At 67.1% G+C, this 110,746-nt stretch carries 116 protein-coding genes, 1 tRNA gene and 1 riboswitch (2 of these 118 only partly in view); of the genes, 66 read left to right on the plus strand and 51 right to left on the minus strand.

Features of this window, described 5'->3' with window-relative positions:
* The 10 genes in view from flgK to flgB are tightly spaced (at most 26 nt apart) and all read right to left on the minus strand, a layout consistent with a single transcriptional unit that may run on beyond the window.
* On the minus strand, positions 1 to 211 hold the start of the coding sequence (gene flgK / locus NV401_RS07025) for a flagellar hook-associated protein FlgK (RefSeq protein ID WP_261293691.1). Its footprint begins 1,136 nt before the window's first position; 211 of the gene's 1,347 nt are visible here — the first part of the coding sequence; its start codon is at positions 209 to 211; its stop codon lies off the left edge, out of view.
* Positions 208 to 582 carry a rod-binding protein gene (locus NV401_RS07030; protein ID WP_261293692.1) on the minus strand — a complete coding sequence of 125 codons (375 nt, stop codon included), beginning with the start codon at positions 580 to 582 and terminating at the stop codon, positions 208 to 210. Before NV401_RS07030 ends, flgK begins: the two co-directional genes overlap by 4 nt.
* Positions 579 to 1,685, minus strand: coding sequence for a flagellar basal body P-ring protein FlgI (locus NV401_RS07035; RefSeq protein WP_261293693.1), 1,107 nt, complete (start codon positions 1,683 to 1,685; stop codon positions 579 to 581). Before NV401_RS07035 ends, NV401_RS07030 begins: the two co-directional genes overlap by 4 nt.
* Entirely contained in the window at positions 1,685 to 2,371 is a 687-nt protein-coding gene (locus tag NV401_RS07040) for a flagellar basal body L-ring protein FlgH (protein WP_261293694.1), read from the minus strand. The genes NV401_RS07035 and NV401_RS07040 overlap by 1 nt, the downstream gene beginning before the upstream one ends.
* Before the next feature lie 11 nt (positions 2,372 to 2,382).
* Positions 2,383 to 3,171, minus strand: coding sequence for a flagellar basal-body rod protein FlgG (gene flgG, locus NV401_RS07045; RefSeq protein ID WP_261293695.1), 789 nt, complete (start codon positions 3,169 to 3,171; stop codon positions 2,383 to 2,385).
* 25 nt (positions 3,172 to 3,196) lie between these two features.
* On the minus strand, positions 3,197 to 3,940 hold the full coding sequence (locus tag NV401_RS07050) for a flagellar basal body rod protein FlgF (protein WP_261293696.1): 744 nt from the start codon (positions 3,938 to 3,940) through the stop codon (positions 3,197 to 3,199).
* A 26-nt stretch (positions 3,941 to 3,966) separates the two neighbouring features.
* Entirely contained in the window at positions 3,967 to 5,235 is a 1,269-nt protein-coding gene (locus NV401_RS07055) for a flagellar hook protein FlgE (RefSeq protein WP_261293697.1), read from the minus strand.
* Between the two features lie 26 nt (positions 5,236 to 5,261).
* Complete coding sequence (locus tag NV401_RS07060) at positions 5,262 to 5,942, minus strand: flagellar hook assembly protein FlgD (protein ID WP_261293698.1); 681 nt, start codon at positions 5,940 to 5,942, stop codon at positions 5,262 to 5,264.
* A 3-nt stretch (positions 5,943 to 5,945) separates the two neighbouring features.
* Complete coding sequence (gene flgC, locus NV401_RS07065) at positions 5,946 to 6,353, minus strand: flagellar basal body rod protein FlgC (RefSeq protein ID WP_261293699.1); 408 nt, start codon at positions 6,351 to 6,353, stop codon at positions 5,946 to 5,948.
* 1 nt (position 6,354) lies between these two features.
* The gene (flgB, locus tag NV401_RS07070) at positions 6,355 to 6,711 is read right to left on the minus strand and encodes a flagellar basal body rod protein FlgB (protein WP_261294054.1); all 357 of its coding nucleotides are present in this window, start codon (positions 6,709 to 6,711) and stop codon (positions 6,355 to 6,357) included.
* A 236-nt stretch (positions 6,712 to 6,947) separates the two neighbouring features.
* Between flgB and NV401_RS07075 the strand changes: the two genes are divergently transcribed.
* The 8 genes from NV401_RS07075 to NV401_RS07110 all read left to right on the plus strand — a co-directional run bounded on the left by NV401_RS07075 (position 6,948) and on the right by NV401_RS07110 (position 13,309).
* Positions 6,948 to 7,619, plus strand: a complete 672-nt coding sequence (locus tag NV401_RS07075; RefSeq protein WP_261293700.1) for a motility protein A — start codon at positions 6,948 to 6,950, stop codon at positions 7,617 to 7,619.
* Positions 7,616 to 8,164, plus strand: a complete 549-nt coding sequence (locus NV401_RS07080) for a flagellar motor protein MotB (protein ID WP_261293701.1) — start codon at positions 7,616 to 7,618, stop codon at positions 8,162 to 8,164. Before NV401_RS07075 ends, NV401_RS07080 begins: the two co-directional genes overlap by 4 nt.
* On the plus strand, positions 8,165 to 8,695 hold the full coding sequence (locus tag NV401_RS07085) for a flagella basal body P-ring formation protein FlgA (RefSeq protein ID WP_261293702.1): 531 nt from the start codon (positions 8,165 to 8,167) through the stop codon (positions 8,693 to 8,695). It begins immediately after the preceding gene.
* Between the two features lie 66 nt (positions 8,696 to 8,761).
* Complete coding sequence (gene flgM / locus NV401_RS07090) at positions 8,762 to 9,046, plus strand: flagellar biosynthesis anti-sigma factor FlgM (RefSeq protein WP_261293703.1); 285 nt, start codon at positions 8,762 to 8,764, stop codon at positions 9,044 to 9,046.
* The gene (locus NV401_RS07095) at positions 9,036 to 9,365 is read left to right on the plus strand and encodes a flagellar protein FlgN (RefSeq protein ID WP_261293704.1); all 330 of its coding nucleotides are present in this window, start codon (positions 9,036 to 9,038) and stop codon (positions 9,363 to 9,365) included. The genes flgM and NV401_RS07095 overlap by 11 nt, the downstream gene beginning before the upstream one ends.
* Positions 9,366 to 9,566: 201 nt before the next feature.
* Positions 9,567 to 10,442 carry a lytic transglycosylase domain-containing protein gene (locus NV401_RS07100; protein ID WP_261293705.1) on the plus strand — a complete coding sequence of 292 codons (876 nt, stop codon included), beginning with the start codon at positions 9,567 to 9,569 and terminating at the stop codon, positions 10,440 to 10,442.
* Positions 10,443 to 12,563: a flagellar biosynthesis protein FlhA gene (gene flhA / locus NV401_RS07105; RefSeq protein WP_261293706.1), complete on the plus strand. Its 2,121-nt coding sequence runs from the start codon at positions 10,443 to 10,445 to the stop codon at positions 12,561 to 12,563.
* Positions 12,560 to 13,309: a sigma-70 family RNA polymerase sigma factor gene (locus NV401_RS07110; protein WP_261293707.1), complete on the plus strand. Its 750-nt coding sequence runs from the start codon at positions 12,560 to 12,562 to the stop codon at positions 13,307 to 13,309. The genes flhA and NV401_RS07110 overlap by 4 nt, the downstream gene beginning before the upstream one ends.
* A gap of 132 nt (positions 13,310 to 13,441) precedes the next feature.
* On the opposite strand, the gene NV401_RS07115 is transcribed toward NV401_RS07110, so the two are convergent.
* Together NV401_RS07115 and NV401_RS07120 are read right to left on the minus strand one after the other, a co-directional pair.
* Positions 13,442 to 15,889, minus strand: a complete 2,448-nt coding sequence (locus tag NV401_RS07115; protein WP_261293708.1) for a TonB-dependent receptor — start codon at positions 15,887 to 15,889, stop codon at positions 13,442 to 13,444.
* 300 nt (positions 15,890 to 16,189) lie between these two features.
* Complete coding sequence (locus NV401_RS07120; RefSeq protein WP_261293709.1) at positions 16,190 to 17,254, minus strand: flagellin N-terminal helical domain-containing protein; 1,065 nt, start codon at positions 17,252 to 17,254, stop codon at positions 16,190 to 16,192.
* Positions 17,255 to 17,488: 234 nt separating this feature from the next.
* Between NV401_RS07120 and NV401_RS07125 the strand changes: the two genes are divergently transcribed.
* The 19 genes from NV401_RS07125 to NV401_RS07215 all read left to right on the plus strand — a co-directional run bounded on the left by NV401_RS07125 (position 17,489) and on the right by NV401_RS07215 (position 33,515).
* Positions 17,489 to 18,772, plus strand: a complete 1,284-nt coding sequence (locus NV401_RS07125; RefSeq protein WP_261293710.1) for a sigma-54 interaction domain-containing protein — start codon at positions 17,489 to 17,491, stop codon at positions 18,770 to 18,772.
* Positions 18,769 to 19,125 carry a flagellar hook-basal body complex protein FliE gene (gene fliE, locus NV401_RS07130; protein WP_261293711.1) on the plus strand — a complete coding sequence of 119 codons (357 nt, stop codon included), beginning with the start codon at positions 18,769 to 18,771 and terminating at the stop codon, positions 19,123 to 19,125. Before NV401_RS07125 ends, fliE begins: the two co-directional genes overlap by 4 nt.
* Before the next feature lies 1 nt (position 19,126).
* Positions 19,127 to 20,770, plus strand: a complete 1,644-nt coding sequence (gene fliF / locus NV401_RS07135) for a flagellar basal-body MS-ring/collar protein FliF (RefSeq protein WP_261293712.1) — start codon at positions 19,127 to 19,129, stop codon at positions 20,768 to 20,770.
* Positions 20,767 to 21,774, plus strand: a complete 1,008-nt coding sequence (gene fliG, locus NV401_RS07140; protein ID WP_261293713.1) for a flagellar motor switch protein FliG — start codon at positions 20,767 to 20,769, stop codon at positions 21,772 to 21,774. The genes fliF and fliG overlap by 4 nt, the downstream gene beginning before the upstream one ends.
* Entirely contained in the window at positions 21,767 to 22,501 is a 735-nt protein-coding gene (locus NV401_RS07145) for a FliH/SctL family protein (protein WP_261293714.1), read from the plus strand. Before fliG ends, NV401_RS07145 begins: the two co-directional genes overlap by 8 nt.
* 13 nt (positions 22,502 to 22,514) lie before the next feature.
* Positions 22,515 to 23,843, plus strand: a complete 1,329-nt coding sequence (locus NV401_RS07150; RefSeq protein ID WP_261293715.1) for a FliI/YscN family ATPase — start codon at positions 22,515 to 22,517, stop codon at positions 23,841 to 23,843.
* Positions 23,843 to 24,265: a hypothetical protein gene (locus NV401_RS07155; protein ID WP_315369063.1), complete on the plus strand. Its 423-nt coding sequence runs from the start codon at positions 23,843 to 23,845 to the stop codon at positions 24,263 to 24,265. Before NV401_RS07150 ends, NV401_RS07155 begins: the two co-directional genes overlap by 1 nt.
* A gap of 36 nt (positions 24,266 to 24,301) precedes the next feature.
* Positions 24,302 to 25,615: a flagellar hook-length control protein FliK gene (gene fliK, locus NV401_RS07160; RefSeq protein ID WP_261293716.1), complete on the plus strand. Its 1,314-nt coding sequence runs from the start codon at positions 24,302 to 24,304 to the stop codon at positions 25,613 to 25,615.
* A 15-nt stretch (positions 25,616 to 25,630) separates the two neighbouring features.
* Complete coding sequence (locus NV401_RS07165; protein ID WP_261293717.1) at positions 25,631 to 26,239, plus strand: flagellar basal body-associated FliL family protein; 609 nt, start codon at positions 25,631 to 25,633, stop codon at positions 26,237 to 26,239.
* A 6-nt stretch (positions 26,240 to 26,245) separates the two neighbouring features.
* A complete protein-coding gene (locus NV401_RS07170; RefSeq protein ID WP_261293718.1) occupies positions 26,246 to 27,190 on the plus strand; it encodes a flagellar motor switch protein FliM in 945 nt (314 codons plus the stop codon).
* Positions 27,187 to 27,477 (plus strand): flagellar motor switch protein FliN, encoded by a 291-nt coding sequence (gene fliN, locus NV401_RS07175; RefSeq protein WP_261293719.1) that lies wholly within the window; start codon positions 27,187 to 27,189, stop codon positions 27,475 to 27,477. Before NV401_RS07170 ends, fliN begins: the two co-directional genes overlap by 4 nt.
* A 6-nt stretch (positions 27,478 to 27,483) precedes the next feature.
* Positions 27,484 to 27,741 carry a flagellar biosynthetic protein FliO gene (locus tag NV401_RS07180; RefSeq protein ID WP_261293720.1) on the plus strand — a complete coding sequence of 86 codons (258 nt, stop codon included), beginning with the start codon at positions 27,484 to 27,486 and terminating at the stop codon, positions 27,739 to 27,741.
* Positions 27,738 to 28,634 (plus strand): flagellar type III secretion system pore protein FliP, encoded by an 897-nt coding sequence (gene fliP / locus NV401_RS07185; RefSeq protein WP_261293721.1) that lies wholly within the window; start codon positions 27,738 to 27,740, stop codon positions 28,632 to 28,634. Before NV401_RS07180 ends, fliP begins: the two co-directional genes overlap by 4 nt.
* Before the next feature lie 5 nt (positions 28,635 to 28,639).
* On the plus strand, positions 28,640 to 28,909 hold the full coding sequence (fliQ, locus tag NV401_RS07190; RefSeq protein WP_261293722.1) for a flagellar biosynthesis protein FliQ: 270 nt from the start codon (positions 28,640 to 28,642) through the stop codon (positions 28,907 to 28,909).
* Between the two features lie 127 nt (positions 28,910 to 29,036).
* Positions 29,037 to 29,816 (plus strand): flagellar biosynthetic protein FliR, encoded by a 780-nt coding sequence (gene fliR / locus NV401_RS07195; RefSeq protein WP_261293723.1) that lies wholly within the window; start codon positions 29,037 to 29,039, stop codon positions 29,814 to 29,816.
* Positions 29,816 to 30,946: a flagellar type III secretion system protein FlhB gene (gene flhB, locus NV401_RS07200; RefSeq protein WP_261293724.1), complete on the plus strand. Its 1,131-nt coding sequence runs from the start codon at positions 29,816 to 29,818 to the stop codon at positions 30,944 to 30,946. Before fliR ends, flhB begins: the two co-directional genes overlap by 1 nt.
* Positions 30,947 to 30,999: 53 nt before the next feature.
* Positions 31,000 to 32,472: a flagellar filament capping protein FliD gene (fliD, locus tag NV401_RS07205; RefSeq protein ID WP_261293725.1), complete on the plus strand. Its 1,473-nt coding sequence runs from the start codon at positions 31,000 to 31,002 to the stop codon at positions 32,470 to 32,472.
* Positions 32,472 to 32,870 (plus strand): flagellar export chaperone FliS, encoded by a 399-nt coding sequence (locus tag NV401_RS07210; RefSeq protein ID WP_261293726.1) that lies wholly within the window; start codon positions 32,472 to 32,474, stop codon positions 32,868 to 32,870. The genes fliD and NV401_RS07210 overlap by 1 nt, the downstream gene beginning before the upstream one ends.
* Before the next feature lie 69 nt (positions 32,871 to 32,939).
* On the plus strand, positions 32,940 to 33,515 hold the full coding sequence (locus NV401_RS07215; protein WP_261293727.1) for a response regulator transcription factor: 576 nt from the start codon (positions 32,940 to 32,942) through the stop codon (positions 33,513 to 33,515).
* A 12-nt stretch (positions 33,516 to 33,527) separates the two neighbouring features.
* Here NV401_RS07215 and NV401_RS07220 read toward each other — a convergent pair whose 3' ends face one another.
* Genes NV401_RS07220 through argH form a run of 4 tightly spaced genes read right to left on the minus strand, consistent with a single transcriptional unit; the run spans position 33,528 to position 37,171 of the window.
* Positions 33,528 to 34,304 carry an NAD(P)-dependent oxidoreductase gene (locus tag NV401_RS07220; protein ID WP_261293728.1) on the minus strand — a complete coding sequence of 259 codons (777 nt, stop codon included), beginning with the start codon at positions 34,302 to 34,304 and terminating at the stop codon, positions 33,528 to 33,530.
* Positions 34,301 to 35,563 (minus strand): diaminopimelate decarboxylase, encoded by a 1,263-nt coding sequence (gene lysA / locus NV401_RS07225; RefSeq protein WP_261293729.1) that lies wholly within the window; start codon positions 35,561 to 35,563, stop codon positions 34,301 to 34,303. Before lysA ends, NV401_RS07220 begins: the two co-directional genes overlap by 4 nt.
* A gap of 10 nt (positions 35,564 to 35,573) precedes the next feature.
* Entirely contained in the window at positions 35,574 to 35,804 is a 231-nt protein-coding gene (locus tag NV401_RS07230; protein ID WP_261293730.1) for a hypothetical protein, read from the minus strand.
* Positions 35,801 to 37,171 carry an argininosuccinate lyase gene (argH, locus tag NV401_RS07235; RefSeq protein WP_261294056.1) on the minus strand — a complete coding sequence of 457 codons (1,371 nt, stop codon included), beginning with the start codon at positions 37,169 to 37,171 and terminating at the stop codon, positions 35,801 to 35,803. Before argH ends, NV401_RS07230 begins: the two co-directional genes overlap by 4 nt.
* A 178-nt stretch (positions 37,172 to 37,349) precedes the next feature.
* Here argH and NV401_RS07240 point away from each other — a divergent pair, with 178 nt between their 5' ends.
* Positions 37,350 to 37,793: a TlpA family protein disulfide reductase gene (locus NV401_RS07240; protein ID WP_315369069.1), complete on the plus strand. Its 444-nt coding sequence runs from the start codon at positions 37,350 to 37,352 to the stop codon at positions 37,791 to 37,793.
* Positions 37,794 to 37,899: 106 nt separating this feature from the next.
* On the opposite strand, the gene NV401_RS07245 is transcribed toward NV401_RS07240, so the two are convergent.
* The 9 genes from NV401_RS07245 to NV401_RS07285 form a co-directional block, all read right to left on the minus strand.
* Positions 37,900 to 38,253 carry a hypothetical protein gene (locus tag NV401_RS07245; protein ID WP_261293732.1) on the minus strand — a complete coding sequence of 118 codons (354 nt, stop codon included), beginning with the start codon at positions 38,251 to 38,253 and terminating at the stop codon, positions 37,900 to 37,902.
* Between the two features lie 240 nt (positions 38,254 to 38,493).
* A complete protein-coding gene (locus NV401_RS07250; protein ID WP_261293733.1) occupies positions 38,494 to 39,021 on the minus strand; it encodes a hypothetical protein in 528 nt (175 codons plus the stop codon).
* A gap of 182 nt (positions 39,022 to 39,203) precedes the next feature.
* Entirely contained in the window at positions 39,204 to 39,677 is a 474-nt protein-coding gene (locus NV401_RS07255) for a DUF1579 domain-containing protein (protein ID WP_261293734.1), read from the minus strand.
* Entirely contained in the window at positions 39,677 to 41,590 is a 1,914-nt protein-coding gene (thiC, locus tag NV401_RS07260) for a phosphomethylpyrimidine synthase ThiC (protein WP_261293735.1), read from the minus strand. The genes NV401_RS07255 and thiC overlap by 1 nt, the downstream gene beginning before the upstream one ends.
* 42 nt (positions 41,591 to 41,632) lie before the next feature.
* A riboswitch (TPP riboswitch) is annotated at positions 41,633 to 41,742 on the minus strand.
* Between the two features lie 87 nt (positions 41,743 to 41,829).
* Positions 41,830 to 42,909: a ferritin-like domain-containing protein gene (locus NV401_RS07265; protein WP_261293736.1), complete on the minus strand. Its 1,080-nt coding sequence runs from the start codon at positions 42,907 to 42,909 to the stop codon at positions 41,830 to 41,832.
* Positions 42,910 to 42,963: 54 nt separating this feature from the next.
* Positions 42,964 to 43,956, minus strand: a complete 993-nt coding sequence (locus NV401_RS07270; protein ID WP_261293737.1) for a ferritin-like domain-containing protein — start codon at positions 43,954 to 43,956, stop codon at positions 42,964 to 42,966.
* Between the two features lie 214 nt (positions 43,957 to 44,170).
* Positions 44,171 to 45,025: a MipA/OmpV family protein gene (locus NV401_RS07275; RefSeq protein ID WP_261293738.1), complete on the minus strand. Its 855-nt coding sequence runs from the start codon at positions 45,023 to 45,025 to the stop codon at positions 44,171 to 44,173.
* A 79-nt stretch (positions 45,026 to 45,104) separates the two neighbouring features.
* Entirely contained in the window at positions 45,105 to 45,536 is a 432-nt protein-coding gene (locus NV401_RS07280; protein WP_261293739.1) for a DUF2141 domain-containing protein, read from the minus strand.
* On the minus strand, positions 45,466 to 46,257 hold the full coding sequence (locus tag NV401_RS07285) for a sterol desaturase family protein (RefSeq protein WP_261293740.1): 792 nt from the start codon (positions 46,255 to 46,257) through the stop codon (positions 45,466 to 45,468). The genes NV401_RS07280 and NV401_RS07285 overlap by 71 nt, the downstream gene beginning before the upstream one ends.
* A 124-nt stretch (positions 46,258 to 46,381) precedes the next feature.
* Between NV401_RS07285 and crtY the strand changes: the two genes are divergently transcribed.
* From crtY to NV401_RS07305, 4 genes are all read left to right on the plus strand, one after another.
* Positions 46,382 to 47,554 carry a lycopene beta-cyclase CrtY gene (gene crtY, locus NV401_RS07290; protein WP_261293741.1) on the plus strand — a complete coding sequence of 391 codons (1,173 nt, stop codon included), beginning with the start codon at positions 46,382 to 46,384 and terminating at the stop codon, positions 47,552 to 47,554.
* A complete protein-coding gene (locus tag NV401_RS07295; RefSeq protein ID WP_261293742.1) occupies positions 47,551 to 49,035 on the plus strand; it encodes a phytoene desaturase in 1,485 nt (494 codons plus the stop codon). Before crtY ends, NV401_RS07295 begins: the two co-directional genes overlap by 4 nt.
* Before the next feature lie 160 nt (positions 49,036 to 49,195).
* Positions 49,196 to 49,777 (plus strand): LOG family protein, encoded by a 582-nt coding sequence (locus tag NV401_RS07300; RefSeq protein WP_261293743.1) that lies wholly within the window; start codon positions 49,196 to 49,198, stop codon positions 49,775 to 49,777.
* Between the two features lie 10 nt (positions 49,778 to 49,787).
* A complete protein-coding gene (locus tag NV401_RS07305) occupies positions 49,788 to 50,738 on the plus strand; it encodes a phytoene/squalene synthase family protein (protein WP_261293744.1) in 951 nt (316 codons plus the stop codon).
* Positions 50,739 to 50,769: 31 nt separating this feature from the next.
* Here NV401_RS07305 and NV401_RS07310 read toward each other — a convergent pair whose 3' ends face one another.
* Both NV401_RS07310 and NV401_RS07315 read right to left on the minus strand, forming a co-directional pair.
* A complete protein-coding gene (locus NV401_RS07310; protein ID WP_261293745.1) occupies positions 50,770 to 51,183 on the minus strand; it encodes a hypothetical protein in 414 nt (137 codons plus the stop codon).
* 81 nt (positions 51,184 to 51,264) lie between these two features.
* Positions 51,265 to 51,495 carry a hypothetical protein gene (locus tag NV401_RS07315; protein ID WP_261293746.1) on the minus strand — a complete coding sequence of 77 codons (231 nt, stop codon included), beginning with the start codon at positions 51,493 to 51,495 and terminating at the stop codon, positions 51,265 to 51,267.
* A gap of 104 nt (positions 51,496 to 51,599) precedes the next feature.
* On the opposite strand from NV401_RS07315, the gene NV401_RS07320 reads away from it, so the two are divergent.
* Entirely contained in the window at positions 51,600 to 53,414 is a 1,815-nt protein-coding gene (locus NV401_RS07320; protein WP_261293747.1) for an ABCB family ABC transporter ATP-binding protein/permease, read from the plus strand.
* 243 nt (positions 53,415 to 53,657) lie between these two features.
* A complete protein-coding gene (locus NV401_RS07325) occupies positions 53,658 to 55,760 on the plus strand; it encodes a M3 family metallopeptidase (protein WP_261293748.1) in 2,103 nt (700 codons plus the stop codon).
* A 141-nt stretch (positions 55,761 to 55,901) separates the two neighbouring features.
* On the opposite strand, the gene NV401_RS07330 is transcribed toward NV401_RS07325, so the two are convergent.
* Positions 55,902 to 56,174, minus strand: coding sequence for a GNAT family N-acetyltransferase (locus tag NV401_RS07330; protein ID WP_261293749.1), 273 nt, complete (start codon positions 56,172 to 56,174; stop codon positions 55,902 to 55,904).
* Positions 56,175 to 56,227: 53 nt separating this feature from the next.
* On the opposite strand from NV401_RS07330, the gene recQ reads away from it, so the two are divergent.
* From recQ to NV401_RS07355, 5 genes are all read left to right on the plus strand, one after another.
* The gene (gene recQ, locus NV401_RS07335; protein ID WP_261293750.1) at positions 56,228 to 58,015 is read left to right on the plus strand and encodes a DNA helicase RecQ; all 1,788 of its coding nucleotides are present in this window, start codon (positions 56,228 to 56,230) and stop codon (positions 58,013 to 58,015) included.
* Between the two features lie 2 nt (positions 58,016 to 58,017).
* Positions 58,018 to 58,452 carry a TIGR01244 family sulfur transferase gene (locus NV401_RS07340; protein WP_261293751.1) on the plus strand — a complete coding sequence of 145 codons (435 nt, stop codon included), beginning with the start codon at positions 58,018 to 58,020 and terminating at the stop codon, positions 58,450 to 58,452.
* Complete coding sequence (locus tag NV401_RS07345; RefSeq protein WP_261293752.1) at positions 58,449 to 58,790, plus strand: hypothetical protein; 342 nt, start codon at positions 58,449 to 58,451, stop codon at positions 58,788 to 58,790. Before NV401_RS07340 ends, NV401_RS07345 begins: the two co-directional genes overlap by 4 nt.
* 227 nt (positions 58,791 to 59,017) lie before the next feature.
* Entirely contained in the window at positions 59,018 to 59,917 is a 900-nt protein-coding gene (locus NV401_RS07350; RefSeq protein ID WP_261293753.1) for a sterol desaturase family protein, read from the plus strand.
* A gap of 34 nt (positions 59,918 to 59,951) precedes the next feature.
* Complete coding sequence (locus tag NV401_RS07355; protein ID WP_261293754.1) at positions 59,952 to 60,113, plus strand: hypothetical protein; 162 nt, start codon at positions 59,952 to 59,954, stop codon at positions 60,111 to 60,113.
* Positions 60,114 to 60,364: 251 nt separating this feature from the next.
* On the opposite strand, the gene NV401_RS07360 is transcribed toward NV401_RS07355, so the two are convergent.
* The 7 genes from NV401_RS07360 to NV401_RS07390 form a co-directional block, all read right to left on the minus strand.
* Positions 60,365 to 61,825 carry an ammonium transporter gene (locus tag NV401_RS07360; RefSeq protein WP_261293755.1) on the minus strand — a complete coding sequence of 487 codons (1,461 nt, stop codon included), beginning with the start codon at positions 61,823 to 61,825 and terminating at the stop codon, positions 60,365 to 60,367.
* An 11-nt stretch (positions 61,826 to 61,836) separates the two neighbouring features.
* The gene (locus tag NV401_RS07365; RefSeq protein WP_183110165.1) at positions 61,837 to 62,175 is read right to left on the minus strand and encodes a P-II family nitrogen regulator; all 339 of its coding nucleotides are present in this window, start codon (positions 62,173 to 62,175) and stop codon (positions 61,837 to 61,839) included.
* 144 nt (positions 62,176 to 62,319) lie between these two features.
* Positions 62,320 to 62,529, minus strand: a complete 210-nt coding sequence (locus NV401_RS07370) for a putative signal transducing protein (RefSeq protein WP_315369085.1) — start codon at positions 62,527 to 62,529, stop codon at positions 62,320 to 62,322.
* Entirely contained in the window at positions 62,526 to 63,461 is a 936-nt protein-coding gene (locus tag NV401_RS07375) for a DUF5996 family protein (protein WP_261293756.1), read from the minus strand. Before NV401_RS07375 ends, NV401_RS07370 begins: the two co-directional genes overlap by 4 nt.
* Position 63,462: 1 nt before the next feature.
* On the minus strand, positions 63,463 to 63,813 hold the full coding sequence (locus NV401_RS07380) for a hypothetical protein (protein WP_261293757.1): 351 nt from the start codon (positions 63,811 to 63,813) through the stop codon (positions 63,463 to 63,465).
* Positions 63,810 to 65,240: a metalloprotease TldD gene (gene tldD / locus NV401_RS07385; RefSeq protein ID WP_261293758.1), complete on the minus strand. Its 1,431-nt coding sequence runs from the start codon at positions 65,238 to 65,240 to the stop codon at positions 63,810 to 63,812. The genes NV401_RS07380 and tldD overlap by 4 nt, the downstream gene beginning before the upstream one ends.
* Positions 65,241 to 65,259: 19 nt before the next feature.
* Positions 65,260 to 65,493: a zinc-finger domain-containing protein gene (locus NV401_RS07390; RefSeq protein ID WP_261293759.1), complete on the minus strand. Its 234-nt coding sequence runs from the start codon at positions 65,491 to 65,493 to the stop codon at positions 65,260 to 65,262.
* 266 nt (positions 65,494 to 65,759) lie between these two features.
* Between NV401_RS07390 and NV401_RS07395 the strand changes: the two genes are divergently transcribed.
* Positions 65,760 to 66,686 carry an ABC transporter ATP-binding protein gene (locus NV401_RS07395; RefSeq protein WP_261293760.1) on the plus strand — a complete coding sequence of 309 codons (927 nt, stop codon included), beginning with the start codon at positions 65,760 to 65,762 and terminating at the stop codon, positions 66,684 to 66,686.
* Positions 66,687 to 66,747: 61 nt separating this feature from the next.
* Here the strand turns inward: NV401_RS07395 and NV401_RS07400 are convergent, their stop codons facing one another.
* A complete protein-coding gene (locus NV401_RS07400; protein ID WP_261293761.1) occupies positions 66,748 to 67,035 on the minus strand; it encodes a hypothetical protein in 288 nt (95 codons plus the stop codon).
* Positions 67,036 to 67,046: 11 nt separating this feature from the next.
* On the opposite strand from NV401_RS07400, the gene nadB reads away from it, so the two are divergent.
* Positions 67,047 to 68,639, plus strand: coding sequence for an L-aspartate oxidase (nadB, locus tag NV401_RS07405; RefSeq protein ID WP_261293762.1), 1,593 nt, complete (start codon positions 67,047 to 67,049; stop codon positions 68,637 to 68,639).
* 62 nt (positions 68,640 to 68,701) lie between these two features.
* On the opposite strand, the gene NV401_RS07410 is transcribed toward nadB, so the two are convergent.
* Complete coding sequence (locus NV401_RS07410) at positions 68,702 to 69,073, minus strand: hypothetical protein (RefSeq protein ID WP_261293763.1); 372 nt, start codon at positions 69,071 to 69,073, stop codon at positions 68,702 to 68,704.
* Positions 69,074 to 69,542: 469 nt separating this feature from the next.
* Between NV401_RS07410 and NV401_RS07415 the strand changes: the two genes are divergently transcribed.
* The 4 genes from NV401_RS07415 (at position 69,543) to NV401_RS07430 (ending at position 76,615) form a co-directional block, all read left to right on the plus strand.
* Entirely contained in the window at positions 69,543 to 70,604 is a 1,062-nt protein-coding gene (locus NV401_RS07415; protein WP_261293764.1) for a serine hydrolase, read from the plus strand.
* 39 nt (positions 70,605 to 70,643) lie between these two features.
* Positions 70,644 to 72,266, plus strand: coding sequence for a hypothetical protein (locus tag NV401_RS07420; protein WP_261293765.1), 1,623 nt, complete (start codon positions 70,644 to 70,646; stop codon positions 72,264 to 72,266).
* A gap of 51 nt (positions 72,267 to 72,317) precedes the next feature.
* Positions 72,318 to 75,086, plus strand: a complete 2,769-nt coding sequence (gene polA / locus NV401_RS07425; RefSeq protein WP_261293766.1) for a DNA polymerase I — start codon at positions 72,318 to 72,320, stop codon at positions 75,084 to 75,086.
* A 101-nt stretch (positions 75,087 to 75,187) separates the two neighbouring features.
* The gene (locus NV401_RS07430) at positions 75,188 to 76,615 is read left to right on the plus strand and encodes a lipopolysaccharide biosynthesis protein (RefSeq protein ID WP_261294058.1); all 1,428 of its coding nucleotides are present in this window, start codon (positions 75,188 to 75,190) and stop codon (positions 76,613 to 76,615) included.
* 162 nt (positions 76,616 to 76,777) lie between these two features.
* On the opposite strand, the gene purH is transcribed toward NV401_RS07430, so the two are convergent.
* From purH to NV401_RS07450, 4 genes are all read right to left on the minus strand, one after another.
* Positions 76,778 to 78,349: a bifunctional phosphoribosylaminoimidazolecarboxamide formyltransferase/IMP cyclohydrolase gene (gene purH, locus NV401_RS07435; protein WP_261293767.1), complete on the minus strand. Its 1,572-nt coding sequence runs from the start codon at positions 78,347 to 78,349 to the stop codon at positions 76,778 to 76,780.
* A gap of 25 nt (positions 78,350 to 78,374) precedes the next feature.
* Positions 78,375 to 80,102, minus strand: a complete 1,728-nt coding sequence (locus tag NV401_RS07440) for a heparinase II/III family protein (protein ID WP_261293768.1) — start codon at positions 80,100 to 80,102, stop codon at positions 78,375 to 78,377.
* Complete coding sequence (rpe, locus tag NV401_RS07445) at positions 80,099 to 80,761, minus strand: ribulose-phosphate 3-epimerase (protein WP_261293769.1); 663 nt, start codon at positions 80,759 to 80,761, stop codon at positions 80,099 to 80,101. The genes NV401_RS07440 and rpe overlap by 4 nt, the downstream gene beginning before the upstream one ends.
* 287 nt (positions 80,762 to 81,048) lie before the next feature.
* Positions 81,049 to 82,347, minus strand: coding sequence for an RsmB/NOP family class I SAM-dependent RNA methyltransferase (locus NV401_RS07450; RefSeq protein WP_261293770.1), 1,299 nt, complete (start codon positions 82,345 to 82,347; stop codon positions 81,049 to 81,051).
* Positions 82,348 to 82,453: 106 nt separating this feature from the next.
* Between NV401_RS07450 and NV401_RS07455 the strand changes: the two genes are divergently transcribed.
* A complete protein-coding gene (locus NV401_RS07455) occupies positions 82,454 to 82,639 on the plus strand; it encodes a DUF1674 domain-containing protein (protein WP_261293771.1) in 186 nt (61 codons plus the stop codon).
* 277 nt (positions 82,640 to 82,916) lie between these two features.
* On the opposite strand, the gene NV401_RS07460 is transcribed toward NV401_RS07455, so the two are convergent.
* From NV401_RS07460 to NV401_RS07470, 3 genes are all read right to left on the minus strand, one after another.
* Positions 82,917 to 83,471 carry a fasciclin domain-containing protein gene (locus tag NV401_RS07460; RefSeq protein ID WP_261293772.1) on the minus strand — a complete coding sequence of 185 codons (555 nt, stop codon included), beginning with the start codon at positions 83,469 to 83,471 and terminating at the stop codon, positions 82,917 to 82,919.
* A 147-nt stretch (positions 83,472 to 83,618) separates the two neighbouring features.
* Positions 83,619 to 84,377: an anti-sigma factor gene (locus NV401_RS07465; protein ID WP_261293773.1), complete on the minus strand. Its 759-nt coding sequence runs from the start codon at positions 84,375 to 84,377 to the stop codon at positions 83,619 to 83,621.
* Positions 84,374 to 84,892, minus strand: a complete 519-nt coding sequence (locus tag NV401_RS07470) for a sigma-70 family RNA polymerase sigma factor (RefSeq protein ID WP_261294059.1) — start codon at positions 84,890 to 84,892, stop codon at positions 84,374 to 84,376. Before NV401_RS07470 ends, NV401_RS07465 begins: the two co-directional genes overlap by 4 nt.
* A gap of 220 nt (positions 84,893 to 85,112) precedes the next feature.
* Between NV401_RS07470 and rpiB the strand changes: the two genes are divergently transcribed.
* The 6 genes from rpiB (at position 85,113) to NV401_RS07500 (ending at position 88,554) form a co-directional block, all read left to right on the plus strand.
* Positions 85,113 to 85,565: a ribose 5-phosphate isomerase B gene (gene rpiB / locus NV401_RS07475; RefSeq protein ID WP_261294060.1), complete on the plus strand. Its 453-nt coding sequence runs from the start codon at positions 85,113 to 85,115 to the stop codon at positions 85,563 to 85,565.
* A complete protein-coding gene (gene glyA / locus NV401_RS07480) occupies positions 85,562 to 86,878 on the plus strand; it encodes a serine hydroxymethyltransferase (protein ID WP_261293774.1) in 1,317 nt (438 codons plus the stop codon). The genes rpiB and glyA overlap by 4 nt, the downstream gene beginning before the upstream one ends.
* A gap of 1 nt (position 86,879) precedes the next feature.
* Complete coding sequence (locus NV401_RS07485) at positions 86,880 to 87,050, plus strand: hypothetical protein (RefSeq protein WP_261293775.1); 171 nt, start codon at positions 86,880 to 86,882, stop codon at positions 87,048 to 87,050.
* The gene (nrdR, locus tag NV401_RS07490; RefSeq protein ID WP_261293776.1) at positions 87,051 to 87,512 is read left to right on the plus strand and encodes a transcriptional regulator NrdR; all 462 of its coding nucleotides are present in this window, start codon (positions 87,051 to 87,053) and stop codon (positions 87,510 to 87,512) included. It abuts the gene before it with no gap.
* Positions 87,509 to 88,234 carry an RNA methyltransferase gene (locus NV401_RS07495; protein WP_261293777.1) on the plus strand — a complete coding sequence of 242 codons (726 nt, stop codon included), beginning with the start codon at positions 87,509 to 87,511 and terminating at the stop codon, positions 88,232 to 88,234. The genes nrdR and NV401_RS07495 overlap by 4 nt, the downstream gene beginning before the upstream one ends.
* Before the next feature lie 71 nt (positions 88,235 to 88,305).
* On the plus strand, positions 88,306 to 88,554 hold the full coding sequence (locus NV401_RS07500) for a hypothetical protein (protein WP_261293778.1): 249 nt from the start codon (positions 88,306 to 88,308) through the stop codon (positions 88,552 to 88,554).
* 33 nt (positions 88,555 to 88,587) lie between these two features.
* On the opposite strand, the gene NV401_RS07505 is transcribed toward NV401_RS07500, so the two are convergent.
* On the minus strand, positions 88,588 to 88,896 hold the full coding sequence (locus NV401_RS07505; RefSeq protein ID WP_261293779.1) for a chorismate mutase: 309 nt from the start codon (positions 88,894 to 88,896) through the stop codon (positions 88,588 to 88,590).
* 222 nt (positions 88,897 to 89,118) lie between these two features.
* Between NV401_RS07505 and rpsD the strand changes: the two genes are divergently transcribed.
* Positions 89,119 to 89,733: a 30S ribosomal protein S4 gene (gene rpsD, locus NV401_RS07510; protein ID WP_261293780.1), complete on the plus strand. Its 615-nt coding sequence runs from the start codon at positions 89,119 to 89,121 to the stop codon at positions 89,731 to 89,733.
* A gap of 148 nt (positions 89,734 to 89,881) precedes the next feature.
* Here rpsD and NV401_RS07515 read toward each other — a convergent pair whose 3' ends face one another.
* The gene (locus tag NV401_RS07515; protein ID WP_315369095.1) at positions 89,882 to 91,870 is read right to left on the minus strand and encodes an alpha/beta hydrolase family protein; all 1,989 of its coding nucleotides are present in this window, start codon (positions 91,868 to 91,870) and stop codon (positions 89,882 to 89,884) included.
* Between the two features lie 144 nt (positions 91,871 to 92,014).
* Between NV401_RS07515 and NV401_RS07520 the strand changes: the two genes are divergently transcribed.
* From NV401_RS07520 to NV401_RS07565, 10 genes are all read left to right on the plus strand, one after another.
* Positions 92,015 to 93,673, plus strand: a complete 1,659-nt coding sequence (locus tag NV401_RS07520) for a M28 family peptidase (RefSeq protein ID WP_261293781.1) — start codon at positions 92,015 to 92,017, stop codon at positions 93,671 to 93,673.
* Position 93,674: 1 nt separating this feature from the next.
* Positions 93,675 to 94,649, plus strand: coding sequence for an agmatine deiminase family protein (locus NV401_RS07525; protein WP_261293782.1), 975 nt, complete (start codon positions 93,675 to 93,677; stop codon positions 94,647 to 94,649).
* Positions 94,650 to 94,758: 109 nt separating this feature from the next.
* Positions 94,759 to 95,610, plus strand: coding sequence for an N-carbamoylputrescine amidase (gene aguB / locus NV401_RS07530; RefSeq protein ID WP_261293783.1), 852 nt, complete (start codon positions 94,759 to 94,761; stop codon positions 95,608 to 95,610).
* A 15-nt stretch (positions 95,611 to 95,625) separates the two neighbouring features.
* Positions 95,626 to 96,120 (plus strand): helix-turn-helix domain-containing protein, encoded by a 495-nt coding sequence (locus NV401_RS07535; RefSeq protein ID WP_261293784.1) that lies wholly within the window; start codon positions 95,626 to 95,628, stop codon positions 96,118 to 96,120.
* 48 nt (positions 96,121 to 96,168) lie between these two features.
* On the plus strand, positions 96,169 to 96,525 hold the full coding sequence (locus tag NV401_RS07540) for a hypothetical protein (RefSeq protein ID WP_261293785.1): 357 nt from the start codon (positions 96,169 to 96,171) through the stop codon (positions 96,523 to 96,525).
* A gap of 46 nt (positions 96,526 to 96,571) precedes the next feature.
* Entirely contained in the window at positions 96,572 to 97,018 is a 447-nt protein-coding gene (locus NV401_RS07545) for a hypothetical protein (protein WP_261293786.1), read from the plus strand.
* A gap of 21 nt (positions 97,019 to 97,039) precedes the next feature.
* Entirely contained in the window at positions 97,040 to 97,429 is a 390-nt protein-coding gene (locus NV401_RS07550; protein ID WP_261293787.1) for a hypothetical protein, read from the plus strand.
* A 43-nt stretch (positions 97,430 to 97,472) separates the two neighbouring features.
* Entirely contained in the window at positions 97,473 to 97,952 is a 480-nt protein-coding gene (gene folK / locus NV401_RS07555; RefSeq protein ID WP_261293788.1) for a 2-amino-4-hydroxy-6-hydroxymethyldihydropteridine diphosphokinase, read from the plus strand.
* A gap of 16 nt (positions 97,953 to 97,968) precedes the next feature.
* Positions 97,969 to 98,044 (plus strand) — tRNA-Lys (locus NV401_RS07560).
* A 15-nt stretch (positions 98,045 to 98,059) separates the two neighbouring features.
* Complete coding sequence (locus NV401_RS07565; protein WP_261293789.1) at positions 98,060 to 98,824, plus strand: phosphatase PAP2 family protein; 765 nt, start codon at positions 98,060 to 98,062, stop codon at positions 98,822 to 98,824.
* Here NV401_RS07565 and NV401_RS07570 read toward each other — a convergent pair.
* Entirely contained in the window at positions 98,801 to 99,643 is an 843-nt protein-coding gene (locus NV401_RS07570; protein ID WP_261293790.1) for an HpcH/HpaI aldolase/citrate lyase family protein, read from the minus strand. The genes NV401_RS07565 and NV401_RS07570 overlap by 24 nt on opposite strands.
* Positions 99,644 to 99,775: 132 nt before the next feature.
* Here NV401_RS07570 and NV401_RS07575 point away from each other — a divergent pair, with 132 nt between their 5' ends.
* Positions 99,776 to 101,899 (plus strand): TonB-dependent receptor, encoded by a 2,124-nt coding sequence (locus tag NV401_RS07575; RefSeq protein WP_261293791.1) that lies wholly within the window; start codon positions 99,776 to 99,778, stop codon positions 101,897 to 101,899.
* 183 nt (positions 101,900 to 102,082) lie between these two features.
* Here the strand turns inward: NV401_RS07575 and NV401_RS07580 are convergent, their stop codons facing one another.
* Complete coding sequence (locus NV401_RS07580; protein ID WP_261293792.1) at positions 102,083 to 103,084, minus strand: threonine aldolase family protein; 1,002 nt, start codon at positions 103,082 to 103,084, stop codon at positions 102,083 to 102,085.
* Between the two features lie 196 nt (positions 103,085 to 103,280).
* Positions 103,281 to 105,443, minus strand: a complete 2,163-nt coding sequence (locus NV401_RS07585) for a transglycosylase domain-containing protein (RefSeq protein WP_261293793.1) — start codon at positions 105,441 to 105,443, stop codon at positions 103,281 to 103,283.
* Positions 105,444 to 105,591: 148 nt separating this feature from the next.
* Here NV401_RS07585 and NV401_RS07590 point away from each other — a divergent pair, with 148 nt between their 5' ends.
* Positions 105,592 to 106,602: a LacI family DNA-binding transcriptional regulator gene (locus NV401_RS07590; protein WP_261293794.1), complete on the plus strand. Its 1,011-nt coding sequence runs from the start codon at positions 105,592 to 105,594 to the stop codon at positions 106,600 to 106,602.
* Between the two features lie 175 nt (positions 106,603 to 106,777).
* Here the strand turns inward: NV401_RS07590 and NV401_RS07595 are convergent, their stop codons facing one another.
* Positions 106,778 to 107,794, minus strand: a complete 1,017-nt coding sequence (locus NV401_RS07595; protein ID WP_261294062.1) for a YeiH family protein — start codon at positions 107,792 to 107,794, stop codon at positions 106,778 to 106,780.
* Positions 107,795 to 108,006: 212 nt separating this feature from the next.
* Here NV401_RS07595 and NV401_RS07600 point away from each other — a divergent pair, with 212 nt between their 5' ends.
* Positions 108,007 to 109,248 carry an MFS transporter gene (locus NV401_RS07600; RefSeq protein ID WP_261293795.1) on the plus strand — a complete coding sequence of 414 codons (1,242 nt, stop codon included), beginning with the start codon at positions 108,007 to 108,009 and terminating at the stop codon, positions 109,246 to 109,248.
* A 344-nt stretch (positions 109,249 to 109,592) separates the two neighbouring features.
* On the opposite strand, the gene NV401_RS07605 is transcribed toward NV401_RS07600, so the two are convergent.
* On the minus strand, positions 109,593 to 110,746 hold the end of the coding sequence (locus NV401_RS07605) for a TonB-dependent receptor (RefSeq protein WP_261293796.1). 1,276 nt of this gene lie beyond the right edge of the window; the window shows 1,154 of its 2,430 coding nt (coding positions 1,277-2,430); the start codon falls outside the window, past its right edge — the gene reads right to left on this strand; it ends in the stop codon at positions 109,593 to 109,595.

The raw sequence follows: 110,746 nt of genomic DNA on the forward strand, positions 1-110,746 counted from the left end.
CCGAGCGCGCGACACCGCTGACCAGGACGCCGCTGCCGGACACGACATTGCGCTGCGTCAGGCTGCCGCCCGACGCCCCGACTTCGCTCAGCTGGACGGCGCGGCGCGCATAGCCGGTGGTCGCGGCATTGGCGATATTTTCGGAAACGGTGGTCAGCGCGCTCTGATACGCACGCACCCCGCTGGCGCCGATGCCGAGCAGGTCGCTCACGGCGTCGGTGCTTCAGACGGGGGTGTATCCGTTTTGGGCGCTGAATCGGCCGCCGCCTGCTCCGCCGCGGCTTGCGCCTTGGACAGGAAATCGACCATCGCCTTGCCGATGCCGAGCGGTGCAGTATCCGCCATCGACTGCGCGACCTTCTGGTCCTGCATCTCGCGGAAGGTATCGAGCCCCTTGCTCTCGAACAACTCGCTCGACAGGTGCGCTTGGCGCATCGATTTCAGCATCATGCCGACGAACACGGATTCGAACTGCTTGCCGGCCTTTTCGAGATTGGCGCGGCTGCCCAGGCGACTCGTATCGGTGCTGATGCCGGTGGTCGGCACGGCGCTGGCGGCGGAGAGTGCGGGAATGTCGCTCACAGGATGATCAGTTCGGCGCGCAGTGCGCCGGCCTCTTTCAATGCCTCGAGGATCGCGACGAGATCGGCCGGCGATGCGCCGATCGCGTTGACCGCCTTGACGATGTCGGACAGTTTTGGCCCCGGCGCGATCAGGAACATCTGGCGCTTTTCCTCCTCGACCGCGACGCCCGAGCGCTGCTCGACGGTGGTCTGGCCCTGGCTGAACGGCGCCGGCTGGCTGACACGCTGCTGCTCGTCGATCCGCACGGTGAGCTTGCCGTGCGTGACCGCGGCGGCACCGACGCGGACGGCCGAATTGATCACCACCGTGCCAGTGCGCGCATTGACGATCACCTTGGCCGAGGGCTCGGCCGAGACGACATCGAGATTCTCGATATTGCTCATCAGCGTCGCGCGGACATCGCCGCCGATCGGTGCGCGCACCGACACGGAGACCGCGTCGATCGCCTGCGCCGTGCCAAAGCCGAAGCGGTTGTTGATCACGCTGGCGACGTTCTGCGCGGTGGTGAAATCGGCGCGTGCGAGATTGAAGGTCAATGCCGGCGTATTCTCGAACCCGGTCTGCACCGCGCGCTCGACCGTCGCGCCTTCAGGGATGCGCCCGGCGGACGGCACGTTGACGACGATGGTCGAACCGTCCTTGCCCTCCGCGCCAAGACCGCCGACCGCGAGATTGCCCTGCGCCATGGCATAGATCTGCCCATCGGCGCCAAGCATCGGGGTGAGGATCAGGCTGCCGCCGCGCAACGACTTGGCCTTGCCGATCGAGGCGACGGTGATGTCGAGCTTCTGGCCCGGCTTGGCGAAGGCGGGGAGATCGGCGGTGATCAGCACCACCGCGGCATTCTTCATGCCGGGATTGGCGCCCGGCGGCAGTTGCAGCCCGAAGCGCGAAGCGACGGCCTTGAGCGATTGCACGGTATATTCGAGATTGTCGTCGCCCGTCCCGGGCAGGCCGACGACGATGCCGTAGCCGGTCAGCTGGTTGGAACGGATGCCCTGAAAGCCGCCGAGATCCTTGATGCGATCGGCGCTGGCCGGCTGCATCACGAACACCGTGGCGAGAAAGGCGATCAGCGCGCGGATCATCAGCTGTTTCATCAGAACGGGCTCACCACGGAGAAGAAGCGGCTGAGCCAGCCCTGCCGGCTGGCGCGGGCGACATCGCCCTTGCCGGTATAGGCGATCTGCGCATCGGCGACGCGGGTCGAGAGGACGCGGTTGTTGGCGTCGATATCGGCGACGCGGATCAGGCCCTTGATCTGGACGAATTCGTCGCCGCGATTGAGCGTGACGCGCTTCTGGCCCTGGACCAGCATCGTGCCGTTGGGGAAAACCTTGGCGACGGTGACGCTGACTTCGCCCGACAGCGTGTTCGACTGGTCGGTCGATCCCGTGCCGGTGAAGTTCCGGCGCCCGCTGACACTCGCATCGGTCGGGCTGAAGAGCGACAGCGGCCCGGTGCTGGGCGGGGTGATGCCGAAGCCGCCGCCCGAATCGAGCTTCGACCCCGCCGATTTGGATGCCGCGGTGCGCTCGACCAGCACGATCGTCAGCGGATCGCCGACGCGCCGCGCGCGCGTGCCTTCGTACAAGGCGGCATAGCCGTCATTCACCTGGAAGATCGATCCCGTCGCCACCGCCGGCGTCGGCGGCAGCTCGGCCGGCAGCGCGGCGGAGAAATCCTCGCGCGGCTTCTTTTTGCTGAACACGCCGGCGTCCGCGCTGGTCGGCGCGAGGCCGACGGCGAGAACGAGGGCGGCGGTGAGGAAGTGATTCGTCTTCATGGCGTTAACCATCAGATATTTTGGTTAACATATTTGAGCATGTCGTCGGTCGCCGAGATCATTTTCGAATTTACCTCATAGGCGCGCTGCGTTTCGATCATGTCGACCAGCTCCTCGACGACGTTGACGTTGGACGCTTCCAGCATGCCCTGGCGGATGTTGCCGCGGCCATCCAAGCCGGCGACGCCGAGATTGGCGGCGCCGCTGGCCGCCGTTTCGGTGAGATAATTGTCGCCCTGCGCGAGCAGGCCGGCACCGTTGGGAAAGGTCGCGATCTGGATCTGGCCCAACTGGCTGGGCTCGGTCTGCCCGGCGACGGTCGCGCTGACCGTGCCGTCGGTGCCGACGGTGATCGCGGTGGCGCCTTCCGGCACGGTGATGCCAGGCATCACCTGATAGCCTTCCGAGGTAACCAGCAGGCCTTCGGGCGAGCGCGAGAAATTGCCCGCACGGGTATAGCCCAGCGTGCCGCCGGGCAGCTGGACCTGGAAATAGCCGTCGCCGTCGAGCGCGAGATCGAGCGCGTTGCCAGTGGTCTGCATCGAACCCTGCGTGTCGATCCGCGCGGTGCCCTGGATGCGCACGCCGGTGCCGAGATTTAGCCCGGTGGCATATTTGGTCTCCGACGTGCTCGGCGCGCCCGGCGCCTGCACCGTCTGATAGGCGAGCGTCTCGAACGCCGCGCGATCGCGTTTGTAGCCCGTCGTATTGACGTTCGCGAGGTTGTTCGAGATCACGCGCATCCGCATGTCCTGCGCGTCGAGCCCGGTGCGGGCGATGTGCATTGCGGCACTGCTCATGGCATTACTCCCTTGAAATCGATGATCAGGACGGCATGCGCATCACGGATGCGCCGCTCTCGTCCATCGTCTTGGCTTCCTTGAGCAGGTTGGCCTGCACCTCGTAGCTGCGCTGGTTCTCGATCATGTCGACCAGCGACTGCGTCATGTTGACGTTCGAGCCTTCGAGCGCGCCGCCCGACACCTTGGCCTCCATGTCCTCGGGCAGCACGCCGCCGCCCTTGACGTGGAGCAGATTGTCCAGCCCCTTGACCGTCACCGAGCCGGTCGTGCTGACCAGCTTGAGCTTGTCGATCACCTGCGGGTTGGCGGCATCGCCACCGATCGGCACAATGCTGATCGTGCCGTCCGACGCGATCGTCAGCGATTGCGCGGGCGGGATGGTGATGGGGCCCCCCGACCCCATCACCGGGAAACCATCGCCGGTTTCTAATACCCCGGTCGGCGCGACCTGCAGATCACCCCGCCGGGTATAGGCTTCGCTGCCGTCGGGCGCCTGCACGGTGAGCCAGGCGCCGCCGGTCATCGCCACGTCGAGCGGACGGCCGGTCTGCATGATCGCGCCCTCGCGGCGATCGGCATCGACCACCTCTTCGGATGCGGTCGTGCGGCTGTTGAATCCCGATCCCTTCACCTCGAGGCGATCGAACACCACGCGATCCGCCCGGAAGCCGATCGTCGAGGCGTTCGCCATATTGTTCGCGATCGCCGCCTGCGACGCCATATGCGCCTTGAGGCCCGATGCCGCGGTATAGACCAGCTTGTCCATTTAGGCTTCCCGTGCGGTCCGTCGGATCACGAACGGATGTTGAAGATGGTCTGCGAAATCTGGCTTGCCGTATCCAGGGCCTTGGCATTGGCCTGGAAGTTGCGCTGCGCCGCGATCAGGCCGACCAGTTCCTCGGTAATGTCGACGTTGGAACGCTCGATCGTGCCCGACATGAGATTGCCGAGCCCCTTCTCGCCCGCGGCGCCGGCGATCGGTTCGCCCGACACGCCAGTCGACGACCAATAGGAATTGCCGAGCTGGCGCAGACCAGCAGGATTGGAAAAGTTCGCCAACGCGACCTTGCCCAGCGGCTGCGTGTCGCCGTTCGAGAAGCTCGCCGTGACGATGCCGTCGGCGCCCACGGACACGCCCTGCAACTGGCCGACCGCCTTGCCGTCCTGGCTGCGTGTCGCGACGTTGAACGGGGACGCCAGCTGTGTCGTCGCATTGCCGAGATCCAGCGAAATCTGCTGCGCGGTGGTCGATCCGGCCGGCGTGAATTCGTCGAATTTGGTTGCCGTGGTGGGCGCGGTGAGCTTGCCGCTGGCGTCGAAGGTCAGTTTCGTGCCGGCGGTGCCGCCGCTGGTCAGTTCCTGGTCGCCAATGAAGCTGTGCACGCTCCAGGTGCTGGTCGCCGGCGTGCCGACCGCGGTCGTCTCGCGCTTGAAATATTGCGTCATGGTCATGGGGTTGCCGGTCGCGTCATAGACCGTGGTCTGCGTCGACTGGTTGTAGCTGGTCGGATCGAAGCGATCGAAGGTCGCGGTGGTCGGCACGGCGGCGTTGGACGAGACATTGACCGACATCTTGACGATGCTGGTGGGCATTGCCGTGCCGCTGGTTTCCGGCAGCTTCAGCGAGATGGTCGAATCAAGCCCGGTCGCGACGACCGCGCCCGAACCGTCCACCGGATAGACCTGCAGGTGCGCGCCGTTCGCATCGACGACATTGTGTTCGGCGTCGACCGAAAAGCTGCCGTTGCGCGTGAAATTGACCGACGCGCTATTGGCATCGGGCTTGACCGCGAAGAACCCGTCGCCAGACACGGCGAGATCCAGCGAGTTGCTCGACTGGATCAGGCTGCCCTGGCCGAATTCCTGGCGATTGGCCTGGAGCAGCACGCCCGATCCGACCATCTTGGTCGGGCTGAGATTGACGCTGGAGGCGATCACGTCGGCAAATTCCGTGCGGCTCTTCTTGAACCCGTTGGTCGAGACGTTCGCAAGGTTGTGCGAGATGGTCGACATTTCGGATTGCGCGGCCTGCAGGCCGCTGAGCGAGGTATAGAAGGACATGGGTTACTCCTCGAAAATGGTGTGGTTCAGCCGACTTCGCGTACGGCAGTGACGGGGATCGTGCCGATGCCGGCCACGGTGAGCTGTGCCGCGCCGCTCGCCGGGATGGCGACCGAGGCGACCGGTGCCCACACCAGGGTTCGGCTGGTGACGGCGGCATTGTTCTTGGAGGCGCTGGCGGTAACGGTGAACGGGCCGGCGCCGGCATCCGCGCCGGCATCGGTCTTGCCGTCCCAGTCGAACTGCACCGTGCCCTTCTTCTGCGTGCCGAGATCGACATTCTTGAGCACCTGGCCATCGGCCGACGAGATCGTCACCGTGAGCCCGGTCGTGTCGCCGTCCAGCTCGATGGCGCCGGCGATCCCGCCGCTGGTACGGCCGTAAGCCGTGCTGCCTTCGGTCAGCACATTGTGCCCGACATAGGCCAAAGCGTCCGCGGTGCTCGTCGCGCCAAGCTTGTCGGCGATGCCGCTCAGCGTCGCATTCATCTCGGTGATGCCGGAGAGCTGAGAGAAGCTCGCCATCTGCGCCACCATCTGCGTGTTGTCGACTGGCGCGAACGGATCCTGGTTCTTCAGCTGCGCGGTCATCAGCGTGAGGAAATCGGACTGGCCGAGCGACGCCGAGGCAGCGGCCGTGGTGGTCGCGGGCGCCGTGCTGGTACGCGAGATGCCGAGATTGCTCAGCGTGGTATCGAATGTGCTCATGGTTTAGCGGCCCATCTTGAGGGTATCGAGGATCAGCGACTTGGCCGTCTGCATGACCTCGACATTGTTCTGGTAGCCGCGCGCGGTCTCCATCATGTCGACCAGCTCGCGCGTTTCATCGACCGCCGATTCCCAGACGTTGCCGTCCTTGTCGGCCATCGGGTGCGACGGATCGTAATGCTTGGTCGGCGTCTCGCCGGCGGTGACGACGCTTTCCACGTTGACTGTCGCGAGCCCGGTGGCCTTGTCGTATTCGGTGCGGAACACCGGCTTCATCGTGCGATAGGCCTGCGCTTCGCTCGACGCGATGCCGCCGGCATTGGCGAGGTTCGACGCGGTGGTGTTCATGCGCACGAGCTGCGCCGACATCGCCTTGCCGGCGACCTGGAAGATGGTCAGCGGATTGGACATCTTATTCGCCCCTCAATGCGCGGGTGAGCGTGTTGATGCGGCCGTTGAGGAACGACAGCGTGGTCTGATACTGGATCGCGTTCTCCGCGAAGGCGGTCTGCTCGGTGGAGAGCTCGACGGTGTTGCCGTCGAGCGAGGACGACATCGGGTTGCGATACCTGAGCGCGCCCCCAAGGTCCTGCGCGGCGGAGAGTCCCCCCGAACCCTCCGCCGCCTGGAGCGCGACCTGGAAATCCAGGTCCTTCGCCTTGAAACCCGGTGTGGAGGCATTGGCGATGTTGGAGGCAAGCAGGCCCATGCGCTGTGAACGCACCTGCAGGGCTGCCCCATGAACGCCGAAAAGATCTTGCTCGCTCACCGTATCGGTCTCCGCACCTTGTTGTGCGACCGGAGCTAAGCAATGGCCGTGCCAGTTCGGTCTGCGCAGGCGGAACGCGGTGTTTGCCGGGGCAGCGGCAGGCCGAGCGGCAAGGCATTGCCGGTTGGCGGCAACGGTTGCCGGCCGCCTTTCGGTCATCCGCCCTTCTTTCCCCGGCGGGGGCCGGGGCCGGGGATCGATCGCAACTGGCCCGGCTTTTGCTACGGACGCCAGCGATGACAGCCACCCCCACCCTCGCCCTGCTGGGCCCGTTCCTCGATCCCACCGCTGCCGGGATCGTCATCGGCGGCACCGCGCTCGCCGTGGCGCTGCGCACGCCGCTCGCCGAACTGGGCGGTGCGCTCGCCGCGCTCGGCACGCTGCACCGCCGCCGCTTCGATGCCGCGCCGCTGATCGCGCAGGTCGCTGCGCTGGGGCGGATCGCGCAGCGCAACGGGGTGCTGGCGCTCGACCGTTCGGTGATCGCCGACCACGACGTCGCCACGGCGATCGCGGCGATCGTCGACGGGCAGCCGCCCGAAGAGGTCGCCGCGCTCGTGCAGCATAACCGCCGCCAGCGTATCGATGCCCAGCTGACGGCGATCGAGGTATGGAGCGGTGCGGCCGAGGTGGCACCGGCAATGGGCATGATCGGCACCTTGATCGGGCTGGTCGCGATGTTCACGCGGATGACCGACGCCAGCGCGATCGGCGCGGCCATGGCGGTGGCGTTGCTCGCCACGCTCTATGGCGCGATCCTCGCCAATCTCGTCTGTGCACCGATCGCGGCACGATTGAAGCGCCAGGCGCGCCACGAGGCGCTGGAGCGTACCCGGCTGGAGGCGCCGCTGGTCGCGCTGGCCGAGCGCGAACGCCCGCGCGCCGCCCAATTGGTGCACGCGGCATGACGCTGGACGATTTTCCCGAAGACGCGCCCGGCCGCCCGGCCTGGCTGATGACGCTCGCCGATCTCGCACTGCTGCTGGTCGGCTTCTTCGTATTCGTGCAGGCCACCACGCTCGACAAGCAGGCGCTGGCCAAGGGCATTCGCGACGGGTTCGGCGCGCCGGCCCGCATCGCGGAGCCGATGGCGGTGGGCGCGGCGGCGATGCTCAACTTCGCACCGGGCACGGCTGCCCTGCCCGCGTCGCCCGCCGGCCTGATCGCCTGGGCGCGCGAGGCCGCGCGCGATCCGCGCGTGACGCTCAAGATCAGCGGCAGCGCGGACGGCTCCGCCGCCGACGTCGATGCCGCGACCGGCAGCGGCGCGGTGCTTGCCGCCGATCGCGCGCGCGCTGTCGCCGCGGCGCTGGCAACCGCGCACGTCGCGCCGGGGCGCCTGACCATCACCAACGCCGCGGCGGGGCGCCGTGCCGTCGTCGTCACCTTGGGCTTTGCCGGCAACGCGCTGCCGCCCGGCAACCAGACCTTGCCGCTTCCGGAGGGAAATTGAATGCGCCGCCTGTTGCTGATCCCTAGCTTGTTCGCTGCCGCGCCTACCCTGGCCGCACCGTTCCAGGATACTGTGTCGCTCGATCGCGCGGTTGCTGCCTTTACCGGGCACGGGATCGGCGTGGAGGGCGGCGCGCGCAGCGTGGTCGATAGCCGCTTGAAGCTCGCGCAATGCCCGACCGTTTCGCTGGCATGGCGCTCGGACGCGCATGATGCGGTGGTGATCACCTGCACCGGGCCCAATTGGCGGATTTTCGTGCCGGTTCTCTTCACGCCCAGCGCGCCCCGGCCGAACGCGTCGCAGACGATCGCCGCGGCCTCCGCGGTCAAGCTCGAGCCAGTGATCAAGCGCGGCGATCCGGTAACGATCGAGGCCGGCACGCCGGGCTTCTCGATCACGCGCGAAGGCGTGGCGATGAGCGACGCCGCGCCGGGCGGCCGCTTCATGGTCAAGGTCGAGGGCGGCAAGACGCCGGTGCAGGCCGTGGCGGTCGAAACCGGGCGCGCCACGCTGCCGGGCTGGGGCGAATAATTTTGTTAAAGGTTTGTCCGAGGCCGTCGTTTATCCTTCTGTGGCAGGGACCACGGGAAGGACGTCATGGTGGATCCGATCGGGCTAAAGCCAGTGCCGACCAGCAATACGGTCGCTGGGGTGACGCGCAGTGCCGCGACCGCGGCACCGGAGAGCGTGACCACGCAGGCACAGAGCGCCAGTGCGCCCGGAGCGCTGACCCGCGAGCTTGCCGCCACGCCGCCGATCGACCACGAGCGCGTCGCCCAGATCCGCAAGGCGATCGCCGAGGGCACGTTCCCGATCACCCCCGCGCAGATCGCCGACCGGCTGATCGCCGCCAAGTTCGAATGGACGCGCAATGACGCCTGACAATCCGCGGCGCACCGCGCTGATCGGCGTGATCGAGTCGCTCCACCAGGAAATCCAGGCACTGAAGACCAATGATATCGTGGCGCTGGAACGCGCGACGCAGGACAAGTTGCGCGGCATCGAGACGGTTGCCGCCTTCGGCACCGCGCCGGCCGACGCGGATATCCGCGAACTGGCCGAAGAAGCCAACCGGCTCAACGAGACGAGCCGGATCTACGTCAACCTGATGGCGGCAAATGTTCGCCGCCGCCTGCAAAGTCTGACCGGTGATGCCGGTGCCGGGTACCGTGCGAACGGGGTGCGCGCGGCGTACGCCTAGTCGCTCGTCATCCCGGACTTGGTCCGATCCAATGTGCCGGCATGGCGGTCCTCTCTCCTCTTGCTCAGCGTTTAGCCGCCCGTTGGATCCCGGACCAAGTCCGGGATGACGGTTGGGGCTTCGTGCGCACCTAGCGCAACACCAGGACTGGCACGCTCCTTGCTGAATTAGCCTCGAACAAGGTTAACCAGCCGAGGATCGATGAGCTTCAACCCGTTTGCCGTCACCACGAAAGCCACGTCCGTGCAGTCGGCGATCGCGCAGGCGAGCCAGAAGACCGGCGTGGATTTCAGTTACCTGATGGGCCAGGCGCAGATCGAAAGCGGGATGCGTGCCGATGCCAAGGCGGGCACATCGAGCGCCTCGGGCCTGTACCAGTTCATCGACCAGAGCTGGCTGCGCGTGATGAAGCAGCATGGCGCCGAGCACGGCATGGCCTGGGCCTCGAACGCGATCTCGAGCAGCGGCGGGCGGATGACGGTGAGCGATCCCGCCACGCGCCGCGCGATCCTCAATCTGCGCAACGATCCGCAGGCGGCCTCGCTGATGGCGGCCGAGCATGCGTCCGACAACAAGGATGCGATCGAAGGCGCGCTGGGCCGCGACGCGACCGGCACCGATCTGTACATGGCGCATTTCCTGGGCCTCGGCGGCGCCAAGTCGTTCCTCGGCGCGATGCAGGCCAATCCCAACCGCAGCGCGGCGAGCCTGTTCCCCGCCGCGGCGCGCGCCAACCGCAACGTGTTTTTCGACTCGAACGGCCAGTCGCGCTCGCTCGGCCAGGTCTATAGCCGCTTCGCCGCCAAGCTCGACAAGGGCGCGGGCGTCGCCACCGGCGCGGCAAGCGGCGGGCTCGGCAGCAGCGCGACGATGATGGCCTCCGCCGCGCTCGAAATGGACGGTGCGACCGTCATTCCCGGCAGTGGCGAGAGCAGCCATCAGGCAGGCGCCTGGGCGCGCGCCACGCTCGATCAGATCAATGGCCAAAAGGACGAGCGCCAGATGGCGAGCGTGATGCGCCCGACCCCGACCACCGCCCGGCTGGCGTACATGATGCTCGCGCGGCTGGGGGCGTAAATGATGGCCGTTGCAACCACACAAGGCGGCCTTGGCCGCGTGCTGCCGCTGCTGCGCTCCTCCGCGCTGCCGCTCGCCACCCTGCTGCTCGTCGTGCTGATGGTCGTGCCGATCCCGACCGCCCTGCTCGACACCTTCTTCATCATGAACATCGCGATCAGCCTCGCCGTGCTGATGGTCGCCTTGAACGCGCAGAAGCCGCTCGATTTCTCCGCCTTCCCGACCGTGCTGCTGTTCGCCACCCTGTTCCGTCTGGGACTGAACGTCGCCTCGACCCGCGTCGTGCTCGGCCACGGGCATGAAGGCGAGGCGGCCGCCGGCCATGTGATCGAGGCGTTCGGCACGTTCGTGATCGGCGGCGACTATATCGTCGGCCTGTTCGTGTTCGCGATCCTGGTGATCATCAACATGATCGTCGTGACCAAGGGCGCCGGCCGCGTCTCGGAAGTTTCCGCGCGCTTCACGCTCGATGCGCTGCCCGGCAAGCAGATGGCGATCGACGCCGATCTCAATGCCGGCCTGATCACCCCGGACGAAGCCAAGGCGCGCCGCGTCGAGGTGTCGACCGAGGCAGATTTCTACGGCTCGATGGACGGTTCGTCCAAGTTCGTGAAGGGCGATGCGGTCGCCGGTCTGCTGATCCTGTTCGCCAATATCGCCGGCGGGCTGATCCTTGGGCCGGTCAGCCACGGCATGTCGATCGGCGATGCCGCGCATACCTATGTGCTGCTGGCGATCGGCGACGCGCTGGTTGCGCAGATCCCCTCGCTGCTGCTGTCGATCGCTGCCGCGGCGATCGTCACCCGCGTCACCTCGAGCCAGGATCTGGCCGGCCAGATCGGCGGCCAGTTCGCCAGCGCGCGGACCTGGACGCCGGTCGCGATCATCCTCGGGCTGCTCGGCCTGATGCCGGGCATGCCGCATCTGATCATCCTGCCGGCCGCGGCGATCACCGGCTTTTCGGCGTGGAAGCTCAATCAGAAGGCCAAGCGCCCGGCGCCGGTCGAGGTCGTTGCCGCCGAGCCGGTCGACCAGTCGAAAATCGGCTGGGACGAGGTGAGCGACAACATGCAGGTTAATCTCGACATCGGCTATGGTTTGGTGCCGCTGGTCGACGAGCGCCGCGGCTCGCCGCTGATGGCGCGGATCACCGGGGTGCGCCGCCAGTTGTCCAAGGAACTGGGCTTCGTCGTGCCGCAGGTGCGCGTGCGCGACGACATCAACATGGCGCCGTTCGCCTACCGTATCGTCGTCGGCGGCGTCACGATGGGCGAGGACAGCGTATCGCCCGACGAGATGCTCGCGCTCGATACGGGGCAAGCGGTCGGCGGACTGCTCGGCAAGACGGTCAAGGATCCGACCTTCGGCCTGGACGCGGTGTGGATTGCCAGCGGCGACGCGGATGCCGCGACCGGCGCCGGCTATCTGGTGGTCGATCCCGGCACGGTGGTGGCAACGCATCTCAACCATATGCTCGGCAGCCATGCGGCCGAGCTGCTCGGCCCGGACGAGGTGCAGAACCTGCTCGACGGGCTAAAGGAACGTGCCGGCAATCTCGTTGCCGCCTTGTCGCCCGCCCCGCTGCCGCTGACCACGCTGACGCAAGTGCTCAAGGGCCTGCTCGCCGAGAACGTGCCGCTCAAGGAGTTCCGCCGCATCGCCCAGGCGATCTCGGTCGCGGCGCAGAAGACGCTGGATGCCGACGAGATCATCGAACTGATCCGCCCCGATCTCGGCGGGCTGATTATCCAGAAGATGTGCGGCGTGCGCGAACCGCTGCGCGTGATGACACTGGAGGGGCAGCTCGAGGGCCTGCTCGGCCAGGCGGTGCGCAGCGATCCCTCGCGGCGCCACACGATCGAGCCCGATCTCGGCCGGCGCATCATCGATGCGCTGCAGGCCGCGGCCAACCCGCTGATCGCCGAAGCCAAGCCGTTCGTGCTCGTCGTGCAGCCGGCGATCCGCGTTGCGATCCGCAAACTGGTGCGCACGATCCTGCCCGACACGCCGGTGATGAGCTTCTTCGAAGTGCCCGAGGAAAAAGCCGTCGAGGTGGTCGCCGTGATCGGCGCGCCGCAGCCGGCGCAGGTCGGCTTCGCCAACGCGGCGCTGGCGGCATGAGCGCGCTCGCCACCCGGGCAGCGTTGCTCGGCGCCGAACCGCTGGTCTATGGCCGGACCGGGCCGGCAGCCGACCTCGCCTTGCTGGCCAGGAAGCATCTGCCGCTGGTCCGGCGCATTGCCTGGCACGTCCATGGCAGCATGAGCAGCGCGATCGAGGTCGAGGATCTCGTGCAGACCGGCCTGGTCGCTTTGGTCGAGGCAGCGGGCAGTTTCGAGGACCGCGGTGCCGTCAGCTTCGAACAATATCTCGCGACGCGGGTGCGCGGATCGATGATCGATGCGCTACGCCGCAGCGCGACGCTCACGCGCGGCGCGATGCAGCGGCGGCGGGCTTATGCTGCAGCGGTCAAGGCGCTGACGCATGAAAGCGGCCGCGCGCCGGACGATCATCAGATTGCGGAAAGGCTTGGCGTGACGCTGGACAAGATGCGGACCGATTACGCCGCGGCGGAGCCGGTACGGTTCGACTCGATCGACGAAGTCTATGCCGACGACCAGCCATGGTTCGCGAGCGACGATCCCGATGCGTTTCAGCAGCTCGCGGACAGCGATCTGCGGGACTGCCTGATCGCGGCGATCGGCGCGCTGCCGGAACGCGAGGCGCAGGTCGTACAGCTTTATTATGTCGAGGAACTGAACCTCGAGGAGATCGGGCTGGTGCTCGGCGTAGGATCGGCGCGGGTGTGCCAGATCAAGGCCAGCGCGCATGCACGGCTGAAGAAGGCGCTGGCGCGGGCGGTTTGATGCGCCTGCCCCGCCCCGCATACCGCCGTCCTCCTGAACGCGTTTCAGGATCCATTCCGCCCCCCGGACGATCGGACGTGAGGCACGATGGATCCCGACTTTCGTCAGGATGACGGCAGTGGGGAAGGACGCCTAGAAAAACAGCTTCCGCACGCTCAGCCGCACCGTGCGGCCCAGCGGATCGATATAGTCCGGCGCATAGGCGAACGGCGTGACGCCGCCCGCATCGGTCACGCGCTGGCGGCTGTTGGCGATATTGTCGATCGACAACGTCACACGCAGACCGCGCATCCACGGATGATCCTTCACCCAGTCGCGGCGCTGGCTGAGATCGGCGAACAGCCGCAAGTTGACCGTGGCAAGGCTGCCGAAATTGAGCGTCTCGGGCGCCGCCAGCGTGCCGCCATTGACCTCGGTCGCGCTCATCCAGTTGCCCGACAGGCGCGCGCCGAGGCCGTTATTGCTATAGCCTGCCTGCAGTTCCACCTCGTGGCGCGATTGGCCACCGCCACTGCCCAGCGTGTCGCCGCGGAGCAGATCGAGCGTCGGGCCGCCATCGGCGACCGTCACCCGATCGGTCAGATGCCAGGTGTGATAGACTGCGAAGTTGAGCCGGCCGCCACCGCCCCCACCGCCGCGACCGCCACCGCCAAAGCCGCCGCGCCGGCCCTCGCCCCCCGGCCGATCGCCGCCGGCAGCGCGTGCGCCGCCTTCGCCCGGCGGACGATCGCCGGGCGTAGCGCCCGCGCCGCGACGCCCGCCCGGGCGTTCGACGCCCTCGAACGGATTCGGGCCGGTGCCGGCACGGAACGCTTCGAGCTGTTTCTGGACCCTGGACTTGAGCGGTTGCGAGAAATTGACGCCCCAGCGCAGTTGCGATCGATCACTCTCGGCGAAATTGATCGGGCGTGAATCGATCTGCAGCAACTGCCCGGCGGAATCGCGCAGGAAGCGTTGCGGGAACGCTTGCTCGATCGCCGCGGTCGCGCCGGGGAAGGACGCGATCGGATCGTCGATCCTGGTCTTGGTGTAATTGGCGGTGAAGGCGATGTCCTTCGCGCTCCACGGTTTCAGCGTGCCGCTGAAACTCATCACGTGGCGCGTATTCGCGTCGAGCAGCGGATTGCCGCCGGTGATCCGCGTGACGATCGCATTCTGCCCGGTGACGAAATCGAACACGCGCACATTGGGCGTGGCGATGTAGGGATCGCCGAGCTGCTGCGCGGTCGGCGCCTGCTTCTCGTCGGTGAACGAGGCGAGCAGGCGCAGCGCCGGGATCGGCGACCAGTTCAGGCCATAACCAAGCGTCGTCAACGTGCCGAAGTCCGACAGCTGGTCCAGCCCCAGATTGAGGTTCGCGGACAGATTGCCGATCGCGCCGAGCACGTCGCGCGACCGGCTGGTGAGCGGCAGATCGACGTTCAGCTGGCCGTTGACGATATCCCGCGAGACCTGCCCGCGCTGCGTGTCGCCAAAGCGATCGGCGCGGCTGTCGAAGTCGCTGGTCGAGGCGCCGACGCGCACGCTGGTGGCGACCGCGCCGGCCGGCAGCGTAAACGCGGTGCCGGCGAACAGCAGATCGACATTGCCGGTGCTGGAGGTGGAGCGGCCCCGATTGGCGAAGATCGTGGTGTCGGTGTCGCGCTGCGCCTCGTTCACGCTCTTCGAATCGACACGATCGTAATTGCCTGTCAGCGACCAGCGCCACGTGCCGACATCGCCGTTGAACGTGGTGCCGAGATGCGTGGTCCAGGCGGAATTGCGCTGTTCGAGCGCGGCGAGATCGATCACGCCCGGCGTGATGATCGGCAAGCCGTTGAGGCCCAACCCATTGGTGCGCTCGACGCTGCCATTGACCGTCGCGGCGACGTTGCCGAACACGTTGCGCGAATATACCGCATTGGCGGAAAAGCTTTCCGCTTGTCCGAGCAACGTACGGAATGCGCGCTGATCGGGCGTCCCGCTGCCGTTCAGCGGAATGGTGCGCTCGTCCTCGGTCAGCGCCGAACTGCGCTGATACTCGCCGTGCAGCGTCAGCCGCGTCGCGGCCTGGATGTTGAGCAGATCGAGCTTGCCAGCCGGCGTGTTGCGTCCGCCCTCGGTCGCCTGCGCGTCGGCGAGTTCGACCGCAACCGAACGGAAGCGGCGGCGCAGCACGAAATTGACCACTTTCTGGTCGGCGCGATAGCCGAATTTGAGCGCGACTTCCTCCGGCAACACTTCGACGCGCAGGATCGCCTCGGTCGGAATGTCCCGTATCTCGCGGAAGCCCGAGATGCGCCGGCCATTGAGCAACACGACCGGCGCGCCGCCGCGACCGCTGGTGGTCTGCGGCGCGAGTTCGGTCAGCAGGTCGCCGATCGAGCTGACGCCATAGGAGCGGATATCGGCGGGATTGAGCGTCTGTTCCGGCGGGATGTCACCGGGCACCGAGCCGCGCGGCCGCTGGCCGGTGACGACGATATCCTCGCCGACGTCCGCCGGCTCGGCTTCCTCCTCCTGCGCTGCGGCCGCGCCATCGGTGGCCGCGGGCACGCCGGGCGCTTCGGTGGCAGCGGGCGCTTCCTGTGCGGCGGCCATAATCGGCCAACCGGCAAACGCCGTAATCAGAGCAAGATGTGAAACGCGCAAAGCCATATCCCCAGAAATTCACCCGGGCAGTACGGCCCAATTGTCGCACAATTGTGCCAGGGCGAACCTGACCCTGGCCTGTATCGCCATTTTCGATGGTGTCCTGAATCGCGGCCCCCGATCCCGACAGCGAAAACCCCGGCGGCCCTGCGGCCACCGGGGTCTCGCTTGCGCCTCCCGAACGGCGGGAAGCGCCCGGTTCGGCCCCCGCACCCTCAGGGGGGCGGTGCCGGGGCCGGTCGGTCTGGCTTAGCGCAGCAGCGACAGCACGCTCTGCTGGCTCTGGTTGGCCTGGCTGAGCATCGCGGTGGATGCCTGGGCCAGGATCTGCGCCTTGGCGAGATTGGTCGTTTCGGCCGAGAAATCGGCGTCCTCGATGCGGCTGCGCGCGTCGGTCAGGTTGGTCACGTTCGAGGTCAGGTTGTTGACCACCGAAGCGAGACGGTTCTGGCTCGCACCGAGACCGGCGCGGACCGTGTTGACGTCCTTCAGGAAGTCGTCGACCACCGTCAGCGTGGCGGTTGCATTGGTGTCCGAGCTGACCGACAGGCCGGCGCTGGCAGGGGTGCCAGTCTTCGTAACCGCATTGGCGGCGACATAGACCTTATCGTCCTTGGCCAGGTCATACTTCGCGCCGGCGACGAGCGCGGTGCTGCCGGCTGCCGCGATCACCGCATTGTTAGTGACATCGGCGGCCGTGACTTCGTACTGCTTCTTGCCGGCAAAATCGTCGCCCGCCTTCACCGTGTACAGGCCAGCAGTTGTCTGCTTGAGGTCGGCGACGGCCGTCTTCGGACCGAGATTGGACACGTCGAGATTGCCGATATTGATGTCGACCGTGTTGTCCGCATCCGAGCCGACCTGAATCTTGGTCGTCTTGCCCTGGCCACCGGTCGTCGTATCGAACAGCGAGACGCCGTTGAACTTCGCGCTATCAAGCGAGGTGGTGATCTGCGCCGACAATTCGGTGACTTCGGCCTGCAGGTTCGCACGGTCGTCGTTCGAATAGGTGCCCGATGCCGACTGGACCGAGAGCTCGCGGATGCGCTGCAGCATGTTGGTGACTTCGCTGAGCGAGCCTTCTGCGGTCTGCGCGAGGCTGATGCCGTCATTGGCGTTGCGGACGGCCTGGTTCATGCCCTTGATCTGCGAGGTCATCGACGAGGCGATGGCGAGGCCGGCGGCGTCGTCCTTCGACGAGTTGATGCGCTTGCCGGTCGACAGGCGCTCCATCGAGGTCTGCAGCGCCTGGTTGGCCGAGGTGGAAGCGTTCGCCGCGCGCAGCGAACCGATGTTGGTGCCGATAACAGTCATGTCAAATCTCCGTGTCTTGACTTGACGATCCCCGCCGCCCCCTAGCGGAAGGCTGAGCCGTCAGCAGGGATAACGACCGGCGCGCGCCAAGCTTTAGGGGTTTCCTGCCGCCGCCTGAGGAAAAAGTTCCATGCGCCTGCAACATCCGGAAATTATTTGCCGGCAACGGCAACATGTTTAACGCGCTGTTTACCATCGCGGCCGCATGCACGCCCTGAGACCAGGGGACATTCTATGCGATCGATCGTACCGTCGGCGACCATCCTACGCCAAAAATACGCTTTGGTGTCATCGCTGCGCGCGCAGGGGTTCGCGATCCGATCGGCAGACGAACGCGGCCGCCAGCCCGGCGAACTCTACCTCGTCGCCGAGGGCGAGACCGCCCCGGCCCCGGCCCGCACGGTGATCGTCGGTGCGGACGGCACCTATGTCGCCCCGTCGCGCGACGGCAGCCCGGCACGGATCGCCTTTGGCCCGTCCGACGCCGCGATCGGCAACGGCTTCGTCCGCGCGCTGGTCGCCGGCGCCGATGCGCCGACCGCCGCCGATCCGGAAAGCCTGGCGCTCTACACGCTGGCCGAGCGCGTTGCCGCGGCCGATATTACCGTGCTGATCAACGGCCCGACCGGCACCGGCAAGGAAGTGCTCGCCCGGCATATCCACGCCTCGTCGACGCGCCGCGACGGCCCGTTCATCGCGATCAACTGCGCCGCTTTGCCCGAAACGATGCTCGAGGCGCTGCTGTTCGGCCACCAGAAGGGCGCCTTCACCGGCGCGGCATCGGGCGGCGAGGGTTTCTTCCGCGCGGCCAATGGTGGCACCTTGCTGCTCGACGAGATCGCCGAACTGCCGCTGCAATTGCAGGCCAAGTTGCTGCGCGCGTTGCAGGAACGCGAAGTGGTGCCGATCGGCGCCTCGACGCCGGAGAAGATCGACGTGCGCGTGATCGCCTGCGCCAACCGCGATCTGCAGGGCGAAGTCGCCGCCGGTCGCTTCCGCGCCGATCTCTATTACCGGCTGTCGGTCTTCCCGCTGTCGACCAAGCCGCTGGGCGACCGCCGCCAGGATATCCCCGCGCTGGTCGCGACGATGATCCTGCGCCATTCGGGCACCCGTGCGATCGTGCCGTGGCCGAATGCGGCGGCAGTGGCGGCGCTGGTCGATCACGACTGGCCGGGCAATGTCCGCGAGCTCGAAAACGTCATCCAGCGCGCGTTGCTGTTCTGCGGCGGCGACACGATCACCGCCGAGCATATCCTGTTCGACCGGCCGGCGGCATCCGCGCATCAGATCGCCGCGAACGACGAGCCCGAGGCGACCAAGACGCTCGGCAATATCGTGCAGATGCACGAATTCCAGGCGATCCGCGAAACGCTCGCCGCGTGCGGCGGCAGCCGCATCGAGACCGCCCGGCGGCTGGGCATTTCCGAGCGCACCTTGCGCTACCGGCTCGCCAAGGCACGCGAGCAGGGCGATGAGATCGTCCGCGCCGGCCAGTATCAGGCGATCGGGGCATGAGCATCGGCGGGGTCGGGGCGCCGATGGGCGTCGATCGGGTGATGGCGCTGCGCGCGCAGATCCTCGAACGCAACGAGGCGCTGCAGCGCGCCAACGCCTCCGCCGGTGCCGCGCCGGCGACGGAGGCCAAGCCCCCAAGCTTCGCCGCGACGATGGACGATGCGCTGAAAAGCGTGAACCAGGGCCAGCAGCAGGCCGGCGAGCTGTCCGCCGCGTACGAGCGCGGCGAGACGATCGACATCGCCAAGGTGATGCTCGCCCGCCAGCAGGCCTCGGTCGGCTTCGAGGCGACGCTGCAGGTCCGCAACAAACTCCTGTCCGCCTACAAGGACATCATGAGCATGCCGGTATAATATGAGCAACGCCCTCATCCCTTCGGGCATGCCCGAACGCTTCGCCAATCCGCTGCAGCAGGTCAGCGGCCTGCTCGCCCAGCCCGCGGTGCGCCGCAGCCTGCCGATGATCCTGATGGTCGGCCTGCTGGCGGCCGCCGCTCTGGCCTGGATGTCGTTCAGCACGGCACCGCAGAAGGTGCTGTTCGCCAGCCTCGCCGATGCCGACAAGGCCTCGGTCACGCAGGCGCTCGAACAGGGCAATATCGCCTCGAAGATCGACGATGCCGGCGCGCTGACCGTCGACGAGGACGATTATGCGCGGGCCAAGATGCTGCTTGCCGGCCAGGGCCTGCCCAAGGCGACGCCCGGCGGCTATGCCATTCTCGATCAGCTGCCGATGGGCGTGTCGCGCGCGGTGGAAGGCGAACGGCTGCGCCAGGCGCGCGAGACCGAGATCGCGCGGTCGATCCAGGAGATCGACGCGGTGGCCGAAGCGCGCGTGCATCTCGCCACGCCCGAAGCCTCGGTGTTCATCCGCGACAATGCCGCGCCCTCGGCGTCGGTGATCCTCAAGCTTCAGCCCGGTCGCGCGTTGAGCGACGCGCAGGTCGGCTCGATCATCAACCTCGTCGCCTCCTCGGTGCCGGGGCTGAAGTCCGATGCGGTGACGATCGTCGACCAGATGGGCGGCCTGCTGACCAAGGCAGCGGGCGAATCCAGCCTCGGCGCGGCGGGCGACGAGCGCATCGCGTACCAGCGCCGCATCGAAGAGAAATATCGCGCGCAGGTCGTACAGCTGCTGACGCCGCTGGTCGGCGCGGGCAATTTCAGCACCGAGGTGCAGGCCGACGTCGATCTCGACGAGACGCAGGCGACGCGCGAATCCTATGACAAGCAGGGCGCGCTGCGCGCCGAACAGGGCAATTGGACCGGCAATCAGGCCGATGCCGCGCAGCCCGGCGGCATTCCCGGCGCGCTGAGCAACACCCCGCCGCCCGCCTCCACCGTCACCGCCCCCAACCAGGCGGCGCCCGCCGCGCCCGGCGCCACGCCGCCCGCCCCGGGCACCGCAGCAGCACCGGCGGTCAAGCAGAGCGACCAGTTCGCCCGCGCCTATGATCTCGGCAAGGAAGTCTCGGTCACGCGCGCGGCGCCCGGCGGGGTCAAGAAACTCTCGGTCGCCGTGCTGCTGCGCGACATCGAGACCGCCAAGCCGCGCAGCACGGTGGAGATCCAGCAGATCACGCAACTGGTGCAGACCGCGGTCGGCTATACGCAGGCGCGCGGCGATCAGGTGACGGTGATCAGCCGCAAGTTCGCCGGCGCCGCCGCGCTGGACCAGGGGCAGGCCTGGTATGACAATGCCTGGCTGCCGATCATCGCGCGCAACGTCACCGCGATCGTCATCGCGCTGCTCGTGCTGCTGCTCGGCGTACGCCCCTTGGCCAAGGCGCTGATGAAGAAGCGCGACGATGCCGGCCCGCGCCTGGCGCTCGGCCGCGACATGGGCGGCACCGCCGCCGCCGCCGGCCAGCCGCCGGTGGGCATCGACCAGATCGCCGGCGCGCAGAATTACGACGAGCGGATCGGCATGGTGCGTGGCTTCACGCGCGACAATCCGGCGCGCGCCGCGCTCGCCGTGCGCGACATGATCAAGTCATGAATGCTCCGGTCCGCAGCTATACCGGGGTCGAGCGCGCCGCCGTGCTAATGATGCTGGTCGGCGAGGAGGAAGCCGCGGCGATCCTGCAGAAGCTGGATCCCGAGGAAGTCCGCCAGCTCGGCAAGGCGATGTTCGCCGTTGCCGACGTCAGCGAGCATGAGGTCGAACATGTGCTAGACGATTTTGTCGGTCGGGCGCGCGAGCGCACCGGCATCACGTTCGATCCGCGCCCGCAGATCGAGGCGGTGATGCACCGCGCGCTCGGGCAGGAGAAGGCGCAGAGCGTGCTCTCGCGCATCGTGCCGAGCGAGGATGCGTGCCAGATCGATCTGCTCGATTGGCTCGATGCGCCCGAAATCGCGGCGATGATCGAGAAGGAACATCCGCAGATCGCTGCGGTGCTGATCGCCAATCTCGATCCCGTCATTGCCGCGCAGGTGCTCGAACTGCTGCCGGACGGCGTGCAGCCCGATATCCTGCACCGCATCGCGAAGCTGGGCCCGATCACGCCCGAGGCGATCGAAACGCTGACCGCGATGCTCGCCAACCGCAGCGCCGCGCCGCAGGCCTCGGCCGGCATGACGCTCGGCGGCACGCGCGACGCCGCCAAGATTCTGTCGAGCGGGCGCAAGACCACCGAGCAGCGCGTGATGCCCAAATTGTTCAAGATCGACCGCGACGTCGCCAAGGCGATCGAGGAAGCGATGTTCGTGTTCGACAATCTGCTCGACCTCGACGACAAGAATCTCGGCACGCTGATCCGCAACATCGACAGCGACATCCTCACGCGCGCGCTGAAGGGCGTGGACGAGAGCGTCCGGGCGCGCTTCCTCGGCTGCATGTCGAGCCGCGCCGCCGACGGCATCCGCGACGAGATGGAAGCACGCGGCCCGATGAAGCTGAGCGAAGTGCTCGAAGCGCAGAAGGTGATCATCCAGACCGCGCGCAGCCTGGCCAAGGACGGCACGATCCAGATGGGCGCAAGCGAGGACGATTATGTCTAACCTCGCCGCCGGGTTCGCCCCCGGGTTTGCCGCGCGCCACGATGCCGCGGCGCAGATCCTGCACCAGGCATTCGATCAGCCCAAAACCGGGTTTGCCGCCTATGATCTGCGCGAGCGCGCGGCACGCGGTGGCCCGGTCGGCTTCGCGTCGCAACCCGCCAATCCGAAGCATTTCGCCCCGGAAAATCCTGCCGCCAATCCGACCGAGGGCTGGGATCCGTTCGACGCGCAGGCGCCGAGCTTTGCCGATCCGGTCGCGACGGCGCATGCCGCCGGCTATGCCGAGGGTATCGCTGCGGCGCTGGCCGAGCGCAGCGGACATATCGAGCGCGATGCCGCCTTGCTCGCCACGCTGGGCGAAGCACTGCGCGCGAACGATCGGCTCGACCGCGACAAGATGGCGCGCCAGTTGCGCCAGACGGTGCTGTTCCTGGTGACCAAGCTGGTCGGCGAGATCGGCGTGGCGCCCGACCTGCTGGCGGCTCGGATCGATTCCGCCTCGGACATGCTCGCCGACGCCGCCGAATCGGCGATGCTGCGCGTCCATCCCGACGATGTCGCGATCCTCGAGGGCAAATTGCCGCGCGCGATCTTCGCGGTCGGCGATGCGAGCGTTGCGCGTGGCGCGTTCGTGCTCGAATCCGCCTCGACGATCATCGAGGACGGGCCGGAATTGTGGCTCGAGCAACTGGCGCAGGCGATCGAGCGCGTGGCGGTGCCGACGTGACGGCGAGGATCGCATGTTGAACCGCTTCACCGACGATTATCTCGAATCGCTCGCCACCACCGGCTTCGCGCCCAAACCGAAAGTCTCCGGCCGGCTCGCCTCGTTCGACGGGCTGCTGATGGAAGCGGTCGGGTTGCAACTGCCGGTCGGCACGGTGTGTCAGGTCGGCTCGAAGGAAGCGGGCGTGGAGGCCGAGGTGATCGGGTTTCGCAACGGGCGCACCTTGCTGATGAATCTTGGCGGCCCTGCCGCGCTGCTGCCGCAGGCGCCGGTCCGTCCGCTCGGTCCTCCCGGCGAGGCGGAAGTCGGCGCGGCGATGCTCGGGCGCGTCGTCGATGGCGCCGGCAAGCCGATCGACGGGCTGGGGCCGATCCGCGGCGCGAAACACTGGCCGATCGCCGGCAAGCTGCAATCGCCGCTCGATCGTGGCCGCGTGCTGCAACCGATGGATGTCGGCGTGCGCGCGATCAACGGGTTGCTGACGATCGGCCAGGGGCAGCGCATCGGCATCATGGCGGGATCCGGCGTCGGCAAATCGGTGCTGCTCGGCATGATCGTGCGCGCGGCCGAAGCCGATGTGATCGTCATCGGGCTGATCGGCGAGCGCAGCCGCGAAGTCGCCGACTTTCTCGAAACCAAGGTCGCCGGTGCGGCGCGGCAGCGCTCGGTGGTGGTCGCCGTGCCGGCCAACCATTCGCCGGTGCTGCGCATCCGCGGCGCGCTGCGCACGCACGCGATCGCTGAGGCGTTTCGCGCCGAGGGCAAGAAGGTGCTGTTGATCATGGATTCGCTCACCCGCGTCGCGCATGCCGGGCGCGAGATCGGGCTGGCGCTGGGCGAGCCGGCGAGCGCCCGCGGCTATCCGCCGAGCGCGATCGCCATGCTGCCCAATCTGATCGAACGCGCCGGCACCGATGTCGCCAGCGGCGGCTCGATCACCGCGATCTACACCGTGCTGGCGGATGGCGACGACGGCAACGATCCGGTGGTCGATTCGGCGCGCTCGATCCTCGACGGGCATATCGTGCTGTCGCGCCAATTGGCCGAACGCGGCGTCTATCCGGCGATCGATCTCGGACCGTCGGTCAGCCGCGTGATGACCGATATCGCCGAGCGCCCGCATATCCTGGCCGCACGCGTGCTCCGGCGGCATCTCGCGACGTACGAGGAAAATCGCGATCTCGTGCTGATGGGCGCCTACCGCCCCGGCGCCGATCCGGCGATCGACGCGGCGATCGCCTGCCACGGCGCGGTGATGGAATATATCAAGCAGGATCCCGACGAGCTCGTCTCGTTGCCGGATGCGGTTGCCGAGCTGGTCGGCGTGTTCGGGCCCGCCTGATGGCGCTGGCCAAGAACAAGCTCGACCGGATTCTCAAGGTCCGCACCCTGCAACTGGGGCTGGTGCGGGCCGAGGAAGCGCGCGCCAACGAGCGTTTCGCCGGGGAAGTGAGCCTGCGCAACCGCATCGCCCAGCTGACGAACGACATCGCACCGACCCCGTCGATCGGACAGGGCCTGTCGATGATTGCCGCGGCGCATCTGCGCGAACGGCTGCAGCGCTCCGCCGAGGCCGCCGATGGCCGGATGCGCGCCGCCGAGCAGGTCGCGGCGTTGGCCGCCGAAAAGACCCGCGAGGCCAAGCGCGACCAGAGCGCGATCGAGAAGCTGCTGGCGCGTGCCGAAGCCGATGCAGCGCTGCGCGCGATCCGCGCGCTGGAAGCCGCGCCGCCATCGCGGAAGATCCGGCATGATCCTTGCTGATTGCTTGACGGGCGGGTTTCGCCTCGGGGGTCCTGCATGATCGACGCTGCCACATCCGTTTCACTGTCACCGCCGCCGCGGCCGTCTGCACGGGCACCGCGCGACGGTGGCGACGATTTCAGGACGACGCTGGAAACCGTTGCGGAGCAGCCGACGGACAAGACGGCCGTGGTGCGCCTGCTGACCGGCCGCAAGCCGGACGATGCGCCTGCATTGCCCGAACATGCGGTGGATACCGCCGCCGTCGCCGCGCCTGAAGATGCGCTGGATACCGCCGCTGTCGCCGCGCCCCGCACCTGCGGCACGTCGTGGCGCGGCAAGCGGCCGGGCATTGCCGGGGACGGCAAGACCTTGCCCGCTACCATGCGCGACGACGATGAGCGCAAGGATCCGATCTGGCTGCCGATCGGCGTGATCGCGCCCTTGCCCGCCCCGGCAACATGTCCGCTCGCGCTGCCGAGATTAGGCGGTGCGACCGTGCCCTTGGCCGGAGACAAAGCGCTCGCGCTTCCCGCCACGTTTCCGGCACCGGCGGGGCCCTCGACGGGCGGCGCCGTCGAAGGCTCGGAAACCTCGCTCACCTGGGCCCCGGCCGTCGCCGAACCAGCGCAGATGGCAATGTCGGGCAACGGCGCGCCTTCTGCAAAAGGCGATGCGGCTAACGATGGCATCGTCCTGCCTGCCGTCAATAACGCGGCGAAGACCGACTTGCCGGTCCGCCCGGACGCGCCGGCACCGACCGTGCCTCAGGCGATGCCGCAACCCGCCATGCAGCCCGCCACCCAGCCCGCCGGTCAGGTCTTCGCCGCCGCAATCGCCGCCGCCGTGCACGCCGCACCGCGCCGCGACGAGGACGCGCCGAGCGATGCGCGGGCACCGCTTGCCGTCGGCGGCACGGCGATGGACGCCTTGCGCACGCCGGTGATCGCCGCGCCTGCCGACGCCAGGCAGAATGCGCTCGATCTCGGGCGGGACAGCGGCCTGCAGGGGATGATCGATCATATCGAAGTGCTGCGCGACAATGCCGATGCCGGCGATACGCGGATCCGCCTGGTGCCCGACGCGCTCGGCGCGGTCGACGTATCGGTGCGCAAGGACGGCGAGCGCGTGCATGTCCATTTCAGCGCCGAGAATGCCGCCAGTGCGCGGCTGCTGAGCGAGGCGCAGCCGCGGCTCGCCGATCTCGCCGAGGCACGCGGCGTGAAGCTCGGCCAGACCAGCGTCGACAGCCAGGCCGGCAACGCCCGGCAGCAGCCGCAGCAACAGACGGCCGCCCCACCCTTCGCCGCCGCCCCGGTCGCCGCTCTGCGCGCCGCTGCGGCCCCGCCACCCGATAACCGAATCGCCTGACCGAAGGACTGATAGATGAGCGAGAAGAACGAAGACGCTGCCGCCCCGACCAAGAAGAAGGGCGGCGCCTTGAAGAAAATCATGATTGCGCTGGTCGCGCTGCTGCTGGTCGGCGGCGGCGTTGCCGGCGGGCTGTATGCGACCGGCTATATGCCGGGCGGCGACGGCGGGCATGCCGCGGCCGAGGCCAAGGGCCCGAAGCTCGTGCCGAAGGCCGAACAGAAGCGCTTCTCCGCTGGCGGTGAAGGCGGCGAAGGCGGCGGCGAGGCCGGCGCGGCGCCCCCGGCCGGCGTGGGCGGCGACAAATATGCCTCCAATTACTATGCGATGGACAAGGAGTTCACCTCCAACCTGCAGGACAGCGTGCACTTCGTGCAGATCGGCCTCGCCGTCTCCACGCCGTATGACGATACCGTCATCGACAATATCAAGACCAACGAGATCGCGGTCCGTTCGGCGATCCTGATGGCGCTCGGCGACACCAGCGAGGAGCAGGTGTTCAGCACCGAGGGGAAGAAGCAATTGCAGGTCCGCTTGGCCAAGGCGATCAACGCGACGCTTAAGGAAAAGGAAGGATTCGGCGGCGTTGGTAACGTCTACTTTACCAATTTTGTTGTTCAGTGACCCTCGATGGTTAACGCGAGCTCAACCACGGCATCGGCCGACCGGCGGGAACGTCCCAGACAGCAGGTGGAACACGCCACGCTGGGGGTTCAGAATCTCAATCCGTTCGGCGACCTCCACACGCTGCAGCATCTCTCCGCGCGTCTGGCGCGGGCGCTGCGCGGCGTGTTCGAGCCGTTGTTGCGCAAGGAAGTCCGCGCCTTTGCCGAGCCGCTGGTGGTACAGCGCTTTGCCGATTACCGCGCCGAACGCGCCGATGGGCTGACCGCCTGGCTGCCGTTGCAGATGGCACCGGCCGGGGGCCAGGCGCTCGTCGTGTTCGACGGGCGCTTCGTGATGGAGCTGCTCGATCTGTTCTTCGGCGGCACCGGCGCGACCCCGCCCCAGCTGCCGTCCGAATTCACGCCCGCCGCCGAGGCGATCGTCGCACGCCTCGGCATGCTGCTCGCCGCACCGCTGACCGCCGCCTGGGAGCCGCTCGGCCGGATCGACTTCGTGCCCGGCCATGTCGAATCCAATGCCGCACTGATCCAGGGGCTGGACGGCGATGACGCCGTGGTCGTCACCCGCTTTGGCATCGCCGCGGGCACGGCCAAGCCGGTGTTCGTCGACATCGTCTATCCGGTCGCCGCGCTGAAACCGCATACCCCATCGCTGATCGGCAAGGTCCACGCCAAGACCGCGGCGCCCGATCCGGCATGGCGCAACGGCCTGACGCGCAACGTGATGGCGGTGAAGTTTCCGGTCCGTTCCGTGCTGGCCGAGCCGATGGTCGCGCTCAGCGTGCTGATGGACCTCAAGCCGGGCGACGTCATCCCGATCAGCTTCGGCGCGGAAGTGCCGGTGATGGTCGGCGGCGACTGCCTTGGCCTTGGCACCGTCGGCACGTCCAACGGCAAGGCCGCGATCCGGCTCAATTCGATCACCCGTGAACTCGAGGAATATCAATGACCGACATGTCCGGCGCCTTCCCGGTCGATGCGTCTCTCGCCGCCAACTTCCGGCTGCTGCAGGATGTCGACGTCAAGCTGACGGTCGAGATCGGCTCGACTCAGCTGAGCCTGCGCGAATTGCTCGCGCTGGGCGAAAGTTCGGTGATCGAACTCGATCGCCAGGCCAACGAACTGCTCGACGTGTTCGTCAACGGCACGCTGATCGGCCGCGGCGAAGTCGTCACGGTCGGCGATCGCTTCGGCGTGCGCATGACCGAGCTGGTCACGCCCGAGAAGCGGGTCTGAACGAACATGATGTGGTCGTACATACTCAAGCTCGTCGTGCTGCTGCCGCTCGTCTGCGGGCTGATGATTGGTTGCCTGTATCTGTGGCGCAAACTCGAGGCGCGGATGCCGGGCCAACCTGCCAACCGCATGCTCAAAGTGCAGGAAACGATGATGATCTCGCCCGGCCTGCGCATGGCGGTGCTCGAGTTCGAAGGGCGCAAGCTGCTCGTCGCGGTCGGTCGCGGCGGGGTCACGCTGATCGACAAGATCGACGGCAAATGAAGACCGTCGTCACGCGCCGTGGCACCGGCCCGGCACTGATCCGCACGCCCCGCGCGCGCCAGCAGATCGGGTATGGCTGGCTCGGCAAGGCCGTGTTCGTCGCGCTCGGCATCGTCTTCGCGCTGATCGTCGCGCACCCGGCGTTCGCCCAGGCCGCACCGGTGGTGGCGCCGCCCGCCGCGCCGAGCGCCGCCGGGGTCGGCGACGGCATCGATCGCGCACTCGGCCAGCTTTCCGGCACCGGTCAGGGCAGCGTCGGCCAGCCGATGGCCCTGTCGCTGCAGGTGCTGATCATCATGGGCCTGCTCAGCGTGCTGCCGGGCATCCTGTTGATGATGACCAGCTTCACGCGCATCATCATCGTGCTGGCGATCCTGCGCCAAGCGCTCGGGCTGCAGCAGACGCCGCCCAACCAGGTGCTGATCGGCCTGTCGCTGTTCCTGTCCTTCTTCATCATGTCGCCGGTGATCAACCAGATCAACACGACCGCGATCCAGCCCTATTCCAACGGCCAGATGCAGGCGACCGACATGATCAAGACCGCCGGCACGCCGCTCCACGCCTTCATGGTCAAGCAGACGCGCGTGAAAGACATCACGATGTTCGCCGACATCGCCAAGGCCGGCAAATTCCGGTCGGCCAACGACATTCCCTTCTCCGTGCTGCTGCCGTCGTTCGTGACGAGCGAGCTCAAGACCGCGTTCCAGATCGGCTTCCTGATCTTCCTGCCCTTCATCGTCATCGATCTGGTCGTCGCGACTGTGCTGATGTCGCTCGGGATGATGATGCTATCCCCGACGATCATCTCGCTGCCGTTCAAGCTACTGCTGTTCGTGCTGGTCGACGGCTGGGCGCTGACCATGGGCAGCCTCGCCAACAGTTTCGTGAGTTAGGCGGCATGGACGCGGAATATTTCCTGACCGTCGCCAATCAGACGATGTGGGTGCTGGCGCTCGCCGCCGCGCCGATCCTGATCCCGGCGCTGTTCGCCGGGCTGATCCTCGGCATGGTGCAGGCGGCGACCTCGATCAACGAGCAGACGCTGTCGTTCGTGCCCAAGCTGATCGTCGTGGCGATCTCGATCATGATCTTCGGGAGTCTGATCCTGGGGCTGCTGAGCGATTTCACGATCAGCATCTTCGAGCGGATCCCGGATCTGGTGCGCTAGTCGTGATCCGCCGACGTTCTTCTCCCCTCCCGCTCGCGGGAGGGGCTGGGGGAGGGCCTGTCCGTCACGGACCGGTCGCCGTTACGACACGCCCTCCCCTAGCCCCTCCCGCAAGCGGGAGGGGGATTTGAGCACGCTCGGCTTCGGACTGTCGATCGAGCCGCAACTGTGGGCGCTGATCTTCGTGATGGTCCGCATCGGCGCGGCCTTCATCGCCGCGCCCGTGTTCGGCGCCGTCTCGGTGCCGGTGATGGTGCGCATCACGCTGTCGGGTGCGATCGGCGTGCTGGTGCTCGCCACGCATAGCGTGACCCCGCCCGCCAACGTATTCGCCTTTGCCACCTTCCTCGCGATCGCCGCCGAAGCGCTGGTCGGCCTCGCCATGGGCTTCATCCTGCAGATCGCCTTTGCCGCACCGATGCTGGCGAGCGAAGTGATCGGCATCTCGATGGGGATCGGTTTCGCCAATGCGATCGACCCGCAGAACGGGCGGTCCTCCCCGGCGCTCGGCCAGTTCTTCTCGATCATGCTGACCTTGCTGTTCCTGTCGGTCGGCGGGCATCTCGTGCTCGTCGAGATGGTGGTGAAAAGCTATGACGTGCTGCCGGTCGGCGCTGCCTGGATGACCGCGGCGCAGCTGAAGGGCATCGCCCTGTTCGGCGGCTACACCTTCCTTGCCGGACTGTTGCTTGCGCTGCCGGTCGGCTTCCTGCTGCTGTGCCTCAACCTTGTCGTCGGCATGCTGTCGCGCTCGGCGCCGGCGCTCAACCTGTTCGCGGTCGGGCTGCCCGCCAGCCTCGCGGTCGGCGTGATCGCGCTCGCCATCGCCTTCCCGGCGATGGGCGATTACCTGCTCGTCATCGTCCGCGAGGGACTCGCGGCGGTGCAGAACCTGGTGCTCGGCTGATGTCCGAGGAGATGGGGGGCGATAAGACAGAAGCACCAACCGCAAAGCGCAAACGCGAAGCGACCGAGAATGGCGAGGTGCTCCAATCGAAGGAATTCGCCACCGCGCTCGTGATCCTCGCCGGCTGCGGCTGGCTGGCCTTTTTCGGACCGTCGCTGATGGGCGCGTGCAAGGCGGTGATGACGTCGAGCTTCGAATTCGGCCGCGGCGATGTCGAGGATTTCGAGCCGTTCCGACCCTTGCTCGCGTCCGGCTGGAAGCTCGCCACGCCGATGCTGGCGCTGTTCGTCATCACGATGCTCGCCGCGATCCTGAGCAAGGCCGGGCTGGGCTCGCTCGGCTTCAACGGCAAATTGCTCACGCCCAAATTCAATCGCATCAATCCCGCCTCCGGGCTCAAGCGCATCTTCGGGCCGCAAGGCTGGATCGAACTCGGCAAGTCGCTGCTCAAGGTCGTGCTGCTCGGCTCGATCGGCACCTATATGCTGATGTCGGTCTCGCACATGACGATCGGGCTGGTCTCCTCCGACGTCGAAAGCGCGACCGGCGCGCTCGGCGGCACGCTGATGGGCGTGCTGTTCGCGATGGCCGGGGGGCTGCTGATCATCGCCGGGATCGACGTGCCGGTGCAGCTGATCCGGCTGCTCGGCAAACTCCGCATGACCAAGCAGGCGGTGAAGGACGAACACAAGGAAAGCGAAGGTTCGCCCGAGGCCAAGAACGCGATCCGCCAGGCGCAGCACCGCGCGGCCAAGCGCGGGATGCGCCAGGCCGTGGCCGAAGCACATGTGATCCTCACCAACCCGACGCATTTCGCGGTCGCCCTGCGCTATGATCGCGGCAAGGATCAGGTGCCGGTGGTGGTGGCCAAGGGCCGCGGCGTGCTGGCGCTGGCGATCCGCGAGATCGCCGCCGAGCACCAGGTGCCGGTGATGGAATATCCCGCGATCGCGCGCGCAGTCTATTACACCAGCAAGGAAGGGCAGGAGGTGCGCGACGACCTGTATCTGGCGATCGCGACGATCCTCGCCTTCGTGTTCGGCATCAACGTCGCCGCCGGCGGCACCGCGCCCGCGGTCGCCGTGCCGCCCAGCGCGCGGTTCGACGAGAATGGGGTGAAACTTTCCTAAACAAATGCCGGCTTCGGCCGATCTAACAGGACGAGCTCAAGGAACGACACGCCATGGCGACGACATCGATCACGAATGCGCTCGGCGCCGGCTCCGGGGTCGACATCAAGGAATTGGTGACGTCGCTGGTCGATGCGCAATATGCCGGCAAGACCGCACGGCTGACCAAGCAGACCGAGGCGATCACCACGCAGATTTCCGGCGTGGCGACGATCAAGAGCGGGATCACCGGATTCGCCAGCGCGCTGTCGTCGCTGGTCAAAGGCGGCTCGCTCGCTACCAGTCCGACCAGTTCCAACCCCGCGATCGTCATCGCCACCGCGCTGTCGGGCGCGAAGCTGGCCGGCCTTTCCTCGACGATCGAGGTCAAGCAGCTGGCGCAATCGCAGGTCGCGACCAGCGCGATCCGCCAGGACACGATCGCCTCGGTCGGTCTCGGCAGCTTCACGCTGACGTTCGGCACGGCAGAAGTGACCGACGGCGTGATGACCAAGTTCACCGCTGGCGCACCCGACGCGCCCGGCACCATTGCACCGGTCGTGATTCCGATCACGTCGGGCAATTCGGGGCTGAGCGGCATTGCCCGCGCAATCAACGCGGCCGGCGCCGGCGTCGTCGCGACCGTGCTCACCGATGCCGATGGCTCGCGGCTGAGCATCAAGGGGCCGACCGGCGAGGCCAAGGCCTTCACGCTGACGGCGACCGAGGACGCGGCAGCGCCCGGACTGAGCAGCCTGAACATCGGCCCTGCCCCCACCGACGGCACCGCGGCCCCCACCACCACGATCGGCAGCATCGCGCAGGATTCGCTCGTGGCGGTCGACGGCACTCCGCTCAAGCGCTCGGGCAACAGCATCACCGATCTGGTGCCGGGCGTGAAGCTGGATCTGGTCAGCGCGTCGCTCGGCACCAAGGTGACGCTCGGCACGAGTGCGCCGACCACCGCTTTGTCGCAGGCGGTGAATGATTTTGCCGAAACCTACAATCAGCTCGCCGCCATGCTCAAGGAACAGACTGATCCGGTCAGCGGCGCGCTGCGCACTGATTCGGCAGCCATCGCCCTGCAGCGCTCGCTGCGCGGGCTGACGCTGACGCCACTGGTTACCAGCGGCGCGACCGGCGCGCCCACCACGCTCGCCGAGATCGGCCTGCAGACCAATCGCGACGGCACGCTGAGCGTCAATGCGGCGACACTTACCAGCGCGTTGATGAAATATCCCGACGCGGTGGAAGCGATGTTCGCCGATGGCAAGGGCGCGACCGGCAAGGGCCTGTCAGCCGCGCTGTCGGCCATTTCCGACGCGGCGATCAATACCACCACCGGGCTCGGCGCGAGCAGCGTGCGCTATACGAAGTCGCAGGCCGACTTGGCCGATGACCAGGCGGATCTGACCAAGGCCGAGACCAACATGACCACGCGACTGACCGCGCAGTTCGCCGCCATGGACGCGCGCGTCGCGGCGTACCAGTCGACGCTGACGTTCCTGACGCAGCAGATCGACGCCTGGAACAACAGCAGCAATTGATGGCCTATGCCAGCGCATTGGGGCGCGATCCCGAGGCGACCTATCGCCGGATCGATCTGGCCGGGCGGACCGCGGAAGCGGACGGGCCCGCGCTGGTGCAATTGCTGTACGACGAACTGGTGCGCGCGCTGCGTGTGGCGGCCTGGGCGATCGAGCGCCGGCAGTTCGCGATGAAGAGCGAGAAGATCACGCGCGCCACCGCGATCCTGTTCGCGCTCGAGGCGGGGCTCGATTTCGAAGCCGGCGGCGATGTTTCGCACACGCTCGCCCGCGTCTATGGCGGCGCGCGGCGCACGATCGTCGAGGCAAGCATGGGGCAGGATCCCGCGCCGTACCGCAACGTCGCCGACGAGCTCGAGGAAATCGCCCAGGCATGGCGCACGATCCGCGCGGCATGATGCTCAACGCCCGTTAACCATTTCGTCAGGGCCGGTGGCTATCCTGCCGGCGTCGAGGGGGCGGCACGCATGGAGCTTTTCGGATCAAAGGAGATGCGCTGCGGCGCGACGATTCTCGCGGTCGACGGCAATCGCACCAATCTCGGCGTGATCGGCCGGCGCCTCGCCCATTTCGGCTATGTCACCGCGCTCAGCGACACTGGCAGCGATGCGCTCGGGCTGATCGCCGGACGCGGCTTCGATCTCGTGCTGCTCGACATGGACCTGCCCGGCATGACCGGCCTGCGCGTGCTGCAGGAAATCCGCGGCGCGCCGGCGACTGCCGACCTGCCGGTGATCATGCTCACCGCGCGCAGCGATCCCGCCGCGGCGGTGCAGGCGCTGGCCGGCGGGGCCGACGATCATGTCGCCAAGCCGTTCGATTTCGACGTGCTTGCGGCGCGGATCGAGCGCGTGCTCGCCCGCCACCGCCGCCTCACCGCGCTGCAACGCGCCAACCAGACGCTCGACGCCCGGATCGCGACGCGCGCCGTGGAACTGGGCGAGATGCGCAGCGAACTCGCCGAAACCCGTGCCGATCGCCTGCGGCTGATCGCGTCGATCCAGGCGCTCAACGATCGGATGGAGCTTCTCGGGAGCGCGTAGCGCCTATCGAGGTTATCCTGTGGGCATGCCCAGGCTGAGATCGATCGACAGGCCCGGTGCCGCCGCGCCCGGCGCCCGGTCGCATGCCACCCGCACCGCATCCGCGCGCGCGCGATCGAGAATCGCCGCCGGTACGTCGCTGCGGTGGAAGATCCGGTCCGCCTGCCCCAGCAACCGCGCCTGGCGCAGGGTGAGATCGTCGGGATCGCCCGAGGCCAGACTGATCGTGACCAATGCCGCCTCGACCGCGGTATCCGCCGCCAGCCAGCGCTCGACCGACGCCGCTTCGCCCAGCGGATCGAGCGCCCCGCCGGGCGCAAACGCCGCGCCCAGCGCGCGCCGCCGGTCACCGCCCTCGGGATAGCGCGCCTTGATCGCGCCGCGTGCCGCCAGCAGCCCCGTCGCCAGCGCGCCAAGCCCGGCCGGCAGCAGGGTCTCGAGCCGCTGCCGGAGCGCCGCCGCCAGCCCCGCCGATGCGCCGCCGGTGCCGATCGCGACCAGCAGCGGATCGCGATCGACGATTGCCGGCAGCGTGAAATCGCACAGATCCGGCCGGTCGACCGCATTGACCAGCACACCACGCGCGCGCAGCCGGGCCACCGCCGCCACCGCCGCCGCCTCATCCTCGATCGCGACGATCGCCAGCGCCGCGGCTGCATCTTCGCCCGAGGCCAGCGCGCCTGCACGCTTGAGCAGGCGGCGCTTGGCATCCGCCGCCTCGCCCTCGCCGAGCAAGATCACCGGCCGGCCTGCCAGCCGCACGAACAGTGGCAGGCTGTGCCAGCTCATTCGAGCAGCCACTCCGGCACGCGTTCCGCGGCGAAGATCGTCTCCGGCAGGATGCGATCGGCGACCACCGCGTAGCGATCACCATCGACCAGCACTTCGGGCACCAGCGCGCGGCTGTTGTACGTGCTGGCCATCGTCGCGCCATACGCGCCGGCCGAGCGGAAGATGGCCAGATCGCCCGACGAGACGCGATCGATCTCGCGCCCCATCGCGAACGTGTCGCCGCTTTCGCACACCGGGCCGGCGATGTTCGCCGTCATCCGCGCGCCGCTCGGCCGCACCGCCTCGAAGTCGTGCCACGCATCGTACATCGCCGGGCGCGCGAGATCGTTCATCGCGGCATCGACGATGACGTACGGATTGACCGCGCCGGGCTTGACCCAGACCACTTCGGTGAGCAGCGCGCCGGCATTGGCGGTCAGCAACCGCCCCGGCTCGAACATCAATTCGACATCCCAATCCTGGGTCACGCGCGCGACCATCGCGCCATAGTCGGCCGGGCTCGGCGGATTGTCGCCGGCCTTGTACGGCACGCCGAGACCACCGCCGAGATCGACGCGGCTGATGAAATGGCCGAACTTGCGCAATTCGGCGATCAGCGCGCCGACGCGCAGGAACGCCGCCTCGAGCGGCGCCAGATCGAACAATTGGCTGCCGATATGGATCGCCACGCCGCGCATGCTGAGCCCGTCCTGCTCGGCGAGCCGGCCGTACATCTCGACCGCGCGGTCGATATCGACGCCGAACTTGTTCTCCTTGCGCCCGGTGGAGATCTTCGCGTGCGTGCCGGCATCGACATCGGGATTGACGCGCAGCGTTGCCGGTGCGCGCAGCCCACGGGCATGCGCCATCGCGCCGAGCACTTCCCCCTCTTCTTCGAGCTCGAGATTGAACTGGCCGATGCCGGCATCGAGCGCGGCGGACAATTCCCGGCGCGTCTTGCCGACGCCCGAGAAGACGATCTCGCTCGCCGGAATGCCCGCCGCCAGCGCGCGCGCCATCTCGCCCCCCGACACGACATCGGCGCCATAGCCTTCCTGCGCCAGCACGCGCAGCACGGCGAGGTTGGGATTGGCCTTGATTGCGAAGGCAAGATGCACCCGCCCGGCCCCGCTTAGCGCCTCGCGGAACACGCGGGCATGGCGGCGCAGCGTCGCGGTGGAATAGACATAGACCGGCGTGCCGACCTCTTGCGCGATGGTTTCCAGGTTCACGCCCTCGCAGTGGAGCGTGCCATCGACGGCCGTAAAGTGATCCATCAACGCGCCTTCATTGCGGGGGCAGACTGAATTCGTCGCTGCGCCGGTCCTGCGATTGGGTGAGCAATTCGTCGCTGCGGTCAGGCCGCGCCTGATTGCTCGGGGTAAGCAATTGCGCCGGGGTCGGCCGCGCCTTGGCGCCGTACGGCGCCACCGGCAGTTCCTTGCCCGGCGCGGGGGTCAGCCCCGACGCACCGCAGCCGCCGAGCGCCAGCGCAGCCAGCAATATCGCATATTTCATCCTGCTTCTCCCGTCCGTGCCGCGTGGATCGCCGCGCGGACCCGCGCCGGCGCGGTGCCGCCGAAACTCATCCGGCTGGCGACCGAGGCATCGACGCTCAGCACGGTGTACACGCGCGCGTCGATCCGCGCATCGATCGCCTGCAGGTCGGCGAGCGGCAGCTGGTCCAGCGCCACGCCCAATTGCTCCGCGCGCTTCACCGCGCTGCCGGTGATGTGATGCGCCTCGCGGAACGGAATGCCGCCCTCGCGCACCAGCCAGTCGGCGAGATCGGTGGCGGTGGCATAGCCAGCCTCCGCCGCGGCGCGCATCCGCGCCGTCCGGAACGTGGCGCTCCCGACCATCCCGGTCATCGCCGCGATGCTCAGCCCCAGCAGATCGTGCGCCTCGAACACCGGCGGCTTATCGTCCTGCATGTCCTTGGAATAGGCGAGCGGCAGGCCCTTCATCGTGATCATCAGCGCGGTGAGGCAGCCGATGATCCGGCCCGAATGCCCGCGCACCAGTTCCGCTGCATCGGGATTGCGCTTCTGCGGCATGATCGAGCTGCCGGTCGACCATTGATCGCTGAGCGACACGAAGCCGAACGGCTGCGACGCCCACAGGATGAATTCCTCGGCCAGGCGGCTGAGATGCAGCGCGGTCTGCGCGGCGGCGGCGAGATAGTCGAGCGCGAAATCGCGGTCACTGACCCCGTCGAGCGAGTTGCGCGTCGGACCGTCGAAGCCGAGCGCCGCGGCGGTGGCATCGCGATCGATCGGGAAGCCCGTGCCGGCCAGTGCGGCGGAGCCCAGCGGGCACAGATTACCGCGCGCCCGGGAATCCGCGAAGCGCGAGCGATCGCGCGCGATCATCTCGTAATAGGCCATCAGATGATGACCGAGCGTAACGGGCTGCGCGCTCTGCAGATGCGTGAAGCCGGGCATCACGCTGTCGGCATGTTCCTCGGCACGGGCGAGCAGCGCCTGCTGGAAGGCGACGAGCGCGGCGTCGACCTGATCGATCGCGTCGCGCACCCAGAGCCGGAAATCGGTCGCCACCTGGTCGTTGCGCGAGCGCGCGGTGTGCAGCCGCCCGGCGACCGGGCCGATCAGCGCGGCGAGCTTCGATTCGCTCTGCATATGGATGTCTTCGAGGGTGAGATCCTCGGCCACGCCATTGGCCTCATAATCGGCCGCGACCCGCTCGAGCCCGGCGAGAATCGCCGCCGCATCCGCCGGATCGATGATCCCCTGTGCGCCCAGCATCGTGGCGTGCGCCTTGGAGCCGGCGATGTCCTGCCGCCACAAGCGCTTGTCGAACGGGATCGAGGCATTTATCTCGCGCATCACTGCCGCCGGGCCTTCGGCAAAGCGCCCGCCCCACATCGCATTGGACGCGTTCATGTCTTTCCGCTCGACGATCGTACCGCTCCTGCTGCCGACTATGGTGATGTTGGGCGCCCTAGCCGGGTGCGATAGGCAAGACACGGCGGCGGAGCAAGCGAACGCCGCGTCCCCGGCCGCCAACGCGACCGCGAGCACCGCGCCGCAAGCCGGCGAGAAGGTGATCACCGACACGATCGGCACGCTCGATCGCAGCCACAAGGGAACGGCCGCGCTGACGCTGCCGTTCCAGGGCCCGGATGGGCGCCAGACCACGATCGCCGCGTTCGCCGGCAAGCCGGTGCTGGTCAATCTCTGGGCGACGTGGTGCGCGCCCTGCGTGGCGGAGATGCCGACGCTCGACCGGGTTGCCGAGCGGATGCAGGTGGTGGCGATCAGCCAGGATCTCGAGGGTGCGGCGAAGGTCGATCCGTTCTTCGCCAAGGCCGGGCTGAAGAACATCAAGCGCTATCTCGATCCCGGCGTCGCGCTCTCGGTCGCCTATCAGGCGAGCCTGCCGACCAGCATCCTCTACGATTCGGCCGGCAAGGAAGTATGGCGCATGACCGGCGGCATGGACTGGACCAGCGCGACCGCCACCGAGCTGCTCGCCGAGGCGCGCTAAGCGCGCGGCCGGCGACGCAAAGCCCTGCCAAGCGCGGACAGATGCTCCATCCCTGGCCATGGCAGGCCAGGGATGGTTCGCAGCCGCCGCTGGTCTGCCGGCGGGCTCAGCCGCCGACGAGATCCCCGACGACCAGGCTGTAATTGCCGTCGCTATTCTGGCTGAGATAGGCGCCGAAGTTGGTCGGCACGTCGCTCAGCTCGAGATTGGCGTCGCCATCGAAGTCGAGATTGGCGGTATAATTGGATTCGAACGACAGCTGGAACTGCCCCTGGCGGCCGTTGCAGCCATGGCCGTCGGTCCGCTGGTAGGTGAAGCTGGCCTTGCGATTGGGCGCGATGTTGCCGATCGACTGACCCGGCTGCGGCGAATCGCAGCAGTTGAAGTTGTTGTTGGTCACGGCGACGTCGACCGCCGCATCGAAATAGTTGACGATATTAAGCGTTTTCGCGGCACCCATAACTGTCCCCCCCCAATCGCTATTGCAACGACATGCCATAGCCTAAGTAGTTAACGATGACATTTGCAGGGAGTCAACGGGAATTACTTTGCAATTGAACACATACGACTCGGCTATTCACACCGGGAGCCCGCACCGTAAGCGGGGAGTGGCAGGGATCGGTTCGGCAACTGTGCGGCGCCGACTGTCGCGATCCAGGTGTCCATCGCCAATTACGCCCCGCCCCCGCCCCCAACGCAATCAGGCGGTGTGCGTCCGCGCATCGGGATCGGGCAGCGGTACGAAAGGCAGGCACGGCGCGCATCCCCACACATCGATCACCCGCCGGTAGCGTTCCTTCGTACCACGGTGTTCGATCAGAATCCGGAGCCGGCTGGGAATGATGCTGAGGCCGCGATATTCGGGGTCGATCCGGAGATGATCGAGCCGATCGCGTTGGACATAAGCCGCCACGGACGCAGCGAGCAACGCATGCGATGCCGCGGCCTCGGGCGTGACATAGCCGCTATTGGCCGGCGATTTCGATCCGCCCAGTTCGAGCGGCACGATGTAGATCTTGGCCAGCAGGCGTTTGCGGACGAGCTTGCTCGCGGCCATCCGGGTGGTGATGCTGGCGAAATCGATCGCGGCGGGCGGGGCCGGTACGCGGACCGCGCGGTCACGCATCGCGCTGACCGAGGCGATCGGGGCCGCGGCTGCCGCGAGCAGGACGCACAACGCCGCGCGGACCGTGCGCGTCCATCCAGCCCGTTCGCCCAGATCGTCCATCGCCCCCCGGCCCGATGCAGTTCCCGCTTGCAGTGTATCGCGCGCGGGCGAGACGACCAAGCAGAATATGGCCGATCCGGCTTAAAAAGCCGCCGTGCGGCTATCAGAATTTTCAGGAGCCGGCGGGCACGTCGGCGGCTTGGGCGGGTAATCTCGCCGTCCGCCCCCGCGGTTCGACGAAATCAGGCGCGCGTAAAGTCCATGGTCCAGTTGGTTTCCCAGCTTTGCCCACCATCGGCGGATAAGGCTTGTTCCCACCGCGGGGTCTCGGTGTCGGTGTGCAGCCACAAGAAGCGGAGCTTGACCGGTACGCCGTCCAGCACGTCGTCCGCGAGGAACGTGCCGACGCCGTTCTCGAAGTGGCCGACCACCGGCACGTCAAGGGCGTGCGGCGCGCGCGAGTCGAGCCACCAAATCGCCCAGCGGCCTAGCGCGGGATCGAACGAGCGGATCGCCAATGCGCGATACGCGCCCGCCGCGACATGCAGGACATTGTCCTCGATATTGCCATTGCCACCGAGCACCGGACGCATCTCGCTGGTGCCGTCAAACGCCTCCCAATCCTGGCAATTGGCTAGCCGGGCCTTCAGCTGCCGATGTGCGACGCGCCACCGGCCGATCTGAAAATCGAAATCGGCGCTCACGTCAGCGGGCATCAATCGTGCTCGCGGCCGTCGGAGCCCATGTACAGCTGGCTCCCGGTTTCCTTGAACACTCGGCTCATCTCCTTCATTCCGGCGATCGCCGCGGCCTTGCTGGCGGCCGCCGTCTCCGCGCCGGTCGGGCCGGTCGCGAGGAAGCCTTCCACGCCCTGGTTCTGCTTGTTGGCGAACTCGCGCACTTCCTGCGAGATCTGCATCGAGCAGAATTTCGGGCCGCACATCGAGCAGAAATGCGCGGTCTTGGCGCCTTCCGCCGGGAGCGTCTGATCGTGATATTCCTCCGCCGTATCGGGATCCAACGACAGGTTGAACTGATCGCGCCAGCGGAATTCGAAGCGCGCCTTCGACAGCGCATCGTCGCGCATCTGCGCGGCGGGGTGGCCCTTCGCCAGATCGGCGGCATGCGCGGCGAGCTTGTAGGTCACCACGCCGACCTTGACGTCGTCGCGGTCGGGAAGCCCCAGATGCTCCTTGGGCGTGACGTAGCAGAGCATCGCCGTGCCGTACCAGCCGATCATCGCCGCGCCGATGCCGCTGGTGATATGATCGTAGCCGGGCGCGATATCGGTGGTGAGTGGCCCAAGCGTGTAGAACGGCGCCTCGCCGCAGACCTCGAGCTGCTTGTCCATATTCTCCTTGATCTTGTGCATCGGCACATGGCCGGGGCCTTCGATCATCACCTGGACATCGCTCTTCCACGCGCGGTGGGTGAGTTCGCCCAAGGTGTAGAGCTCGCTGAACTGCGCTTCGTCATTGGCGTCGGCGATCGAGCCGGGGCGCAGGCCGTCGCCCAGGCTGTAGGCGATGTCGTACGCCTTCATGATCTCGGTGATCTCGTCGAAGCGCTCGTAGAGGAAGCTCTCCTTGTGGTGCGCAAGGCACCATTTCGCCATGATGCTGCCACCGCGGCTGACGATGCCGGTCACGCGCTTGGCCGCCATCGGGATATAGCCGAGGCGCACGCCGGCGTGGATCGTGAAATAGTCGACGCCCTGCTCGGCCTGCTCGATCAGCGTGTCGCGGAAGATCTCCCAGGTCAGGTCCTCGGCGACGCCGCCGACCTTTTCCAGCGCCTGATAGATCGGCACGGTGCCGATCGGCACGGGCGAGTTGCGGATGATCCATTCGCGCGTGTCGTGGATGTTGCGGCCGGTGCTGAGGTCCATCACCGTGTCGGCGCCCCAGCGGATCGACCAGACCATCTTGTCGACTTCGGCCGCGACGTTCGAGGCGACGGCGGAATTGCCGATATTGGCGTTGATCTTGACCAGGAAGTTGCGGCCGATCGCCATCGGCTCGGATTCGGCATGGTTGACGTTGTTGGGGATGATCGCGCGGCCGCGCGCGATCTCGTCGCGGACGAATTCGGGCGTGACGTAATCGGGGATGTTGGCGCCGAAGCTCTCGCCGTCGCGGATCAGCGCTTCCCGTGCCTGCGCGCGGCCGAGATTCTCGCGGATCGCGACATATTCCATCTCGGGCGTGATGATGCCGCGGCGGGCATAGTGCATCTGGCTGACGTTCTGGCCGGCCTTCGCGCGCAGCGGGCGCCGGGCGGCGGCAGGATATTGCGGCACGCCGCCCGAGCGATCGGGGCCGAGCTGGCCGTTATCCTCGGGGCGGATCTCGCGGGCGTCATATTCCTCGACATCGCCGCGCGCGAGGATCCAGTCACGACGCAGTTCGTGCAGGCCGGCGTTGATGTCGATCAGCGCGTTCGGATCGGTGTACGGGCCGGACGTGTCGTAGACGCGCAGGGGCGGCTCGAGGCAGGTCGGATCGAGCATGATCTCGCGCATCGCCACGCCGGCGCCGGGGATATTGGCGTGCGGCACGTGGATCTTGCGGCTACCGCGGATCGCGCCTGTCGTGACGCCGATTTCGGTGCGGGCGGGGATGTCGGCCATGCGTATGCGCTCCAAGGATACGGAGCGGGCGCGGTTTCCGGGCGTGGACACCGCATCCCTTCCTCCGCCGGTTCTAACCGGATCAGGTTCAGCGGGTCGAAGGCTCCAGCCTTCCTCTCAGCTGCGGATCGGCAGCCCCCCGGGGAAGCGGCCGGCATATGCCGTTGTCGGCGCGACGCCAAACGAAAAAGGGCCGGGCGTCGCCGCCCGGCCCTCTTCTGCTGTCGCGCGGCGCGCGATCAGGGGTTGGCGGTGCTCGTCTTGAACGCGGCAAGATTGGCGTTCAGCCCGTTGGGGAAGAAGCCGCCCATCGACGCGCCGGCCGTCTTGGCAGCGGTGTTGAGATAGACGATGTTGAGCACCTGCGACGGCGAGCGGCTATAGGCGATCGCATTGGCATCGGCGGGCACGATATTGGCATCGCCGTTGTTCGCCGTGGTGCCGTTGAGCGTGATACCCTGATCGCGCTCGGCAGTGGCACCGGTGGTGCCATCGAGGCTGTCGCGCGCATCCGAGATCTTGTTGGCATTGGCGATCAGGTCGCTGGACGGGGTCGCGATGCCCTTGGCATAGAGCACGGTGCGGACCAGGCCGGCATGATAGGCCTCGGCGGCGAGAATGCCGGCGGCGGCCTCGAGATACGCCTTGCTGGTGATCAACGGCGCCGCGCCCTTGTATGCCGAGACGCCGACATCCTCGAAGATATAGGCGCCGAGCAGGAACGCCTCGGGCGAGGCATAGGGATTGAACATGTCGCCCGCGCCGACCACGCCGGCGGCGCGCGCCGCCGCGGTGAACGCGCCGTTCGCATCACCCGAGATATTGATGTTGGGCATGGCGACGGCGCTGCTGCCGATCGCCAGACGCAGGAAGCGCACGTGATCCGCCTCATCCTGCGCGATTTCGCGGGCATAGGCGCCGACCAGCGCATCGCCCGAGAAATCGACCTGCGCACCACCGGTGACGGTGCCCGGTGCAGCACCGCTGCCGCCCTGGGTCAGGCTGGTCGACAGACCGGCGCCGTTGACGGCGTAGCTGTAGAACTGCGCCTCGAGATATTCGAGGTTGAGCGCGAAATTGAGGATGTCGAAATCGAGGTTGGCGGTCGGCGTGGGGGTCGAGGTGGCCGTCGCGGTCGGGGTCGGGGTCGGGGTCGCCGAACCGCTCCCATTGTCGTTGCCGCCACCGCAGGCGGACAGCAAGGCCAGCCCGCCGACGGCGGCGGTGCCGCTGCCGGCAACCTTGAGGAAGTTGCGGCGCGCGTCGCGCCGCTTGGCCACGGCGGCGAGGATCTCTTGCACGTTGTCTTGGTCGATCATGTCGAAATTCCCTGAAATAAGATGTCGTAAACGGAGTGGATCAGTCGCCCGGGCTTAGCCGCTGGTCTTGATCGTGCCGTTGACACCGTTGGGGAAGAAACCGCCGGCCGTGGCCGTGCCCGACTTGAGATAGACGATGTTGAGCACCTGGCCCGTCGTCCGGCTGTAGGCCAGGCCGTTTTCGTTGAGCGGCACGATGTTCGAGGCGCTGCCGCGATTGGCGATGCCCTGATCGTCGTCCGGTCCGGTGCCGGTCGTCTGGTTGAGCGATGCCGAACCATCCAGCGAATCGCGCGCGTTGGAGATCGCCTCGGTCGCCTCGATCAGCCGCTTGGACGGCGTGGCGATGCCCTTGGCATAGAGCGAGGTGCGCACGATCGATGCGTGATACGCCTCGACCGCGAGGATGCCGGCAGCGGCCTCGAGATACAGCGTCGAGCTGAGCAGTGGTGCCGCGCCCTTATAGGCAGTGACGCCGACATCTTCGAACAGGAACGCGCCGAGCAGGAAATTCTCCGGCGAGGCATAGGGGTTGAATGCGCCGCCCGCGGTCAGGCCGGCGGCGGTGGCCGCTGCATTGAACGGGCCATCGGCGGCACCGCTGATGTTGATGTTCGGCATGGCCACGGCGGACGTGCCGAGCTGCTGACGCAGGAACGTGACGTGCGCCAGTTCGTCGGCCGCGATTTCCTTGGCATAGGCCGCGACCAGCGGATCACCGCTGAAATCGACCTTGGCGCCGCCGGTCAGCGTGCCGCCCGCCGTGCCCGAGCCGCTTGCGGTCAGGGTTGCGGGCAGGCCCGTGCCGTTCACGGCAAAGAGATAGAATTGCGCCTCGAGATATTCGAGGTTGAGCGCAAAATTGAGAATGTCGGCGTCGGTGAAGGTCTGTGCCGTCGCTACGCCGCTGCCCAGCGAAATTGCCGCGGCACCCGCGCCGGCAACGGCTGCGGCGCCAAAGGCGGCCTTGAAGAAGTCACGGCGTTCGTTGCGCCGCTCCGCGCGCGATTCGAATGTCTCGATCAGTTGCTGGTTCGTATCGGTCATGCCGTTCGTCTCCCTTTTACGCCGGCGGACTCGTGCAGCGGCGACCCGCCCCGATCCGCCGATCCAGGGCAACTCGATCAGCACAAACCGTCCGTTCTGTGGCGCTGTTGCCAAGATCGGACGGGATGCGTCAACCAGATACGCATGGGATTGGAATTAGGATGCAACCCTTTACCTCGGCTGAACGACCCTTCGGCACGATCAGCCAGCGCGATCAGAACGTATAAGCGAGGCCGACCGCGCCGAGGAACTGATTGCGATCCCCCGCGATGCTGACGATCGGGCTGTCCGCGAAATCGCCCAGCAGCCGCGAATAGGAGGCGCCGGCGACCAGCGACAGGCCGTGCAGCAGATCGCCGGTCAGCGCATAGGTGCCGATCGCGGTGACCGAATAGTTCTTCCAGCCCTTGCCGGCATTGTAGGTCGGCAGCGTGCTGAGCAGTGAGCCGGCGGGGGTGACGCTGAAATAGGTATCGGCATATTCGCCACCGACATAGGCGGCATTGGCCGACAGGCCGACATAGGCCTTGCGGCTGAGCGGCGTGCCGTAATCGATCTGCGGGGTGATCACGTAGCTCTTATGCGCCTTGTTGACGTCCTGCACGTAGGACACGCTGGCGCCGAGCGTATCGTAATCCGAGGTGATCACGCCGGTGCGCGACAGGCCGGCATAACCGCCGACCTCGATCGCGGTGTCGCGCTCGCCGAGCGCCGCGACACGAACATTGTCGATCGTCTTGCGGCGGGTGCGGTCGAAATTGGCGCCGACCACCGGGCCGAGCTGGAAATCATAGCCCGGGCCGGCATCGTTGGGCACCAGATCGACGAACAGTTGCGCGCCGCGGGTCGAGAAGTTGATGCCCGAAACCGAACCGCGGATCAGCGCGGCGGGAATGACCCGGTTCTTGCCCGAGCCTTCGAAGGTCGGCAGCGTGGCAACGCCGACCGCGACCGTCAGGCTGTCACCCCCGGTGGCGATCTCGGGCTGCGGCGTCGTGTCCTGCGCGGCGGCGGGCAGTGCGATGAGAGCGGCAGCGGTCAGCGCCAGGCAGCGAAGGGTGAGACGCAAGGGGTGTACTCCGGGTAAATTGGAAGATGGTTTCACCCGCGGAACGCCCGCTTGTGTGTTTGGCTCCGGGACGGTGCCGTCAGAACATATACTTCATGCGGATCTGTTGCCTTTCGGCATCACTTCTGAGCGTGAAGCGGGCCGCGGCGAAGCGCGGCGGGCCGAACAGGATCGCCGGATTGCGCGAAAAGCCGAACCCTTCGCGCGGGATGCCGGCGAGCGTGTCGAGCTTGTTGTTGCCATTCTCATCATGGATCACCGCCATGGCATAATCGCCCTGCGGCAGCGCGCCGAAGGTGATCGCGGTGTCGCTGGCGGGCACCGAGCGGGTGGTGGCGCGCGCGTCGTCGACACAGGCGGGGAAATTCTTCGGGTCGGCGGTCAGGCAGATGCGCACCATGCCCTTGGCCGAGCGCAGTTTGGCGATGTCGATATGCAGGTCAGCGACCGGCATCGCTCCCGGCAGGAAGGCGAGCAGCCCCAGCGCCGCGGCGATCGCGCGCACGCGCATGGCGGAATTCCCCGATGCCGCGATCGGTGCCGCAGAGGCGGTCCCAGAACCGGAAGTAAAGGCCATAATTGCACCCATATCGCTCATGATGTCGCTGGTGGTGGCTGGCGGTAATGAGCCACCCTCCAAGGCGCCCCTTCCACATCGGTGCCGGAAAGATCTCCCAGCCCATGTGATTGGTGACCCCCATAACCGTCATCACCGTGAGCACCACCCCCAGCGCGCCGACATGGATCGGAATTACGATCACCAGTAGCGGAATTATCACAGCGCCGGTCAGCGCCTCGATCGGGTGGAAGGCCATCGCCGCCCAGGCGGTGGGCGGCCGACTGGCATGGTGCACGGCATGCGCGAGCTTGAACGGCCCCGGGCGGTGCATCCAGCGATGCGTCCAGTAGAACCAGGTGTCGTGCGCGAAGAGATAGAGCAGCACCGAGACCGGCAGATACCAGAGCGGATAGGCATGGACGTCGGCATAGACTTCGGTCCAGCCGCGATTCTGCCACCCCCAGGCGAGCACGCCCGCGGGAATGCCGTAGATCGCCGCCGAGGCCAGGCTCCAGCCGACCTCGCGGCGCATCTGGCGATCGAGCCCCGCATAGAGGCCGGGATGGCGCGCGCGGGTCGCCGCGGCGAATGCCCCGCTGACGATGAGATAGCGGACACCGACGATCGCGGTCATCGCGGCGGCGGAGAGCAGGATGGCGAGCGCGATGGACATCGGGGCGATATAGCGCCGCGGAGAGCGGAGACCTAGCGCCGATCGGCGATGCCTGCCGGTCGCGCGAACGGGCGGACAAATCGTCCACTTGCACCGCTGCCAAGATCGGCTACCCGCTAGTGCGATGGCGAGCACCTTACATTGCGATGTCGCGATCGTCGGCGCCGGGCTGGCCGGGGGGCTGCTGGCACTGGCGCTAAAGCGCCGGCATCCGGCGCTCGACGTGCGGCTCATCGATGCGGCGAGAACGATCGGCGGCAATCACGTCTGGTCGTTTTTCGGCAGCGATGTCGACGAAGCGGACCGCTGGATCATCGCGCCGCTGATCAGCTATGGCTGGCGCACCTACGACATCGCCTTCCCCGCGCATCGCCGGCAGATCGATGCGGCCTATTATTCGATTGAGTCCGAGCGGCTTGATACCGTGATGCGGGCCAGCTTCCCGGCGCAGGCGCTGCTGCTCGGCCGCGCGGTGGCCGACATCGCCCCGACCGAAGTGACCTTCGCGGATGGCGACCGCATCGCCGCCAAGGCGGTGATCGATGCGCGCGGCCCCGGCGACCTGTCGCTGCTCGACTGCGGCTGGCAGAAATTCCTCGGCCGCGAATTCCGCCTCGCCGAACCGCATGACGATCCACGCCCGATGGTGATGGATGCGACCGTGCCCCAGCTGGACGGCTATCGCTTCGTCTATTGCCTGCCGTTCGCGGCAACCCGGATGTTCGTCGAGGACACCTATTACAGCGACACGCCCGATCTGGATCGCGGCGTGCTGGCGGATCGGCTGCACGATTATGTCGCAGGCCGCGGCTGGCAGGTCGAGCAGGCGGCGCGCGAGGAAGCGGGCGTGCTGCCGGTGACGATGGGCGGCGATTTCGAAGCCTATTGGGCGAGCAGCGGGCGGGGCCTGGCCAAGACCGGGATGCGCGCCGGACTATTCCACCCGACGACCGGCTATTCGCTGCCCGATGCGGTGCGCACCGCGAGCCTGATCGCCGGTGCGAGCGATCTCACCGGCGCCGCGCTGCACGATCTGACGCATGGCTTCGCCCGCGATCAGTGGCGCCGCCGCGGCTTTTACCGCATGCTCGACAAGATGTTGTTCCGGGCGGCAGACCCGGCGGAACGTTACCGCGTACTCGAACGCTTCTACCGGCTCGATCCGCGGCTTATAGGGCGGTTCTATGCAGGACGCTCGACCATGACCGACAAGGCACGCATATTGACCGGCAAGCCGCCGGTACCGATCGGCCGCGCGATCCGCGCGATCACCGGAACCCATGGAGCAACGTCATGACACCGCGCAGTGCAATCGTGGTCGGCGCCGGTTTCGGCGGCCTGGCGCTCGGCATCCGCCTGCAGTCGGCCGGCGTCGAGACGACGATCGTCGAGGCGCGCGACAAGGCCGGTGGCCGGGCGTACGTGTGGGAGAAGGACGGCTATACGTTCGATGCCGGCCCGACGGTGATCACCGACCCCGCCTGCCTGCAGGAATTGTGGGCGCTGACCGGCCGCGACATGGCCGACGACGTGACGCTCGCGCCGGTCCAGCCCTTCTACCGGCTCAACTGGCCGGATGGCGTGACGTTCGATTATACCAACGACGATGCGTCGCTCAACGCCCAGATCGCGCAGCTCAACCCCGACGACGTCGCCGGTTATGCCAAGTTCCTCGATTATTCGGCCGGCGTGTTCAAGGAGGGCTATGAAAAGCTCGGCCAGGTCGCGTTTCTCGATTTCGCCTCGATGATCAAGGCGGCACCGGCGCTGGCCAAATACCAGGCCTGGCGCTCGGTCTATTCGATCGTCTCGTCCTATGTGAAGGACGAGCATCTGCGGCAGGCGCTGTCGTTCCACACGCTTCTGGTCGGCGGCAATCCGATGACGACCAGCGCGATCTATGCGCTGATCCACAAGCTGGAACGTGATGGCGGCGTGTGGTTCGCAATGGGCGGCACCAACCAATTGATCGCCGGCATGGTGACGCATTTCGAGCGGCTGGGCGGCAAACTGATGCTGAACGATCCCGTGGTCAGCATCGAGACGCTCGGCGACAAGGCGACCGGCGTCACCACCGCGAGCGGCTGGGTCGGTCAGGCCGACATGGTGGCGTGCAATGGCGATGTGATGCACGTCTACAAGGACCTGCTCAAGACCAACCGCTCGGGCCAGCGCACCAAGGCCAAGCTCGAGCGCAAGCGGTACTCGCCGTCGCTGTTCGTGGTGCATTTCGGGATCAAGGGCACCTGGCCCGGCATCCCGCACCACACGATCCTGTTCGGCCCGCGCTACAAGGGGCTGCTCGCCGATCTGTACGATACTGGGGTGCTGCCGGAGGATTTCTCGCTCTATCTGCACCACCCGACGGTGACCGATCCGAGCCTCGCGCCCGAGGGCCATTCGAGCTTCTATGCGCTGGCGCCGGTGCCGCACATGGGCAAGTTCCCGGTCGACTGGGACGAGATCGCGCCCGTCCTGGAAACGCGCATCCTGGACGAGATCGGGCGCCGCCTGATCCCCGACATCCACGAACGGATCACGGTGAAATTCTCCTATACGCCGAAGGATTTCGCGCAGGATCTGAACGCCCATCTCGGCAGCGCCTTTTCGCTCGAACCGATCCTGACGCAGAGCGCGTGGTTCCGCGTGCACAATCGCGACGATCATATTCCCAATCTGTATTTCGTCGGCGCCGGCACGCATCCAGGCGCGGGTATTCCGGGCGTGGTCGGCAGTGCCAAGGCGACTGCCGCGCTGATGCTGGAGGCGCAGGCGTGATGACCACTGCAATCCTCCCCGGAACGGGGAGGGGGACCGCGCGCTTCTTCAGCGCGTGGTGGAGGGGGACCTCCACTCGCGCTTCGCTGCCGGCCAACCCCCTCCACCATTTGCCGGAAGAGGCAAATGGTCCCCCTCCCCGTTCCGGGGAGGAGCAGAAATGAAGCGCTTGGCAATCTATTGCGGTTCGGCAACGCCGGCCGATCCGGTCTATCTGGACTCCGCACGGGCGGTTGGCCGCACGCTGGCCGAGCGCGGGATCGGCGTGGTCTATGGCGGCGGTCGGCTCGGGCTGATGGGCGCGGTGGCGGATAGCGCGCTGGCCGCCGGCGGTGAGGTGATCGGGATCATCCCGCAGGCCTTGGTCGATCTCGAAGTGGCGCATCGCGGCTGCACCGAGCTGCGCGTTGTCGAGACGATGCACCAGCGCAAACAGGCGTTCACCGATCTCAGCGACGGCTTCATCAACCTGCCCGGCGGCACCGGCACGATGGACGAATTGTGGGAAGCGCTGTCCTGGGCGCAGCTCGGCTATCACGACAAGCCGGTCGGGCTGCTCAACGTCGCGGGCTATTACGATCATCTGATCGCCTTCTACGCTAAGATGGGCGAGGTCGGCTTCCTGCGCCCGCAGCATCAGGGCGTGATGATCATGGATGACACGCTGGACGGGCTGCTCGATCAGATGGCTGCGCACGTGCCGATCCACACGATCACCAAGATGAAGGCCAGCGACCTTTGAGGCGTGGCCGGTGAGCGACCACGCACTGCCCAGCCGTGACGCGATCGTCGCTACCGCGCAGGAATCGATCGCGCGCGGCTCGAAGAGCTTTGCCGCGGCCTCCAAACTGTTCGATCGCCGCACACGCGAACGCGCCTGGCTGCTCTATGCCTGGTGCCGGGCGTGCGACGATATTGCCGACGGGCAGGATCATGGCCACGGCATGACGCTGATCCACGACGCGCCCGAGCGGCTGACGCGCATCACTGCGCTGACCGAGGCGGCGCTCGCCGGCCAGGTGGTCGGCGATCCGGCGTTCGATGCGTTGCGCATCGTGGCCGAAGAAACGCGCATGCCGCCGGCTTTCGCGCGCGATCTGATCGCCGGATTCGCGCTCGACGCGCGCGGCTGGCGCCCGCGCTCCGAGGCCGACCTGTACAAATATTGCTACCATGTCGCCGGCGTGGTTGGCTGCATTATGGCGGTGGCGATGGGCGTCGACCCGGACGACCAGGACACGCTGGATCGCGCCTGCGATCTCGGCATGGCGTTCCAGCTCGCCAATATCGCGCGCGACATCGAGGAGGATGACCGGGTCGGGCGCGCTTACGTGCCCGAGGACTGGTTCGTCGAAATGGATATCCCGCCCGGGCAGCACATGAAGCCGCCGTTCCGCCCGCGGCTTGCGGTGCTGGCGCGGCGGCTGGCGGACCGTGCCGCCGAGTTCGAGGCAAGCGCGCGGGTCGGCACGCCGAAACTGCCGTTCCGCTCGGCCTGGGCGGTGCTGTCAGCGGCCGGGATCTACGGCGCGATCGGGCGCGCGGTGGCGGCGCGCGGGGAGCATGCCTGGGATCACCGGGTGACGACGTCGCGCTGGGAGAAGCTGAAATTCATCACCCGGGCGGCGATCGAGGCGCGCGGGCGGGCGCGACTCTATCCGCCCAGCCCACGCGACATCGCCTGGACGCGACCGCGACATTAAACGCCTTCGTCGGCGAAGGCGCGAAGGGAAGTTACCCCAGCAGCGGTTCGCCCTTGTACGGTTTGTGATGCACGCGGACAGCGGCCCACGCGCCGGCGAGCGGCGCGATGATCGCGGCGGCCTGCATCCACAAGGGATGCGGCAGCGAGATCAGCGTGGCGATGTTGCCGGCAATGACCAGCACAGCGACCGTCCAGCCTGCCCAGCGCCGGTCGCACACGCGCAGCGCCAGCCAGGCGCCGCCGAACGCCGCGGCAAACCAACCCACGACCACGAGCAGCTTGGCCGGCAGCGGCAGCGCCGCCATTTTGGCGGCCAGCGCGGTGCGATCGAGCGTCTCGGTATCGAGCGCGACCGGATAGAAAGCGTGCGCGATCGCCTCGATCGCGGCGAGAATCGCCAGCGCCGCCGCGATGCCTAGCACCAGCCCCACTATCGCTCGCATCAACCGCGCCTTGCGCATCAAAAACCCCCGTCGCGGACAGGCGACGGGGGCGACGATAGCAGCCGATGGTGATCTCGCAACTCAGCCAAGCGGCTTGTCGCGCCCTGCCTTGGCCATCTCGGCGCCAAGCTTGCGGCACGAAGCGGTGACCACCGGAAAGTCGATGTCGGAGTTGCGCATCAATGCACCCGGCATCGCTGCCTGGCATTGCGCGTAGCTGGCGTAAGTCGCCTGCTCGACCCGGGCCTCGGCGCAATTTGCGCTGCCGTCCGAACACCCCATGATCGCCATGACGAAGAACAGTGGTTCCATGTCGCGTCTCCAATTCGAACAGTAAAATCGATGAGCGGACGTTCTTGTTCCATCAATCGCTTTCATGGGGGCTTGACCGATCCTACATGGTCCTCGTGCCCCCCATGACCGAACCCACCAGCGCCGAACGGCCGCTCTTGCCGACGCTCCGGCGTTTCCTGCCCTATCTCTGGCCGAAGGATGCGCCGGCGCTCCGGCTGCGCATCGTCGGCGCGATGACGCTCGTGGTCTTTTCCAAGCTGGTGCAGGTCTATGGCGCGCCGTTCGCATTGCAGGGTGCAGTCGACGGCATGGCCCAAGGCGATCGCTCCGCCACCACGCTGATCGTCGCGCTGGTGGTCGGCTATGCCGCCGCGCGATTCGGTTCGGTCCTGTTCGACAATCTGCGCAACGCGGTGTTCGAGCGCGTCGGGCAGGATGCCACCCGCCGCCTCGCCGCCAATGTGTTCCGCCATCTGCACCAGCTGTCGCTCCGCTTCCATCTCGAGCGTCGCACCGGCGCGGTCACCAAGGTGGTTGAGCGCGGCACCAAGAGCATCGATACGATGCTGTATTTCCTGCTCTTCAACATCGCCCCGACGATCCTCGAACTGGCGCTGGTGATCGGCATCTTCGGCACCAAGTTCGGCTCCTGGCTGGTCGCCGCGACGCTGGCGATGGTGGTGATCTATATCGCTTTCACGCGCTGGGTGACGGATTGGCGCGCCGCCTTGCGCACGCGGATGAACGACCTCGACACCGGTGCGGTCGCGCATGCGGTGGATTCGCTGCTCAATTTCGAGACGGTGAAATATTTCGGCGCGGAGGAGCGCGAGGCCAAGCGCTACGATTCGGCGATGGCGGCCTATGCCGGCGCGGCGGTGACGAGCGAGAATTCGCTCGCCTGGCTCAATGTCGGCCAGGCGCTGATCACCAACGTGATGATGGCGTTCGGCATGGGGCTGGTCGTGTTCGGCTGGGCGCGCGGCGAATTCACCGCGGGCAACGTGGTGCTGGTCTCGACCCTGCTGGCGCAGCTGTTCCGCCCGCTCGATCTGCTCGGCATGGTCTATCGCACGATCCGCCAGGGCGTGATCGACATGGGCAGCATGTTCGACCTGATCGACACGCCGTCCGAAATCCGCGACGTCGAGGGCGCCGTGGCGCTCCGGATCGGCGCCGGCCATGTGAGATTCGAGGACGTGAAGTTCGGCTATGACGCCGATCGGTTGATCCTCAAGGGCATCGATCTCGATGTGCCGGCCGGGCATACGCTGGCGGTGGTCGGGCCGTCGGGGGCAGGCAAGAGCACGCTCGCGCGGCTGATGTACCGGTTCTACGACCTGACCAGCGGCCGCATCACGATCGACGGGCAGGATATCGCGCAGGTCACCCAGGCGAGCCTGCGCGCCGCGATCGGGATCGTGCCGCAGGATACCGTGCTGTTCAACGACACGATCGGCTACAATATCGGCTATGGCCGCGAGGGCGCGGGCCGCGACGAGATCGAGGCGGCGGCGCGCGGCGCGGCAATCTCGACCTTCATTGAGGGGCAGTCGGATGGTTATGACACGCGTGTCGGCGAGCGCGGCCTGAAGCTGTCGGGTGGCGAGAAGCAGCGCGTGGCGATCGCGCGCACGTTGCTCAAGAACCCGCCGATCCTGATCCTCGACGAGGCGACCAGCGCGCTCGACAGCCGTACCGAAGGCGAGATCCAGGCGACGCTCGAGGATATCGAGCGCGGCCGCACCACCATCGTCATCGCGCACCGGCTGTCGACCATCGTGCATGCCGACGAGATCGTCGTGCTCGAGGCAGGCGAGGTGGTCGAGCGCGGGTCTCACGCAGCGTTGCTGCGCCGGAACGGGCTGTATGCCGAGATGTGGAACCGCCAGGCGCAGGAGCGCGCCGAGGAAGAGGGCGCGCTGGCGGCGGAATAGGCGCGCCTGCCCCTCCCCACGGCCGTCATCCCGGACTTGATCCGGGATCCATCAGGCGGCTGGGGACGGGATTAGCGGCGGGAGGGACGAGCGTGCGGCACCATGGATCCTGAATCGAGTTCAGGATGACGGCGTGAAGATGGTTCAGGATGACGGCGTGGGGGATGGTAGCGCACTGATTTCACTTGCCGTTCACCCGGCAAGGTTGAAAAGCGACGGCATCTCCTAGCCCAAGGAATCCCGATGCTCGCTCGCCTGCTCGCCACCTCCGCTCTCGTCATCGCCATGCCGGCCGTGGCGCAGACCGCCAACCCGTTCGCCAAGCCCAGCACCCTGCCCTATCAGGCGCCGGACTTCCGCCAGATCAAGGACGGCGATTACCTGCCGGCGTTCGAACAGGGCATGAAGCAGCAGCGCGCCGAGATCGCCGCGATCACCGCCAACCGCGCCGCGCCGACCTTCGACAACACGATCGGTGCGATGGAGAAATCCGGCCGCATGCTCGATCGCGTCAGTTCGGTATTCTTCGCGCTGAGCCAGGCCAATACCAATGACACGCTGCAGGCGGTGGAAACCGAGATCACGCCCAAGCTGACCGCGCATGGCGATGCGATCGCGCTCGACCCCAAGCTGTTTGCCCGCATCAAGACGCTGTACGACAAGCGTGCGACGCTGAAGCTCTCGGTCGAGCAGGCGCAGCTGCTCAAGGTGACGTACCAGCGCTTCGTCGATGCCGGCGCGCAGTTGAGCGCGGCGGACCAGGTCAAATTGCGCGCGCTCAACACGCAGATCTCGACGCTGCAGACCGCGTTCCAGCAGAAACTGCTCGCCGGCACCAAGGCGGGGGCGCTGGTGGTCGACGACGTCAAGAAGCTCGACGGGCTCGGCGCGGACGGCATTGCCGCGGCGGCCAAGGCGGCGGCGGATCGTGGGCTCGCCGGCAAGTGGCTGCTGCCGCTGCAGAACACCACGCAGCAGCCCGCGCTCGCCTCGCTCACCGATCGCGCGACGCGCCAGGCGCTGTTCGAGAAGAGCTGGACGCGCAGCGAACAGGGCGACGCCAACGACACACGCGCGACGATTGCCTCGCTGGCGCAGTTCCGCGCGCAGAAGGCCAAACTGCTCGGCTATCCGACCTATGCCGATTATTCGCTGACCGACCAGATGGCCGAGACCTCGACCGCGGCCAAGGCGTTCCTGACGCAGTTCGCGCCGGCGCTGGCGGCCAAGCAGCGCGAGGAAGCGGCCGAGATCCAGGCCCGGATCAAGGCCACGGGCGGCACTTTCGAGCTCAAGCCGTGGGATTGGGATTTCTATTCCGAGCAGGTCCGCAAGGCCAAATACGACCTCGATGGCGACGCGCTGAAGCCCTATTTCGAGATCAACAAGGTGCTGACCGACGGCGTGTTCTACGCCGCGACCGAGCTGTACGGCATCACCTTTAAGGAGCGGAAGGACCTGCCGGTCTATGACGCCGACATGCGCGTGTTCGAGGTGTCGGAAGCCAACGGCACATCGATCGGCGTGATGTATTTCGATTACTGGAAGCGCGACAACAAATCGGGTGGCGCGTGGATGTCGAACTTCGTCGGCCAGTCGAAGCTGCTCGGCACCAAGCCGGTGATCTACAACGTCGCCAATTTCACCAAGCCGGCAGCGGGCAGCCCGGCGCTGATCAGCTTCGACGATGTGACGACGATGTTCCACGAATTCGGCCATGCGCTGCACGGCCTGTTCGCGGATCAGGTCTATCCGACGCTGTCGGGCTCGAACACGGCGCGCGATTTCGTCGAATTCCCGTCGCAGTTCAACGAACATTGGGCGCTCGATCCCAAGGTGCTCAGCCATTATGCGGTGAACTACAAGACCGGCGCGGCCATGCCGCAGGCGTTGGTCGACAAGATCAAGTCCACGCGCAGCTTCAACCAGGGCTATTCGACCGGCGAGGCGCAGGAAGCGGCGGCGCTCGATCTGGCGTGGCATTCGCTGCCGGCCGACGCCCCAAAACAGGATGTCGATGCGTTCGAGGCCAAGACGCTGGCCGGCATGGGGCTGCAGACGCAATATGTCCCGCCGCGTTACCGCACGAGCTATTTCTCGCACATCTGGGGCGGCGGCTATGCCGCGGGCTATTATGCCTATGCCTGGACGCAGATGCTCGATCATGACGCCTTTGCGTGGTTCACCGCGCATGGCGGCCTGACCCGCGCCAACGGCCAGCGCTTCCGCGACCTGATCCTGTCGCGCGGCCATACGCTGGATTACGGGCCGATGTTCAAGGCGTTCTACGGCAAGGATCCGGACGTGGGTCCGATGGCGGAGTATCTGGGGCTGACGGGGAAGTAGTTCCCTTTCGTCACCCCGGACTTGGTCCGGGGTCCACCATGCCGCACGGTCAGCCTGACGCGTCAGTGCCATCGCAAGCCGCTTGGTGGACCCCGGAACAAGTCCGGGGTGACGACATAACGGAACGCGCCAGCGGCCAGGCTAAGCCAGCAGGTCCTGCATCTCGGGATGCCGCTCGATATAGGCTGCGACGAAGCTGCACTCGGGCCGCACCTTCAGTGCCCGCGTGCGCGCTTCGCCGAGCGCGTGGGCGATCAGCCGGCTGGCGATCCCCTGCCCTTCCAGCGCGGGCGGCACGATCGTGTGCGTGAAGGTGATCGTCTCGCCGTCGATCTCATAGCTGGCGATGGCGGTCTCGCCCTGCTCGACCAGCTCGAAGCGGCTTTTGGCGGGATTATCATGTGGTTCGCTCATGGCGCTCCATGTAGCAGGTTGGACGCTTACGCCAAAGTGACTAGGTGAACGCGATGCCCCGCGATCCCCTGCCCCTGTTGCACTCGACCTTCGGCTTTCCCGGCTTCCGCGGGGTGCAGGAGAGCGTGGTGACGCGCGTGCTGGCCGGCGACAACACGCTGGCGGTGATGCCGACCGGGGCGGGCAAGTCGCTCTGCTATCAATTGCCCTCGGTGGTGCTGGAGGGCACCTGCGTGGTCGTTTCGCCGCTGATCGCGCTGATGCACGATCAGCTCCGCGCAGCGACCGCGGTCGGTATCCGCGCGGCGACGCTCACCTCGGTCGATACCGACCAGATGGAGACGATCGCGCGCTTCCGCCGCGGCGAGCTCGATCTGCTATATGTGGCGCCCGAGCGCGCCTCGAACATGGCGTTTCGCGAGTTGCTGACGCAGGCGCCGCTCGCCCTGTTCGCGATCGACGAGGCGCATTGCGTGTCCGAATGGGGCCATGATTTCCGCCCCGATTACCGGCTGCTGCGCCCGCTGCTCGATCATTTCCCGCACGTGCCGCGCCTCGCGCTGACCGCCACTGCGGACAAGGTAACGCGCGACGATATCCTCGATCAGCTCGGCATCCCGCGCGAGGGGATGATCGTCGCCGGGTTCGATCGGCCCAATATCCGCTACACGATCAGCCCCAAGGACAATACGACGCGGCAGATCGCCGATCTGATCGCCGAGACGCCGGGCGCCGGCATCGTCTATTGCCAGAGCCGCGCCGGCACCGAGAAGATGGCCGAGGCGCTGGCGCGCAGCGGGCGGCCGACGCGCGCCTATCATGCCGGGCTCGATCCGCAGGTGCGCGCGCGCAACCAGGCCGATTTCGTTGCGTCCGAGGACATGGTGATCTGCGCGACGGTGGCGTTCGGCATGGGCATCGACAAGCCCGACGTGCGCTTCGTCGCGCATGCCGGCATGCCCAAATCGATCGAATCCTATTATCAGGAGACGGGCCGCGCTGGCCGCGACGGCGATCCGGCGGTGGCGCACCTGTTCTGGGGGGCGGAGGATTTCGCCAAGGCACGGCAGCGGATGTCGGAAGTCGAGCCGGCGCGGCAAGCGGGCGAGCGCGTGCGGCTGCAGGCGCTGGGTGCCTTGGTCGAGACGCCGGGCTGTCGGCGCAAGATCCTGCTCCGCCATTTCGGCGACGACGCGCCGGACTATTGCGGCAATTGCGACAATTGCCTCAATCCGCCGGGCGCGGTGGACGCGACCGAGGTGGCCAAGAAGGTGCTCTCGGCAGTGTTCCGCACCGGGCAGAGCTTCGGCATGGGCTATATCGAGCAGGTGCTGACCGGCGTCTCGACCGAGCGCAGCCTGATGAACGGGCATGAGGCGCTGGGCGTCTGGGGCCTGGTCTCGAGCGCGGACGAACTGGCGCTGCTCAAGCCGGTGATCCGCGCGCTGCTGCTGCGCGATGCGCTGCGTGCCAACGATTTCGGCGGGCTGGAATTCGGTCCCGGCGCGCGCGGCATCTTGAAAGAAAATGAAGAAGTGTCGCTGATCCTGCAGCCCAAGCGCGAACGGCGCGGGCGGGGGCGTAGCGGCAGCAGTGCCGGCACGGTGGCCAATCCGAGCGGCGATCCCTTGTTCGAAGCGCTGCGCGCCAAGCGCCGCGCGCTGGCGGCGGAGGCGAGCGTGCCGCCTTATGTGATCTTCCATGATTCGGTGCTGCGCGAGATGGCGACGCTCAAGCCCAGGTCGCTCTCGGCAATGGCCAACATCACCGGCGTTGGCGAGCGCAAGCTGACCGCCTACGGTGACGCCTTCCTGCAAGTTATCCGCGAAGAAGGAGCCTGATCATGGCCGTTATCCGCCGCATCGACGACCATATCTCGGTCGCGCCGCAGATTCAGCCGGGGGATGTCGCCGAGATTGCCGCCGCTGGCTTCACCGCCATCGTCAACAATCGCCCCGACGACGAGGATGCCGGCCAGCCCGCGGGCGCCACGATCCGCGCCGCGGCGGAAGCGGCCGGGCTCTCCTATAGCGAGATTCCGGTGACGCAGGCCGGCTTCTCGCACCCGCAGATCGACGCGATGGCCGCGGCGCTCGCCGCGTCGCCGGGCCCGGTGCTGGCCTATTGCCGCTCGGGCACGCGCAGCTGCAATCTATGGGCGCTGGCGGCGGCCAAGACCGACGGCCATCCCGACACGCTGATGGCGAAGGCGGCGGCGACCGGCTACGACCTGACCGGCATCCGCCCGCTGCTCGACGCGCTGGCCGGCGGCAGGTGAACTGGCTGCAGCTCGGCGGATCGATCGCCGCGATCCTCGCGCTGGCGGGGATCGCCTGGGCACTGGGCCTGGGCCGGGCGAGCATTGTGGACGAAGCGCAAGCGATGCGCGCGGCGGAGGATGCGCTGTCCGGGTTCGAGGCGACCCATGCGGTGGTCGGGAGCGACGGCCGGGCGGCCTTGGTCTACGGCGCGGATGGCAAGGTCGCGGTGCTCAAGCTGCACGGCGCGCAGCCGGCGGTGCGGCTGGTGCCGGCAAGTTCGGTGCGGGATACTGGCGTGGCGTTCCTCGTCGAGTCGGGCGAGCGGTTGTTCGGGCAAGTACGGGTGAAGAAGTAGAAGTCTGGTTCGCACGGAGGCGCGGAGGACGCGGAGGTGGTGCGCGCCGGGTAACTGTCGCGCGTCAGCGCAATCGTTCCGAACGAACGAGCTCATAGCCGCTACGCGGTAGCCCCTTTCCTTCTTCTCCGCGTCCTCCGCGTCTCCGCGCGAACCAAACTACTTCTGGTAACGGCCCGACATGCACCCCTCTTGGGTTCGCGCTGACACTTGTGTAAGCAGTTGCCATGAACCTGCCCGATATCGTTTCCTATGCAGTGCCCGGATTCGTCCTGCTGGTGCTGGTCGAGATGATCGTCGTACGGCTCCGGCATCGCGAGCGCTATGAGCCGAAGGACACGCTGACCAGCCTCGCGCTCGGCACCGGCAGCACCGTGGCGGGCGCGCTGACCGCGGGGATCGCCTTCGCGATGGCGCTATGGGTGTGGCAGTTCCGCCTCTTCGACATCGGTTATGCCTGGTATTGGTTCGTACTCGCCTTCGTGATCGACGATCTGGCCTATTACGTGTTCCACCGCCTGGCACACCGCGTGCGCTGGTTCTGGGCGAGCCATGTGATCCACCATTCGAGCCAGCACTACAATCTGTCGACCGCGCTCCGGCAGACCTGGACCGGCTTCATCAGCCTCGGCTTCCTGTTCCGCCTGCCGCTGGCCTTGATCGGTTTCCCGCCGGCGATGCTGGTGTTCGTCGCCGGCATCAACCTGGTCTATCAGTTCTGGATCCACACCGAAGTGATCGGCAAATGCCCGCGCTGGTTCGAGGCGGTGATGAACACGCCGAGCCATCACCGCGTCCACCACGCGACCAACCCGCAATATCTCGACAAGAATTATGCCGGCGTTTTCATCGTCTGGGACCGCCTGTTCGGCACGTTCATCGAGGAGCGCGCCGACGACAAACCGCGCTATGGCATCGTCAGGAACCTCGGCAGCTTCAACCTGCTCTGGGCGGCGTTCCACGAATGGATCGGCATCGCCAGGGACGTGTGGGCCGCGCCCGGCTGGCGCGCGAAACTCAATTACATGATCAAGCCGCCGGGCTGGAGCCATGACGGCAGCCGCGACACGTCGGAGGTTCTGAAGGAACGCTGGGCGGAGCAGCAACGCCGCCGCGCCAACGGCTAGTGCCCGTTCAGCTTGGCTGCTGTAGCGACGGCGGATGGACAAGAAGAACTGGAACAAGGCCGGCCTCGCCGCGGTCATCATGCTGGCGCCCGGCGGCTTCATCCTCGGCGCGACGCTAGGGCTGCGCTACTGGCAGAAGCGCCGCGCGGAGAAGGCGGACACTGAAGTTGCGCTCCAGAATGATGTGGCCTCCTAACCTGCCGCTTCCCCGGCGCAGGCCGGGGCCCAGTTATGCAGCACGCATTGGCTGACGCTGCGCGCACTTGCCTCCACCTTCGCGACTGGGCCCCGGCCTGCGCCGGGGAAGCGGCTGCGTTGAGAAGCGGCTATGGGAAGCGCACTTTCGCACAAACAAAAAAGGGCCGGTGCGTTGCCGCACCGGCCTGAGGTCGTCCGCAGGAGGAACATCGTGTGGGGGGCCGGCCTGCGCGGGCCGGCCCTCCAATCTCAATAATTATAGGCGCGCTCGCCATGTTCGGTGATGTCGAGGCCTTCGCTCTCGACTTCCGCCGTCGGGCGCAGCCCGATCGTGTATTTGAGCGCGAGGAACAGGATCAGGCTGACCGCGCCGGACCACAGCAAGGTCGTGCCGACCGCCCAGATCTGCGTGAGCACCTGGCCGCCCATATCGTACACGCCGGCCTTGGCCACCGGTGCGGTATAGTCGATCCAGCCCTGCCCGCCGAAATCCGGGTTGGCGACGATGCCGGTGCCGATCGCGCCGATGATCCCGCCAACGCAGTGGATCCCGAACACATCGAGGCTGTCGTCATATTTCAGCGCGTTCTTCACCTTGGTGACGAAGAAGAAGCAGCCGATCGAGGCGACCGCGCCGAGCAGGATCGCGGTGCCGGGATGGGCGAAGCCGGCCGCCGGGGTGATCGCGACCAGACCGGCGACCACGCCGGAGACGGCGCCGAGCAGCGACGGCTTCTTGTGCACGATCTGCTCGATGATCGCCCAGGTTACGCCGGCCGCAGCGGTCGCCGTCAGCGTGTTGATGAAAGCCAGCGCGCCGAACGCATTGGCTTCCAGCCCGGAGCCCGCGTTAAAGCCAAACCAGCCGATCCACAGCAGGCTTGCGCCGATCATCGTCATCACCAGGCTGTGCGGCGGCATCGGTTCGGTCTGGTAGCCGAGCCGCGGCCCGATCACGAGGCAACCGACCAGGCCGGCAATGCCCGCATTGATGTGCACCACGGTGCCGCCGGCGAAATCGAGCGCGCCCCAGCCCCACAGCAGCCCGCTGTCGTTCGGTGCCGCGGCCAGGAAGTCCGGGCCGGCCCAGTACCACACCATGTGCGCGATCGGGAAATAGGCCAAAGTTAGCCAGGCGACCACGAAGATGATCAGCGGGGTGAACTTGATGCGCTCGGCGAACGCCCCGACGATCAGCGCCGGCGTGATGCAGGCGAAGGTCATCTGGAAGATGATGAAGACATATTCCGGCAGATAGACGCTGTTCGAGAAGGTCGCCGCGAAGGTCGTCGGATCGACGCCCTTAAGGAACATCTTGTCGAGCCCGCCGAACAGTTTCGGGAACGGCGTGCCGGTCGAGGTGAAGGCCATCGAATAGCCCCAGGCGAACCAGACCAACGCCGCGACGCAGACGATCGTCAGCACCTGCATCAGCACCGAGAGCATGTTCTTGGTGCGCACCAGGCCGCCATAGAACAGCGCCAGGCCCGGCACCGACATCATCAGCACCAGCACCGAGGAGACCAGCATCCAGCTGACGTCACCCTTGTCGACCATCGCCGCGGTGGGCACGAACGGGGCGGCGGCAGCCGTGGTGGCGGCGGCCGCGGCCGGCGCCGCTTCGACCGCGTTCTGCGCCCAGGCCGGCAGCGCCGCAAGCAGGGCGGCGCCCGCGCCGGCGAGGCCGGCAAATTTCGTCGTGGATTGCATCATTTCCCCTTTCACAGCGCGGTCTGATCGGTTTCGCCGGTGCGGATGCGCACCGCCTGGCCGACATCGAGGACGAAGATCTTGCCGTCGCCGATCGCGCCGGTATTGGCCGCGGCCTGCACCGTCTCGACGACGCGCGCGGCGAGGTCGGTGGCGCAGACGATCTCGATCTTGATCTTCGGCACCATGTTGGTGCTGTATTCAGCACCGCGGTAGATTTCGGTCTGGCCCTTCTGGCGCCCGAACCCCTTCACTTCGGTCACGGTCATGCCCGCGACGCCGATCTCGGTCAGTGCTTCGCGCACCTCGTCGAGCTTGAATGGTTTGATGATGGCAATGACGAGTTTCACTCGGGTAGCCCCCCTTGTTGTCCCAGGGGGCTACACAGCAATCGCCGTGCCAAGGTGCGAAACCGCGCTTATTCTAGGGAATGCGTCGCTCGGCGACGGGCAGCGCGGTAGATTTTTGTGCAGTTGCGAAAGGATGCCCGAGAATCAGGCAGCCGCCGCCACGATCGCCTGCGCCGCAGCGAGGTCGTCCGCCGCGACCATCACGCGCACGGCGATGAACAGATAGCTGCCGTCGCCGATGCTCGATTCGCCGTCGAACGCCACCGCGGGAATGCCGTCGGATTCGAGCCGCCCGATCAGGATATGCGCTTCGTTGCGGTTGAACCGGCCTAGTTCGACGAGCGCCACGCTCATACCGCCCGCACCACTTTGGGGCGCCCGATCGGGCATTCGAGCGCGTCGCGATCCCAGGCGCCGAGATCCGCGGCGGCATCATAGCTCGTATGGCAGAAAGCCAGCAGCGCGGCATCGGGGTCCGGCGCGCTGCGCACCGCTTCATAGGGCAGGAGGAATTCGCCGAGCGTGGTATCGTAGGCCGCGGCGGCCGGTTCGACCTTTGCCTCGGCATATCCGGCCGGCGCCGGATAGGCATAGGCGTAGAACGCGGCCTGCGGGAAGGCGTCGCTGCCCGGCCAGAAGCCGAGGCTGGCTTCCTGCTCGCTATAGGCATCGCGCGTCACGGCGTCGGGCAGACCGGGCACGCCGCCCGGATGCGGCGGAGCACTGCGCCCGGAAAAGCGCGTCGAGGCGAGATCGAAGCTGCCCCAGAAGAAATGCGTCGGGCTGGCCTTGCCGAGGAAACCGGTGCGGAACTGCTCGAACACGCGCGTCGCCTGGATCAGCGCGCGCCAGAAGCCACGAACGGCATCGGCATCGTACGGGCGGTGTGCGTGATCGTCGGCGAAGCGCACCGGATCGGGCATTTCGCTCGGCAGGCCGTCGATCGTCACGGCAATGTCGAGATCGGCCAGCGCGGCCATCACCTTGCCATGGAAATCGGCGATGCTGCCGGGTTCGAGGGGAATGCGGCATTCCGCGCCATCGCTGGTCGTCAGGATCAGCGCGTCGGCAAGGAAATCGAACGCGATCTCCAGGATATGCGTGCCGCAATGGATCGGCGAGGTGGTGAGCCCGCGCGCCGACACGTAGAGCGGCACGTGCCAGCTATGGTTGAGCCACGGCGTCAACGCGAGCCGCACCTTGCCGACGATCTGCGTGCGCAACTGCAGCGCGACGGCGGTCTCTCGCCACGCCGGCCAGTCCAGCATCGGCCAGTTCGTGGACATGCTATTTATCTCTTTCTTGGCGCCTTGCCGCCGCGTTTAGCGCCGCAAGCCCCTCATTGCCTAGCGCGGCGAGCTCGTCACGGGCGGCAGCGCTCGCCGTCTTGCTGCCGGAGCCTTCGCCGGAAATGCCATATCCATCCGGCTTCCTGGATATAATGAAGTAGAAGGGGCTGGCCGGATTGCCCGGCTTGCTCACGACGACAAAGCTTCCGCCGTCATCGCACGCATAGACTATCCATTCGGTGCTGCCGAAGCGACGATCGATGCCGCCGATCTCGCACTTCATCGGCGCGGCTTTGGTGTCCGCGGCCGCCTGGTCAGCCAGCCACAAAGCAAGCGCCGCAGCGATCACGCCGCGGTGCCGCCGACCGTCAGTCCGCTCATCAGCACGGTCGGCTGGCCGACGCCGGCGGGGACGCTCTGCCCGCCCTTGCCGCACATGCCGACGCCTTCGTCCAATGCGAAATCGTTGCCGATGCCGATCACCTTGGTCAGCGCGCTTGGACCGTCGCCGATCAGCGTCGCGCCCTTGATCGGGGCGCCCAACTTGCCGTTCTCGATCTTATATGCCTCGGTGCAGCTGAATACGAACTTGCCCGAGACGATATCGACCTGCCCGCCGCCGAAGCTCTTGGCGAAGATGCCGTTCTTCACGCGCGACAGGAGTTCGGCGGGATCGTCGCGGCCGGCGCGCATGAAGGTGTTGGTCATGCGCGGCATCGGCGCGTGCTGGAACGATTCGCGGCGGCCATTGCCGGTCGGCGCGACGCCCATCAGCCGCGCGTTGAGGCGATCCTGGATATAGCCCTTGAGGATGCCGTCCTCGATCAGGATATTCTCCTGCGTCGGCGTGCCCTCGTCATCGATGCTGAGCGAGCCGCGGCGATCGGCGATCGAGCCGTCGTCGATCACCGTGACGCCCGGCGCCGCGACACGCTCGCCGATGCGCCCGGAAAAGGCGCTGGTGCCCTTGCGGTTGAAATCGCCTTCGAGGCCATGGCCGATCGCCTCGTGCAGCAGGATGCCGGGCCAGCCCGGCCCGAGCAGCACGGTCATTTCGCCGGCTGGCGCATCGACCGAATCGAGATTGACCACGGCCTGCGCCAGCGCCTCGTCGATCGCGCGGTTCCAGGTCTCGGGCCGCATCAGATCGTGATAGAGATAGCGGCCGCCGAGGCCAAACGTGCCGGTTTCGCGACGCCCGTTCTGCTCGACCACGATCGATACGTTGAGGCGCACCAGCGGGCGGATATCGGTGGCGACGAAGCCGTCGGCACGGACGATCTCGACGACGTTCCACGAGCCCATCAGCGACACCGAGACCTGCGCGACGCGCGGATCGCGCGCGCGGGCGGCGGCGTCGATCGTCTGGCACAGATTGACCTTGTCGGCGAACGGCACGAGATCGAGCGGATCGGCATCGGTATAGAGATGGCGGTTGGTGCCCTGCGGCGGCGCGGCCTTCGGGCCGGTGCTGGGATCGATCAGCGCCATCGTCTCGCCGGCGCGCAGGATCGCCGCACCGCTCAGTTCGTTGGCATGCGCGAAAGCCGTCGTCTCGCCCGACACGGCACGCAGCCCGAAGCCCGACTGCGTATCATAGCTCGCGGTCTTCAGCCGGCCATCGTCGAAGCCGAACGCCTCGGTCTTGCGATATTGCAGGTAGAGTTCGCCGTCATCGGCCTTGGCGAGCACCTGGGCGGTGAGGCGCTGCGCCTCCGCCGGATCGAGCTGGCCATCATGATACAGGAACGCGCGGGGGTCTGTCGGGCTGGTCATGCCCAACAATATAAGACGCTCAGCGGCCTGCGCCATCCCCATGATCGCGCAAGTCGGCCTGATCCTTGCCGTCCGCCGGGCCGCCGATCAGCACGAAGCGGCGGTCGCAATAACCGCAATCGACATAGCCGGTCTCGTCGATTTCCAGGAACACGCGCGGATGGCCGAGCGATGCGCCGCCGGGAATGTCGGTGGCGCCATCGCAGGCGTTGCGCTTGTGGGAGACACGGAGGATTTCGGGCGGGGCGATCATGGGGCGCAGATAGCAAGGGTGCGCTGTCCAAACAATCCTCCCTGGTACGGGGAGGTGGCGCGCGAAGCGCGACGAAGGGGGGTCTCCCCGAACGCCACGGTTGCGTTGCCGGCATACCCCCTCCGTCAGCCTGCGGCTGTGTTTGGGCGAGATCGTATCCCCCGGATACGATCTTGTCCTGCCGGGGGCAGGACAAAGCCCAAACACTCCCCGTTCCGGGGAGGATTACGGTTGCACCATATCGTCAAGATCGTATTCCCACGCGCATGACCGAAGCCGCAATCAGCATCGCCAACCTCTGCAAGACCTATGTGGGCGGCAAGCGCGCGCTGGACGACGTGTCGTTCGAGGTGCCACGCGGGCAGATCTTCGGGCTGCTCGGCCCCAACGGCGCGGGCAAGTCGACGCTGATCAACATCCTGGCCGGCCTGGTCAACAAGACTGCCGGCAGCGCCACGATCTGGGGCTTCGACATCGATGCGCATCCGCGCAATGCCAAGGCCTCGATCGGCATCGTCAACCAGGAGATCCTGTTCGATCCGTTCTTCTCGCCGTTCGAAACGCTGGAAATCCAGGCCGGGCTGTACGGCGTGCCGAAATCCAAGCGCCGCTCGATGGAATTGCTCCGGGCGGTGCATCTCGAGGACAAGGCGCATGCCTATGCCCGTACGCTTTCCGGGGGCATGAAGCGCCGCCTGATGGTGGCCAAGGCAATGGTCCATTCGCCGCCGGTGCTGGTGCTCGACGAGCCGACCGCCGGCGTCGACATCGAACTGCGCCAGCAGCTCTGGGCCTATGTGAAGAGCCTCAATGCGCTGGGCGTGACGGTGGTGCTGACGACGCACTATCTGGAAGAGGCCGAGCAGCTCTGCGACCGGATCGCGATCATCAACCACGGCAAGCTGATCGCCAACAAGCCGACCCGCGAACTGGTCGGTATGGCGACCGAGAAGTTGGTCGAGGTGACGGTCGACCGCGATGTCGTGGCCACGCCCGACAATGCCTGTTTCCACAAGATCGAGCTGAAGGGCACGCGCACGCTCGCCATCACTTACGCCAAGGACAAGGTGAATGCCGGCGAAGTGCTCGGCGCGGTGCAGGCCGACGGCTATGGCATCGTCGACGTGTCGACGCGCGAGGCGGATCTGGAAGACGTGTTTCTCAATCTCACGCGCGCGGCAAACGCGGGCTGAGCCGCGCATCGCCCCCCGACCGGGTCCGGCGTGACGGGTCGACCATCGACGTGGCGCGGCGTTATTCCGCGCCGGTCAATTCGCGCGAGCGTTTCGCCAGCCTGAGCGCTTCGTCGATCAAGTCCGCGCTATGCGCTTCCTCCTTCACCGCGATGGTCAGGCAATTCAGGGCTTCTTGATGGAGACGTGCGGCGCGATCCTGCGCACGGGCCTTTTTGGTTATCTTGGTCACGCCGGCCCAAAGCGCGGATCGTTCGGACGTTCCACCGGTTCGTCGCACACGGGGCGATTTGCCTTCCGCATCGGTTGAAGCGTAGGCGACGTGCGCCGCGCAACATTGGCGCAACATTGGGAGTGAGCATGGCGAGCAGTAGCGCGAACAGCAGCGACGTGCTGATCATCGGGTCGGGCGCGGCCGGGCTGACCGCGGCGCTCAATCTCGCCGATCGCTTCAAGGTGACGGTGCTCGCCAAGGGCCAGCTCAACGAAGGCTCGACCGCCTGGGCGCAGGGCGGCATCGCCGCGGTGCTCGAGCCCGGCGATACGTTCGACAGCCATATCGAGGATACGATGATCGCCGGCGCCGGCCTCAACGACCGCGCCACCGTCGAGTTCGTCGTCGAGGGCGCGCCGGCGGCGATCGAGCGGCTGGCGCAACTGGGCGTACCGTTCAACATGGAGGGCGATGCGCGCCACCTGACGCGCGAGGGCGGCCATTCGCACCGCCGCATCGTGCATGTCGACGACGCCACCGGCTGGGCGGTGCAGGAAGCGCTGCAGAACGCCGCGGTGGCGCATCCCAACATCACGCTGGTGCCCGACATGGTGGCGATCGATCTCGCCACCAGCCGGCACGAGGAGCGCTATTCGGGCGCCGGCAACGTGTGGGGCGTCTACGCCGTCAACCGCGCGACCGGCCGCGTCGAGCTGTACACCGCGCGCGCGACGATCCTGGCGACCGGCGGTGCCGGGCGCACCTATCTGTTCTCGACCGCGCCGCGCGGCGCCACCGGCGACGGCATCGCCATGGCCTGGCGCGCGGGCGCGCGCGTCTCCAACATGGAGATGATGCAGTTCCACCCGACCTGCCTGTACAATCTCGAGGTCAAGAATTTCCTGATCACGGAAGCCGTGCGCGGCGAGGGCGGGCGGCTGCTGATCCCCGACACCGGCTATCGCTTCATGCCCGATTTTGACGACCGCGCCGAGCTCGCGCCGCGCGATATCGTCGCGCGCGCGATCGATCACGAGATCAAGCGCCTCGGGCTCGATTACGTGCATCTCGACATCAGCCATATGGGCGCGGCGTTCATCACGCACCATTTCCCGACGATCTACGAGAAACTGCTGACGCTCGGCATCGACATGACCAAGGAGCCGATTCCGGTCGTCCCGGCGCAACATTATACCTGCGGCGGCGTGGTCATCGATCTCGACGGCAAGACCGATCTGCCCGGCCTCTATGCCGCCGGCGAATGCAGCGAGAGCGGGCTGCACGGCGCCAACCGTCTCGCGTCCAACTCCTTGCTCGAATGCTTCGTGTTCGGCGAAGCCGCGGCCAAGCATATCGCCAAATGCTGGGACGAGCTGCCCGCGCCGCCGCCGATCCGCGCCTGGGACGAAAGCCGCGTCGAGGATTCCGACGAGGAAGTGGTGATCAAGCAGAACTGGACCGAGATCCGCCGCTTCATGTGGAACTATGTCGGCATCGTGCGCACCACCAAGCGGCTTCAGCGTGCGCAGCACCGGATCAAGCTGCTGACCGAGGAAGTGAACGATTATTACGGCCACTTCCGCGTCACGCCCGACCTGATCGAGCTGCGCAACCTGCTGCAAACCGCCGATCTGATCGTGCGCTCGGCGCTGCACCGCCACGAAAGCCGCGGCCTGCACTACACGCTGGACTATCCCGAAACGCTGCCGGTGGCAGTGGATACCGTGCTGGTGCCCTGAGCGGGCGGGCCCGGTCGGTACGCGCTACCGGCCGCGACCTTGCCGCTCAGCCTGCGTCGATCCTATGATCCGGCAACGCGGTTTTGCCGGCCATTTGCTGCTCGCGCACGAACGACCGCGCCAGTTGCGTCCACGGAAAATCTGTCGTTCCACCGCACCTCACGCGCATGCGCTTCGTTTATACGGTCCAGCTTGACCTGCAGCGCGGCACGACTGGTGGCACTGAGTGTCCCGCCATCGGCAAGACGCCGACGGATCGCCTCTTCTCTGAGGTCCTTGAGACGGCTGACATAGATGTTCTGCAGTGTCGCAAGATCAGTATGCGCCGGGCCATAGCTGCCTCTCATGCCCGGATACTGCGCTTCCGCCGCCGCCGCCATCCCACACAAAGCCGCCGCGGCTCCGGCGATGGCAAATGATTCGACAAACCGCACCGTGCTTCTCCTCGACGGAAACAACTATCCAGAAATTCTATATCTTTAGTGACATTGTCAACATTCTTTCATTTTCACTTCGCACATACTTGACTCGGCCGATGCCGCATTTGACGCGAACCTTACCAACTGAAACCCTAATCGCGCTTCGTCCAGCAGATTACATCCGTATATCGTCGCGGTGGTCGACGCCGGATGGCACGCCTCGATCGCAACCTTTTCGGGCGGATTCCCTGCAACAAGACCGCAGACCGCCAGCAATTCGCAAAGCGATCGCAGAGCGGGAATCGTCGCACGCAGCGCGTAATCGTCGCTCGGAACGCGACCGTAATCATCCCGCCGCATTTCAGCGCCGGTTCATCGCAGCGCGGTTAATCAGCTATTTTTCAAGACCTTTCGTGCAGTACGGAATGGAGCGGGCGGGATTTAGGGCAAAGAATTGGCACCAGTTCGGGTAGATCAGCGTGTGTTGCGCCAGTCGGCGGCGGTACTGGCGCTCGCGCTGGCGCTCGGATCGTGCGGCCATGGCGCGGAGCAGCGTGCCACCGTGCTGCCCAAGCCGATCTACCAACTGGTCATTCCCGTGCCGCCCCGGAAAGCGGCGGTCGCGGCGCCGCAGTCGCTGGCCACCAACGTCGCGCTGCTCGGCGCGAATTTCCGCGGCAAGGTCGGCATCGCGGTCAAGAGCGTCGACCAGGGCTGGACGGTGCAGAGCGGCGGGACGACGCGGCTGCCGCAGCAGAGCGTGAGCAAATTGTGGGTCGCGATGACCGTGCTCGATCTGCGCGACCAGGGCCGGCTGCGGCTCGACGATCCGGTGACGGTGCGGCGCGAGGATCTGGTGCTGTTCCACCAGCCGTCGGCGATGCTGGTCAAGGACGATGGCTGGCAGACGACGGTCGGCGATCTGCTGCAGCGCGCGCTGACGATGAGCGACAATCTGTGCAACGATCGCCTGCTCCAGTATGTCGGCGGCCCCGGCGCAGTGCGCGCCTTCATCGTGCGCAAGGGCCTGGGCGATATCCGCTTTGGCCCGGGCGAGCGCGACCTGCAGAGCAACACCGCCGGCCTGTCGTGGAAACCGGAATATGCGCTGGGCGACGCGTTCAACCGCGCCCGTGCCCGCCTGCCGCAGGCCGATCGCGTCGCGGCATTCGAGCGTTATGTCGGCGATCCGCCCGATGGCGCCGCGCCGCTCGCCATTGCCGGCGCGCTGGCCAAGCTGAAGAAGGGCGAGATGCTGTCGGCGGAATCGACGCGCTATCTGATCGGTACGATGGAATCGTCCAAGACCGGCAAGCAGCGCCTGCGCGGTGCGGTGCCGCCGGGCTGGAGCTTCGGACACAAGACCGGCACCGGCCAGGATCTCGCCGGGCGCACCGCCGGCTATAACGATGTCGGCATCCTCACCGCGCCCGATGGCCGCAGCTATGCGCTGGCGGTGATGATCGGCGATACGCCGCGCGGCATTCCGGAACGGCAGCAGCTGATGCAGGCGGTGGTGACCGCGGTGGTGCTCAGCCACGGCTGATGCTCGTCAGCACCGGCGCGACCCGCTAGGGTCCGCCGCGTGATGACCCTGACCGCCCGGCACAAGCTGCTCAATCGCCTCGCCGGAGCCATGCTCGGGCTGCTGCTGCTCTCGCTGGTCGTCGGCCTGCTCGTCCCCGTCTATACCGACGAAGTGGCGTGGCGCTTCCAGATCTCGCGCTTCCTGCAGGACGGGATCGACCGCGCGACCGGCGAGACCTGCGGGCTCAACACGCTGGCGATGCCGGCCTATTTCATGCTCCCGGTGCGGCTGTTCAGTGCGACCGCGACGGCCTTTCTATCCGATCCGCTGGCGGTGCGCGTGGCCGGCATCGCCTGCGCGATCCTCGCCGTGATCGCCATGCTCGGTCTGGTGCGGCAACGCGAACCGGCGTCGGAACGCCGGGCAGTGATTGAGATCCTCGTGCTCGCGTTGCTCGGCACGGGCGTGCTGCCGTTTTTGCTGGTATGGAGCCGCCCCGATCAGGCGATCTGGCTGGCGATGCTCGCCAGCCTGTGGATCGCCTTCGCGCCGCGCGCCGCCCGCGAGACCGGCGAACCGCGCGCGCGCATCGCCGCGATCACGCTGCTCGCGCTGATCGCGTTCAGCTATCATATGAAGGGCGTGTTCTATCTGCCGGTGTTCGTGCTGGCGGTCCTGGCAAGCGGCCGCGGCGCGCTGCACTACCGGCTGCGCGGCGTGGCGCTGCTGGTGATCCTGGCCTGTACCTGGTCGGCCTATCGCTACTGGTCCGATCGTTTCGCCTGCCCCGACGATCCCGTGCTGGCGGCCAAGCTCGAGCAGCAGAACGTGATGATGCTGCTGCGCAATGGCGGCTGGCGCGCGCTGCCCGGCGCGGTGCCGACCTTGCTCAGCAATATGTGGCCCACGCCCTATATCCGCAACACGATGCCGGCGACCGGCTATATGTCCTATTGGCTGCCGGCCACGCCGGTGCCGTTGCCGCTGATGGCGCTATGGCGCGCGATGATCTGGTTCTGCTGGTATCTCACCGCGGCGATCGCCGCCGCGCTGGTATTCCTTGCCGCGCGCGACCGCTTTCCGCAGCGCTGGATGCTCGCCGCGGCGCTCGTGCTGGCCGGCTGCGCCAGCGCCTGGGCGATGCTGCAATATAACAAGAACGCCTATGAATCGTCGGTCTACCTTCCAGTCCTGATCCTCGCTCTGGTGTTCCTGTGGGCGGCGCCGGCGCGCTATCGCGCCTGGCTCGGCTCACCGGTGCTGACGATCGCTGCGCTGTCCGCGATCAGCCAGGTGCTGGTCGCCGGCAGCTATGCCGCGCCATTATGGGCGGCGGGGCGCGGCGGCGGCTATGTCGCGGGCCAGCCTTATTCGCTCAGCGCCTTCGCCTATCCGCGCGCGCGGATCCTCGCCGCCGGCGCCAAATGCGGCATCGTGCTGCATCCGGGGCTGAAGCGCGTGCTGATCGACGATCTGACCTATTTCGCCTATGCGCAAAGCTCCACGCCGATGCACCGCCTGGGCGTTTTGTCCGATTGGAACGGCTCGGCCGGTGATCCGATGGCATGGATGCGGCGGCACGGATCGCCCGGCGCGGTGCTCGCCTGCGCCTATCTCCCGCCCTCGCTGCGCGAGCGCGCGATCGCCACCGGCGACGTGTGCTGCGTTTCTACGCGCTGAGCGTGCCGGATGGGTCGCGTTGGCCGAACGACCCTGCTATCTCCCCCGCCCATGCCTCATCTCTATCTCGTCGACGGCTCTGGCTATATCTTTCGGGCCTATCACCGGCTGCCGCCGCTCACCAACAAGCATGGCGAGCCGGTCGGCGCGGTCTATGGCTATACCACCATGCTGTGGAAGCTGGTCGACGAGCTGCACGCCGCCGACGGCCCGACGCACATGGCGGTCATTCTCGACAAATCGAGCCAGACCTTCCGCAACGAACTGTACGACCAGTACAAGGCGCATCGCCCGCCGCCGCCCGAAGACCTGAAGCCGCAATTCCCGATGATCCGCGATGCCACGCGCGCGTTCAGCCTGCCGTGCATCGAGACCGAGGGGCTGGAGGCGGACGATATCATCGCCTGTTATTCCAAGGCCGCGCTGGCGCAGGGCTGGTCGGTGACGATCGTCAGTTCTGACAAGGATCTGATGCAGCTGATCGAGCCGGGGCTCGATCTGTACGACACGATGAACAACCGGCGGCTCGGGCCGGAGCATGTCGCGGAGAAATTCCACGGCATCGTCCCCGGGCAGCTTGGCGACGTGCTCGCGCTGATGGGCGACAGTGTCGACAACGTGCCGGGCGTGCCGGGCGTGGGGCCGAAGACCGCCGCCAAGCTGATCCTCGAACATGGCGATCTGACCGCGGTGCTCGCCGCCGCGCCGTCGATGAAGCCCGGCAAACTGCGCGACAATCTGATCGAGCATGCCGACATGGCGCGCCTCAGCCGCGAACTGGTCGAATTGCGCTGCGACGTCGCCTTGCCCGAGCCGCTCGACGATCTCGAGCTCAAGGGCATTCCCGATGCGCCCTTGCGCGCGTTCCTGGAGCATCACGGCTTCCGCACCCTGCTCAACAAATTGTCGGCGGTGGCGGATGCGCCGGTCGCCGAGCCCGCGCCGGGCCTGCCCGGCGTGGCGGAAGACGAAGATCCGGTGTGCGACCATGACGGCTATGAGACGGTGGTCGATGCGGACGCGCTCGATCGCTGGATCGCCGCGGCACGCCATCAGGGCTGGATCGCGATCGATACCGAGACCACCGGCGTCGATGCGACGCGCGCGGAACTGGTCGGCGTCAGCATGGCGCTGGCCCCCAACCAGGCCTGCTATATTCCGTTGGCGCATGGCGGCACCGACATGTTCGCCGAAGTGCCGGTACAGCTCGATCGCGCGGTCGCGCTGGAAAAACTGAAGAGCCTGTTCGAGGACCCGAGCGTGCTCAAGATCGGGCATAACCTCAAATACGACATGATCGTGCTCGCCCGTTGCGGGCTGGACGTCGCGCCGTTCGACGACACGATCGTGATGAGCTTCGATCTCGACGCCGGCCTGCACGGCCACGGCATGGACGAGCTCGCCGCGACGCACCTGTCGCACAGCTGCATCGCGTTCAAAGACGTGGTCGGCGTGGGCAAGACCCAGCGCAGCTTCGCCGAGGTCGATCTGAAGGCGGCGACGCGCTATGCCGCCGAGGATGCCGATGTGACGCTCCGGCTGTGGCGACGGTTCAAGCCGCGCCTGCCCGCGGAAAGCGCGACGCGCGTTTACGAGATGGTTGATCGCCCGCTCGTCCCCGTCATCGCGCAGATGGAGCAGCACGGCATCAAGGTCGATGCGACCAAATTGTCGCAGCTTTCGACCGAGTTCGCGCATCAGATGGGCGCGCTCGAGGTCCAGATCCACGCGGCAGCGGGCGGCGCGTTCACGATCGGCAGCCCCAAGCAATTGGGCGACGTGCTGTTCGAGCGGATGGGCATCAAGGGCGGGCGCAAGGGCAAGTCCGGCGTCTATTCGACCGATGTCACCGAGCTCGAGCGCATCGCCGCGGACAAGGATTCGCCGGGCAAGGAGATCGCGCGCCAGGTGCTCGACTGGCGCCAGTTGTCGAAGCTCAAAAGCACCTATACCGATGCGCTGCAGGCGCAGATCAACCCGGCGACCGGGCGCGTGCACACCAGCTATTCGCTGACCGGCGCGCAGACCGGGCGCCTGTCCTCGACCGATCCCAATTTGCAGAACATCCCGATCCGCACCGAGATCGGCCGCCAGATCCGCGATGCGTTCGTCGCGGACGAAGGCAATGTGCTGCTTGCCGCCGATTACTCGCAGATCGAGCTGCGTCTCGCCGCGCATATGGCCGACGTGCCGGCACTCAAACAGGCGTTCGCCAATGGCGACGACATCCATTCGCTCACCGCGCAGGAATTGTTCGGCGAGGTCAATCGCGACACGCGCGGGCGTGCCAAGACGATCAACTTCGCCATCCTCTACGGCATCAGCCGCTGGGGCCTGGCCGGGCGCCTCGACGTCACGGCGGACGAGGCGCAGGCAATGATCGATCGCTATTTCGAACGCTTCCCCGGTATCCGCAACTATATCGCCGCGACTACCGAGACGGTGCGCGACACCGGCTTCACCACCACGTTGTTCGGGCGCAAGACGCATTTCCCGCGGATCAAGTCCAAGGTGCAGCACGAACGCCAGGGCGCCGAGCGCGCCGCGATCAACGCGCCGATCCAGGGCACCAGCGCCGACATCATCAAGCGCGCGATGGTGCGCATGGGCCCGGCGCTGCTGGAGGCCGGCCTGCCCAACGTGCGCATGCTGCTGCAGGTGCACGACGAACTCGTGTTCGAACTGCCCGAGGGTGACGTCGACGCGGCCAGGCCGGTGATCGAACGCATCATGGCGACGGCGGCCGAGCCGGCCGTGGTGCTCGACGTGCCGCTGGGGATCGAAATCGGCACCGGCCTCAGCTGGGGTGCCGCGCATTGAGCCAGACTGGGGGGAGCCAGTCCGCAAGTGCAGTTGCCGACGGGAATGACGAGCTGAATGCGCTGGCCAAGGGCGGGCGCACCAATATCATCGGCTTTCTGATGCGCCTCGTCGCGCGCCTGCCCTTCCTGTTCATCGCCGGCCGCATCTATGGCCCGGAGCAGGTCGGGCGGTTCGCGCTGGCCGTGGTGGTCGTCGAACTGGCGGCCCTGGTCGCGACCCTGGGGTTGAAGCGCGGCCTGGCCCAGGCCTTGTCGAACGACGACCGCCCGGCGGTCTGCGTGGTGTGGGATGCGATGGCGGTGGCGCTGATCGCCTCGCTGCTCGCCAGCGCACTGCTCGTCGCGATGCCCGAGATCATGTATCCCAACACCGCGATCCGCGGCATGGATCGCTGGCTGGCGCTGATCGTGTTCGCCACCGCCTGGTCGGACATCAGCCTGGCGGCGCTCGCCTATCGCCGCAACGTCAAGGCGACGGTCACCGCGCGCGCGGTGGTCGAGCCGTGGACGATCTCGATCGCGGCCTGGGCCTTCTCTTTCTATTCGCTGCGCGACGGGCTGGTCCTGTCGTACATCGCGTCGATGGCGGCGGCGCTGATCGCGTCGCTGATCCCGTTCCTGCGCAGCTACGGCCTGCCCTATGGCTGGCGCCCGCGGCTCAGCATCCTGATCGATCTGGCGGTGCGCAACGCGCCGCTGGCCGGTGCCGACGCGATCGAATGGGCGACGCGCAATGTCGACCGCTTCATCCTCGGCGTCATGTTCGAGCCCAAGATCGTCGGCATCTATTACATGGCGCAGCAGGTCGCCTCGATCCCGCAGAAACTGAAGACCAGCTTCGATCCGATCCTCGGCCCGGTGGTCACCGCCGCGCTGGCGCGCGGCGACAAGGAAGCGGTGGCGCATCAGGTGCGGCAGGTGAGCTTCTGGATCATGGCGGCGCAGACCGGGCTGGCCCTGATGGGCTCGATTCCGGGCGAAGCGGTGATGGGCGTGGTCGGCCCGCAATTCGTCGCCGGTACCGCGGCGCTCGGCTTCCTGCTCACCGCGGAAGCAGCGGCATCGACCGGCGCGGTGTCGGAAGGCGCGCTCGTTTATATCGCGCGGATCCGCAATCTACTGATCTCGGCGGCCATGCTGTGCTTCCAGATCGGCTTGAGCTTCGGCTTGATCTTCGCCATCCGGCGCTGGGGCTGGCCGGTCAATTTCCAGGCCGCCGGGCCGGCGCTGGCCTTGCTGCTGTCGGTCGCGCTGACCTCGGTGATCAAGTCGAACTTCCTGTCGCACCTGCTCAAGGCGCGCGTCGCGGGATGGCGCTGGCCGATGCTGTGGGGCGCGCTTGCCGCGATCGTCGTCGGCTCGACCTTCACCTGGCTGCCCAAGCGGCTCGAATGGCTCGAAGTGCTGCTCGGCGTGCCGGCGATCGCCGGCACCTATCTGTTCGTGATCTTCAAATGGGCGCTGACCGCGGAAGACCGGGCCTTGTTCAAGTCGATGCCGAAAGAAGGCGCGGTCGCCCCCGCCTGATACCATCATCCTGAACGCGATTCAGGATCCATCGCGCCACGCGGACGAACCTGCCGGCACCACATCCACACCGCCCGGCGACGGCATGCTCCCCAGGCTGAGGAGCATGCCGCCCGATGGATGCTGAATCGCGTTCAGCATGACGGTCGATGGGGCGGGGTATCAGTGGCGGAAGTGCCGCATCCCGGTGAACACCATCGCCAGCCCGGCCTCGTCCGCAGCGGCGATCACATCCGCGTCGCGGATCGAGCCGCCCGGCTGGATCACCGCCGTCGCGCCCGCCTCGACCGCCGCCAGCAGGCCATCGGCGAACGGGAAGAACGCGTCGGAGGCGACTGCCGAGCCGATCGTGCGCGGCGTTTCCCAGCCGGCCTTGTCGGCGGCATCCTTAGCCTTCCACGCGGCGATACGCGCGGATTCGAGCCGGTTCATCTGCCCCGCGCCGATCCCCGCGGTGCTGCCGCCCTTGGCATAGACGATCGCGTTGGACTTGACGTGCTTGGCCACCGTCCAGGCGAAGCGGCAATCGGCCAGTTCTTCGGGCGTGGGCTGCCGCTTGGTCACCATCTTGAGGTCGGCGTCGGTCAGCATGCCATTGTCGCGCGTCTGGATCAGCCAGCCCCCGGTGATCGACTTGGCCTGCAGCCCCGGCCGCGCGGCATCGGGCAGATCGCCGGTGAGCAGCAGGCGCAGGTTCTTCTTGGCGGCGAAAATCTCCAGCGCTTCGTCATCGGCATCCGGCGCGATGACCACTTCGGTAAAGATGCCGGTGATCGCGCGCGCCGTTTCGGCATCGAGCGGGCGGTTGAGCGCGATGATCCCGCCGAACGCCGATACCGTGTCGCAGGCGAACGCGGCATTGTACGCCTCGATCAGCGTCGCGCCGCTGGCCACGCCGCACGGATTGGCATGCTTGACGATCACCACGCTGGGGCCGGCATCGCGGAACTCGGCGATCAGTTCGAGCGCGGCATCGGCATCGTTGAGATTGTTGTAGCTCAGTTCCTTGCCCTGCACCTGGGCGGCTTGGCCGATGCCCCGTGTCGTCGCGCCGGCGGTGGTGTAGAATGCCGCCTGCTGGTGCGGGTTCTCGCCGTAGCGCAGCGCTGCGCCGCGCTCGAGCACGATCGGCAGCGTGGCCGGGAATGCCTCGCCCTGATCCTCTTGCGCGAACCAGCCGGCGATCGTCGAATCGTAGCTGGCGGTTGCGGTATAGGCTTTCGCGGCGAGCTTCGTGCGATCGGCCAGCGTCGTGCTGCCGCCGGCGACCACAGCATAGTCCTCCGGATCGGTGACGATCGCCACGCTCGCATGGTTCTTCGCCGCCGAGCGGATCATCGACGGGCCACCGATGTCGATATTCTCGATGATTTCCGCGCGTTCGGCGCCCTTGGCGACCGTCGCGGCAAATGGGTAGAGGTTGACCACGACGAGATCGATCGCGCCGATGCCGTGCGCGTCCATCGCCGCGACATGCTCGGGATTGTCGCGCACCGCGAGCAGCCCGCCATGCACCACCGGATGCAGCGTCTTGACGCGGCCGTCCATCATCTCGGGAAAGCCGGTCAGGTCGCTGATGTCGCGGACGTCGAGCCCGGCGTCGCGCAGCGCCTTGGCGGTGCCGCCGGTCGAGACCAGCTCGACGCCATGGCCGGCCAGGCCGGTGGCGAGGTCAACGATGCCGGTCTTGTCGGACACCGACAGGAGCGCGCGGCGGATGGTGATATCGGTCATGGTAACTCCGGGATGGACGAAAGGCTCAATTGGCGCGCTTGAAGGCCCAGCTGATGGTGCAGCCGCCGGCGGGGGATTCGCCGCTGACGACGAGTTGCAGCGTCGGCTGCGGACGGCCATCGGCATCGATCCACAGGCTGTCCTCGACCGCCAGCGCGCCGCCGCGCACGCGAAACTGCCACAGCACGCCACCCGGCAGCCTGAGCAACGCGGCCTGGCCGTCGGCGGTCGGCGAGACCTGGATCGCGCGGCCGAGATGAAAGCGCACCGTGAAGCCGGTCTGCGCGCGCTTGCTGCGCTTGCCCGAGGGCAACAGCATGTCCTCCCCGCGCAGTTCGCGCCCCTCGCTCGCCAGCGTGAGCTGGCGGCGATGCAGGAAACCGTAGCGCCGCACATAACCGTCATGGCTGGCCTCGAGCCGGCTCGACGTATCGCTTTCCTGCCGCGCCAGCTCGACCTCGCCGACGCCGCGCCCGAGCGTGCCATCGGCATGGATCGCGGTGGAATTGCTGTCGCCGAGCGTCAGCGTCGAATGCGCCGCGGTGGTGCGCAATCCCTCGGCGAGCGTGGACGGCAACTGCGCCAGCAACGCCCGCGCGCCGCCGCAATTGACCACCAGCCGGTGCGCCCCGTCCGACAGCTCGAACGCCAGCGTCGAGGCGCAGCCGCCCTCGACCAGCCGCGCGATCGGCGGTGGCGCGGCATCGATGATCGCAACCGTATTGCCGGCGGCGAGCCGCTGATAGCCCCAGTCGCGCGCCTGGCGCAGCGGGCGCGCGCGCACGCCGGTCGCCTCGACGATCTGCGCCAGTACATCCGCTGCAACCGGGCCGCCGCCCTGCCAGCTCGACAGCGCCTTGTCCCCCAGGCACACGCCGAGCAACGCCGGCACCATTCGCGCCAGCGTTTCATGCACCGATTCCGGCGCCTCCAGCCGCCGCGCGGCATAGGTTTCGCGCAGCATCGTGAGCAGCATGATGACGTCGATCTGCGCCATCGGCGCGCGCGCGACACCGCCGCCATCGTCGAACACCGACAGCGACAGCGCACGCGCCAGTGCCGCTTCCATGCCCCCGCGCCGGGCATCGCCGCCGGCGATCAGCAGCCCGCCCGCGACCACGCCGCACATCGCGGCGATACGCGGCGCGCCGGGCGGCATCTTCTCGGCGCCGCGATCGATATGCCGTGCGCCGCGCGCCAGCGTGTTGAGCACGCGGCTGCGATAGACGAGATCGGCGGAGGACAGGATCAGCGGCGCGTGCGCGGTCCAGAACAGGATCCGCCGCCCCCACAGATCGGCGCGCCATGCCGGCTCGGTCACCGTATCGGCATGGGCGGCAAGCCAGCCGCGCATGATCTGCTCGGCGATCGGCGCGCCCTGCGCGCGCGTCGCGACGCTGGAGAGATCGCGCAGCCAGGCGAAACTGTGCAGATATTCGCTGAAGTCGCGCGAATGATCCGGCTTCGCGCCGAACAAAGCGGCGATCTCGCGTTCCTCGCCGCGCAGCATCATGGCGCCGCGCAACAGCGCCTGGCCGCGCTTGAGGTCACCGAGAAAGGGATCGTCGGGCACCGCGATCAGCTTGAGCGGATGGCGGCCCTTGAGTTTCAAACCGTGGATCGGGGTGCGCCAGGTGAGACGGTGGAAGCGCTCGGTGAGCCGCTCGGTCAGCGACAGGCCGGTATCGCCGCCGAGCCGGATCAGCCGCTTGCCTTCGTCGATACCGTCGCCGGGAGCGCCCGGCGTGCTCACCCGCCCCTCAGCGCCGCGATATTCGCGGCATAAGCGGCGGGGCCGCCGCGGAACGTGGCGGTGCCGGCAACCAGCACATCGGCGCCCGCCGCGATCGCGCGCGGTGCGGTCGCCTGGTCGATCCCGCCATCGACTTCGAGATCGATGGTCAGCCCGGCCTTGTCGATCATCTTGCGGATCGCCTCGATCTTGCGCAGCTGGCTCTCGATGAAGCCCTGCCCGCCGAAACCGGGATTGACGCTCATCACCAGCACCAGATCGAGTTCCTCGAGCAGATAATCGAGCGCCTTGGCCGGCGTCTGCGGCGTCAGCACGACGCCGGCGCGCTTGCCCAGGCCCTTGATGCGCTGGACGGTGCGGTGCGTATGCGGCCCCGCCTCGACATGCACGCTGATCGTGTCGGCGCCGGCATTGGCGAAATCTTCGAGGAACGCGTCGACCGGCGCGATCATCAGGTGCACGTCGAGCGGCTTGGCGGTGTGCGGGCGGATCGCCTTCACCACCGCGGGGCCGATCGTGATGTTGGGCACGAAATGCCCGTCCATCACGTCGACATGGATCCAGTCGGCCCCGGCAGCGTCGATCGCGCGCACTTCCTCGCCCAATTTGGCGAAATCTGCGGACAGGATCGAGGGCGCGATGCGGACGGGGGCTTGCATGCGCGATCCTGTAGCATGACGGCCCGCGCCGACAACCCGGCTTGGCAGCAACTTCATCCTCCCCCGGCCAGGGGATCGTCACTCTCCGCGTGCCACCTGCTCCTGGAGAGACCTATGCATACCTACCCGTCACCCCGGACTCGTTCCGGGGTCCGCCGGGACACGCGCTCTCAAGCCGTTGATTTTGCGGCACCGTGGCCCCCGGACTAAGTCCGGGGTGACGATGAAGGAGACGGTTCGCTCATTTATGCATGGCCCCACGAAGGCGGGGGAGGATTTTAGGGCGCTTACCCGCCGTGCCGCAGGCGGACCATGAAGAAGCCGTCGCATCCGCCGACATCCGCCAGCATGCCGGGCAGGATGCGCAAATAGCCGCTGGAGTGCGGGACAAGCCCGGCAGGCAGCTCGTCCGGCCGGATCGGATCGACCGTGAAGCGCGTATTGTTGTTGAGGAAATGATCGAGCTGCTCCTCGCCTTCGGCCGGCTCGAGCGAGCAGGTGGCGTAGACCAAAGTGCCGCCGGGCTTCACCCAGCTGGCGGCGCGGCTGAACAGGCGCGCCTGGATCGCGGCCATGTCGGCGATGACCGAGGGGCGAACGCGGTGCAGCACGTCGGGATGGCGACGGAAGATCCCGGTCGCGCTGCACGGCGCGTCGAGCAGCACCGCATCGGCGAGCTCGGCCGGCTTCCACAGCAACGCATCGGCGGTGACCACGTCGGCGGCGAGCTGCGTACGCGCGAGATTGGCGGTCAGGCGTTCAAGCCGGGTGGGCGAATTGTCGAGCGCGGTCACGCTCCAGCCGGCGGCGGCGAGCTGCATCGTCTTGCCGCCGGGCGCGGCGCAGATGTCGAGCGCGATGCCCGTCCCCGCCCCGATCAGCCGCGCGGGGATCGACGCGGCGATATCCTGCACCCACCAGGCGCCTTCCTCGAACCCCGGCATTTCCGGCACGTGGCCGCCGGGCAGGCGGACATGGCCGGGCATCAGCGAGCTGCCGCCGAGCTGCTCGGCCCAGTCCGCGGTGCGCGCGGCATCGGCGATCGTCAGATCGAGCGGTGGCGGCGTGGCGATCGCCAACTCAGCGCCCTCGATCGCATCGTCGCCCCAGGCGGCGTGCCAGCGGATCGCCACCGGATCGGGCAGGGTCGGCTGTTCGGGCAGCGTATCGCCGCGGCGCGACAGCGTGCCGAACACGCCGTGCACCAGCTTGCGCGGCCCGCCATCCACCAGCGGCAGCACGGTGGAGATCGCGGCATGCGCCGGCGTGCCGAGCGCGAGCGTCTGCACCAGCGCAATGCGTAGCGCGAAACGCGCCTTGGCATCGTCGGGCAGCGGCCGTGCGGTCGCCGAATCGATCAGCGCGTCGAGATCGGGCAGGCGGCGCAGCACTTCCGAGGCGATCGCGCGCGCCAGCGCCCGATCGTCGGCGCGGTCGATCCCCGCGGTCGCGCGATCGAGCACCGCTTCCAGCGGCAATCCCTGCCGCAGCACCGCATCGAGCAGTTTCAGCGCGGCGCGGCGCGCCGGGACGCCCGGCGTATCCTGGCTGTCGTTATGCGCCATCGCGCGTGGCCGTCTTTGCATGAATCGAGAACATCATATTGCCATTGGACAGGCCGGACCCGATGTAAAGCCGTGCCGCCGCACCAAGTTGGTTGACGGGTCTGCGGCCGAGGAGGAGATTGCCGTCATGGCCCAGCGCCCGCCCCATGTGAAACCGCCGGCCTATCTGTCGAAGAACACGCCAGTGCCGACGCCCGATCCCCAGCCCGTCGCGGCGGGCGAGACCATGCCGCGCGCCCAGCAGGATCCGCTCGGGCTCGATCCGACCCGCTATGGCGATTGGGAATTGAAGGGCATCGCGATCGATTTCTGATCCCCGGCAAGGACACCGCCGGTCGACGGCGCGCGCGCAAAAGCCGTGCGCGGCGATGTACGCCCGCCTTCGTCCAGGTTTCAGCGGCTAGGAACTAGTCCCCAGATGCGATCGAACCTGCCGGCATTGGGGCGCCGACAGGTTCGTTTACGCAAGGGGCGCCCGTCAATTGGGGGGGTCGGGGCACCCTGTACACGTCTCTCGCCTTGGGGGGACAGACACATCTAGATACGTGACGGCGGCGCAAAAGATGCGCCGACGCCGAAATTAATTTATATCAAGGCATCAGCACCGTGTCGATGACGTGAATCACGCCGTTCGACTGGTTGACGTCGGCGATGGTGATCTTCGCCATGCCGCCCTTGGCGTCCATCACGCCCCATCCCTTGCCCGACTTCATGAACGTGACCGTGCCGCCGTTGACGGTGGCATAGCTCGCCTTGCCGCCATGCTTCATCGCGTTGCTGGCGATCATCTTGGCGCTGATCTTGCCCGGAATGACATGATAGGTGAGGATGCCGGTCAGCGTCGCCTTGTTCTCCGGCTTGACCAATGTGTCGACCGTCCCCGCCGGCAGCTTGGCAAACGCCGCATTGGTCGGCGCGAGCACGGTGAACGGCCCGGGGCCCGACAGCGTCTCGACCAGGCCGGCGGCCTTGACCGCGGCGACGAGCGTCGTGTGATCGGCCGAATTGACGGCATTCTCGACGATCGTCTTGGTCGGGTACATCTGCGCGCCGCCGACCATCGGATAGCCCTTGGCAAAGGCGAGCGACGAGCCGCCGGCAACGACGGCGAGCGCGACGATTGAAGCACGAAATCTCGGGGTCATGATGCTCTCCTGCTTGATCTCCGCCGATCTGCGGAGCGGCGGAGATACGCAGGCGGGCGCAGCGAGGATGCACGCGCCAAAGCAGTTTCGATGCAGGCGCGCGCCCCCACGCGCCCCACGCTAGGCGCGGCGCTCCGGTGCCGCGTCTCAGACCTGCGAGAGCTTGCCCGTGGCGATGACCGGGCCGAGCGGCTGGCCGGTCGGCGAGCCGCCGACCGCTTCCAGCGACACGGCGAGCGTCGCGCCGGCCGCGATCTGCGCGCGGTTCGCCGCCGTGACGGTGAAGGTCGAGGCGCCGGTGGTGCGCAGCAGGCCGAGCGAATGCGGCGTGCCATCCGCGCCGATGATCCACAGTTCGGCGCTCTGGTTGGCATCGGCAAGCGTCGCGGCACTGACGCGCAACCCGGCGGTCGCCGGATCGTAGACCGCGCTGACCGGCGGCCCCTTTTCGCCCGGATCGATCGCCGCGACCAGCATCGTCGCCGGTGCCGTCGGCAGCGGCGCGCTGGCCACCGGCGCCGGTGCGGGAACGGGCTGCGGCGGCGCGGGCCGCAGCACGACGATCGCGAGCAGCACGGCGGCGATCGCGCTGGCCACCGCCGTCGCGGCCGGCCACCAGCGATTCGGGCGCAGCACGGCATCCGCCTGCGGCACCCGCGGCGCATCGAGCGACCGGTCGACACGCGCCCACACCGCAGCCGAGGGCGAGGCGTCGGGCCATGCCGCGAACCAGTCGCCGAACCGGGCGCGCCACATGTCCACGTCCTGCGCGAAACCGGGTTCGGCCAGCATACGGCGCAATGCCGTGGCGCGCTCGTCGCCATCCAGCAGGCCGAGCGCCAGTTCGGCGGCCATCATGTCGGGATCGCGGCCGGGATCGTCGGGAAGGATCGTGTCGTCGCTCATCGCTGGAGACACTCCTTCAGCTTGAGCATGCCGCGGCGCACCCAGCTCTTCATCGTGCCGAGCGGCACGTTCTGCTGCTCGGCGAGCTCGGCATAGGTCACGCCGTCGAAAAAGGCGGTGCGGATCGCCTCGCGCTGGCGCTGCTCGAGCGTTTCGAGGCACGTATGCAACTGCCGCGCGTCCTGGTCGACGATCATCGTCTCGCTGGCGAGCGGCGTGCTGTCGGCCAGCGGCGGGATGTCGTCGAGATGGCTGGTGCGCCGCGTGGCCTGCGCACGGCGCCAGTCGATCGCCCGGTTGCGCGCGATCGTGGCCAGCCAGGTGATCGGGCTGGCGCGCGACGGCTCATAGGCGCCGGCGCGCTTCCAGATGGTGAGATAGACGTCGTGCAACACATCTTCCGCGGCCTGCCTTTCGCCGCAGATACGGAAGGTGATGCCGAATAGTTTCGCCGAGGTCAGCTGGTAGAGATCACGGAACGCCGCGCGATCCTCGTCGCCGGTGCGCAGCAGCATCTCGACGAGACGCGCGCGGGCCGCGGATATGTCGGCCGTCTCGGGCGGCAGGGGTGGGCGCTGATCCGTCACTGCGCCAATGCCTAGCCGGGTTGCGCCGGGGCCGCAATTGCCGGCCGCACGCTTCTGTTACACGGCGATGGCATATCCACGGTGGCATTCGGCGGCGGCTTTGCGTAAGAGCGCGCGCATCCGCTACCGCTGCCGCGAGGAACTGGTCATCCGCATCGCCATCGCTTCCGATCACGCCGCATTCGCGCTGAAAGCCGTGCTGGCCGCGTGGCTTGCCGAAACCGGGCATGACGTGCTGGATCTCGGCCCGGTGAGCGACGCGCGCGTCGATTATCCCGATTTCGGCTACAAGCTGGCGACCGCCATCGCCGATGGCGCGGCGACACGCGGCATCGCGCTGTGCGGCTCGGGGATTGGCATCTCGATCGCGCTCAACCGCCATCCGGCAGTGCGCTGTGCGCTGGTCGGCGAGCCCTATTCGGCGATGCTGGCGCGCGAGCATAACGACGCCAACGTGCTCGCCCTGGGCGCACGGCTCACCGGCGAGGACATGGCCAAGGCGTGCATCGCCGCCTTCCTCGCCGCCGACTTTGCCGGCGGGCGCCACGCCGGCCGCATCGATAAACTCAGCCATCCGCAGTTCGAGGAGCTTCCCGCATGAGCACCAACCCGCAGACCCTGTCCGATGTGCAGCCCGACGGCTTCTTCACGCGCACGCTGGCCGATGCCGATCCCGCGGTGTTCGCCGGCGTCGCGCACGAACTGGACCGCGAACAGACGCAGATCGAACTGATCGCCAGCGAAAATATCGTCTCCAAGGCGGTGCTGCAGGCGCAAGGCAGCGTGTTCACCAACAAATATGCCGAAGGCTATCCCGGCAAGCGCTATTACCAGGGCTGCGCACCCTCCGATGAGGTCGAGACGCTGGCGATCGAGCGCGCCAAGCAATTGTTCGGTTGCGGCTTCGCCAACGTCCAGCCGCATTCGGGCGCGCAGGCCAATGGCGCAGTGATGCTGGCGTTGGTCAAGCCGGGCGAGACGATCCTCGGCATGAGCCTGGATGCCGGCGGCCATCTGACGCACGGCGCGCGCGCGGCGATGAGCGGCAAATGGTTCAACGCGGTGCAATACGGCGTCGATCCGGTGACGCATTTGATCGATTTCGATCAGGTCGAGACGCTGGCGCGCGAGCATAAGCCCAAGCTGATCATCGCCGGCGGTTCGGCCTATCCGCGGCAGATCGATTTCGCGCGCTTCCGCGCCATCGCCGACGAGGTCGGGGCGTTTTTCATGGTAGACATGGCGCATTTCGCCGGGATCGTCGCCGCCGGGCTGCACCCCTCGCCGCTGCCCCACGCGCACGTCGTGACGACCACCACGCACAAGACGCTGCGCGGTCCGCGCGGCGGCATGGTGCTGACCAATGACGAGGCGATCGCCAAGAAGATCAACTCGGCGGTGTTCCCCGGGCTGCAGGGCGGCCCGCTGATGCACGTCATCGCCGCCAAGGCAGTCGCGTTCGGCGAGGCGCTGCAGCCGGACTATAAGAGCTATATCGCCGCGGTGGTGGAGAACGCCAAGATCCTGGCGGCGACGCTCAAGGAGCGCGGCGCGGAAGTCGTCTCGGGCGGCACCGACACGCATCTCGCGCTGATCGATCTCACCCCATTGGGCGTGACCGGCAAGGATGCCGACGAGGCGCTGGAGCGCGCCGGGATCACCTGCAACAAGAACGGCATCCCCAACGATCCGCTGCCGCCGACCAAGACCAGCGGCATCCGCGTCGGCTCGCCTGCCGGCACGACGCGCGGCTTCGGCCCGGCCGAATTCCGCGAGATCGGCAACATGGTCGCCGACGTGCTCGACGGTTTGCGCCAGAAGGGCGAAGAGGGCGATACCGCGGTGGAAACCGCGGTGCGGACGCGCGTTAAGGCGCTGTGCGATCGATTCCCGATCTACCCTGAAGGTAACTGACATGGCCGATCTGAAAACCGAACTGCAATCCGATCCCAAGCTCGGCAAGAGCATGGCGAAATGGGCCGCTTTGGGTGCGGTCGTGGCGATCCCGGTGCCGTTCGTCGGCCCGATCATCGGCGCGGCGGCCGGCGCGGGCTATGCCTATTTCAAGCGCAAGAAGCAGGACTGAATGCGCTGCCCCTTCTGCGGACATGAAGACAGCCAGGTCAAGGATTCGCGGCCGACCGAGGATAGCGCCGCGATCCGCCGCCGCCGGCAATGCGAGGCTTGCGCGGCGCGCTTCACCACGTTCGAGCGCATCCAGTTGCGCGAACTGTTCGTGGTCAAGAGCGAGAACAAGAAGGAACCGTTCGACCGCGAAAAGCTCCTTCGTTCGGTCTCGATCGCGGCGCGCAAGCGCCCGGTCGAGGCGGTGCGGCTGGAGAAGCTCGTCTCGAGCATCCAGCGCCAACTGGAAACGCAGGGTGAGAACGAGATTCCCTCCAAGCGCATCGGCGAACTGGTGATGGAGGGGCTGAAGGAGATGGATTCGGTCGCCTATATCCGCTTCGCCAGCGTCTATAAGGACTTCCGCGAAGCGCGCGATTTCGAGGAATTCGCCGGCAACGTGACGGAGGCGGGCAAGGGGTGAGCGACACTCTTCCCCCGGTCATCGTCCTCGTCCGCCCGCAACTGGGCGAAAATATCGGCAAGGCGGCACGCGCGATGCTCAATTTCGGGCTGGTCGAGATGCGCCTCGTCACGCCGCGCGACGGCTGGCCCAACCCCTCGGCCGGGCCGGCGGCAAGCGGCGCCGATATCGTGCTGGAACGCGCGCAGGTGTTCGACAGCGTGGCGGCGGCGGTGGCCGATTGCCCGCATGTCTATGCGACGACGGTGCGCAAGCGCGGCGTGACCAAGCCGGTGGTGACGCCGGAGCAGGCGGCGGCGGCGATCCACCAGGCACCGGGGCGCTCGGCGATCCTGTTCGGCCCGGAACGCTCCGGCCTGGAGACCGACGATGTCGCGCTCGCGCGCGAGATCATCACCGTGCCGATCAACGCCGAATTCGGCTCGCTCAATCTCGCCCAGGCGGTGATCCTGGTGGCGTATGAATGGTCGAAGGGCACGGGCCTCGCCTCGCCGCCCGAGACCGACCTGCCCGCGCCGGCGCCACAGGAGGAGCTGGACGGGATGATCGCGCAGCTCGACGTGATGCTGCAGCAGACCGACTTCTTCTACCCGCCGGCGCGGACGCCCGTCACGCGGCGTACGCTGCGGACGCTGCTGACGAAGCCGGGCTGGTCGAGCCAGGAAGTCCGCACGCTTCGCGGCGTATTGAGCGCGCTGGGCGGTAAGCGGCCACGTAACTGAAAAGACGTTGAAATCTTGTTTGTCGATGCGCTTTGGTCGACTATCCAAGGTGTCATTATCTGGAGACCGCCATGAAGTCGTATCTTGCCCTCGCCGCAATCTTGTTCGCGCTGCCCGCCGCGGCGCAGATCACGCCGTCGTCCTCGCCCGAAAACGAGCCGGTGGAGAAGCAGCAAAAGTTGGACGACGATCACAAGATCTGTCGTGCGGATGCGCGCACGTCCACACGCTTGGTCAAGCGGACCTGCCGCACGGTCGCCGAATGGCGCGTTATCGACAAGAACACGAACGGCGCGAACAATATCGTGCGTAATCCCTAAACGCGCACCTGCTTCTCGCCAATCGGCCGGCGATCATCCTCGTCGGTCGAACGCCTTCAGCTCATAGGCGATCGACGCCTCGACCAGCGCATCCCACAGATCGGCGATGACGTCGGCCGGCAGCCCCGCCGCCTCGGCAGCAGTAATCGCGTTGGACACGACCTGCGCCTTGCGCCCTTCGTCGCGCACCGCATCGCGCGCCGGCTTGATGCGCGCGGCGGCGTCCATGTAAGCAAAGCGGCGGGCGAGCAGCGCGATCAGCTCGCGATCGACCTGGTCGACGCCGGCGCGGACCTCGATCATCGTGGTGCAATCGGGGCCGGCAAGGATCGGATCGGTCATGGCCAGCGCTCTTGCCGGGGCGGGCGTGCGCTGTCCAGCACGCGCCGCGCTTGCTTGACTCCGACGCCCCGCCCGGCTACCCGCCCGCCTTCGCAAATGGCGCCGCACCCCGGTGAAGCGGTAGCCCTGCCCCGATCTCCCGAGATTTGGATAGAGCGATACCGGGTATCGATCACACGTTCGCGTGCGGTCTTGTCAGAAGCATTTGGTCTAGGAACTATCATGTCGAAGCGTTCATCCGCAAAGTACAAGCTCGATCGCCGCATGGGCGAGAACATCTGGGGCCGCCCCAAGTCGCCGGTCAACAAGCGTGAATATGGCCCCGGCCAGCACGGCCAGCGCCGCAAGGGGAAGGTTTCGGACTTCGGCATCCAGCTGCGCGCCAAGCAGAAGCTCAAGGGCTATTATGGCGACGTGACCGAGAAGCAGTTCCGCGCCTGCTATACCGAAGCCGCGCGCATGAAGGGCGATACCGGCCAGAACCTGATCGGCCTGCTCGAGCAGCGTCTCGACATGATCGTCTATCGCGCCAAGTTCGCGCCGACCGTGTTCGCTGCGCGCCAGCTCGTCAGCCACGGCCACATTCGCGTCGACGGCGTGAAGTGCAACATTGCTTCGCGTCGCTGCTTCCCGGGCATGGAGATCACGCTCGGCAACAAGGCCAAGGAAATGGCCCTGGTGATGGAAGCGCAGAGCCTGGCCGAGCGCGAAATCCCCGATTACGTCGCCCCCGACGGCGCCGCCAAGGTGACCTTCACGCGCGTGCCGACGCTCGACGAAGTGCCCTATCCGGTGAAGATGGAGCCGAATCTGGTGGTCGAGTTCTACAGCCGCTGAGCCAAGGATTTAGCGCCAGCTAAATCCAGCACTTATCAGCGGCTCGGCCGGCGTCGCCCAGGCGACGACCGACGGCGTGGCTTCGCCACGACGCAGCCGAAGCAAACCGAAAGGGCGGTCCTCGCGAGAGGGCCGCCCTTTTCGCGTGTCACATCCCCAGCGCCTTGCGCAGGAAGGCATCTGACTTTTCGAGCATCTGCGCGCGCGCTGCGGAATCGTCGAGCTGGTGGTCGAGGCCTTTGAACTCGACATACTCGACCGTCTTGCCGGCATCACGGAGGCGGTTTGCCATCAACCGCGACTCGGCCACGCCGACATTCAGGTCCTGAGTGCCGTGAAACAGCAGTACCGGGGCCTTGATGCGCGCCGCGTTCAAGGCAGGTGATCCTTGCCGCACGTGTGGGCCATTGCCGATAAACGCATCGACCAACGCAAAATTGGAATAATCTCGCGACTCGCCACGCAGCGTTTCCAGATCGGTGACTGGCGCGATCGCGACGATCGCCTTGAACAGATTGGGATCGAGGACCGCCGTCTGCAACGCGGCATAGCCGCCATAGGACCAGCCGACGATGCCGAGCTTGGTCGGATCTGCGATGCCCTGCTTGATCAGCCAGCGACCACCATCGTTGACGTCGCCGATCGCTACCTGCCAGGATTTAAATCCGTTCTCGCGGAACCAGGCATCGCCATAGCCGGTCGAACCGCGAAAATTCGGCTGCAGCACGGCAAAGCCACGATTAGCATAGAATTGTGCGAGCCAATCGAAGCCCCACTCGTCCCGCGCACCCGGACCACCATGCGGCATGACGATCGCGGGCAGGTTTTTACCGTCGCTACCGGGAGGCAGGGTCAGATAGCCCGGTATGATCGTGCCGTCCGCGGCGGGAAAGTTGACCGCCGTCACGGTGGCGAGCGCCACGTCGGCAAGTTCGGGCCGCACCGGCAACACTTCGGCCATCTGCCGCGTCTTTTTGTCGAGCAGATAGTAGCGCCCGGGATCGACATCGCTGCCGGCAAACATCAACAGCTTACTTTCGTCGGTGCTGGCATCGACGAAGCTGATCAGCGGCTTGCCGGGCAGCGCCTTGGCCAGCGAAGCGCCAAGCTTCTTGAGCTCAGGATCGAAAAACTCCGTCTGGCGCCGATCGGTGGCATAGGACGCACCCACCACACGCCGCTGTCGGCCGATCCTGACCAGTCCATCGATATCCACGTCGGCGCGCGCGAACACCAATTCGCGCTTCATGCTGCCGTCGAGCGACACTCTAAACAGTGCGCCGCGCCCGCCTTCGCGTTCGAAACCATAAACCACGTTGAGGCCGGCATCCACGGCGTAAGGATCGAAACCGGTCGACACGCCGCCGCCCACCATCAGCTTGCCGAACGGCAGCCATTTGTCCGAATTCACCTGTCGATAGGAATAATCGATGCGCGCGCCATCATAGCCGCCATTGGTCTTGGGCCGCATTCCCCTGATCCGGATCGTGCCATGCCCGTCGCTGATATATTCCGTCGCATCGGGGCGGGGGGATTCGACGATCTTGCGCGTGTTGCGCGTGATATCGACGAGCTCGACCCCGAGCCCCTCCCGATTCGAGACAATGTTCGAGCCCGTTTCGCCCTCGGGCACGAAGGTGCGCGACATGAGCACCTTACCCGGTTCGCCGGTGGGCAATAGATCGATGATGTTGCCGCCATTCTGCAATAGCCCCTGCGACCGCGCATTGGTATCCACTGTGATCATCTTCATGCCGCTGCCATCGCTGTTGATCGCGATCTGGCGCGTCGCGGATATCTTCATACCGATGTCGGCCATGTAGAAGACGTTGCACAGCAGCCGGGCGTCGGTCACCCAGCTGCATCGACTAAGGCTTTCCGGATTGCCGCTCGACCGCGCTATCGGCTGCGACGTCGTGCCGGCGACAAGGTCCACGATGGTCAGAGCCGAGGAAGCGCCGCCTGCCGCCCCGAGCAGCGCTGCCCGGTTGCCGTCAGGCGACAGACTGATCGTTTCGATCCGTTCGCGCGCGCCGAACGCTGCCGCCGCCTCGGTCGCGGTCAACTGGCGCGGTGCGGCACCGGACGACAACGGGATCATGACTGACGTCGCCAGCAGGCGGAGCAATAGTTTCATAAATCCCCCCGGATGTTGAATTTATCTTGTTCTATCATTGGCCTGGGTTCGGCAAGTCATCCTTTTCCGCCGGCCGCGACGACCTTGCCTTGGCGCCGGGTGGCTGGCACTAGACGCGGGTCATGCCTCATTTGGGAACCAGTTATGCGGTCCTCTGCTTCGCTCCTGTTGCTCGCCGCGGTGCTACCCGCTGCGATGCTACCCAGCGTGACGCTCGCGCAAACGGGAGCCAGGCCCGCCATCTCGATCGAGACGCTGAAGACCGTCACGCAGACCCTGTCGTCCGACGCCTATGAAGGCCGCGCGCCGACCACGCCGGCGGAGGACAAGACCACCGGCTACATCGTCGAGCGGTTCAAGCAGGCGGGATTGCAGCCGGGCAATAAGGGCAGCTGGTATCAGGACGTGCCGCTGGTCGAGATCAGCGCCAACGACGTGACGCCGCTGACCTTCACCGGGGGCAAGACGCCGGTCTCCGCCGCGTATCGCCGCGACCTGGTGATCGCGACCTACCGCGTCACGCCCAAGGTGGCGATCAAGGACAGCGACGTGGTGTTCGTCGGCTACGGCGTCAACGCGCCCGAGCGCGGCTGGAACGATTATGCCGGGGTCGATGTGAAGGGCAAGACGGTGGTCATCCTGATCAACGATCCCGATTGGCAGACGGCGGGGCTGCAGGGCGATTTCGGCGGCCGGGCGATGACCTATTACGGGCGCTGGACCTACAAGTTCGAGGAAGCCGCGCGGCAGGGCGCGGCGGCGGCGATCATCGTCCACGATACCGAGCCCGCCGCCTACGGCTGGGGCGTGGTGCAATCGTCCTGGACCGGGCCGCAGCTCGAGCAGGATACGCCGGGCAATCATATGGACCAGAGCCAAGCAATCGGCTGGATCCAGAAGCCGGTGGCCCAGGCCCTGTTCGCCAGCGCGGGCAAGGATTTCGCGGCGCTCGCCAAGGCTGCCACGGTCAAGGGGTTCAAGGCGGTGCCGCTGGGCGTGAAGGCCAGCGTCGGCTTCACCAACACGATCCGGCGCCAGGCTTCGAAGAACGTCGTCGGCATCCTGCCCGGCACCAGCGCGCCGGACGAGGTGGTGCTCTATTCGGGGCATTGGGATCATCTCGGCCGCTGCGACGCGGTGAAAGGCGACGATATCTGCAACGGCGCGGTCGACAATGCCTCGGGCATCGCCGGGCTGGTGGCGATCGCCGAGGCGTCGGCCAAGGCCGGGGCGACGCGGCGCAGCCAGGTGTTCCTGGCGGTGACCGGCGAGGAATCGGGGCTGCTGGGCTCGAAATTCTATGCCGAGAACCCGGTCTATCCGCTCGCCCGGACGGTCGGCGGGGTCAACATGGACGGGCTCAACGTGGTCGGCAAGGCGAAGGATTTCGTGCTCGTCGGCGCGGGCAAATCGGAGCTCGAGGATCTGGTCAAGCCGATCGTGGCCAGCGAGGGCCGGGTGATCGGGCTCGAGCCGACGCCGGAAAAGGGCTATTACTACCGCTCCGACCATTTCAGCATGGCCAAATTGGGCGTGCCGATGCTGTACGGCGAGAGCGGCGACGATCTCGTCGTCGGCGGCACTGCCGCAGGGCGCGCGGCGGCGGAGGATTATACCGTCAACCGCTATCACAAGCCGCAGGACGAATATGACGCGACATGGAAATGGGACGGCGCGGTATCCGATCTGAATATCTATTACGCGCTCGGCCACCGCCTGGCCGCGGGCACGGCCTGGCCCAACTGGTATGCCGATGCCGAATTCCGCCAGATTCGCGACCAAAGCCGCGCCGGAGCCAAGTAAGATGACGACGAAATCGATGCAGCCGGCGGAATGGGCACGGCACGAGGCGGTGTGGATCGGCTTTCCCAGCCATGGCGAGCTGTGGCTGGAGGATCTGGAGCCGGCGCGCGCCGAGGTGACGGCGTTCGCGCGCGCGGTCCATGCCGGCGGCACGGGCGAGCGCGTAATCCTGGTCGCCGCCGATGACGAGGCGGCGGCGGCGGCCCAGGCGATGGCCGGCGATGTCGCCGAGATCGTCGTCGAGCCGTTCGGCGACATCTGGCTGCGCGATACCGCGGCGATCCTGCTCGGCGACGGCAGCGCGCGCGATTTCCGCTTCAACGGCTGGGGCGGGAAATACGATCTGCCGGGCGACGACGATATCGGGCTGCGGTTGGCCGAGCGGCGGCAGATCGTGGCGCAACGCTGCGACTGGGTGCTGGAAGGCGGCGCGATCGACGGCGACGGCACCGGGCTGGTCGTCACCACCGAGCAATGCCTGCTCAATCACAACCGCAACCCCGGTTTGTCGCGCGCCGAGATCGAGACGCGGCTGCGCGAGGATCTGGGTTTCACCCGCGTGCTGTGGCTCGGCGACGGGTTGATCAACGATCATACCGACGGCCATGTCGACAATCTCGCGCGGTTCGTCGGCGAAAACCGCCTGGCCTTGCCCGAGGCGGCGGAGAACGATCCCAACTGGCAGGTCTTCCAGCTGGCGCAGCACCGCGCCGCCGCGGCGGGGGTGGAGATCGTGACGATCCCCTCGCCCGGCCGGATCCTGCGCGACGAGGAAATCGTGCCGGCGAGTTATATGAATTTCTACATCGGCAATGCCGCGGTGGTGGTGCCGCTCTACGGCGCACCGAACGACGCGGCGGCGGTGGCGGCGGTGGCGGCGCTGTTCCCCGACCGCGAAACGGTCGGGCTGCGCGCGGATCATATCCTGACCGGCGGCGGCTCGTTCCACTGTATCAGCCAGCAGATCCCGGCCTGATCGGGCGGCCCGGTACGGCACGCGCGATCGCCGCATCCGCGCTCGAAAAGTCCGACGATCGCAATCTGGTACAGTTCCAAACGACAAGCCGAACCGCTAAGACGGCGTCATGACCGAAATCACCGTTGCCGCGCTCCAGCTCGCTTTTACCCCCGATATCGACGCGAATATCGCGCGCGTCTCCGCGCTGGTGCGCGAGGCCGCTGCGCAGGGCGCGCAGGTGATCCTGCCGCCCGAACTGTTCGAGGGCGAATATTTCTGCCGCGTCGAGGATGAGGGCCTGTTCGCGCAGGCCAGGCCAGTCGGCGAGCACCAGGCCGTGCTCGCGATGCAGGCGCTGGCGCGCGAGCTCGGCGTGACGATCCCGACCAGCTTCTTCGAGGCGGACGGGCCGCATCATTACAATTCGCTGGCGATGATCGGCCCCGACGGCAACGTGATGGGCGTGTATCGCAAAAGCCATATCCCGGATGGCCCGGGCTATGAGGAGAAATTCTATTTCCGCCCCGGCAATACCGGCTTCAAGGTGTGGCCCGGACCGGCGAAGACGACGCTCGGCGTCGGCGTGTGCTGGGATCAATGGTATCCCGAAACCGCGCGCGCGATGATGCTGATGGGCGCGGAGATCCTGTTCTATCCGACCGCGATCGGCAGCGAGCCGCATGATACCTCGCTCGATACCGCGCGGCTGTGGCGTCGCGCGATGGTCGGCCATGCCGTGTCCAACGTGGTGCCGATCGTCGCCGCCAACCGCGTCGGCGTGGAACACGGCCAGACCTTCTACGGCACCAGCTTCATCACCGACGAACGCGGCGACATCCTGGCCGAGCTCGACCGCGAGGAGGAAGGCGTGATCGTCGCGACGCTCGATCTCGATCGCGTCAAGCGGCACCGCGCCGCGTTCGGCTTCTTCCGCGATCGCCGCCCCGACCTGTACGGCCGCCTCGTCCAGGATGTGTGACGCGGCCATCCCCCGATGACCACGGCGCGCTTCGACCGCGTAACGGAGCCGCAGCGCGAATGCCTGCGGCTGGTCCTGACGCGGCACAATTCCAAGGAAATCGCGCAGACGTTGGGCGTGTCGCCGGTGACGGTCGACAAGCGGATCGGCCGCGCGGTCGGGACGCTGGGGGTCGCCACGCGCTTCGAAGCGGCGCGGCTGCTCGCCCAGCACGAGAGCGGCACATACCAGCCATTGGTATACCAACCACCGGACATTGTTCCCCCCGTGGAATCGGACAAGGTCGCCGGGTCTGAGGCGCTGCCACCGGGTAGCGACAGCGATGCGGCCGATGCCGCCTGGCTGCCGCTGCGACGGAGGGGGGACAGGTATAACACCCTGACCATTTGGCAGCGGCTGCTGTGGATCTTCACGATCCCGGCGGCACTCGCAGTGGCGGTGGGCATGCTGGGCTTCGGGCTCAGCGTGGCGGGGAAGATCCTCCAGCTCATCGGCGCGGTCGTGTCCTGAGGCAGGCGCAGCACCGGCTCATCTCGAACCGGGCACAGGAGGATCATGATGACCGATACCCAGATGATTGCCGGCCAGGTCGGGACACTGCTCCACAAGCTCGAAATGCTGATCGACGAAGCGGTGAGCTGCGGCGCGGAACTGACCGCCGCCCTGCCCCGTGCGCGCGTCGAGGCGAAGCTGCCGGCGGTGGTCGGGCAGCACTCGCTCGACACGCTGACCGAGGCGGTCCAGTCGCTGGTCGCGGCGCGGCGCCAGACCGTCGCGACGCACAAGCATCTCGATAAAGTTCGCGAATTGATGGGCCTGCCGGTCATCAGCTTTGGCGAGGAAGGCCCCAAGCCGCCCTCCAAGCTGCTCACCGGTGCGGCCCGTCCCGATCATCTGCGAGTCGTCGCAGCATGACTTTCGGCGCGGTTGCCTCGACCCCAGCCGCGCCGGAAACCGTCCGGTGTTCGTAATTCTGTTCAATGTGCTGCTCGGCGCTTCGGTGCTGTACGCATTCGTTCGGGGGGGGGCACCGGAACGGGTGGTGGCGGTGGCGTTCATCGCTGCCGCCACCGCAAGTTTCATGGCACGGCCGCTGGCTCATGTCCGCTATCAGGATACCGAAGTGGGGCTGTTGCTGATCGACGCCGCCCTGCTCGTCGTGCTGGTCGCCGTCGCCTTATGGGCGAATCGTTTCTGGCCGATCTGGATCGCCGCGTTCCAGCTGTTCGCGCTGCTCGTGCATATCGCCATGCTGTATCAGCAGGATGTGCTGCCGATCGTCTATTTCGTCGTCATCTCGCGCATCGCCTATCCGATGCTGGTGATGCTGCTGGTCGGCACGACGTTCCACTTCCAGCGGTTGCAACGGCACGGTGCCGATCCCGACTGGATTCGCCACAATATTTGATCGGGGTCGGAGGGTCGGACAATGCCGGACAGGATGATCGGCGCGGGCTGGCATGGCCCGGGCAAGCTCGGCGCGGCGGGCAGCGGACGCCCGACCGCCCATGACATCGCCACGCGCATGCTGGCGTTCAATACCGCGCGCGATGCGGCGTTCGCGCCTTACGGCATGGTCGTCAACGATATCGCCTGGGAATTGATGCTCCGCATGTTCGTGGCGCAGGAACGCGGCGTACGGCTGACGGTGCAGCAATTGTGCGGCGACGTGGCGACGCCGCGCGGCGTATCGCTGCGCTGGGCGCGCGCGCTGCAGGCCAATGGCCTGCTCGATTATGACGAGCGCGCGGGCCTGAGCGCGCAGGTCCGCCTGCCCGTGGTGGCGGCGCAAGTGTTGCGCCAGTTGCTGGAGGCCTAGTCACGGCGTGCCAAGCGCGCTGCGATGCGATACGCCCCGCCGCGTGCCGACCTCATACGCCATCGCCATCGGATCGAACCGCCGCGGCCGCCACGGTGCGCCGGCGCGCGAAGTCGCGGCGGCGATCGCCGCGCTGGATCCGGTCCACGTCTCGCCGATTCTCCTTACCGCGCCGCTCGGCCCGTCGATCCGGCGATTCGCCAATGCCGCGCTGTTGATCGAATCGGACGAGACGCCGGCCGTGCTGCTCGCGCGGCTCAAGGCCATCGAACGCGATTTCGGCCGGCGCCGCGGGCAGCGCTGGGGCGCGCGCGTGATCGATCTCGATATCGTCCTGTGGTCCGGCGGAACATGGCGCGATTCCGCGCTCACCGTGCCGCATGTCGCCTTTCGCGCGCGCCGCTTCGTGCTCGATTGCCTGGTGCATATCGCGCCCGCCTGGCGCGATCCCGTCACCGGTCTTTCGGTGCGTCAGCTGACATACCGGGCACAAGCGGTTGACCGCAGGCGCCCTCGTCCGTAACGCGCATCCCTTGGTCGGGCCCGTAGCTCAGTTGGTAGAGCAACGGACTTTTAATCTGTAGGTCTCGGGTTCGAATCCCGACGGGCCCACCAAGTCAGGCGCATGCGATGACCGCCCCCCTCTCCGCCACCGTGCATACGATCCACGCCGAAGGCGCGGATGCGCGCGGCGTGGTGCCGGGCAACGTCCGCCATCCGCCATGGCTGCTGATCTCCGGCGCCGCGCTGGGGCTGGCGATCCTGCTGGTCGGCGCGGTCGGCGCGCTGATCGATCGCGGCTGGGAGCTGAACGTCGATCGCGCGATCATGCTGTGGACGCGGCACGGCAGCGCGCACGGCGTGCCGATCGGCCCGCGCTGGGTGCGCGCGGCGATGGTCGATCTGACCGCGCTGGGCGGCGTCACGGTGCTCACCGCGATCACGGCGATCGCGGTCGGCTTTCTCGCGCTCAAGCGGCTGTGGCTGACGATGTGGCTGGTGCTCGGCGGCACGGTCAGCGGCGCGATCGCCGTGGCGGTGGCCAAGGGCATCGTCGCGCGGCCGCGCCCGGCGATCGTCGATCATCTCGTCACCGTCTCCTCGGCCAGCTTCCCCAGCGGCCATGCGACGAGCAGCGCGATCGTCTATCTCACGCTCGCCGCCCTGGTCATGCAGATCGTGCCGGGGCGCGTGGTGCGTGGCTATATCATGGGCGTGGCCGGGCTGTTGGTCGTCGCGATCGGCTGCAGCCGCGTCTATCTCGGCGTGCACTGGCCAAGCGACGTGCTGACCGGCTGGAGCTTCGGCGCGCTCTGGGCGCTGATGTGGTGGGGCGTCGGCGCCTGGGTGCGGCTCAGCCGCGCCGGAGGGTCATTGCTCCATCCCGGCAAGTAGACTGCGCGCCGCCTTGAGGTGCGGCGCATCGACCATCCGCCCGTCGAGCGCGAGCGCCCCCGCACCGGGATTGGCGGCGAACAGCGCGACGACCGCGCGGGCATGCGCGATCTCCGCCGCGGACGGCGTAAAGGCGGCATTGATCACCGCGACCTGCGCCGGGTGGATCGCCATCATGCCGGTAAAGCCGTCGCGCCGGCCGCGCGCGGCATAGGCGGCGAGGCCATCGAGATCGCGGAAATCGGGATAGACCGTCTCGATCGCCGGCACGCCCGCCGCGTGGGCGCCGAACAGCGTGAGCGAGCGCGCGAGCTGGTACGGCGCGGTATAGCTGCCATCGGCTTCGCGCGCGGTGGCGGCGCCGATCGCCGCGGGCAGATCCTCCGCCCCCCAGGTCAGGCCGGCCAGCCGCGGCGTGACGCCGCCATAGCTGCCGAGCGCGAAGATCGCCGCCGGGGTCTCGGTGGCGATCGGCAGGATCAGCGTCTCGCCCGACAGCTGCCGGGCGAGCGCGGCGAGCGACGCCCCGCCTTCGGCCTTGGGCAGCACGATGCCATCGGGGCGCGCCGGCAGGATCGCGGCGAGATCGTCCCCGGCTAAGCCGCTGTCGAGCGGGTTGATGCGCACGAAACAGAGCGTGGCCGCCGCTGTGCGGTGCTGCAGGAAGGCGGCGACCGCGGCGCGCGCGGCGGGCTTGTTGGGCGGGGCAACGGCATCCTCGAGATCGAGAATCAGCGCGTCGGCCGCGAGCCCGAGCGCCTTCTCCATCCGATCGGGCCGATCGCCGGGCACGAAGAGCAGTGAGCGCAGGCGGGGCATCGGCAATCCGTTCGTCTGGGGGAACGGCCATCCTAGTCTTGGACGAGCCGTTGCGAAAGCGCGGCGAATATCCTTGTGACATTGTATCATCACATCTATGGCGCCTGTCGAGATTACGACAAAGGGCCTTACATGATTCGTTCGCTTCTGCTCGCCGGCACCGCGCTGACTATTTCGCTGCCCGCCATGGCGCAGTCCACCCCCGCGCCGGCGCGGGCCGAGCAGCAGGACATCATCGTCACCGCGCCGGTGCAGCGCAGCGAGACCGACGTGCTGCAGGGCACCTCGATCCTCACCGGCGAGGAGCTGACGCGCGAACTCAGGCCAACGATCGGCGAGACGCTGGCGCGCCAGCCGGGCGTATCCGCCTCGTCGTTCGGCCCCAATGCCTCGCGCCCGATCCTGCGCGGCTTCCAGGGCGAGCGCATCCGCGTGCTGACCGACGGGATCGGCTCGATCGACGTGTCGAACACCTCGGCCGATCACGCCGTGATCATCGATCCGCTGCTCGCCGAGCGGATCGAGGTGCTGCGCGGGCCGTCCGCCTTGCTGTTCGGCTCGTCGGCGGTGGGCGGGGTGGTCAATGTCGTCGATACGCGCATCCCGCGCAGCGTGCCGGCCAATGGCTACCGGCTGAACGGCATCGCCAATTACGGCTCGGCCTCGGACGAGCGCTCGGGCGGGCTGGCCGGCGACGTGGCGGTCGGCGAGCATCTCGTGCTGCATGCCGACGGTTCGTACCTCAAGACCGGCGACCTGCGCACCGGCAAGGGCTATCTGCTGTCGAAGAGTGCGCGCGCCGATGCGCTGTCGCAGGTCGGCCTGCCGCAGGACGCCGAGGAGCCGATCGATTTCGCGGCCTCAGCCAATCTGCGCCGCCGCCTGCCCAATTCGGCAGCGGAAACCTGGACCGCCGGCGTCGGCGCGGCGATCATCACCGATACCGGCACGCTCGGCATCTCCTACAGTCATTATGACAGCCTGTACGGTGTGCCGCTCCGCTATGCGACCGAGGTCGGCCAGGAGCAGGAAGCGCCGCGGCTCGACGTGGTGCAGAACCGCGTCGATCTGCGCGCCGAGGTGAATACCGGCGGCGGCTTCCTCGACAAGATCCGGCTGCGCGCCGGCCAGGCAAGCTATCGCCATTTCGAGCTGGAAGAGGACAATTCGGTCGGCACCGCCTTTTTCAACAAGGGACTCGAGGGGCGGCTCGAACTGGTCCAGGCCAATCGCGGCGGCTGGCAAGGCGCGAGCGGGGTGCAGTTCTTCAACCGGATCTTCGACGTGAAGGGGGACGAGGCGTTCCTGCCCAAGAACGAGACCAACCAAACCGGCATCTTCACGCTGCAGCAATACAGTTCGGGCGCGTTCAAGGCCGAGGGCGGCCTGCGCTATGAAACCAGTTCCGCCGCGGCGCGCACGCCGGCGGGCGACGAGCGTTTCTTCCGCGGCGAGCGCGATTTCCAGGCGGTGTCCGGCTCGATCGGCGCCTCGTACGGCGTGACCGATACGGTGCGCTTCGGGCTCAATCTGTCGCACACCGAACGCGCGCCGTCGGCGGAGGAATTGTTCGCCAATGGCGGGCATGCCGGCACGCAGGCCTATGAACTGGGCAACCCCGATTTCCGGCTCGAGAAATCGAACGGGGTGGAAGCGACGATGCACGTGCACGGCGACGGGTTCAGCATCGACGCCTCGGCCTATTACACCAAATTCTCCAACTACATTTCGGAGAACCAGGTCGATCAGGCCGTGTGCGAGGCGGCGGCGGCGCCGTCCGGTCGCGAGGTCGATCTGCCCTGCTTCCAGTATCAGCAGCGCGATGCACGCTATTACGGCTTCGAGGCGGATGCCTCGCTGCGCCTGGCGACGCTCGGGCAGTACACGATCAACGCCGATCTGCTCGGCGATTATGTCCGCGCCAACATCATCGATCAGGGCAATGTCCCGCGTATCCCGGCGGCGCGCGTGCTCGGCGGGCTCGAGGCGCAGGGCGATCGGCTGCAGGGCCGGGTCGAGGTCGAGCATGTGTTCGAGCAGAACCGCATCGCCGCGTTCGAGACGCCGACCGACGATTATACGATGGTCAACGCCTCGATCGGTTTCTCCCCGTTCGGCAAGGGCAGCAAGACCAGCCTGCTGATCAGCGCCAACAACATCTTCGATGTCGAGGCGCGGCGCAGCGCAAGCTTCCTGAAGGATTTCGCGCCGCTCGCCGGCCGCGATATCCGCGCGACGCTCAGGTTCGGGCTTTGACCTAAATCCTCCCCGGCACGGGGAGGGGGACCGTTCGCGTTCTTCACGCGAATGGTGGAGGGGGTTGGCCGGCAACGCGACGCTTGCGGCGCACACCTCTTCCACGCAGTGCGCTGCCGGCCTGCCCCCTCCACCACCCGGCAGAAGAAGCCGGGCGGTCCCCCTCCCCGTGCCGGGGGGGAATCACAGCGCGGCGATCGCCTCGGCGAGCGGTCGAATCTGCTCGGGCTGCTGGTCCCAGGACGTGACCAGGCGGATCTCGCCCTCGGCCCAATCGTAGAAATCGAACCCCTTCGCGCGCAGCGCCGCCGCTTCGTCGGCGGTGGCGCGCAAGAACACCTCATTGGCCTCGACCGGGTGGAGCAGGCGCTCCCCCGCCCCTGCTGCCAGCAATGCCGCGCCGGCATTGGCCAACCGCGCCGTTTCCAGCCACAGATCGCCGTCCAGCATCGCCAGCAACTGCGCGGCGAGATAGCGGCCCTTGGACAGCAGCAGCCCGGCGCGCTTGCGCCGCATCAGCGTGGCGGCGGCGAGATCGCGCTTGAAGAAGATCAGCGCTTCCGCGCTCATCCCGCCATTCTTGATGAAGCCGAAGCTCAGCGCGTCGACCCCGGCGCGCCACGTGACGTCGGCCGGCGAACAGCCGAGATGCGCGACGGCATTGGCGAAGCGCGCGCCATCCATGTGGAAACCGAGCCCCCGCGCCTTGGCCAGCGCGCCGATCGCGGCGACCTCGTCGGGCGTGTAGACGCGGCCATATTCGGTCGCGTTGGTGATCGACAGCGCGTGCGGCTGGACGCGGTGGACATCGTTGGCGATGCTGTCGAGCAGGGTGGTGATCGTCGCCGGGGTGAGCTTGGCGCCCGCGCCTTCCGCCAGCATCAGCTTGGCGCCGTGCGTGTAGAATTCCGGCGCGCCGCATTCGTCATTCTGGATATGCGCATCGCGGTGACACACCACGCCGCCATAAGGCGGGCACAAAGCGGCGAGCGCGAGGCAATTGGCCGCGGTGCCCGAGGGCACCCACAGCGCCGTCACCTCGGTCTCGAACAGCGCGGAGAAGCGCGCGTCCAGCGACTTGCTCAGCGCGTCGCCGTCATAGGCAGTGTCGAGCGTGTTGGCAGCGCCCAGCGCGGCCAGGACGGCGGGGTGCACGGGGGCGGCATTGTCTGAAAAGAAGCGCATGGCATGGGCATTGCGGCGGCGGGGGGTGTGCGTCAACCGGGTTGGACGCCGGCCTGCCTCGGCTCGTCATCCCGGACTTGATCCGGGATCCAATGCGCCGGCCAGGCGGTGCTCTCCCTTCTTGCCCGTTCCCAAGCCGCTTGATGGGTCCCGGATCAAGTCCGGAATGACGGTGGTGGGTGGGGCGGCGTTGGCGCTAGAACTCGTCCTCGGGCGGCTCCTCGTCGCGCAGCGCGCGATCCTCGCGGCGCCGGTCGTCGCGCCGGCCTTCGTCACGATCACGATCGCGGTCGCGGCCGCGCGCGCGGTTGATCTCGATCCCGCCATCGGGCCCGACGCGCAGGTTGAGACCCAGACCCTCGATCTCGCCTTCGGGCAATTGCACGCCGTCGACCCCCAGATCGTCGAACCCGAAGCCGTTGCCGTCCTCGTCCTCGACCACCGCCGGCTCGGGTTCCGGCGCCACCGCCGGCCCGACCTTGAGCGCGCGCATCATGAAGTCGCGCCAGATCCGCGCCGGCAGGCCGCCGCCGGACAGGCCGGCATTGCTGGTATTGTCGTCATTGCCGACCCACACGCCGACCACCAGATCGCCGGCAAAGCCGACGAACAGCGCATCGCGATTGTCCGAGGTGGTGCCGGTCTTGCCATAGGTCTTGATCGCCAGCGCCGCCTGCCGCCCGGTCCCCGTCTCGGCCGAGGCGGAGAGCAGATCGAGCATATTGTCGCGCACCGTGCCGGTTAGCGGGCGCGCGCGATCGGTGAGGCTCTGGTACCAGCTGCGATTGCCCTCCTGTTCCACGCCGCGCGCGCGGACCGGATAGCTCTGCGCTGCGATCGCGGCATAAGCGGAGGTCAGTTCGAGCAGCGAGCCGGTCGCGCTGCCCAAGGCGATCGTTGCCTCGTTGGGAATCGGCGTGGTGATGCCGAGGTCGCGCGCGGCGCGAATCACGTTCTTCACGCCGACCTGCTGCGTCAGCCGCGCGGCGGCGACGTTGCTCGATTTGGCGAAGGCGCGGCGCAGCGTGATGGTGCCGGCATAGCGGCCGTCGCTGTTCTTCGGGCTCCAGTCGGCGATCGTCACCGGCTCGTCCTCGATCGTCGATTCGGGCGTGAGGCCGCTGCGCAGCGCGGCGAGATAGACGAACAGCTTGAACGTCGAACCCGATTGTCGGCGCGCCTGCACCGCGCGGTTGAACGCGCTGGTCTTGTAATCCTTGCCGCCGACCATCGCCACGACGCGGCCGTCGGGATGCATCGCGACGAGCGCGACCTGCGCCTCGCGCAGCCCGGCGCCGCGCACGACGCGCTCGGCGGCAGTCTGCAGCCGGCGGTCGAGCGTGGTCTTGACGGTCGTCTCCTGCGCGATCTCGCCGGCGCGGTCGCGTGCCTCGGGCAGCACCCAATCGGCGAAATAGGTGCCGTCGGGCAGCGGCTTGATGCGGTTGGTGGCGAGCCGCGCGGGGCGCACCGCCGCCGCCTCGGCCGCGGTGATGAAGCCGCCATCGGCCATCGCCGCGACGACCAGCTTCTGCCGCGCCCGCGCGCCCTCGATATTGACCGTAGGGGCGAGCTTGGACGGTGCCTTGACCAGCCCGGCGAGCATCGCCGCCTGCGCGATCGACAGATCCTCCGGCGCACGGTTGAAATAATGTTTCGCCGCGGCGGCGAGGCCATAGACGTTGTCGCCGAAATAGACGTTCGACAAATAGCGCGACAGGATCTCGTCCTTCGACAGCCATGCCTCGAGCCAGAAGGCGATCATCACTTCGCGGATCTTGCGCGCCGCGGTGCGGTCCGAATCGAGGAACGCGTTCTTGGCGAGCTGCTGCGTGATCGTGCTGCCGCCCTGGTTGCGCCCGTCGCTCGTCACATTGTGCCAGAAGGCGCGCGCGATGCCGCGCGGATCGACGCCCCAGTGCGACTTGAAGCGCCGGTCCTCGATCGCGAGGAACGCGTTGGTGACATTGGCCGGCAGCTGCGCGGCATCGACCGGGGGGCCGATGATCGCGCCGCGCCGCGCGATCGGCGTGCCGTCCGAGGCGAGCAGCGTGATGCTCGGCGGGGTGAGCGGTTCGAGCGACTTGGACAAGGGCGCGGTGAAGGCCAGCCAGATCACCGCCAGCACGAACAGCACCACGCCGACCCCGGCGATCCGCACCGGCCAGCGCCAGCGCGACCGGCGATAGGGCACCGGCAGGTTGCTCCCCGGGCCCCCGCCGCCCCCCCCGCCGCCGCCCTCGCCCGGCCCCGGCTCGGGCCGGTACGGATCGTAGCCGGCCGGCGCGGGCGCGGGTTCGCCGCCGCGATCCGGGTGGCTCGACGGGGCGGTAGCGGGAGTGAAGGGGTAAGGACGCATGGCTGAGTTCCGGATCAATCCGCTGGCCGCGCAATATGAGAGATAGCGACGGGCAACTGTATTATCTTAATAGGACAGTTGCGGCAAGCGACTGGACGGGTGCGGCGGGGTGAGGCACATCGGGGACGAGCCGAGCTGCCGGAGTGACATGTTGCGGGTGACCATCAAGGACGTATCCCGCGAAGCGGGGGTGTCGATCAAGACGGTATCGCGTGTGCTCAACAATGAGCGCTATGTCGGCGCCGAAACGCGCGCGCGCGTGCAGGCGGCGGTGGCGCAGCTCAAATTCCGCCCGAGCCTGGCGGCGCGGTCGCTGGCGGGCAAGCGCAGCTTCCAGATCGCGCTGATCTGCGACAATCCCAGCCCCTATTATGTCTATGAGATGCAATCGGGTATCCGCGATCGCTGCGTCGAGGAAGGCGTGCGGATGATCGCCCAGCCTTATGATCGCGATTCGGCCACGTTGATCGAGGATATCGAGAATCTGGTCGACGCGACCAGCGTCGACGGGCTGATCCTGACCCCGCCGGTGACCGATTACGCCGCGGTGCTGGAGCTGCTCGAGCGGCGCGGCGTGCGCTTCGTGCGCGTGTCGCCGGGCGGCGATGTCGCGCTGACCTCGTCGACGTTCATCGACAACGAAGCCGCGGCGCGGCTGATGACCGAGCATCTGATCGCTCTCGGGCATCGCCGCATCGGCATCGTCCGCGGGCATCCGGACTATGCCACGAGCGCGCAGCGCTTCGCCGGCTATGCCGCGGCGCTGGAGGGCGCGGGGATCGCGCGCGACGACACGCTGGTGCGCGCCGGGCGCTACGATTTCGCCTCCGGCTCGGCCGCCGCGGAAGCGCTGCTCGATCTCGCCGCACCGCCGAGCGCAATTTTCGCGTCGAGCGACGACATGGCGGCGGGCGTGCTGGCGGCGGCGCATCGCCGCGGCATCAAGGTGCCCGAGCAGCTCTCCGTCGCCGGGTTCGACGATACCGCGCTGGCGAGCGTGGTGTGGCCGCCGCTGACCACGATCCGCCAGCCGACCCGCGCGATGGGCTATGCCGCCGCCGATCTGCTGCTGGCGGGCGGGGACTCGCCGGCCGAGCGGCGGGAAGTGGGCTATGAGTTGGTGGTGCGCGGCTCGACCGGCGTCGTCTCCCCTCCCTGAAAGAGTGCCGGGTGAACAGCGCCCCGCGCTGTTCAGGTCAGGCCGGGGGCCTGACCGCCCCGGCGCTGGGCGGGGGTGGGTCGATACCCGCGATACGGCCGGGGCTGGCGGGCGGCATCCGTATCACCCGGACGCAACCCACCCCCAGCCCCTCCCTTCCAGGGAGGGGAGCAGATCACCCGACCAGCAGCAACGCCGCGCCGAGCGACAGCAGGAACGCCACCACCGTCGCCGCCAGGATCACGAACAGCGGCTTGGGCCCGGCTTCGAGCAATTGCGACAGCGGCGAGCGGATCGCGGTTGCCGTCACCGCGGCGGCGAGCAGCCCGGCGGCGATCTGCTCCGCGCCCTTGGCCACCACCGGCGGGATCACGCCGAACGAATTGATCCCGGCGAGCACGAAGAAACCGACCACGAACCACGGGATGCCGGGCCCCTTGGCGCGCGTCCCGTCGCCCCGCAGGAACAGGGCCAGGATCGCCAGCACCGGCGCGAGCAGCGCGACGCGGGTCAGCTTGACGATCGCGGCGATGCCGCCGGCGGCGTCGGAATAGGAATAGCCCGCGCCGAGCGCCTGCGCGACATCGTGGATCGCCGCGCCGAGCAGGAACCCCGCCTTGAGATCGCTCAGCTGCAGCGCATGCGCGGCGATCGGGTACAGCACCATGGCGAGCGCGCTCAGCGCGGAAATGCCGACCAGCACCATCGTCAGCTGCGCCTGGCTGGTGCGCTTCTCGCCGAGCGTGGTGGCCAGCGCCATCGCCGCGGAGGCACCGCAGATCGCCACCGCGCCGCCGGCCAGCGTGCCGAACGCGGTATCGAAGCCGAAGCGGCGTGCCGCCAGGATGCCCGCGCCGATCGTCAGCGCGACGATGGCCAGCACGCAGAGCAGGGCGACCGGCCCGAGATCGACGATCTGCCCCGCGGTGATGCGCACGCCGACCAGCACGATGCCCCAGCGCAGCAACGAGCGCGAGGCGAAGGCGAGGCCCGGGGTCAGCCGCGTGTCGGCGCTGAGGAAATTGAGCGCCAGCCCGATCAACAGGGCCATCAGCGTCAGCGGCGCGCCGTAATGATCCGAGATGAACGCCGCGGCGAGCGTGCCCGCGGCGACGATCGCCAGACCGGGGAAATAGGTCTGCCACGTGCCCTGCGGCGACGGCTCGATATCGCCGTACAGGTCGGCCGCCATCGGCAGCGGACGGGTTGCAGGTCTGGCCACTCTCACGTCCCCTTCGTCATCCCGGGCTTGTTCCGGGGTCCACCGTCCCGCATGGCCGCACGACAATGGTGTGCGGCACTGCAGCCTCCGGAACAAGCCCGGGATGACGGTCGGTGGTTTGTCTCTAGCCGAGCAACGTTTGATATGACAACGTTATCGGAAAGCATGATGGGAGCGGATGGATGACGGACACGGCACAGGAGCGCAGGCGGTGGATCATCGTCGCCTTGGTGTTCTTCGCGATCATGCTCAATTATGTCGATCGCCAGATCCTCGCGCTGCTCAAGCCGACGCTGGAAGCGGAATTCCGCTGGAGCGACGGCGATTACGCCAACATGATCTCCGCCTTCCAGTTCGCCGCTGCGGTCGCCTTTCTCGGCACCGGCTGGTTCATCGATCGCGTCGGGCTCCGGCTCGGCTTTGCGCTTGGCGTCGGGATCTGGAGCCTGGCCGGCATGGCGCATGCGCTGGTCGCCACGGTCGGCGGGTTCGTCGCCTCGCGCGTTGTGCTCGGCGCCGCCGAATCGATCGGCACGCCGGCCGCGGTGAAGACGGCCGCGACCTATTTCACGCAGAAAGAGCGCTCGATGGCGCTCGGCATCGGCAATACCGCGCCCAATATCGGCGCGATCATCACGCCGCTCGTCATCCCCGCGCTGGCCGTCGCGTTCGGCTGGAAGGCGGCGTTCCTCGTCGCCGGTGGGCTGGGTCTCGTCTGGGTCGTGGTGTGGCTGATGGTGCGCGTCGAGCCGGTCGCGGCGGATGCGGTCAAGCCCGCGCCGATCAAGTGGCTGAGCCTGGTGCGCGATCGCAAGACGCTGGCCATCGCGATCGCCAAGGTGCTGTCCGATCAGGTGTGGTTCTTCATGCTCGCCTGGCTGCCGGATCTGTTCCACCGCATGTTCGGCCTGCCGCAGGGCACGGTCGGGCTGCCGGTGGCGTTGGTCTATGTGATGGCGGCGTGCGGCGCACTGACCGGCGGCTGGCTGCCGACGCGGATGATGGCGGCGGGCTGGAGCGTCAATCGCGCCCGCAAAACCACGATGCTGCTCTACGCGCTGCTGATCCTGCCGGTCATCGGCGTGCTGTTCGTCGACAGCGCCTGGGCGGCGGCGGGGCTGCTCGGCCTCGGCCTGTTCGCGCATCAGGGCTTTTCCACCAACGTGTTCGGCCTCGCCACCGATCTGTTCCCGGCGCGCGCGGTCGGCTCGACGATCGGCATCGCCGCTTTCTGCGGCAATATGTGGTCGATCGTGCTGATCCAGCTCGCCGCGGTGTCGCTGGCGCATGGCTATGGCTATGGCCCGCTGCTGGCGATCTGCTCCTGCTCCTATCTGCTGGCGCTGGGCTTCGTGCACTTGCTGATCCCGGAGATCGTCCCGGTGGCGGACGATGGGGAGCAGGTGCTGGTGATGGGGCACTAAGAAAATCCTCCCCGGCACGGGGAGGTGGCAGCCAAAGGCTGACGGAGGGGGTGGGCCGGCACCGTACCGCTCGGGGTGCCCCCTCCCCCACTCGGTTGAAGAAACCGGGCGGCCCCCAGTGCCAGGGAGGACGTTCGACGGACCCGTCATCGGCGGTCGATCGTTAGGGTGCGGCAAGGAGATGCGGCATGATGAACGATCCGGAACACCAGAACGATCAGACGAGCGACGACAGCGAGGCGCTGGTCGAGGCGCAGGAGGAAGCCGCCAAGGAGCGCGAGGAAGACGGCGGCTATCAGTGACGCGAGCCCCTCCCCGAGCCGGGCTCGGGGAGGGATTGGCGGTTAGAAGTTCACCCGGCCGGTCACGCCGTAATAGCGATCGGCCTCACGCGGGATGAGGTAGCGATAGCTGCCCCCTGGCCCACCGCTGGTGATCGCGCTGGCGAAGCTCTGGTCGAACAGGTTCTTGACCTGGAAGCTGAGGCGGAAGCGATCGTCATTGTCGACCACGCCGACGGCCAGATCGACCAGGCCATAGCCCTTGATCGTCGTCGCATCGCGCACCGCTTCGGACGCATCGAGCTGCGAGATCTGCTTCGACTGGTACGAGCCCTGCGCGCCCAGCGTGAAATCGACCATGCCGCCGGTGCGGATGCGATAGTCGGCGCCCAGCGACCCCTTCCATTTCGGCGCATAGCCGAGCGTCGTGCCGTTCGGGACCACGCCCGCCGCGCCGCTGACCGGTACCTTGAACTGGTCGATATGCGCATCGGTATAGGCCAGGCCACCGCTGAACGAGAGATCGCGCACCGGCTGGAACACGATGTCGAGTTCGCCGCCGCGGGTCGAGATTTCACCGGCATTGGTGAAGCGCGTGACCAGCACGCCGGCCACGAAGTCCGGGTTGTTGGCCTGGAAATTATGGTATTTGGCATAATAGCCGGCGAGGTTGAGCACGAGCTTGCCGTCGAAGAAGGTGTTCTTCAGGCCGATCTCATAGGCGTCCGCCGTCTCCGGCTCGATCGCATTGGTGCCGGTTGCGGTGAGGTTGAAGAACACGTTGAACGCGGGGCCCTTATAGCCGCGCGAATAGGTCGCATAGGCGGTCGACTGGCGCGCAATGTCATATTGCACGCCGGCCTTGCCCGACCAATTGTCGTTGGTCGTCTTGGCGATAAACGGCACGCCGTCCGAGAAGGCCACTGCCTGTGTCGCTGCGTCCGTCGGGCGTACGCCGGCCGCCACGAGCCGGATATAGGCGTTGTTCACGCCGCGATCGAAATTGCCATTGATGCCGGGGCCGGTCAGCGTCGTGCGGCGGATGTGCGACACGTCGAGTTGATCGCTGGTATAGCGGAAGCCGCCGATCACGCGGAAGCGATCGGTGATGTTGAACGTGCCCTGCCCGAAGAAGGCGAGGTTCTTGAACACCGAGCCGAACTCGGCCGTGCCGGTCGGCCGGGTGACGACCGCGCCGGTGGTGGTGCAGGGCGTCA

It is taken from the genome of Sphingomonas hylomeconis (genome assembly GCF_025370105.1).
GTDB classification, from domain to species: Bacteria; Pseudomonadota; Alphaproteobacteria; order Sphingomonadales; family Sphingomonadaceae; genus Sphingomonas; species Sphingomonas hylomeconis.

What these genes read in the sequence shown, in the direction of transcription:
- NV401_RS07035 (WP_261293693.1), bottom strand. Translation starts at nt 1,685, where the DNA reads ATGAAACAGCTGATGATCCGCGCGCTGATCGCCTTTCTCGCCACGGTG.
- NV401_RS07040 (WP_261293694.1), bottom strand. Translation starts at nt 2,371, where the DNA reads ATGAAGACGAATCACTTCCTCACCGCCGCCCTCGTTCTCGCCGTCGGC.
- flgG (WP_261293695.1), bottom strand. Translation starts at nt 3,171, where the DNA reads ATGAGCAGTGCCGCAATGCACATCGCCCGCACCGGGCTCGACGCGCAG.
- NV401_RS07050 (WP_261293696.1), bottom strand. Translation starts at nt 3,940, where the DNA reads ATGGACAAGCTGGTCTATACCGCGGCATCGGGCCTCAAGGCGCATATG.
- NV401_RS07055 (WP_261293697.1), bottom strand. Translation starts at nt 5,235, where the DNA reads ATGTCCTTCTATACCTCGCTCAGCGGCCTGCAGGCCGCGCAATCCGAA.
- NV401_RS07060 (WP_261293698.1), bottom strand. Translation starts at nt 5,942, where the DNA reads ATGAGCACATTCGATACCACGCTGAGCAATCTCGGCATCTCGCGTACC.
- flgC (WP_261293699.1), bottom strand. Translation starts at nt 6,353, where the DNA reads ATGTCCAATCCGCTGACCATCTTCCAGGTCGCCGGCAAGGCGATGTCG.
- NV401_RS07075 (WP_261293700.1), top strand. Translation starts at nt 6,948, where the DNA reads ATGACAGCCACCCCCACCCTCGCCCTGCTGGGCCCGTTCCTCGATCCC.
- NV401_RS07080 (WP_261293701.1), top strand. Translation starts at nt 7,616, where the DNA reads ATGACGCTGGACGATTTTCCCGAAGACGCGCCCGGCCGCCCGGCCTGG.
- NV401_RS07085 (WP_261293702.1), top strand. Translation starts at nt 8,165, where the DNA reads ATGCGCCGCCTGTTGCTGATCCCTAGCTTGTTCGCTGCCGCGCCTACC.
- flgM (WP_261293703.1), top strand. Translation starts at nt 8,762, where the DNA reads ATGGTGGATCCGATCGGGCTAAAGCCAGTGCCGACCAGCAATACGGTC.
- NV401_RS07095 (WP_261293704.1), top strand. Translation starts at nt 9,036, where the DNA reads ATGACGCCTGACAATCCGCGGCGCACCGCGCTGATCGGCGTGATCGAG.
- NV401_RS07100 (WP_261293705.1), top strand. Translation starts at nt 9,567, where the DNA reads ATGAGCTTCAACCCGTTTGCCGTCACCACGAAAGCCACGTCCGTGCAG.
- flhA (WP_261293706.1), top strand. Translation starts at nt 10,443, where the DNA reads ATGATGGCCGTTGCAACCACACAAGGCGGCCTTGGCCGCGTGCTGCCG.
- NV401_RS07110 (WP_261293707.1), top strand. Translation starts at nt 12,560, where the DNA reads ATGAGCGCGCTCGCCACCCGGGCAGCGTTGCTCGGCGCCGAACCGCTG.
- NV401_RS07115 (WP_261293708.1), bottom strand. Translation starts at nt 15,889, where the DNA reads ATGGCCGCCGCACAGGAAGCGCCCGCTGCCACCGAAGCGCCCGGCGTG.
- NV401_RS07120 (WP_261293709.1), bottom strand. Translation starts at nt 17,254, where the DNA reads ATGACTGTTATCGGCACCAACATCGGTTCGCTGCGCGCGGCGAACGCT.
- NV401_RS07125 (WP_261293710.1), top strand. Translation starts at nt 17,489, where the DNA reads ATGCGATCGATCGTACCGTCGGCGACCATCCTACGCCAAAAATACGCT.
- fliE (WP_261293711.1), top strand. Translation starts at nt 18,769, where the DNA reads ATGAGCATCGGCGGGGTCGGGGCGCCGATGGGCGTCGATCGGGTGATG.
- fliF (WP_261293712.1), top strand. Translation starts at nt 19,127, where the DNA reads ATGAGCAACGCCCTCATCCCTTCGGGCATGCCCGAACGCTTCGCCAAT.
- fliG (WP_261293713.1), top strand. Translation starts at nt 20,767, where the DNA reads ATGAATGCTCCGGTCCGCAGCTATACCGGGGTCGAGCGCGCCGCCGTG.
- NV401_RS07145 (WP_261293714.1), top strand. Translation starts at nt 21,767, where the DNA reads ATGTCTAACCTCGCCGCCGGGTTCGCCCCCGGGTTTGCCGCGCGCCAC.
- NV401_RS07150 (WP_261293715.1), top strand. Translation starts at nt 22,515, where the DNA reads ATGTTGAACCGCTTCACCGACGATTATCTCGAATCGCTCGCCACCACC.
- NV401_RS07155 (WP_315369063.1), top strand. Translation starts at nt 23,843, where the DNA reads ATGGCGCTGGCCAAGAACAAGCTCGACCGGATTCTCAAGGTCCGCACC.
- fliK (WP_261293716.1), top strand. Translation starts at nt 24,302, where the DNA reads ATGATCGACGCTGCCACATCCGTTTCACTGTCACCGCCGCCGCGGCCG.
- NV401_RS07165 (WP_261293717.1), top strand. Translation starts at nt 25,631, where the DNA reads ATGAGCGAGAAGAACGAAGACGCTGCCGCCCCGACCAAGAAGAAGGGC.
- NV401_RS07170 (WP_261293718.1), top strand. Translation starts at nt 26,246, where the DNA reads ATGGTTAACGCGAGCTCAACCACGGCATCGGCCGACCGGCGGGAACGT.
- fliN (WP_261293719.1), top strand. Translation starts at nt 27,187, where the DNA reads ATGACCGACATGTCCGGCGCCTTCCCGGTCGATGCGTCTCTCGCCGCC.
- NV401_RS07180 (WP_261293720.1), top strand. Translation starts at nt 27,484, where the DNA reads ATGATGTGGTCGTACATACTCAAGCTCGTCGTGCTGCTGCCGCTCGTC.
- fliP (WP_261293721.1), top strand. Translation starts at nt 27,738, where the DNA reads ATGAAGACCGTCGTCACGCGCCGTGGCACCGGCCCGGCACTGATCCGC.
- fliQ (WP_261293722.1), top strand. Translation starts at nt 28,640, where the DNA reads ATGGACGCGGAATATTTCCTGACCGTCGCCAATCAGACGATGTGGGTG.
- flhB (WP_261293724.1), top strand. Translation starts at nt 29,816, where the DNA reads ATGTCCGAGGAGATGGGGGGCGATAAGACAGAAGCACCAACCGCAAAG.
- fliD (WP_261293725.1), top strand. Translation starts at nt 31,000, where the DNA reads ATGGCGACGACATCGATCACGAATGCGCTCGGCGCCGGCTCCGGGGTC.
- NV401_RS07210 (WP_261293726.1), top strand. Translation starts at nt 32,472, where the DNA reads ATGGCCTATGCCAGCGCATTGGGGCGCGATCCCGAGGCGACCTATCGC.
- NV401_RS07215 (WP_261293727.1), top strand. Translation starts at nt 32,940, where the DNA reads ATGGAGCTTTTCGGATCAAAGGAGATGCGCTGCGGCGCGACGATTCTC.
- NV401_RS07220 (WP_261293728.1), bottom strand. Translation starts at nt 34,304, where the DNA reads ATGAGCTGGCACAGCCTGCCACTGTTCGTGCGGCTGGCAGGCCGGCCG.
- lysA (WP_261293729.1), bottom strand. Translation starts at nt 35,563, where the DNA reads ATGGATCACTTTACGGCCGTCGATGGCACGCTCCACTGCGAGGGCGTG.
- NV401_RS07230 (WP_261293730.1), bottom strand. Translation starts at nt 35,804, where the DNA reads ATGAAATATGCGATATTGCTGGCTGCGCTGGCGCTCGGCGGCTGCGGT.
- argH (WP_261294056.1), bottom strand. Translation starts at nt 37,171, where the DNA reads ATGTGGGGCGGGCGCTTTGCCGAAGGCCCGGCGGCAGTGATGCGCGAG.
- NV401_RS07245 (WP_261293732.1), bottom strand. Translation starts at nt 38,253, where the DNA reads ATGGGTGCCGCGAAAACGCTTAATATCGTCAACTATTTCGATGCGGCG.
- NV401_RS07250 (WP_261293733.1), bottom strand. Translation starts at nt 39,021, where the DNA reads ATGGACGATCTGGGCGAACGGGCTGGATGGACGCGCACGGTCCGCGCG.
- NV401_RS07255 (WP_261293734.1), bottom strand. Translation starts at nt 39,677, where the DNA reads ATGCCCGCTGACGTGAGCGCCGATTTCGATTTTCAGATCGGCCGGTGG.
- thiC (WP_261293735.1), bottom strand. Translation starts at nt 41,590, where the DNA reads ATGGCCGACATCCCCGCCCGCACCGAAATCGGCGTCACGACAGGCGCG.
- NV401_RS07265 (WP_261293736.1), bottom strand. Translation starts at nt 42,909, where the DNA reads ATGATCGACCAAGACAACGTGCAAGAGATCCTCGCCGCCGTGGCCAAG.
- NV401_RS07270 (WP_261293737.1), bottom strand. Translation starts at nt 43,956, where the DNA reads ATGACCGATACGAACCAGCAACTGATCGAGACATTCGAATCGCGCGCG.
- NV401_RS07280 (WP_261293739.1), bottom strand. Translation starts at nt 45,536, where the DNA reads ATGCGCGTGCGCGCGATCGCCGCGGCGCTGGGGCTGCTCGCCTTCCTG.
- NV401_RS07285 (WP_261293740.1), bottom strand. Translation starts at nt 46,257, where the DNA reads ATGTCCATCGCGCTCGCCATCCTGCTCTCCGCCGCCGCGATGACCGCG.
- crtY (WP_261293741.1), top strand. Translation starts at nt 46,382, where the DNA reads ATGGCGAGCACCTTACATTGCGATGTCGCGATCGTCGGCGCCGGGCTG.
- NV401_RS07295 (WP_261293742.1), top strand. Translation starts at nt 47,551, where the DNA reads ATGACACCGCGCAGTGCAATCGTGGTCGGCGCCGGTTTCGGCGGCCTG.
- NV401_RS07300 (WP_261293743.1), top strand. Translation starts at nt 49,196, where the DNA reads ATGAAGCGCTTGGCAATCTATTGCGGTTCGGCAACGCCGGCCGATCCG.
- NV401_RS07310 (WP_261293745.1), bottom strand. Translation starts at nt 51,183, where the DNA reads ATGCGAGCGATAGTGGGGCTGGTGCTAGGCATCGCGGCGGCGCTGGCG.
- NV401_RS07315 (WP_261293746.1), bottom strand. Translation starts at nt 51,495, where the DNA reads ATGGAACCACTGTTCTTCGTCATGGCGATCATGGGGTGTTCGGACGGC.
- NV401_RS07320 (WP_261293747.1), top strand. Translation starts at nt 51,600, where the DNA reads ATGACCGAACCCACCAGCGCCGAACGGCCGCTCTTGCCGACGCTCCGG.
- NV401_RS07325 (WP_261293748.1), top strand. Translation starts at nt 53,658, where the DNA reads ATGCTCGCTCGCCTGCTCGCCACCTCCGCTCTCGTCATCGCCATGCCG.
- NV401_RS07330 (WP_261293749.1), bottom strand. Translation starts at nt 56,174, where the DNA reads ATGAGCGAACCACATGATAATCCCGCCAAAAGCCGCTTCGAGCTGGTC.
- recQ (WP_261293750.1), top strand. Translation starts at nt 56,228, where the DNA reads ATGCCCCGCGATCCCCTGCCCCTGTTGCACTCGACCTTCGGCTTTCCC.
- NV401_RS07340 (WP_261293751.1), top strand. Translation starts at nt 58,018, where the DNA reads ATGGCCGTTATCCGCCGCATCGACGACCATATCTCGGTCGCGCCGCAG.
- NV401_RS07350 (WP_261293753.1), top strand. Translation starts at nt 59,018, where the DNA reads ATGAACCTGCCCGATATCGTTTCCTATGCAGTGCCCGGATTCGTCCTG.
- NV401_RS07355 (WP_261293754.1), top strand. Translation starts at nt 59,952, where the DNA reads ATGGACAAGAAGAACTGGAACAAGGCCGGCCTCGCCGCGGTCATCATG.
- NV401_RS07360 (WP_261293755.1), bottom strand. Translation starts at nt 61,825, where the DNA reads ATGCAATCCACGACGAAATTTGCCGGCCTCGCCGGCGCGGGCGCCGCC.
- NV401_RS07370 (WP_315369085.1), bottom strand. Translation starts at nt 62,529, where the DNA reads ATGAGCGTGGCGCTCGTCGAACTAGGCCGGTTCAACCGCAACGAAGCG.
- NV401_RS07375 (WP_261293756.1), bottom strand. Translation starts at nt 63,461, where the DNA reads ATGTCCACGAACTGGCCGATGCTGGACTGGCCGGCGTGGCGAGAGACC.
- tldD (WP_261293758.1), bottom strand. Translation starts at nt 65,240, where the DNA reads ATGACCAGCCCGACAGACCCCCGCGCGTTCCTGTATCATGATGGCCAG.
- NV401_RS07390 (WP_261293759.1), bottom strand. Translation starts at nt 65,493, where the DNA reads ATGATCGCCCCGCCCGAAATCCTCCGTGTCTCCCACAAGCGCAACGCC.
- NV401_RS07395 (WP_261293760.1), top strand. Translation starts at nt 65,760, where the DNA reads ATGACCGAAGCCGCAATCAGCATCGCCAACCTCTGCAAGACCTATGTG.
- NV401_RS07400 (WP_261293761.1), bottom strand. Translation starts at nt 67,035, where the DNA reads ATGTTGCGCCAATGTTGCGCGGCGCACGTCGCCTACGCTTCAACCGAT.
- nadB (WP_261293762.1), top strand. Translation starts at nt 67,047, where the DNA reads ATGGCGAGCAGTAGCGCGAACAGCAGCGACGTGCTGATCATCGGGTCG.
- polA (WP_261293766.1), top strand. Translation starts at nt 72,318, where the DNA reads ATGCCTCATCTCTATCTCGTCGACGGCTCTGGCTATATCTTTCGGGCC.
- NV401_RS07430 (WP_261294058.1), top strand. Translation starts at nt 75,188, where the DNA reads ATGCGCCTCGTCGCGCGCCTGCCCTTCCTGTTCATCGCCGGCCGCATC.
- purH (WP_261293767.1), bottom strand. Translation starts at nt 78,349, where the DNA reads ATGACCGATATCACCATCCGCCGCGCGCTCCTGTCGGTGTCCGACAAG.
- rpe (WP_261293769.1), bottom strand. Translation starts at nt 80,761, where the DNA reads ATGCAAGCCCCCGTCCGCATCGCGCCCTCGATCCTGTCCGCAGATTTC.
- NV401_RS07450 (WP_261293770.1), bottom strand. Translation starts at nt 82,347, where the DNA reads ATGCAAAGACGGCCACGCGCGATGGCGCATAACGACAGCCAGGATACG.
- NV401_RS07455 (WP_261293771.1), top strand. Translation starts at nt 82,454, where the DNA reads ATGGCCCAGCGCCCGCCCCATGTGAAACCGCCGGCCTATCTGTCGAAG.
- NV401_RS07460 (WP_261293772.1), bottom strand. Translation starts at nt 83,471, where the DNA reads ATGACCCCGAGATTTCGTGCTTCAATCGTCGCGCTCGCCGTCGTTGCC.
- NV401_RS07465 (WP_261293773.1), bottom strand. Translation starts at nt 84,377, where the DNA reads ATGAGCGACGACACGATCCTTCCCGACGATCCCGGCCGCGATCCCGAC.
- NV401_RS07470 (WP_261294059.1), bottom strand. Translation starts at nt 84,892, where the DNA reads ATGCTGCTGCGCACCGGCGACGAGGATCGCGCGGCGTTCCGTGATCTC.
- glyA (WP_261293774.1), top strand. Translation starts at nt 85,562, where the DNA reads ATGAGCACCAACCCGCAGACCCTGTCCGATGTGCAGCCCGACGGCTTC.
- NV401_RS07485 (WP_261293775.1), top strand. Translation starts at nt 86,880, where the DNA reads ATGGCCGATCTGAAAACCGAACTGCAATCCGATCCCAAGCTCGGCAAG.
- nrdR (WP_261293776.1), top strand. Translation starts at nt 87,051, where the DNA reads ATGCGCTGCCCCTTCTGCGGACATGAAGACAGCCAGGTCAAGGATTCG.
- NV401_RS07500 (WP_261293778.1), top strand. Translation starts at nt 88,306, where the DNA reads ATGAAGTCGTATCTTGCCCTCGCCGCAATCTTGTTCGCGCTGCCCGCC.
- NV401_RS07505 (WP_261293779.1), bottom strand. Translation starts at nt 88,896, where the DNA reads ATGACCGATCCGATCCTTGCCGGCCCCGATTGCACCACGATGATCGAG.
- rpsD (WP_261293780.1), top strand. Translation starts at nt 89,119, where the DNA reads ATGTCGAAGCGTTCATCCGCAAAGTACAAGCTCGATCGCCGCATGGGC.
- NV401_RS07515 (WP_315369095.1), bottom strand. Translation starts at nt 91,870, where the DNA reads ATGAAACTATTGCTCCGCCTGCTGGCGACGTCAGTCATGATCCCGTTG.
- NV401_RS07520 (WP_261293781.1), top strand. Translation starts at nt 92,015, where the DNA reads ATGCGGTCCTCTGCTTCGCTCCTGTTGCTCGCCGCGGTGCTACCCGCT.
- NV401_RS07525 (WP_261293782.1), top strand. Translation starts at nt 93,675, where the DNA reads ATGACGACGAAATCGATGCAGCCGGCGGAATGGGCACGGCACGAGGCG.
- aguB (WP_261293783.1), top strand. Translation starts at nt 94,759, where the DNA reads ATGACCGAAATCACCGTTGCCGCGCTCCAGCTCGCTTTTACCCCCGAT.
- NV401_RS07535 (WP_261293784.1), top strand. Translation starts at nt 95,626, where the DNA reads ATGACCACGGCGCGCTTCGACCGCGTAACGGAGCCGCAGCGCGAATGC.
- NV401_RS07540 (WP_261293785.1), top strand. Translation starts at nt 96,169, where the DNA reads ATGACCGATACCCAGATGATTGCCGGCCAGGTCGGGACACTGCTCCAC.
- NV401_RS07550 (WP_261293787.1), top strand. Translation starts at nt 97,040, where the DNA reads ATGCCGGACAGGATGATCGGCGCGGGCTGGCATGGCCCGGGCAAGCTC.
- NV401_RS07565 (WP_261293789.1), top strand. Translation starts at nt 98,060, where the DNA reads ATGACCGCCCCCCTCTCCGCCACCGTGCATACGATCCACGCCGAAGGC.
- NV401_RS07570 (WP_261293790.1), bottom strand. Translation starts at nt 99,643, where the DNA reads ATGCCCCGCCTGCGCTCACTGCTCTTCGTGCCCGGCGATCGGCCCGAT.
- NV401_RS07575 (WP_261293791.1), top strand. Translation starts at nt 99,776, where the DNA reads ATGATTCGTTCGCTTCTGCTCGCCGGCACCGCGCTGACTATTTCGCTG.
- NV401_RS07580 (WP_261293792.1), bottom strand. Translation starts at nt 103,084, where the DNA reads ATGCGCTTCTTTTCAGACAATGCCGCCCCCGTGCACCCCGCCGTCCTG.
- NV401_RS07585 (WP_261293793.1), bottom strand. Translation starts at nt 105,443, where the DNA reads ATGCGTCCTTACCCCTTCACTCCCGCTACCGCCCCGTCGAGCCACCCG.
- NV401_RS07590 (WP_261293794.1), top strand. Translation starts at nt 105,592, where the DNA reads ATGTTGCGGGTGACCATCAAGGACGTATCCCGCGAAGCGGGGGTGTCG.
- NV401_RS07595 (WP_261294062.1), bottom strand. Translation starts at nt 107,794, where the DNA reads ATGGCGGCCGACCTGTACGGCGATATCGAGCCGTCGCCGCAGGGCACG.
- NV401_RS07600 (WP_261293795.1), top strand. Translation starts at nt 108,007, where the DNA reads ATGACGGACACGGCACAGGAGCGCAGGCGGTGGATCATCGTCGCCTTG.